Origin of the sequence: Paracoccus fistulariae, assembly GCF_028553785.1 — a bacterium.
GTDB lineage: Bacteria > Pseudomonadota > Alphaproteobacteria > Rhodobacterales > Rhodobacteraceae > Paracoccus > Paracoccus fistulariae.
Window position 1 is genome coordinate 1770001 of record NZ_CP067136.1, and the last position, 113101, is coordinate 1883101.

At 63.8% G+C, this 113101-nt stretch carries 115 protein-coding genes and 1 pseudogene (2 of these 116 running past the window's edge); 62 read left to right on the forward strand and 54 right to left on the reverse strand.

Annotated elements, in window-relative coordinates; translation table 11 throughout:
* Positions 1-103, reverse strand: the beginning of a protein-coding gene (rplM, locus tag JHX87_RS08730) for a 50S ribosomal protein L13 (protein WP_271886558.1). The gene continues 362 nt to the left of window position 1, outside the view; 103 of the gene's 465 nt are visible here — the first part of the coding sequence; the start codon lies at positions 101-103; the stop codon falls past the left edge of the window.
* A 153-nt stretch (positions 104-256) separates the two neighbouring features.
* Positions 257-679 (reverse strand): PaaI family thioesterase, encoded by a 423-nt coding sequence (locus JHX87_RS08735; protein WP_271886557.1) that lies wholly within the window; start codon positions 677-679, stop codon positions 257-259.
* Between the two features lie 56 nt (positions 680-735).
* On the opposite strand from JHX87_RS08735, the gene JHX87_RS08740 reads away from it, so the two are divergent.
* Positions 736-1527, forward strand: coding sequence for an enoyl-CoA hydratase (locus JHX87_RS08740; RefSeq protein ID WP_271886556.1), 792 nt, complete (start codon positions 736-738; stop codon positions 1525-1527).
* Here JHX87_RS08740 and murD read toward each other — a convergent pair.
* The 10 genes from murD to JHX87_RS08790 form a co-directional block, all read right to left on the reverse strand.
* A complete protein-coding gene (gene murD, locus JHX87_RS08745; RefSeq protein WP_271886555.1) occupies positions 1521-2924 on the reverse strand; it encodes a UDP-N-acetylmuramoyl-L-alanine--D-glutamate ligase in 1404 nt (467 codons plus the stop codon). The genes JHX87_RS08740 and murD overlap by 7 nt on opposite strands.
* Positions 2921-3280, reverse strand: a complete 360-nt coding sequence (locus JHX87_RS08750; protein ID WP_271886554.1) for a hypothetical protein — start codon at positions 3278-3280, stop codon at positions 2921-2923. Before JHX87_RS08750 ends, murD begins: the two co-directional genes overlap by 4 nt.
* Before the next feature lie 3 nt (positions 3281-3283).
* Positions 3284-4366, reverse strand: coding sequence for a phospho-N-acetylmuramoyl-pentapeptide-transferase (gene mraY / locus JHX87_RS08755; protein ID WP_271886553.1), 1083 nt, complete (start codon positions 4364-4366; stop codon positions 3284-3286).
* Positions 4367-4382: 16 nt separating this feature from the next.
* Positions 4383-5753, reverse strand: coding sequence for a UDP-N-acetylmuramoyl-tripeptide--D-alanyl-D-alanine ligase (locus tag JHX87_RS08760; protein WP_271886552.1), 1371 nt, complete (start codon positions 5751-5753; stop codon positions 4383-4385).
* Positions 5750-7234 carry a UDP-N-acetylmuramoyl-L-alanyl-D-glutamate--2,6-diaminopimelate ligase gene (locus JHX87_RS08765; protein WP_271886551.1) on the reverse strand — a complete coding sequence of 495 codons (1485 nt, stop codon included), beginning with the start codon at positions 7232-7234 and terminating at the stop codon, positions 5750-5752. Before JHX87_RS08765 ends, JHX87_RS08760 begins: the two co-directional genes overlap by 4 nt.
* Positions 7235-7246: 12 nt before the next feature.
* Positions 7247-9079: a peptidoglycan D,D-transpeptidase FtsI family protein gene (locus tag JHX87_RS08770; RefSeq protein ID WP_271886550.1), complete on the reverse strand. Its 1833-nt coding sequence runs from the start codon at positions 9077-9079 to the stop codon at positions 7247-7249.
* Between the two features lie 4 nt (positions 9080-9083).
* Positions 9084-9416: a cell division protein FtsL gene (gene ftsL, locus JHX87_RS08775; RefSeq protein ID WP_271886549.1), complete on the reverse strand. Its 333-nt coding sequence runs from the start codon at positions 9414-9416 to the stop codon at positions 9084-9086.
* Complete coding sequence (gene rsmH, locus JHX87_RS08780; protein ID WP_271886548.1) at positions 9416-10387, reverse strand: 16S rRNA (cytosine(1402)-N(4))-methyltransferase RsmH; 972 nt, start codon at positions 10385-10387, stop codon at positions 9416-9418. The genes ftsL and rsmH overlap by 1 nt, the downstream gene beginning before the upstream one ends.
* Positions 10388-10390: 3 nt before the next feature.
* Entirely contained in the window at positions 10391-10918 is a 528-nt protein-coding gene (locus JHX87_RS08785) for a division/cell wall cluster transcriptional repressor MraZ (RefSeq protein ID WP_271886547.1), read from the reverse strand.
* A gap of 647 nt (positions 10919-11565) precedes the next feature.
* Positions 11566-12678, reverse strand: coding sequence for an Mrp/NBP35 family ATP-binding protein (locus JHX87_RS08790; RefSeq protein ID WP_271886546.1), 1113 nt, complete (start codon positions 12676-12678; stop codon positions 11566-11568).
* Between the two features lie 342 nt (positions 12679-13020).
* Between JHX87_RS08790 and JHX87_RS08795 the strand changes: the two genes are divergently transcribed.
* From JHX87_RS08795 to JHX87_RS08820, 6 genes are all read left to right on the forward strand, one after another.
* Complete coding sequence (locus JHX87_RS08795; RefSeq protein WP_271886545.1) at positions 13021-13248, forward strand: DUF1127 domain-containing protein; 228 nt, start codon at positions 13021-13023, stop codon at positions 13246-13248.
* 621 nt (positions 13249-13869) lie between these two features.
* A complete protein-coding gene (gene rlmJ / locus JHX87_RS08800; protein ID WP_271886544.1) occupies positions 13870-14655 on the forward strand; it encodes a 23S rRNA (adenine(2030)-N(6))-methyltransferase RlmJ in 786 nt (261 codons plus the stop codon).
* Between the two features lie 63 nt (positions 14656-14718).
* A complete protein-coding gene (locus JHX87_RS08805; RefSeq protein WP_271886543.1) occupies positions 14719-15012 on the forward strand; it encodes an FtsB family cell division protein in 294 nt (97 codons plus the stop codon).
* A gap of 189 nt (positions 15013-15201) precedes the next feature.
* Positions 15202-16245 (forward strand): pyruvate dehydrogenase (acetyl-transferring) E1 component subunit alpha, encoded by a 1044-nt coding sequence (pdhA, locus tag JHX87_RS08810; protein WP_271886542.1) that lies wholly within the window; start codon positions 15202-15204, stop codon positions 16243-16245.
* A gap of 16 nt (positions 16246-16261) precedes the next feature.
* The gene (locus JHX87_RS08815; protein ID WP_271886541.1) at positions 16262-17647 is read left to right on the forward strand and encodes a pyruvate dehydrogenase complex E1 component subunit beta; all 1386 of its coding nucleotides are present in this window, start codon (positions 16262-16264) and stop codon (positions 17645-17647) included.
* Positions 17648-17659: 12 nt separating this feature from the next.
* Positions 17660-18964 carry a pyruvate dehydrogenase complex dihydrolipoamide acetyltransferase gene (locus tag JHX87_RS08820; RefSeq protein ID WP_271886540.1) on the forward strand — a complete coding sequence of 435 codons (1305 nt, stop codon included), beginning with the start codon at positions 17660-17662 and terminating at the stop codon, positions 18962-18964.
* 565 nt (positions 18965-19529) lie between these two features.
* Here the strand turns inward: JHX87_RS08820 and JHX87_RS08825 are convergent.
* The 4 genes from JHX87_RS08825 to JHX87_RS08840 form a co-directional block, all read right to left on the reverse strand.
* Entirely contained in the window at positions 19530-22586 is a 3057-nt protein-coding gene (locus tag JHX87_RS08825; protein WP_271886539.1) for an efflux RND transporter permease subunit, read from the reverse strand.
* Positions 22583-23779, reverse strand: coding sequence for an efflux RND transporter periplasmic adaptor subunit (locus JHX87_RS08830; RefSeq protein WP_271886538.1), 1197 nt, complete (start codon positions 23777-23779; stop codon positions 22583-22585). Before JHX87_RS08830 ends, JHX87_RS08825 begins: the two co-directional genes overlap by 4 nt.
* 119 nt (positions 23780-23898) lie before the next feature.
* Positions 23899-24669, reverse strand: coding sequence for a division plane positioning ATPase MipZ (locus tag JHX87_RS08835; protein ID WP_271886537.1), 771 nt, complete (start codon positions 24667-24669; stop codon positions 23899-23901).
* Positions 24670-24754: 85 nt separating this feature from the next.
* On the reverse strand, positions 24755-25615 hold the full coding sequence (locus JHX87_RS08840; RefSeq protein ID WP_272833923.1) for a DMT family transporter: 861 nt from the start codon (positions 25613-25615) through the stop codon (positions 24755-24757).
* A 188-nt stretch (positions 25616-25803) separates the two neighbouring features.
* Here JHX87_RS08840 and JHX87_RS08845 point away from each other — a divergent pair, with 188 nt between their 5' ends.
* A complete protein-coding gene (locus JHX87_RS08845) occupies positions 25804-26775 on the forward strand; it encodes a DNA cytosine methyltransferase (protein WP_271886535.1) in 972 nt (323 codons plus the stop codon).
* Positions 26775-27614: an NgoMIV family type II restriction endonuclease gene (locus JHX87_RS08850; protein WP_271886534.1), complete on the forward strand. Its 840-nt coding sequence runs from the start codon at positions 26775-26777 to the stop codon at positions 27612-27614. The genes JHX87_RS08845 and JHX87_RS08850 overlap by 1 nt, the downstream gene beginning before the upstream one ends.
* A gap of 78 nt (positions 27615-27692) precedes the next feature.
* Here JHX87_RS08850 and JHX87_RS08855 read toward each other — a convergent pair whose 3' ends face one another.
* Positions 27693-28556 (reverse strand): LysR family transcriptional regulator, encoded by an 864-nt coding sequence (locus tag JHX87_RS08855; RefSeq protein WP_336391090.1) that lies wholly within the window; start codon positions 28554-28556, stop codon positions 27693-27695.
* A 94-nt stretch (positions 28557-28650) separates the two neighbouring features.
* On the opposite strand from JHX87_RS08855, the gene JHX87_RS08860 reads away from it, so the two are divergent.
* The 11 genes from JHX87_RS08860 to rpmE all read left to right on the forward strand — a co-directional run bounded on the left by JHX87_RS08860 (position 28651) and on the right by rpmE (position 34931).
* Positions 28651-29238, forward strand: coding sequence for an FMN-dependent NADH-azoreductase (locus tag JHX87_RS08860; protein ID WP_271886533.1), 588 nt, complete (start codon positions 28651-28653; stop codon positions 29236-29238).
* Positions 29239-29348: 110 nt separating this feature from the next.
* Positions 29349-29759: a TonB family protein gene (locus JHX87_RS08865; protein WP_271886532.1), complete on the forward strand. Its 411-nt coding sequence runs from the start codon at positions 29349-29351 to the stop codon at positions 29757-29759.
* Between the two features lie 212 nt (positions 29760-29971).
* Positions 29972-31468, forward strand: a complete 1497-nt coding sequence (ffh, locus tag JHX87_RS08870) for a signal recognition particle protein (RefSeq protein WP_271886531.1) — start codon at positions 29972-29974, stop codon at positions 31466-31468.
* A 13-nt stretch (positions 31469-31481) separates the two neighbouring features.
* The gene (locus JHX87_RS08875) at positions 31482-32015 is read left to right on the forward strand and encodes a GNAT family N-acetyltransferase (RefSeq protein ID WP_271886530.1); all 534 of its coding nucleotides are present in this window, start codon (positions 31482-31484) and stop codon (positions 32013-32015) included.
* A gap of 43 nt (positions 32016-32058) precedes the next feature.
* The gene (locus JHX87_RS08880) at positions 32059-32355 is read left to right on the forward strand and encodes a chorismate mutase (RefSeq protein WP_271886529.1); all 297 of its coding nucleotides are present in this window, start codon (positions 32059-32061) and stop codon (positions 32353-32355) included.
* 47 nt (positions 32356-32402) lie between these two features.
* Positions 32403-32756 carry a 30S ribosomal protein S16 gene (rpsP, locus tag JHX87_RS08885; RefSeq protein ID WP_271886528.1) on the forward strand — a complete coding sequence of 118 codons (354 nt, stop codon included), beginning with the start codon at positions 32403-32405 and terminating at the stop codon, positions 32754-32756.
* 50 nt (positions 32757-32806) lie between these two features.
* A complete protein-coding gene (locus tag JHX87_RS08890) occupies positions 32807-32947 on the forward strand; it encodes a hypothetical protein (RefSeq protein ID WP_271886527.1) in 141 nt (46 codons plus the stop codon).
* A gap of 3 nt (positions 32948-32950) precedes the next feature.
* Positions 32951-33448, forward strand: coding sequence for a ribosome maturation factor RimM (rimM, locus tag JHX87_RS08895; protein WP_271886526.1), 498 nt, complete (start codon positions 32951-32953; stop codon positions 33446-33448).
* Positions 33445-34317 (forward strand): tRNA (guanosine(37)-N1)-methyltransferase TrmD, encoded by an 873-nt coding sequence (gene trmD, locus JHX87_RS08900; RefSeq protein ID WP_271886525.1) that lies wholly within the window; start codon positions 33445-33447, stop codon positions 34315-34317. Before rimM ends, trmD begins: the two co-directional genes overlap by 4 nt.
* Complete coding sequence (gene rplS, locus JHX87_RS08905; protein ID WP_271886524.1) at positions 34314-34697, forward strand: 50S ribosomal protein L19; 384 nt, start codon at positions 34314-34316, stop codon at positions 34695-34697. The genes trmD and rplS overlap by 4 nt, the downstream gene beginning before the upstream one ends.
* A 12-nt stretch (positions 34698-34709) precedes the next feature.
* A complete protein-coding gene (gene rpmE, locus JHX87_RS08910; RefSeq protein ID WP_271886523.1) occupies positions 34710-34931 on the forward strand; it encodes a 50S ribosomal protein L31 in 222 nt (73 codons plus the stop codon).
* Positions 34932-34994: 63 nt separating this feature from the next.
* Here rpmE and JHX87_RS08915 read toward each other — a convergent pair whose 3' ends face one another.
* Positions 34995-35933, reverse strand: coding sequence for an acyltransferase family protein (locus tag JHX87_RS08915; protein WP_271886522.1), 939 nt, complete (start codon positions 35931-35933; stop codon positions 34995-34997).
* Positions 35934-36060: 127 nt separating this feature from the next.
* Positions 36061-38019 (reverse strand): protein meaA, encoded by a 1959-nt coding sequence (locus tag JHX87_RS08920; RefSeq protein WP_271886521.1) that lies wholly within the window; start codon positions 38017-38019, stop codon positions 36061-36063.
* Positions 38020-38339: 320 nt separating this feature from the next.
* Here JHX87_RS08920 and ccrA point away from each other — a divergent pair, with 320 nt between their 5' ends.
* Entirely contained in the window at positions 38340-39629 is a 1290-nt protein-coding gene (gene ccrA / locus JHX87_RS08925) for a crotonyl-CoA carboxylase/reductase (RefSeq protein ID WP_271886520.1), read from the forward strand.
* A gap of 51 nt (positions 39630-39680) precedes the next feature.
* Here the strand turns inward: ccrA and JHX87_RS08930 are convergent, their stop codons facing one another.
* Complete coding sequence (locus tag JHX87_RS08930; protein WP_271886519.1) at positions 39681-40949, reverse strand: aromatic amino acid transport family protein; 1269 nt, start codon at positions 40947-40949, stop codon at positions 39681-39683.
* 114 nt (positions 40950-41063) lie between these two features.
* On the reverse strand, positions 41064-41867 hold the full coding sequence (locus JHX87_RS08935; protein ID WP_271886518.1) for a M48 family metallopeptidase: 804 nt from the start codon (positions 41865-41867) through the stop codon (positions 41064-41066).
* A gap of 190 nt (positions 41868-42057) precedes the next feature.
* Between JHX87_RS08935 and JHX87_RS08940 the strand changes: the two genes are divergently transcribed.
* Positions 42058-43605: an ATP-dependent DNA helicase gene (locus JHX87_RS08940; protein ID WP_271886517.1), complete on the forward strand. Its 1548-nt coding sequence runs from the start codon at positions 42058-42060 to the stop codon at positions 43603-43605.
* On the opposite strand, the gene JHX87_RS08945 is transcribed toward JHX87_RS08940, so the two are convergent.
* Complete coding sequence (locus tag JHX87_RS08945) at positions 43602-44393, reverse strand: EcsC family protein (protein ID WP_271886516.1); 792 nt, start codon at positions 44391-44393, stop codon at positions 43602-43604. The two genes, JHX87_RS08940 and JHX87_RS08945, sit on opposite strands and share 4 nt — an antisense overlap.
* Positions 44394-44449: 56 nt before the next feature.
* Positions 44450-44962 (reverse strand): GNAT family N-acetyltransferase, encoded by a 513-nt coding sequence (locus tag JHX87_RS08950; RefSeq protein ID WP_271886515.1) that lies wholly within the window; start codon positions 44960-44962, stop codon positions 44450-44452.
* 112 nt (positions 44963-45074) lie between these two features.
* Here JHX87_RS08950 and JHX87_RS08955 point away from each other — a divergent pair, with 112 nt between their 5' ends.
* Together JHX87_RS08955 and JHX87_RS08960 are read left to right on the forward strand one after the other, a co-directional pair.
* Complete coding sequence (locus JHX87_RS08955; RefSeq protein WP_271886514.1) at positions 45075-45677, forward strand: flavin reductase family protein; 603 nt, start codon at positions 45075-45077, stop codon at positions 45675-45677.
* Complete coding sequence (locus JHX87_RS08960) at positions 45674-46207, forward strand: adenine phosphoribosyltransferase (protein ID WP_271886513.1); 534 nt, start codon at positions 45674-45676, stop codon at positions 46205-46207. Before JHX87_RS08955 ends, JHX87_RS08960 begins: the two co-directional genes overlap by 4 nt.
* Here JHX87_RS08960 and JHX87_RS08965 read toward each other — a convergent pair.
* The 10 genes from JHX87_RS08965 to coxB form a co-directional block, all read right to left on the reverse strand.
* The gene (locus JHX87_RS08965; protein ID WP_271886512.1) at positions 46204-47604 is read right to left on the reverse strand and encodes an FAD-binding oxidoreductase; all 1401 of its coding nucleotides are present in this window, start codon (positions 47602-47604) and stop codon (positions 46204-46206) included. The genes JHX87_RS08960 and JHX87_RS08965 overlap by 4 nt on opposite strands.
* A gap of 6 nt (positions 47605-47610) precedes the next feature.
* Positions 47611-48192: a GNAT family N-acetyltransferase gene (locus JHX87_RS08970; protein WP_271886511.1), complete on the reverse strand. Its 582-nt coding sequence runs from the start codon at positions 48190-48192 to the stop codon at positions 47611-47613.
* Positions 48192-49400: a M16 family metallopeptidase gene (locus JHX87_RS08975; RefSeq protein WP_272833931.1), complete on the reverse strand. Its 1209-nt coding sequence runs from the start codon at positions 49398-49400 to the stop codon at positions 48192-48194. The genes JHX87_RS08970 and JHX87_RS08975 overlap by 1 nt, the downstream gene beginning before the upstream one ends.
* A 62-nt stretch (positions 49401-49462) precedes the next feature.
* Positions 49463-50845 (reverse strand): threonine synthase, encoded by a 1383-nt coding sequence (gene thrC, locus JHX87_RS08980; RefSeq protein ID WP_271886509.1) that lies wholly within the window; start codon positions 50843-50845, stop codon positions 49463-49465.
* A 10-nt stretch (positions 50846-50855) separates the two neighbouring features.
* Positions 50856-51527, reverse strand: a complete 672-nt coding sequence (locus JHX87_RS08985) for an SURF1 family protein (RefSeq protein WP_271886508.1) — start codon at positions 51525-51527, stop codon at positions 50856-50858.
* Positions 51528-51610: 83 nt separating this feature from the next.
* Entirely contained in the window at positions 51611-52411 is an 801-nt protein-coding gene (locus tag JHX87_RS08990) for a cytochrome c oxidase subunit 3 (protein ID WP_271886507.1), read from the reverse strand.
* A 32-nt stretch (positions 52412-52443) separates the two neighbouring features.
* Positions 52444-53016, reverse strand: a complete 573-nt coding sequence (locus JHX87_RS08995; protein ID WP_271886506.1) for a cytochrome c oxidase assembly protein — start codon at positions 53014-53016, stop codon at positions 52444-52446.
* Positions 53013-53234: a hypothetical protein gene (locus JHX87_RS09000; RefSeq protein ID WP_271886505.1), complete on the reverse strand. Its 222-nt coding sequence runs from the start codon at positions 53232-53234 to the stop codon at positions 53013-53015. Before JHX87_RS09000 ends, JHX87_RS08995 begins: the two co-directional genes overlap by 4 nt.
* Positions 53234-54151 (reverse strand): heme o synthase, encoded by a 918-nt coding sequence (cyoE, locus tag JHX87_RS09005; protein ID WP_271886504.1) that lies wholly within the window; start codon positions 54149-54151, stop codon positions 53234-53236. The genes JHX87_RS09000 and cyoE overlap by 1 nt, the downstream gene beginning before the upstream one ends.
* A 44-nt stretch (positions 54152-54195) precedes the next feature.
* Complete coding sequence (gene coxB / locus JHX87_RS09010; protein ID WP_271886563.1) at positions 54196-55107, reverse strand: cytochrome c oxidase subunit II; 912 nt, start codon at positions 55105-55107, stop codon at positions 54196-54198.
* 259 nt (positions 55108-55366) lie between these two features.
* On the opposite strand from coxB, the gene tldD reads away from it, so the two are divergent.
* The 3 genes from tldD (at position 55367) to topA (ending at position 60810) form a co-directional block, all read left to right on the forward strand.
* Positions 55367-56788, forward strand: coding sequence for a metalloprotease TldD (gene tldD / locus JHX87_RS09015; protein ID WP_271886503.1), 1422 nt, complete (start codon positions 55367-55369; stop codon positions 56786-56788).
* A 63-nt stretch (positions 56789-56851) separates the two neighbouring features.
* Positions 56852-57991, forward strand: a complete 1140-nt coding sequence (dprA, locus tag JHX87_RS09020) for a DNA-processing protein DprA (protein WP_271886502.1) — start codon at positions 56852-56854, stop codon at positions 57989-57991.
* Between the two features lie 104 nt (positions 57992-58095).
* Positions 58096-60810, forward strand: coding sequence for a type I DNA topoisomerase (gene topA, locus JHX87_RS09025; protein WP_271886501.1), 2715 nt, complete (start codon positions 58096-58098; stop codon positions 60808-60810).
* Positions 60811-60813: 3 nt separating this feature from the next.
* On the opposite strand, the gene JHX87_RS09030 is transcribed toward topA, so the two are convergent.
* Entirely contained in the window at positions 60814-61524 is a 711-nt protein-coding gene (locus JHX87_RS09030; protein ID WP_271886500.1) for a prephenate dehydrogenase, read from the reverse strand.
* Positions 61525-61787: 263 nt separating this feature from the next.
* Between JHX87_RS09030 and JHX87_RS09035 the strand changes: the two genes are divergently transcribed.
* The 14 genes from JHX87_RS09035 to folD all read left to right on the forward strand — a co-directional run bounded on the left by JHX87_RS09035 (position 61788) and on the right by folD (position 74856).
* Positions 61788-62492 (forward strand): CoA transferase subunit A, encoded by a 705-nt coding sequence (locus tag JHX87_RS09035; RefSeq protein ID WP_271886499.1) that lies wholly within the window; start codon positions 61788-61790, stop codon positions 62490-62492.
* A 2-nt stretch (positions 62493-62494) separates the two neighbouring features.
* Entirely contained in the window at positions 62495-63133 is a 639-nt protein-coding gene (locus tag JHX87_RS09040) for a CoA transferase subunit B (RefSeq protein ID WP_271886498.1), read from the forward strand.
* Between the two features lie 95 nt (positions 63134-63228).
* Positions 63229-63831, forward strand: a complete 603-nt coding sequence (locus tag JHX87_RS09045; protein ID WP_334220899.1) for a hypothetical protein — start codon at positions 63229-63231, stop codon at positions 63829-63831.
* Positions 63828-64223 (forward strand): tol-pal system-associated acyl-CoA thioesterase, encoded by a 396-nt coding sequence (ybgC, locus tag JHX87_RS09050; RefSeq protein WP_271886497.1) that lies wholly within the window; start codon positions 63828-63830, stop codon positions 64221-64223. The genes JHX87_RS09045 and ybgC overlap by 4 nt, the downstream gene beginning before the upstream one ends.
* Before the next feature lie 187 nt (positions 64224-64410).
* Complete coding sequence (gene tolQ / locus JHX87_RS09055) at positions 64411-65103, forward strand: protein TolQ (RefSeq protein WP_271886496.1); 693 nt, start codon at positions 64411-64413, stop codon at positions 65101-65103.
* Between the two features lie 3 nt (positions 65104-65106).
* Complete coding sequence (locus JHX87_RS09060; protein ID WP_271886495.1) at positions 65107-65562, forward strand: ExbD/TolR family protein; 456 nt, start codon at positions 65107-65109, stop codon at positions 65560-65562.
* 3 nt (positions 65563-65565) lie between these two features.
* A complete protein-coding gene (locus JHX87_RS09065) occupies positions 65566-67482 on the forward strand; it encodes a protein TolA (RefSeq protein WP_271886494.1) in 1917 nt (638 codons plus the stop codon).
* A 65-nt stretch (positions 67483-67547) separates the two neighbouring features.
* A complete protein-coding gene (gene tolB, locus JHX87_RS09070; RefSeq protein ID WP_271886493.1) occupies positions 67548-68870 on the forward strand; it encodes a Tol-Pal system beta propeller repeat protein TolB in 1323 nt (440 codons plus the stop codon).
* A gap of 39 nt (positions 68871-68909) precedes the next feature.
* Complete coding sequence (gene pal / locus JHX87_RS09075; protein ID WP_271886492.1) at positions 68910-69446, forward strand: peptidoglycan-associated lipoprotein Pal; 537 nt, start codon at positions 68910-68912, stop codon at positions 69444-69446.
* The gene (locus tag JHX87_RS09080) at positions 69443-70372 is read left to right on the forward strand and encodes a tol-pal system YbgF family protein (protein ID WP_271886491.1); all 930 of its coding nucleotides are present in this window, start codon (positions 69443-69445) and stop codon (positions 70370-70372) included. Before pal ends, JHX87_RS09080 begins: the two co-directional genes overlap by 4 nt.
* A gap of 5 nt (positions 70373-70377) precedes the next feature.
* Positions 70378-71604: a tRNA lysidine(34) synthetase TilS gene (gene tilS / locus JHX87_RS09085; RefSeq protein WP_271886490.1), complete on the forward strand. Its 1227-nt coding sequence runs from the start codon at positions 70378-70380 to the stop codon at positions 71602-71604.
* Between the two features lie 58 nt (positions 71605-71662).
* Positions 71663-73555 (forward strand): ATP-dependent zinc metalloprotease FtsH, encoded by a 1893-nt coding sequence (ftsH, locus tag JHX87_RS09090; protein WP_271886489.1) that lies wholly within the window; start codon positions 71663-71665, stop codon positions 73553-73555.
* 126 nt (positions 73556-73681) lie between these two features.
* Positions 73682-73984: a chorismate mutase gene (locus JHX87_RS09095; protein WP_271886488.1), complete on the forward strand. Its 303-nt coding sequence runs from the start codon at positions 73682-73684 to the stop codon at positions 73982-73984.
* On the forward strand, positions 73981-74856 hold the full coding sequence (folD, locus tag JHX87_RS09100) for a bifunctional methylenetetrahydrofolate dehydrogenase/methenyltetrahydrofolate cyclohydrolase FolD (RefSeq protein WP_271886487.1): 876 nt from the start codon (positions 73981-73983) through the stop codon (positions 74854-74856). The genes JHX87_RS09095 and folD overlap by 4 nt, the downstream gene beginning before the upstream one ends.
* A 58-nt stretch (positions 74857-74914) precedes the next feature.
* Here folD and hrpB read toward each other — a convergent pair whose 3' ends face one another.
* The gene (hrpB, locus tag JHX87_RS09105; protein WP_271886486.1) at positions 74915-77332 is read right to left on the reverse strand and encodes an ATP-dependent helicase HrpB; all 2418 of its coding nucleotides are present in this window, start codon (positions 77330-77332) and stop codon (positions 74915-74917) included.
* Positions 77333-77467: 135 nt separating this feature from the next.
* Between hrpB and JHX87_RS09110 the strand changes: the two genes are divergently transcribed.
* The 3 genes from JHX87_RS09110 to JHX87_RS09120 all read left to right on the forward strand — a co-directional run bounded on the left by JHX87_RS09110 (position 77468) and on the right by JHX87_RS09120 (position 80539).
* On the forward strand, positions 77468-78838 hold the full coding sequence (locus JHX87_RS09110; RefSeq protein ID WP_271886485.1) for a YcjX family GTP-binding protein: 1371 nt from the start codon (positions 77468-77470) through the stop codon (positions 78836-78838).
* Complete coding sequence (locus JHX87_RS09115; protein WP_271886484.1) at positions 78835-79905, forward strand: YcjF family protein; 1071 nt, start codon at positions 78835-78837, stop codon at positions 79903-79905. Before JHX87_RS09110 ends, JHX87_RS09115 begins: the two co-directional genes overlap by 4 nt.
* A gap of 181 nt (positions 79906-80086) precedes the next feature.
* Positions 80087-80539, forward strand: coding sequence for a hypothetical protein (locus JHX87_RS09120; protein ID WP_271886483.1), 453 nt, complete (start codon positions 80087-80089; stop codon positions 80537-80539).
* 16 nt (positions 80540-80555) lie between these two features.
* Here JHX87_RS09120 and JHX87_RS09125 read toward each other — a convergent pair whose 3' ends face one another.
* The 6 genes from JHX87_RS09125 to JHX87_RS09150 form a co-directional block, all read right to left on the reverse strand.
* Positions 80556-81554, reverse strand: a complete 999-nt coding sequence (locus tag JHX87_RS09125) for an ABC transporter ATP-binding protein (protein WP_271886482.1) — start codon at positions 81552-81554, stop codon at positions 80556-80558.
* A gap of 11 nt (positions 81555-81565) precedes the next feature.
* Positions 81566-82588 carry a Gfo/Idh/MocA family protein gene (locus JHX87_RS09130; protein WP_271886481.1) on the reverse strand — a complete coding sequence of 341 codons (1023 nt, stop codon included), beginning with the start codon at positions 82586-82588 and terminating at the stop codon, positions 81566-81568.
* A complete protein-coding gene (locus JHX87_RS09135; protein WP_271886480.1) occupies positions 82585-83424 on the reverse strand; it encodes a carbohydrate ABC transporter permease in 840 nt (279 codons plus the stop codon). The genes JHX87_RS09130 and JHX87_RS09135 overlap by 4 nt, the downstream gene beginning before the upstream one ends.
* A gap of 6 nt (positions 83425-83430) precedes the next feature.
* Positions 83431-84348 carry a carbohydrate ABC transporter permease gene (locus JHX87_RS09140; RefSeq protein ID WP_271886479.1) on the reverse strand — a complete coding sequence of 306 codons (918 nt, stop codon included), beginning with the start codon at positions 84346-84348 and terminating at the stop codon, positions 83431-83433.
* A 94-nt stretch (positions 84349-84442) separates the two neighbouring features.
* Positions 84443-85699: an ABC transporter substrate-binding protein gene (locus JHX87_RS09145; protein WP_271886478.1), complete on the reverse strand. Its 1257-nt coding sequence runs from the start codon at positions 85697-85699 to the stop codon at positions 84443-84445.
* Positions 85700-85749: 50 nt separating this feature from the next.
* Positions 85750-86631 carry an N-acetylmuramic acid 6-phosphate etherase gene (locus JHX87_RS09150; protein ID WP_271886477.1) on the reverse strand — a complete coding sequence of 294 codons (882 nt, stop codon included), beginning with the start codon at positions 86629-86631 and terminating at the stop codon, positions 85750-85752.
* A 164-nt stretch (positions 86632-86795) separates the two neighbouring features.
* Between JHX87_RS09150 and JHX87_RS09155 the strand changes: the two genes are divergently transcribed.
* From JHX87_RS09155 to JHX87_RS09180, 6 genes are all read left to right on the forward strand, one after another.
* A complete protein-coding gene (locus tag JHX87_RS09155) occupies positions 86796-87635 on the forward strand; it encodes a glucosamine kinase nucleotide-binding domain-containing protein (protein ID WP_271886476.1) in 840 nt (279 codons plus the stop codon).
* Positions 87632-88402, forward strand: a complete 771-nt coding sequence (locus JHX87_RS09160; RefSeq protein ID WP_271886475.1) for a GntR family transcriptional regulator — start codon at positions 87632-87634, stop codon at positions 88400-88402. Before JHX87_RS09155 ends, JHX87_RS09160 begins: the two co-directional genes overlap by 4 nt.
* A complete protein-coding gene (locus tag JHX87_RS09165) occupies positions 88399-89424 on the forward strand; it encodes an SIS domain-containing protein (RefSeq protein ID WP_271886474.1) in 1026 nt (341 codons plus the stop codon). Before JHX87_RS09160 ends, JHX87_RS09165 begins: the two co-directional genes overlap by 4 nt.
* Entirely contained in the window at positions 89424-90566 is a 1143-nt protein-coding gene (gene nagA, locus JHX87_RS09170) for an N-acetylglucosamine-6-phosphate deacetylase (protein ID WP_271886473.1), read from the forward strand. The genes JHX87_RS09165 and nagA overlap by 1 nt, the downstream gene beginning before the upstream one ends.
* Before the next feature lie 71 nt (positions 90567-90637).
* Complete coding sequence (locus JHX87_RS09175; RefSeq protein ID WP_271886472.1) at positions 90638-91864, forward strand: glutathionylspermidine synthase family protein; 1227 nt, start codon at positions 90638-90640, stop codon at positions 91862-91864.
* An 18-nt stretch (positions 91865-91882) separates the two neighbouring features.
* Positions 91883-92464: a DUF1190 domain-containing protein gene (locus JHX87_RS09180; RefSeq protein ID WP_271886471.1), complete on the forward strand. Its 582-nt coding sequence runs from the start codon at positions 91883-91885 to the stop codon at positions 92462-92464.
* Positions 92465-92467: 3 nt separating this feature from the next.
* Here the strand turns inward: JHX87_RS09180 and JHX87_RS09185 are convergent, their stop codons facing one another.
* Both JHX87_RS09185 and JHX87_RS09190 read right to left on the reverse strand, forming a co-directional pair.
* Positions 92468-92812, reverse strand: a complete 345-nt coding sequence (locus tag JHX87_RS09185) for an antibiotic biosynthesis monooxygenase family protein (protein ID WP_271886470.1) — start codon at positions 92810-92812, stop codon at positions 92468-92470.
* Positions 92812-93133: pseudogene (locus JHX87_RS09190) on the reverse strand (NIPSNAP family protein). Before JHX87_RS09190 ends, JHX87_RS09185 begins: the two are co-directional and overlap by 1 nt.
* Before the next feature lie 72 nt (positions 93134-93205).
* On the opposite strand from JHX87_RS09190, the gene JHX87_RS09195 reads away from it, so the two are divergent.
* Complete coding sequence (locus JHX87_RS09195) at positions 93206-93895, forward strand: ArsR/SmtB family transcription factor (RefSeq protein WP_271886469.1); 690 nt, start codon at positions 93206-93208, stop codon at positions 93893-93895.
* Here the strand turns inward: JHX87_RS09195 and JHX87_RS09200 are convergent.
* Genes JHX87_RS09200 through JHX87_RS09210 form a run of 3 tightly spaced genes read right to left on the reverse strand, consistent with a single transcriptional unit; the run spans position 93892 to position 96215 of the window.
* On the reverse strand, positions 93892-95094 hold the full coding sequence (locus tag JHX87_RS09200) for an alpha-hydroxy acid oxidase (RefSeq protein ID WP_271886468.1): 1203 nt from the start codon (positions 95092-95094) through the stop codon (positions 93892-93894). The two genes, JHX87_RS09195 and JHX87_RS09200, sit on opposite strands and share 4 nt — an antisense overlap.
* A 12-nt stretch (positions 95095-95106) precedes the next feature.
* Positions 95107-95292 carry a hypothetical protein gene (locus tag JHX87_RS09205; protein WP_271886467.1) on the reverse strand — a complete coding sequence of 62 codons (186 nt, stop codon included), beginning with the start codon at positions 95290-95292 and terminating at the stop codon, positions 95107-95109.
* A gap of 11 nt (positions 95293-95303) precedes the next feature.
* Positions 95304-96215: a LysR family transcriptional regulator gene (locus tag JHX87_RS09210; protein WP_271886466.1), complete on the reverse strand. Its 912-nt coding sequence runs from the start codon at positions 96213-96215 to the stop codon at positions 95304-95306.
* A gap of 127 nt (positions 96216-96342) precedes the next feature.
* Here JHX87_RS09210 and JHX87_RS09215 point away from each other — a divergent pair, with 127 nt between their 5' ends.
* The 4 genes from JHX87_RS09215 (at position 96343) to JHX87_RS09230 (ending at position 99320) form a co-directional block, all read left to right on the forward strand.
* The gene (locus JHX87_RS09215; protein WP_271886465.1) at positions 96343-97284 is read left to right on the forward strand and encodes a ring-cleaving dioxygenase; all 942 of its coding nucleotides are present in this window, start codon (positions 96343-96345) and stop codon (positions 97282-97284) included.
* A 53-nt stretch (positions 97285-97337) separates the two neighbouring features.
* Positions 97338-97886: an NADPH-dependent FMN reductase gene (locus tag JHX87_RS09220; protein WP_271886464.1), complete on the forward strand. Its 549-nt coding sequence runs from the start codon at positions 97338-97340 to the stop codon at positions 97884-97886.
* Positions 97887-97896: 10 nt separating this feature from the next.
* Complete coding sequence (locus tag JHX87_RS09225; RefSeq protein ID WP_271886463.1) at positions 97897-98796, forward strand: LysR family transcriptional regulator; 900 nt, start codon at positions 97897-97899, stop codon at positions 98794-98796.
* A 113-nt stretch (positions 98797-98909) separates the two neighbouring features.
* Positions 98910-99320 (forward strand): DoxX family protein, encoded by a 411-nt coding sequence (locus JHX87_RS09230; protein ID WP_271886462.1) that lies wholly within the window; start codon positions 98910-98912, stop codon positions 99318-99320.
* Positions 99321-99370: 50 nt separating this feature from the next.
* Here the strand turns inward: JHX87_RS09230 and JHX87_RS09235 are convergent, their stop codons facing one another.
* Entirely contained in the window at positions 99371-99673 is a 303-nt protein-coding gene (locus JHX87_RS09235) for a GNAT family N-acetyltransferase (RefSeq protein ID WP_271886461.1), read from the reverse strand.
* Between the two features lies 1 nt (position 99674).
* Positions 99675-101186 (reverse strand): VOC family protein, encoded by a 1512-nt coding sequence (locus JHX87_RS09240; protein ID WP_271886460.1) that lies wholly within the window; start codon positions 101184-101186, stop codon positions 99675-99677.
* A gap of 162 nt (positions 101187-101348) precedes the next feature.
* On the opposite strand from JHX87_RS09240, the gene JHX87_RS09245 reads away from it, so the two are divergent.
* The 5 genes from JHX87_RS09245 to JHX87_RS09265 all read left to right on the forward strand — a co-directional run bounded on the left by JHX87_RS09245 (position 101349) and on the right by JHX87_RS09265 (position 104649).
* Positions 101349-102281 carry a pirin family protein gene (locus JHX87_RS09245; protein WP_271886459.1) on the forward strand — a complete coding sequence of 311 codons (933 nt, stop codon included), beginning with the start codon at positions 101349-101351 and terminating at the stop codon, positions 102279-102281.
* Between the two features lie 14 nt (positions 102282-102295).
* Complete coding sequence (locus tag JHX87_RS09250) at positions 102296-102841, forward strand: DUF924 family protein (RefSeq protein ID WP_271886458.1); 546 nt, start codon at positions 102296-102298, stop codon at positions 102839-102841.
* 53 nt (positions 102842-102894) lie between these two features.
* Positions 102895-103524 carry a GntR family transcriptional regulator gene (locus tag JHX87_RS09255; protein WP_271886457.1) on the forward strand — a complete coding sequence of 210 codons (630 nt, stop codon included), beginning with the start codon at positions 102895-102897 and terminating at the stop codon, positions 103522-103524.
* A gap of 99 nt (positions 103525-103623) precedes the next feature.
* Positions 103624-104199, forward strand: coding sequence for a biotin transporter BioY (locus tag JHX87_RS09260; protein ID WP_271886456.1), 576 nt, complete (start codon positions 103624-103626; stop codon positions 104197-104199).
* Positions 104200-104208: 9 nt separating this feature from the next.
* Entirely contained in the window at positions 104209-104649 is a 441-nt protein-coding gene (locus tag JHX87_RS09265; protein ID WP_271886455.1) for a DUF1284 domain-containing protein, read from the forward strand.
* A 12-nt stretch (positions 104650-104661) separates the two neighbouring features.
* On the opposite strand, the gene JHX87_RS09270 is transcribed toward JHX87_RS09265, so the two are convergent.
* The 5 genes from JHX87_RS09270 to ggt (JHX87_RS09290) form a co-directional block, all read right to left on the reverse strand.
* Positions 104662-105297 carry an adenosylcobinamide amidohydrolase gene (locus JHX87_RS09270; RefSeq protein ID WP_334220898.1) on the reverse strand — a complete coding sequence of 212 codons (636 nt, stop codon included), beginning with the start codon at positions 105295-105297 and terminating at the stop codon, positions 104662-104664.
* Positions 105298-105334: 37 nt separating this feature from the next.
* Positions 105335-105778, reverse strand: a complete 444-nt coding sequence (locus tag JHX87_RS09275) for a DUF1795 domain-containing protein (protein ID WP_271886454.1) — start codon at positions 105776-105778, stop codon at positions 105335-105337.
* Between the two features lie 532 nt (positions 105779-106310).
* Complete coding sequence (locus JHX87_RS09280) at positions 106311-106667, reverse strand: DCC1-like thiol-disulfide oxidoreductase family protein (protein WP_271886453.1); 357 nt, start codon at positions 106665-106667, stop codon at positions 106311-106313.
* 63 nt (positions 106668-106730) lie between these two features.
* Positions 106731-107690, reverse strand: coding sequence for a 2-hydroxyacid dehydrogenase (locus JHX87_RS09285; protein ID WP_271886452.1), 960 nt, complete (start codon positions 107688-107690; stop codon positions 106731-106733).
* Positions 107691-107701: 11 nt separating this feature from the next.
* Positions 107702-109360, reverse strand: a complete 1659-nt coding sequence (gene ggt, locus JHX87_RS09290; protein WP_271886451.1) for a gamma-glutamyltransferase — start codon at positions 109358-109360, stop codon at positions 107702-107704.
* A 145-nt stretch (positions 109361-109505) separates the two neighbouring features.
* Between ggt (JHX87_RS09290) and ggt (JHX87_RS09295) the strand changes: the two genes are divergently transcribed.
* Both ggt (JHX87_RS09295) and JHX87_RS09300 read left to right on the forward strand, forming a co-directional pair.
* Positions 109506-111083: a gamma-glutamyltransferase gene (gene ggt, locus JHX87_RS09295; RefSeq protein WP_272833664.1), complete on the forward strand. Its 1578-nt coding sequence runs from the start codon at positions 109506-109508 to the stop codon at positions 111081-111083.
* Positions 111084-111112: 29 nt separating this feature from the next.
* The gene (locus tag JHX87_RS09300; RefSeq protein ID WP_271886449.1) at positions 111113-112087 is read left to right on the forward strand and encodes a bile acid:sodium symporter family protein; all 975 of its coding nucleotides are present in this window, start codon (positions 111113-111115) and stop codon (positions 112085-112087) included.
* A 12-nt stretch (positions 112088-112099) separates the two neighbouring features.
* Here the strand turns inward: JHX87_RS09300 and JHX87_RS09305 are convergent, their stop codons facing one another.
* Positions 112100-113101: the final stretch of an efflux RND transporter permease subunit gene (locus JHX87_RS09305; RefSeq protein ID WP_271886448.1), read on the reverse strand. The gene runs 2079 nt beyond the window's last position; only the last 1002 of its 3081 coding nucleotides appear in the window; its start codon lies beyond the right edge, outside the window; the stop codon is at positions 112100-112102.

Genomic DNA, 113101 nt, shown 5'->3' on the forward strand with positions numbered 1-113101 from the left:
GATTGGCGACGATCGTAGCAAGACGGCCCAGAACGACGCCCTCGGCGTCGATCAGGATCCACTTCTTCTCGATCTCCGCCGGTTTCGCGGTATAGGTTTTCATCTGTCGTCCCTTCAGGGTCGTGTTTGAATTCGAGATGGCGGTATATCGAAGATCGTCGCGCATAAATCAAGTCCGCAGAAGGCGAATTATTCGTTTCAAAGCAATGCTTTACAAAATAGGTATCTGAATACCTTGGCGTAGATGCCTGAAAACCTACCTTTTCGGCGGAATCGAATAGGTCATGGAACAGCGCGCCACCGGATCGTCGCTGCCCTCGGAATAGATCAGCGCATCCGCCACGGCCAAAGCCCGGCCCAGTTTCAGCAACCGGCATTTCGCCAGCAGATCCTTGCCCGCCACCGGCTTGCGCAGGAAATCGATCGAGGCGTTGGTCGTCACCGCAAGGGCCACCTTGCCGATCCGCGACAGCACCACACAATAGATAGAGACATCGGCCAGCGCGAACATGGATGGCCCGCTGATCGTGCCACCGGGGCGCAGATGGCTGTCATTCACCAACAGGCGGGCCGTAACGCCCTCTTCCCCGACATGATCGACCCGGAACTGCCCGTTTACCTGCGGAAACTCGGTCGCCAGAAACGCGTTCATCGCCTCGGCATCCATCACCACGTCCATACTTCCCCCATCCGCTTTTGCGGCCTAGGCTTTCCGTAATCAGAGGAGGAATCAAGATGGAAGCGTTGGTTTTGCGTCAGAATCAGGGCCATGTCGCGCGATTGGTCCTGAACAGCCCGGCCAATTACAACGCCCTGTCGCAGGAAATGATCGCGGCCCTGTCCGCCGCCTTTACGCAGATTGCGGGGGACGACACGGTCCGCGCGGTCATTCTTGCGGCGCATGGAAAGGCCTTTTGCGCGGGCCACGATCTGCGGCAGATGCAGGCAGCGCGTTCGGCGGATGATGGCGGGCGCGCGGCCTATGCGGATCTGTTCAGCAGTTGCGCCCGGATGATGCAGATGATTCCCGCCCTACCCCAGCCCGTCATTGCCGAAGTTCAGGGCATCGCCACCGCTGCGGGCTGTCAGCTGGTCGCCTCTTGCGATCTGGCCGTTGCGGCCGAAGGTCTGCGCTTTGGCGTCAATGGGGTGAATATCGGGCTGTTCTGTTCCACCCCCATGGTCGCGCTGAGCCGGGCGATCCCCGCCAAGGCCGCCTTCGAGATGCTGACCACCGGCGATTTTATCCTGTCGGATCGGGCATTGCAGTTGGGTCTGCTGAACCGTGTTCTGCCCGCCGATCAGCTGTCGGATGGAACGATGGAGATGGCGCAGCAGATCGCGTCAAAACTGCCCGAGGCGGTGCGCATGGGCAAACGCGCCTTTTATGAACAGCTTCGGCAGGGGCTGGACGCGGCCTATCAGACCGGCGGTGACGCGATCTGCGCGAATATGATGCTGCCCGACACGGATGAGGGGATCACGGCATTTCTGGAAAAACGGCCACCCCGCTGGGCCGGTCACTGATCCTTCAGCGCCAGCACCAATGCGGTGAAATGCTCGCCCCGCTTTTCGAAATTGGGATATTGGTCAAAGCTGGCGGCGGCGGGCGCCAGCAGCACGGTGTCGCCCTGCTGCGCCTCGGCATGGGCGCGGGCAACGGCAGCCTCCATCGTGTCGACCACCTCATGCGGCGTCTGACCGACTTCCAGCGCGAAGTCGCGGGCTGAGTGGCCGATCAGATAGGCCTTGGTCACGCGCTGCAGATACGGGACCAGATCGGCTATCCCGCCCTCTTTGCCCAAACCGCCTGCGATCCAATGGATCCTGTCAAAGGCCTGCAGCGCCTTGGCCGCCGAATCCACATTCGTTGCCTTGGAGTCGTTGACATAGCGAACACCGCCGATCTCGGCGACGGTCTGGCTGCGATGCGGCAGGCCGGAAAAGCTGGCAAAAGCGGCCTCGATCTCGCGCGGGGCAAGGCCCAATGCACGGCAGGCGGCATAAGCGGCACAGGCGTTCTGATGATTATGCGCGCCTGGCAGGCCGGTAATCTTGCGCAGATCGATCGAGCCCGCCTGCCGCCCCTTGCGATATTCGGCCAGAAAACCCTTGCGCGCAAAGACCGACCAGGCCGCGCGGTCCAGCTTTTTGCCCGAGGACACGCGGATCACCCGATCATCCGCCGGACCCATCGCCAGTTGATCTGCCAGATAAAGCCCCTCGACCTCATCGACGCCGATCACGGCGCGATCCGGCCCGCCTTCGGCGAACAGCCGACGCTTGGCCGCGAAATAGCCGCCCAGACCGGCGTGGCGATCCAGATGATCGGGGGTCAGATTGGTAAAGACCGCGACATCCGGGGTCAGCGCGCGGGCCAGATCGGTCTGATAGCTGGACAATTCCAGCACCACGACCTCGCCATCAATGGCGGGTTCCAGCGACAGAACACCCGTTCCGATATTGCCACCCATCTGCGTCGGACGACCGGCTTCGGTCAGGATATGGTGAATCAGCGCCGTCGTCGTCGATTTGCCATTCGATCCGGTGACAGCAATCACCCGAGGCATGCGGTCGAACCCGTCCCAATCCGCGCTGGCATAGCTGCGAAAGAACAGCCCGATATCGTTATCCACCGGGATCGACAGCTCATAGGCCTTGGCGATGACCGGATGCGGCCGGGGGTAAAGATGCGGGATTCCGGGGCTGACGATCAGCGCGGCAACGCCATGCCAGGCATCGTCGCGCGTCAGATCGACGATCCGCAGGCCGTCGGCCTCGGCAGCCTCGCGCGTGTCCTGCCCGTCATCCCAGGCGATGACATTCGCCCCGCCCGCCGCCAGCGCAGCCGCCGTCGCCTTGCCCGAGCGGCCAAGACCCAGCACGGCGATGGTCTGATTTTCGACGCCTTGAACCGGGATCATTGAGTTGCTCCAATGAGAAGGGCTACAGGCTGTAGAAAAGCAATTGATACAAAGAACAGGAAAAGAACGAATACAAAAAAGAAAAGAATGAAGTGCCAAACAATTTTCAGATCGGGTAACCAGAACGACATCAAGAACCATAGCTGTATGATCGCCAACACTGACGGGATACACAGCGATAGCAGCAGCACAGAATAAATGATCTTATCCCTAGAGCTGTCACTTGGCAGAGTCTGGATAAACGCAAACAAGGTCGCTGACAGTGCAGCAATCGCAAGCAGCCTAAGAAGGCGCGCGATGAAGTCGTCAAAACGCTTGGCGCGCTGTTCCAGAGTGTTGTAAAAATTTTTCGACACGCATCACCTCAGCTTCAGCGTCGCCAGCCCGATCAGCGCCAGGATCAGCGCGATGATCCAGAAGCGGATGACGATCTGCGCCTCGCCCCATCCCTTCTTCTCGAAATGGTGGTGGATCGGCGCCATCAGGAAGACACGCTTGCCGGTGCGCTTGAAATACAGCACCTGAATGATGACCGACAGCGCCTCGACCACGAAAAGGCCGCCGACGATGGCCAGCACGATCTCGTGCTTTGTCACCACGGCGATGGCGCCAAGCGCCCCGCCCAGGGCCAGCGATCCGGTATCGCCCATGAAGACTGCGGCGGGCGGCGCGTTATACCACAGAAAGCCCAAGCCCCCACCGACCAGAGCGGCGACGAAGATCAGGATTTCGCCCGTGCCGGGAACATGGTGAACGCCCAGATATTCGGTAAAGTCCACCCGCCCCACGGTATAGGCAATCACGCCCAGCGTGGATGCCGCTATCATCACCGGCATGATGGCCAGCCCGTCCAGCCCATCGGTCAGGTTGACCGCATTGGCCGCGCCCACGATCACCAGCATGCCGAAGGGGATGAAGAAGAGGCCCAGATTGACCAGCACGTCCTTGAACACCGGCAAGGCCAACTGACCGCTGAGCCCCGCAGGATGCAGATACATCGCCCAGCCCGAGGCCAGCAGCGCCAGCGCAAGGCCAAGCCCCATCCGCACCCGGCCCGAGACACCTTTGGTGTTGTTCTTGCTGACCTTGGCGTAATCGTCGGCAAAGCCGATGGCGGCATAGCCCGCCGTCACCAGCAGCACGATCCAGACATAGCCATTGTCCAGCCGCGCCCAGAGCAGCGTGGATACGAACAGCGCCGACAGGATCAGGATACCGCCCATGGTCGGGGTGCCCGCCTTGGCGAAATGCGTCTCTGGCCCGTCATCGCGGATTGGCTGACCCTTTTTCTGGACCCGCCGCAGATAGCCGATCAGCGGCTTGCCGAACATGAAGCCAAAGATCAGAGCGGTGAAAAATGCCGCACCCGCCCGGAAGGTGATATAGCGGAACAGGTTGAAGAGGTCGCCCCCTTCGGAAAGGCTGCTGAGCCAATACAGCATTCGTCATCCCCTCGTTTCAAGGCGTGGGCGTCTGCACCGATTTTCGCAGAGCGTCAACCACGGCCGAAACCTTCGAGGATTTCGACCCTTTCACCAGCACGATATCGCCGGCAGTTAATAGTTCCCGAACCTGTGCGGCCAGTTCGGCGGCGGTCTCGGTCCAGAGGCCGCGCTTGTCCTTGGGCAGCGCCTCGTGCAGGTGGCGCATGCGCGGCCCGGCACTGTGGACCAGATCGATCGCGGCCATCGCCGGATCGGTGGCAACATCGCGATGCATCTGCGCCTCTTGCGGGCCAAGCTCCAGCATGTCGCCCAGAATCGCGACGCGACGGTTGCCCGGCAAGGCGGCCAGCGTGGCAAGACCGGCGGAAAGCGAGGTCGGATTGGCGTTGAAGGCATCGTCGATCAGGCGGATATCGCCCAGATCCTCGACCGCGCCGCGCCCTTTGGGCGGCTGCCAGTCGGCAATGCCCCGCGCGGCTTGTTGCAGATCGGCCCCCGCTGCCGACAGCGCGGCCAGCACGCCCACCGCATTCACCGCGAAATGGGTGCCGGTGGTGTTCAGCGTGAAATCGACCGTCTCGCCAGTGATGCGCGCGCGGCAGGTCAGAGCCTCGCCTTCGGGTTTTGCATGGACCAGACGCGCCATGCCGTGCTGGCCAAAGCCCAGAACGACCGCCCCGGCCGCATCCGCACAGTCGCGCAGGATCGGGGTGACGGGCAATTCCTCGGGCAGGACGGCGGTGCCGACAGGCTCCAGCCCCTGAAAGATCGCCCCTTTCTCGCGCGCAATGCCATCCAGCGACTCGAAGGCCTCAAGATGGGCGGCGGCCACGGTGGTGATCATCGCGACATGCGGACGGGCCAGACGCGACAGCGGCGCGATCTCTCCCGGATTGCTCATGCCAATCTCGATAATGGCGAAATCGGTGTCCTGCGGCATGCGGGCCAAAGTCAGCGGCACGCCCCAATGGTTGTTATAGCTGGCCTCGGCCGCGTGGATCTGCCCCTGCCCCGCCAGCGCGATCCGCGCCATTTCCTTGGTCGAGGTCTTGCCCACCGATCCGGTGATGGCGATGACCTTGCCCGCCATCCGCTGCCGACCGGCGCGGCCCAGTGCTTCCAGCGCGGGAAGGACGTCGGACACGATCAGCAAGGGCGCGTCCGGGCTTACGCCTTCGGGAATGCGGCTGACCATGGCGGCGGCAGCGCCTTTTTCCAGCGCCTGCGCCACAAAATCATGGCCATCGCGACTGTCCTTCAGCGCAACGAACAGATCGCCCGGCTGTATCGTGCGGGTGTCGATAGAGATTCCGGTGATGTGCCAGTCCCCGACAGCCTGCCCCTGCGTGGCCGCCGCCGCATCGCTTGCGGTCCACAGGCTCATATCTTGCCATCCAGCGCCGCAACCGCGACCGAGGCCTGTTCGGAATCGTCAAAGGGATAGACATCCTGCCCGACGATCTGGCCGGTTTCGTGCCCCTTGCCCGCGATCAGCAGCGCATCGCCGGGCTGCAGCGCATCGACACCGCGCAGGATCGCCTCGGCCCGGTCCGGCACCTCAATCGCGTCCGGGCCTGCGCCCTCCATGACGGCGGCGCGGATGGTGGCGGGATCCTCGGTCCGGGGGTTGTCATCGGTCACGATCACCACATCCGCATATTCACGCGCGGCCTGCCCCATCAGCAGACGTTTGCCCTTGTCGCGATCGCCGCCCGCGCCCAGGACAACGACGATCCGGCCCATGACATGCGGGCGCAGGGATTGCAGCGCCGCGATCACCGCCCCGGGTTTATGCGCATAATCGACAAAGACGGCGGCGCCGTTTTCGCGCTGTGCCACCAGTTGCATCCGCCCGCGCACCGTTTCCAGTTCCGGCAAGGTCCGAATGACCTGTTCCGCAACGCCGCCCGTATCCAGTGCCAGCCCCATGGCCAGCAGCACGTTTTCCGCCTGAAAGCCGCCGATCAGGCCCAGCCGGATCAGATAGGGCTGCCCCATGACCGAAAAGCGCAGGTCCTGCCCGGTCGAATCATAGCGCTGATCCAGAATCCGCAGCATCGCATGTTCGTGCCGACCGACCGTGGTGATTGCCAGCCCGCGATCATTGGCGATATCGGCCATCTGGCGGCCTCGGTCGCTGTCGATATTGATAACGGCCGAGGAACCCTCTTCCAGGATATGATTGAACAGCAGTGCCTTGGCCGCGAAATATTCGCCGAAATCGGCGTGATAATCCAGGTGGTCCTGGCTGAAATTGGTGAAAGCCGCCGCCTCGACCTGTACTCCGTCCAGACGGCGCTGGTCCAGACCGTGGCTGGATGCCTCCATCGCGGCATAGTCGACGCCCTCGGCGCTGGCTTCGGCCAGAATGCGGTGCAGCGTCAGCGGATCGGGGGTGGTATGTTGCAGCTTGGCCTGAAAATCGCCTTGCACGCCCATGGTGCCGACGCTGATCGCCTTATGGCCCAGCATCTGCCAGATCTGGCGGGTGAAATTCGCCACGCTGGTCTTGCCCGAGGTGCCGGTGATCGCGACCACATGCTGCGGCTGGCGTTCGAACCACAGCGCCGCCGCACCGGCCAGCGCGGCACGCGGATCTTCGGCGATGACCAAAGCGCCATCCCATCCGGCCAGCGCCTCGGCCGCCTTTTCGGCGCCTGCGCGGTCGGTCAGAACCGCCCCGGCATCCATGCGCAGTGCATAGGGAATGAAATCCGCGCCATGCAGAGCCGATCCGGGCAAGGCCGCGAACAGATGTCCCGGTTTCACCGTGCGACTGTCAAGCGACAGCCCCGTGATCGTCGGATCGCGACCGTCTTTTGCCCGCAGACCAAGCTGCGACAGTGTCTTTGTGCCCGGAGTCACTCTGTCCACCCGTTACTGATTTGCGACGAGCTTTATCCCATCGCCCTGCTTGGGTTCAACACGCGGCTGAAAACGGGCATCGAAACTTGGCAGTTTTTCGTCCAGCTTCGGCTCCAGCCCGATCAGCGGGGCCAGACGGCGCACCAGTTGCCCGGCCACCGGCACGGCGGTCATGCCGGCGGTGCGGCTTTCGCCGCCGCCCGCGCGGCGGACGCTGGGCTCATCCAGCGTCACGATCAGCACATATTCGGGATCGCTGGCCGGAAAGACCGAGGCGAAGGTCGCCACGTTGCGATCCTTGTAATAGCCGCCATTCGGGCGCGGCTTGTCGGCGGTGCCGGTCTTGCCCGCGATTTCGAAGCCCTCGACCTCGGCCTGCCGGGCGGTGCCGCGGACCACGACCTGACGCAGCATGCTGATCGCCAGTTCGGATGCGCGCGGCGACAGAACCTGTTCGCCCTCGGGGCGGGTGCGGCGGTGGATCAGCGTCGGGCGCACGCGGCGGCCATCATTGGCAATGGTCGCATAGGCCGAGGCCAGATGCAGCGGGCTGGCCGCGATTCCGTGGCCGAAAGACACCGTTGCCGCCGTCACCGCAGGCCAGCGATTCGGGACCAGCGGCTTGCCGGTCGGCGCCTCGACCATTTCGATCGGGGTCGGATCGAACAGGCCCAGCTTTTGCAGGAAATCCTTCTGCCGCTCGACACCCAGCATCTGGGCAATCCGCACCGTGCCCACATTCGACGATTTCACAAGAATATCGGTGACCGACATCTGCGCGCCGTAATTGTGGAAATCATTGATGCGATATTTGCCGATCCGCATGGGCGTGGTGGTGTTGATGCCCGAATTCGGATTGACGATCTGCAAATCCAGCGCCTGCGCCACCGGGAACAGCTTGAAGGTCGAGCCAAGCTCGTACTGCCCCTGCACCGCGCGATTGAACAGCGGACTGTCCGAGGGATCGCCGGTCAGCAAGGGCCGTGGCCGGTCATTGGGGTCGAAATCGGGCAGGCTGGCCATGGCCAGGATCTCGCCCGTCTTGACCTCCATCAGGATGGCAGCGGCGCCCTTGGCGCTCATGATCTCCATGCCCGAGGCCAGAACCTCTTCCATCGCGGATTGCACGGTCAGGTCGATGGACAGTTGCAGCGGCGCGCCGTTATTGGCCGGATCGCGCAGCCAGCCGTCAAAGGCCTTTTCGACGCCCGCAACGCCCAGAACCTCGGCGCTGCTGACACCTTCATTGCCGAAACCGGAACCGCCAAGGATATGGCTGGCGACATGACCGTTGGGATAGACGCGCATTTCGCGCGGGCCGAACAGCAGGCCCGGTTCGCCCAGATCATGGACGGCCTGCATCTGTTCGGGGCTCATCTTGCGCTTGATCCACATGAACTTGCGGGTGCCGGTGAAATCGCGGGTCAGGCGCTCGACATCCAGATCCGGAAAGATCCGTGCCAGACCCTGCGCGGCCCCGACCGGATCAACCATCTGCTGCGGATGGGCGTAAAGCGAATGCGTCAGCAAATTCGTCGCCAGCACGCGACCAGAGCGGTCGGTGATATCCGCCCGCTGCGAGATGATCTGCGAGGACAGCACCTGTGCCGTCGGCTCGGTCGGCTCGCTGGAGGCAAGCGCCCCCATGCGCACCCCCACCGTGCCAAAGGCCAGAATGAAACAGCCCGCCATCAGGAACAGACGCCCCTCGGCGCGGCGGCGGGCCTTGTCCTGGATCGCCTCATGCCGCAGCCGCCGGTTTTCGGCTTCGATCTCATCGGGATTTTCCCCGCGCTCTCGGGCGCGCAGGATCCGGGCAAGGGGGCGTAGCGGAGTGCGGATCATGGCATTACTCCTGAGATGCGGCGGTTTCGCCGTCTTCTGCTGGTTCAGGCGGCTTGGGATAATCAATATTTCCCAGATCAATCACCTGCCCCGATTCCTGAGGTAAAAGCTGCAGCCGGTCGAAATTCAGTTCCACCAGCTCGCGCAGCCGGTCGGGGCGGTTCAGATAGGCCCATTCGGCGCGCAACACGCCAAGATCTTCGCGCAGACCGGCGATTTCACGCTGCAATTGCGACATTTCCCCGATGGCCGCCTGCGTGCGGTAATTTTCGCGATAGGCCCAGAAAGCCAGCCCCATCACCAGCAGCACACAGGCCAGATAGGTCAGCGAACGCATCAGCCGCCCCCCTTCGCGCCGGGAAGGCGTGGCATGGCCAGCGCGCCATCCTCGACCGAGCCGACGGGGGCATCGGTGCGGATCGCGACCCGCAGCAGGGCCGAACGCGCGCGCGGATTGCCCTCCATCTCATCCGGGTCCGGGCCGATGGCCCGGCGGAAGGGCATGGTAAAGGCTGCGGGCGCGCTTTCCTGCACCGGCGCATAGCGATTGCCGCCGCCCGCGCTGTTCGAACGCGCCTGCATGAAGCGCTTGACGATGCGGTCTTCCAGCGAATGAAAGCTGACCACGGCCAGCTTGCCGCCGGGCTTCAAGGCCCGCTCGGCCGCTGAAAGGCCATCGACCAATTGCCGGAATTCGTCATTCACCCAGATGCGGATGGCCTGAAAGCTGCGGGTCGCCGGATGGCTTTGACCGGGCTTCGGGCGCGGCAGACAGGCCGACACGACCTCGGCCAGTTCCGAGGTCCGCGTCAAAGGCCGCGCCGCGACGATGGCGCGGGCAATACGGCGCGAGGCGCGTTCTTCCCCGTAATGATACAGCACATCGGCAATCACCGCTTCATCCGCACTGTTCAGCAGATCGGCGGCCGAGGGGCCATCCTGCTGCATGCGCATATCCAGCGGCCCGTCGCGCAGGAAGGAAAAGCCGCGCTCGGCGTGATCCAGCTGCATCGAGCTGACGCCCAGATCCAGCACCACGCCATCCAGCACCTGCCCGGCCAGTTGGTCCAGATCGGAAAACGTCCCCTCGACCAGCTTCAGGCGGTCGCCGTAGCGACCGGCCCAATCTGCGGCCATCTGGAAGACCAGCGGATCGCGATCCACGCCGATCACCTGCCCGGCGCCAGCGTCCAGCAGACCGCGGGCATAGCCGCCCGCACCGAAAGTGCCGTCCAGCCAGATGCCGGAAACGGGTTCGACCGCCCTCAGAAGCGGTTTCAAAAGGACGGGAATATGCGGATCGGCCATGGCCTAGCCCTCGCCCGCGTGATCCGTCGCCGCGCGGTCCAGGAAGGCGCGCGGGTCGAAATCCGGGCCATGCTTGTCGGCGAAATCCTCCAGCGCCTCGACATCTTTCGGGCGGCTGTCGGGATTATAGACCTGAATATAGTCACCGCGCGATTCGAAGGTCGTCTCGACCCCTTCGGCAAAGCCCAGCTTCTCGCGCAGCTTCAGCGGCAGGACCAGACGGCCCTCGCGGTCGATTTCCAGATCGGTGGACTGGCCGTTCATCAGCAGTTCCAGCCAGCGCCGTTCCTGAGAGCCGCGCGTCAGCCGGTCGATCTGTTCGTCGATCTCTTCGATTGCGTCGATGGTGTAAAGTTCGATCCAGTTCCACCAGTCTGGGCCGTAGACAGCGACAAGCTGCGTGCGTCCGGTGGCGGTGTTGGGAAATGAGGGATCCCCGGCATCAAAGACGCGACGCAACCGGGCCGGGATCGACATGCGTCCCTTGCCATCGACCTTGACGGTCTCGGTGCCTCTAAACTTTCGCGCCACAGTCCGGCCCGCCCCTCACTGTCCACCACCTCTTTCGCCCGCCCGAAAGAGAAAGGGCGGATCGGGCTGCTGCCACTGCCCGATCCGCCGCCCTCGTTCCCATCGTCTGGGCCCCTTTTCGGGGTTATCCGCCCTGCACGCGCCACCTGGGGGAGGTGCTGCTCGCACGTGCGGGCGGTCTGTTTGGAAAACGGGTGCCTGTATGAGACCTGCGTCGCCATTCGGGGTCTTTGTCGCCCCTTTACTGCCCGTCTTCGTGAGTCATTTGTGACATGGGAATATGTGGGAAGCAATGGAATTCTTCGGTCATTATGGGCGATATCAGATGTATAAAACAAACCGCTTGGGACAAAAAATGCCCATTCCCATGCTCAAATCGCTATTTTTGGTGATTTTTCTGGGATCAGCCACAAGATATAGAAAACGCGCACCGGTGCCAGAAAATCCCATAGCCAGCAGAAATCGGCCAGATCATTGCCGCGACATGCAGGTTTGCGCCGGGCGATCACGGGAATCCCGCCCCGAATCACGCGGAATCACGGAAGGGAGAGACCCCGACAGCACCTCTCCTATAAAATCCCACAGGATCTTCGATCGCGTTCCCGGACATTCCCAAAGGGCGGATCGCGCCCCGAGATGCGGTGGAATCAGGCGATGCCGCCCTTGATCAGCCGATCGGCCAGCCGGGCATAGGAATCGGCAACCGCGCCCTCACCCAGGGCGGCGGGACTGCCCGAATCGCCTGCCAGGCGCACGTCCAATTGCAGGGGCAGTTCGCCCAGGAAGGGCAGGCCCAGTTGCTGGGCCTCGGCCGCGACGCCGCCATGACCGAACAGATGCGCCTCATGCCCGCAATTGGTGCAGGTATAAGAGGACATGTTCTCGACCAGCCCCAGAACCGGGGTTTTCAGCTTCCTGAACATGTCGATGGCGCGCCGCGCGTCGATCAGCGCAACATCCTGCGGCGTCGAGACGATGATTGCCCCCGTGACCGGCGCTTTCTGGCACAGGCTCAGCTGCACATCCCCGGTTCCGGGCGGCAAGTCGATCAGCAGCACGTCAAGCTCGCCCCAGTTCACCTGCTGCAAAAGCTGCTGCAGCGCGCCCATCAGCATTGGGCCGCGCCAGACGACGGCCTCGCCCTCTTTCAGCATCAGGCCGATGGACATGATGGTGACGCCATGCGCGTGCATCGGCTCGATCCGCTGACCGTCAGGGCTGGCCGGTCGGCCCGAGACACCCATCATGCGCGGCTGAGAGGGCCCATAGATGTCGGCATCCAGCAGCCCCACCTTGCGCCCCGCCCTGGCCAGCGCCACCGCGAGGTTCGACGTTACAGTGGATTTCCCGACCCCGCCCTTGCCGGAACCGATGGCAATGATGCTTTTCACGCCGGGTATCGGCTGAGGCCCTGATTGCGCGGTCGGATGACGTCCGATCTGCAGCGATGGCGCCGCCCCGCCGGGACCGGAAGAGCGGACCGGCTCGCCGCGCGGCTGGCCTTGACCCGCGGCGGCCTGCGCGGTCGTCACGATCTGGACAGAATCGACACCCGGCAGCGCGGTCAGCCGCCTGCGCGCCTCTGCCTCGACCGGCGCCAGGGCGCGGGCGGCCGCAGAATCAGCCACTTCCAGCACGAATCTGATCGTCCCACCATCGACATTGAACGCCCTGACGATATCGGCCTCGGCCAGGGTTTTTCCGTCTGGCATCGGGATGTCAGCGATTTCCTTTAGGGCAACTTCGCGGTTAACGGACATGTCATCGCCTGTGTTTGTTCATTCGGTTTTCTATTTGGTCGGGCCGTCTATGAAGGACAAGACCATGTTCGGCAATGACAGGCCTTTCGGCCAAACACCTCTAGACGCTACGTCTTTGCCGTTGCAGCGTGAACGCTAACAGTTCCGTGACAGTCAAAATGAACTCAATTTTCATCAATAACAACCAATAGGTTTAGCGGGCTACCTATGCAAATGCCGCATAGCAGCATTTGAAAAGCATAGGATTGTGCAGCCGCAGAAAAACGATCATCTTCATCTCATCCGAAGCGCAGAGCCAATCCGGGCCAAGCGCAAGATGATGAGATGTGAAAGGAATATCCGATGGCTTACGTCGCACATGCAAATATCGCCCACGCCGAACACAGCCTGCGTGGCCGCTTTATGACTGCGATCCAGCGGATGCAGGAAAACCGCGCCCGCCGCGCCGTGTACCGCCAGACCGTGCGGGAACTGAGCGCCCTGACAACGCGTGAACTGGACGATCTTGGCATCAGCCGGTCGATGATCCGCAGCCTTGCTCAGGAAGCTGCTTACGGCGCTTCGAAGTAAGAATTCGAACTTCCTCGCCCCACTCCTCCTCCCGGGTTTCTCGCTTAAAGCGGCAGCCTCCACTCCTCCTCCCAGGAGGCTGCCGCGAAAAGAACATAGCCACCCTGTTCGTGGCACCTGAATACGGCCCGCTCTCTCCTCCCTTTAAGCTGGCCGTCAGCGGTGACGCCTCTCCTCCTCCCTGGTGGCACCGCACCCCATAGCCGCCTCATTCTGCGGCACATCGATGCGACGGCCTTTCCTCCTCCCTGGCCGGTCGTACGCGGCAATGGCCATCTCCTCCCTCGGCCCTTGTCGCACCCCATACGCGGCCCACTCCTCCTCCCGGGTCAGCGTTTAGCGGCGGCGCCCTCCTCCTCCCTGGCGCTGCCGCACCCCTCATAGCCGCCCCATTTGCGGCAAACCGATGCGACAGGCCCTCTCCTCCCATCAAGGCCTGCGCTGGCGGTGTCGGCCTCTCCTCCTCCCTGGCTTGCACCGCAACCCATACGCGGCCCATCCCTCCTCCCGGGTCAGCGTTTTGCGGCGGCGCCCCTCCTCCTCCCTGGGCGTCGCCGCTTTTTCATTTCCGCCGTCCAGAAATCGCTTTCAGGCCCTGCTGCTGCGGGCTATGGCGGGGCCATGCTTAGCTATCAGCACGCCTATCACGCCGGAAACCTGGCCGATCTTCACAAGCATGCGCTGCTTGCCTCGGCGCTGGATTACCTGACGCGCAAGGACAAACCCCTGTCCTATCTTGAGACGCATTCCGGGCGCGGCCTTTATCATCTGGACGGGGCAGAGGCGGAAAAGACGCAAGAGGCGCGCGCGGGTATCCTGCGGGCAGAGGCGGATGGCTGGCTGCCCCGCGATCACCCGCTTCTGACCGCGCTGGATCAAGTGCGCAAAACCCATGGCGATCGCGCCTATCCCGGATCGCCCCTGATCGCGGAACACTTCCTGCGCCCGATGGATTCGGCCCATCTGGCCGAACTGCACCCCGCCGAATTCGCGGCGCTGCGGCAGGTCGCCGGATTTGCCCGGCTTTACCATCAGGACGGCTTCCAGATGGCCAAGGCCGTTTGCCCGCCCCTGCCACGACGCGGGCTGTTGCTGATAGACCCCAGCTACGAGGTCAAAACCGACTATGCCGATATTCCCAGACAGATCGACCAGATCGCGCGCAAATGGAATGTCGGCGTCATTGCGCTGTGGTATCCCATGCTGAGCGATAACCGTCACCCGCCGATGCTGGACCGGCTGATGGACAGCCATCCGCAGGCCCTGCGTTCCGAGGTGCGCTTTCCTCCGGTCCGGGCCGGACATGCGATGGTCGGTTCCGGCATGTGGGTGCTGAACCCGCCTTTCGGGCTAAGCGACCGCGCGGCCGAGATCGAAGCGATCTTTCGCCGCCATTTCCCGGCCTAGGGGATTCCCCTGCCCCGGCCCCTGTGGCATGATCCGACACCAACAAGAATAACTGGCTGAGCCATGTCGCAGCGACTTTCCATCAGCGCCACGATCTTTCTGGTCCTTACCGTGGCGCTTAGCCTTTATTTCGCCTTCGCCGCCGTGCAGGGCCCCTCGGGGATCCTGCGCCGGATCCAGATCGAATCCGAAAAGGTCGAGCTGATGGAAGAACGTGACAGTCTGGCCGCCGAGGTCGAGCAGATGCAGAACCTGACCCGCCGCCTGTCTGACGAATATCTGGATATCGATCTGCTGGACGAGCGTGCCCGCGAGGTACTGGGCTACATCCGCACGGATGAGATCATCCTGCCCTGACCGCCCGGGGCCCGTCCTGCCAGCTCATCTGCACATACCGGCGGCAGAGGCCCTATTTGCACGGGGTTTTCCAGCAGAAATCAGGTGATCGGACGCAAGGGAAGTTCCCGCATTGCACCTCCCAAAGTGATGGGTTACGGATAGTTTAACGCTGAACTATTCTGCCGCGCACTCAGGAGGACAAGCCGCATGGCCAGGAAACCCGCCGCCACGAAGCAAAAGGCGACTTCCGCTTCCAACACATCCAAAGACGAACTTCTTCAATATTACCGTGACATGCTGCTGATCCGCCGTTTCGAGGAAAAGGCCGGCCAGCTTTATGGCATGGGTCTGATCGGCGGCTTCTGCCACCTCTATATCGGTCAGGAAGCGGTCGTCGTGGGTCTGGAAGCCGCCGCAAAAGAAGGTGACAAACGCATCACCTCTTATCGCGATCACGGACATATGCTGGCCTGCGGCATGGAAGCGCGCGGCGTCATGGCCGAACTGACCGGCCGCGAAGGCGGTTATTCCAAGGGCAAGGGCGGCAGCATGCACATGTTCAGCCGCGAAAAGCATTTCTATGGCGGCCACGGCATCGTCGCGGCACAGGTTCCGCTGGGTGCCGGTCTGGCTTTCGCGGATAAATATCTGGGCAATGACAATGTCACCTTCGTCTATTTCGGCGATGGCGCGGCCAACCAGGGTCAGGTCTACGAGACCTATAACATGGCCGAATTGTGGGACCTGCCCGTCGTTTTCGTGATCGAGAACAACCAATACGCCATGGGCACTTCGGTCAAGCGCTCGACCAAATCGACCAGCCTGTTTGGTCGCGGCGAAGCCTTCGGCATCCCGGGCGAACAGGTTGACGGAATGGACGTTCTGGCCGTCAAGGCCGCTGGCGAAAAGGCCGTCGCCCACTGCCGCGCAGGCAAGGGTCCCTATATCCTTGAGGTCATGACCTACCGCTATCGCGGTCACTCGATGTCGGACCCTGCCAAGTATCGGACGCGCGAAGAGGTCCAGAAAATGCGCGACGAGCGCGATTCGATCGAACATGTCCGCGAATTGCTGCTGCAGGGCAAGCATGCGACCGAAGAGGACCTGAAGGCGATCGACAAAGAGATCAAGGAAGTCGTGAACGATTCGGCTGAATTCGCCAAGGAAAGCCCCGAGCCCGCCCTGGAAGAACTCTGGACCGATATTTACGCCAAAGAAATGCCGCAGGGTTCTGCGGAAGAAAACGCCTGAGGGAGGGTGATCAAGAATGGCTACTGAAATCCTTATGCCCGCCCTGTCGCCGACCATGGAAGAAGGCACATTGGCGAAATGGCTGAAGAAAGAAGGCGATGAGGTAAAGGCCGGCGACATTATCGCCGAGATCGAAACCGACAAGGCCACGATGGAATTCGAAGCTGTCGATGAGGGAATCATCGGCAAGATCCTGATCGAAGAGGGCACGCAGGGCGTCGCCGTCAACACGCCCATCGCGGTGATGATCGAAGAGGGCGAAAGCGCCGACGACATCCAGACCTCTGCCGCCGCCGCGCCTGAACCCAAGGCCGAAAGCGCGGGTGGTGACGACAAGGCCCCCGCCAAGGCTGAATCGGCCGTTGCCGCCGTCAAGACACCGCAACCCGATCGTTCGCCCGACTGGCCCGAAGGCACGGCAATGAAGACGATGACCGTGCGCGAAGCCCTGCGCGAGGCCATGGAAGAGGAAATGACCCGCGACGAAATGGTCTTCCTGATGGGTGAGGAAGTCGGCGAATATCAGGGTGCCTACAAGATTTCCCAGGGCCTTCTGGACAAGTTCGGTCCGCGCCGCGTCGTCGATACGCCGATCAGCGAAATCGGCTTTACCGGCATCGGCACCGGCGCCGCTCTGGCCGGTCTGCGCCCGATTGTCGAATTCATGACCTTCAACTTCGCCATGCAGGCGATTGACCATATAATCAACTCTGCCGCCAAGACGCTGTACATGTCGGGCGGTCAGATGGGCTGCCCCATCGTGTTCCGTGGTCCGAACGGCGCGGCGGCGCGCGTGGGCGCGCAGCACAGCCAGGACTATGCCGCCTGGTACGCCGCCATTCCAGGCCTGAAAGTCGTCATGCCCTATTCGGCTGCCGATGCGAAAGGCCTGCTGAAAACCGCGATCCGCGATGCGAACCCGGTGATCTTCCTGGAAAACGAGATCCTTTATGGCCGCAGCTTCGAAGTGCCGGACATGGATGACTTCACCATCCCCTTCGGCAAGGCCCGGATCGCGCGCGAAGGCAAGGATGTGACCATTGTCAGCTTCGGCATCGGCATGGCCCATTCGCTGGAAGCCGCCGAAAAGCTGGCGGAAGAGGGGATCGAGGCGGAAGTGATCGACCTGCGCACCCTGCGTCCGATCGATTACGACACCGTCATCTCCTCGGTCCAGAAGACCAACCGTGCCATCACGGTCGAGGAAGGCTTCCCGGTCGGCTCGATCGGCAATCACATCTCGGCCTATATCATGGAAAATGCCTTCGATTATCTCGATGCGCCCGTGATCAACTGCACCGGCAAGGACGTTCCCATGCCCTATGCAGCCAATCTTGAAAAACACGCCCTCATCACCGTGCCCGAAATCGTCGATGCGGTGAAAAAGGTCACCTACAAATAAGGAGCACGCGAGATGCCAACAGAAATCCTGATGCCTGCGCTGTCTCCGACGATGGAGGAAGGCACTCTGGCCAAATGGCTGGTGAAAGAGGGCGACACCGTCAATAGCGGCGACATCCTGGCCGAGATCGAGACCGACAAGGCCACGATGGAATTCGAGGCCGTCGACGAAGGCACCATCGGCAAGATCCTGATCGAGGAAGGCGCACAGGGGGTCAAGGTCAACACCCCCATTGCCGTCCTTCTGGAAGAAGGCGAAAGCGCCGACGACATCCAGGAATCCTCGGGCAAGGCCGAAGCGCCGAAAGCCACCGAGGACGCGCCGAAAGAGGCCGCAGCCGAGAAACCGGCAGCCGCCGCGCCCGCCCCGGCTGCGCCGAAAGCTGCCGATGGCAACCGGATCTTCGCCTCGCCCCTGGCGCGCCGCATCGCGGCCGACAAGGGGCTGGACCTCTCGGCCATCAAGGGCAGCGGCCCGCATGGCCGGATCGTGAAAGCCGATGTCGAGGATGCCAAGCCCGGCGCGAAACCCGCAGCCGCCGCCGATGCGCCCAAGGCCGCCGCACCTGCAGCCGCCGCCGCGCCTGCCGGTCCCTCGGCCGAGACGGTTCTCAAGATGTATGCCGATCGCGACACCGAAGAGGTCGCTCTGGACGGCATGCGCCGCACCATCGCCGCCCGTCTGGGCGAGGCCAAGCAGACCATCCCGCATTTCTACCTGCGCCGCTCGGCCAAGCTGGATGAGCTGATGAAGTTCCGCGCCACGCTGAACAAGCAGCTGGAAGGTCGCGGCGTGAAGCTGTCGGTGAATGACTTCATCATCAAGGCCAGCGCCCTGGCCCTGCAAGAGGTCCCCGATGCCAATGCCGTCTGGGCAGGCGACCGCATCCTGAAGCTGAAGCCTTCGGATGTGGCCGTAGCCGTGGCCATCGATGGCGGTCTCTTCACCCCGGTCCTGAAGGATGCGCAGCAAAAGACGCTGTCCACCCTCTCGGCCGAGATGAAGGACCTGGCCAATCGCGCCAAGAACAAGAAGCTGGCCCCGCATGAATATCAGGGCGGCAGCTTCGCGATCTCGAATCTCGGCATGTTCGGGATCGAGAATTTCGACGCGGTCATCAACCCGCCCCACGGCGCCATCCTTGCGGTCGGCGCAGGCATCCAGACGCCGGTGGCCGAAAATGGCGAAGTGGTCATCCGCAATGTCATGTCGATGACGCTGTCAGTCGATCACCGGGTGATCGACGGGGCGCTCGGCGCACAGCTTCTGGAAAAGATCGTGGTGCATCTGGAAAACCCGATGGGCATGCTGGCCTGACCGGCCCCTCGATCACGCTATAGAAAAGGGGCCCACACGGGCCCCTTTTTCACCCCAGACCCATGACCGCCGCACTCATTCAAAGATAAAATCCGGCACCAAGAGAAGCGCGCGCAGCGCAATAAGTCCGCAACAGGACGGTGCTCATTAAACCAAACAGCGCGCCCCGTCGCGTCCGGGAAAATACTGATCGCAGACGTCCCTCAGCTCCGAACTGCCCAGCGCGCACCGATACATTAAAAGATGGTGTATTCATGCCAGATAGCAGTGGCTTTCGATTGAGTCCGGGGGCGGCCTCTGAACCAGAATGGATGCTAAGCCGTCCAGAACCACCAAGACATGCCCTCAAATAAGCCACGCCACCCGTCGCCAGCACCCAGGCGACAGGCATGACAGGCAGAATTCGCATCGTCATGTCACCGTCCTGAAATCGCCGGATTCATATCGCCAGACGGCAAAGACATAACGCACCCTCGCCCGACAAACCGGTATCCGCTTTCTTCTTTGGAAAAATATCCTCGGGGGTCCGGGGGCAGACAGCCCCCGGCGGTCGCGGGACGCAAAACTACTCCGCGGGCGCCCTGCGCGGCCTGTTCAGACCGACCCGGCGCCCGATCCAGCCAAAGACCCGCGACTGCGCGCCATGAATCATGGAAAACAGCGATGGCACGAAGAGCAGCGACAGGATCGTTGACAACAAAAGCCCGCCGATCACCGCAATGGCCATGGGCGCGCGGAACTCTCCGCCCTCCCCCGTCGCCAGGGCCGAGGGGACCATGCCCGCGCTCATCGCAATCGTGGTCATGATGATCGGGCGGGCGCGCTTGTGGACCGCGTCCAGAATCGCTTCGCGCTTGGGCGTGCCGCGCTCCATGGCCGACAGCGCGAATTCCACCAGCATGATCGAATTCTTGGTGACGATCCCCATCAGCATCAGAAAACCAATCACCACCGCCATGCTGATCGAATTGCCGGTCACGAACAGCGCCAGAATCGCGCCTCCGATGGCCAGCGGCAGCGACAGCAGGATGGTGATCGGCGTGACGAAATTATGGAACAACAGCACCAGCACCACATAGACCAGCATGATCCCCGATCCCATGGCCAGACCGAAGGCGGCAAAGACCTCGCCCATGATCTCGGCATCGCCCGAAGGCTTGATCTCGGTATTCTCCGGCATGTCGATACGCTCGCCAAGCGCGGCCACCTGCGCGCTGGCAGGCCCCAGCAACGCACCCTCGGCAAGGTTGGCGGTCACCTCGGTTTCAAAACGGCGGTTATAGCGCTCGATCGTGGTCGCGCCCGAGGACATCGACACCTCGGCGACCGAGGCCAGCGGGATCTGTCCCACCGAACTGGGCACACGCAGGTTTTCGATGGTCGGCATATCCGCGCGGTCACGCTCGCTCAGCCGCACGACGATGGGCACCTGCTCATCGCCCGCATTGAATTTGGCAAGGTTGCTTTCCGTATCGCCCAGCGTGGCGATCCGAAGCGTCGTGGCAATGGCGCTGGCGGGCACGCCAAGCTGCGTGGCCAGTTCCAGCCGGGGTGTGATCTGGATCTCGGGACGTTGCAGGCTGGAGGACGACTGAACCCCTTCCAGCGTCTCCAGCTTGCTCATTTCCGCCACCAGCAGATCGCCCGCCCGCGCAGCCCCCTCTTCGGTGTCGCTCAGCACGCTGATGGTCAGGTCATTCGCGCCCTCGGCATTCTGGAAATTGATCCGCACATCCGGGAAGGAGGACAGATTGGCCTTCACCTCATCCTCGATCTCGAACTGAGAGCGGTCACGCTCTTCTTTCTTGCCATAGTTGATCATCAGCCGGGCATGGGTCACGTCGCCGCCATCGCTATAGGCGAAAACCGACTTCGTCTCGGGCGTCTGCTGGATCCGGGCGGTCAGCAGACGGGTGGCGCTGTCCGTATCCTCGATGGTCGAGCCGGGCGGCAATTCCAGCGAGATCTGGCTGCGGCCGACATCCTGTTCCGGAATGAATTCGCTGGGCAGCAGGGTCGCGGAAAAGATCGAAAGCGCAAAAATCGCAGCGCCTGCAATCAGCGTCAGACCGCGATGGCGCATGGTCCAGCGCAGGATCTTCATCAGCCCGCGCATGAAGGGACCGTCGCGGCTTTCTTCGACATGCACATTGCCGCGCATGAAATAGGCCGCCATCATCGGCGTGATGATCCGCGCCACCAGCAGCGAAAACAGGACCGAGACCGCGACGGTCAGGCCGAATTGCTTGAAATACTGCCCCGGAATCCCGCCCATGAAGCTGACCGGCGCAAAGACCGCCACGATCGACAGGCTGATCGCAATCACCGTCAGGCCGATCTCATTCGCGGCTTCCTCACTGGCCTCATAGGGGGGCGTGCCCATGCTGATATGCCGGACGATGTTTTCGATCTCGACAATCGCATCATCGACCAGGATCCCGGTGACCAGCGTGATCCCCAGCAGACTGATCCCGTTCAGCGTAAAGCCCAGCCATTGCATCACGAAAAAGGTGGGGATGATCGACAGCGGCAGCGCCACAGCGGCAACCAGCGTCGCCCGCCAGTTGCGCAGGAAGATAAAGACCACGATGACCGCCAGCGCCGCGCCCTCATACAGCGTCTCCATGGCGCTGTGATAGCTGGCCTCGGTGTAGGTGGTGGCATCGTCGATCAGGGTGATCTGCGTATTGGGATAGCGCGCGCGGATCCGTTCCAGCCGTTCCTTGACGCCGTCGCCCGTTGCCAGATCGGATTCGCCCGTGGCGCGGAAAACGCCAAAGGCCACGACCGGCTGCCCGTCCAGCAGGGCAAAGCTGCGTTCCTCTGCCGGGCCGTCGATCACCTGCCCCAACTGATCCAGCGCAATGGTCCCGCCTTGCGGCAGCGCAATCGGCGTCACGGCCAGCCGGTTCACGCTATCGGCCGAGCCCAGCGTCCGGATCGAGAATTCGACCCCCGCCAGATCGCCCCGCCCGCCTGCCATGTCGATATTCTTGGCCCGCAACTGGTCCGAGACCGCCGCCGCCGTCAGCCCATGCGCCAGCAGCCGTTCGGCATCAAGCTCGACCTTGATCTCACGAGAGGCACCGCCGATCCGGCTGATCTTGCCCACGCCATCCACCGTCGCCAGATCCCGCCCGATCACGTCATCGACGAATTTCGACAACAGCTCGATAGATTGCGTCGGGTCGGCGACGGCATAGGTCAGGATCGGATAGCCGGTGACGTCCAGCCGCTGCACGATCGGCTCACTGATGCTTTCGGGCAGGTCGCTGCGGACATTGGCCACGGCATCCTTCACATCGTTCACCGCCCGGTCGCTGTCGACTTCAAGCTCGAATTCAATGACCACGCTGGCCAGACTGTCCGAGGCGGTGGATGAGATATTCCGGACCCCGGTGACCGAGGCGACGCTGTCCTCGACGGGCTGGATCACCTGCGTGGTCAATTCAGAAGGCGCGGCGCCGGGCTGGGCAATCGAGATCTGCACGATGGGCAGGTCGATATTGGGCATCGCCGTGACCGGCAGGCGCATGAAGCTGACAATCCCGATGATCACCAGCACCAGGAAGATCGCGATGGGCGGGACGGGGTGGCGGATTGACCAGGTCGAGAAATTCATCGCGGATCCGCCTCGCCTTCGGCGGCAGGGCCGGTATCCGTCGCCACCGCTTCGGCCCGGCGCACCAGATCGCCGGTGCGGAAAAAGGCGCCGGCACGGGCGACGATCTCTTCGCCCTCGGACAAACCGTCGACGATTTCGCGCCGTCCGTCCCAGATCAGCCCGGCATCGACAGGCCGCGTTTCGATGATGCCATCCGCGACGACCTGAACCCGGTCGCCCGCGCCATCCGACAGCACGGCGGCCACCGGGACGGTCACCGCATCGCGCACCGCGGTCGTCACCCAGCCATAGCCGAACAGACCGGCGCGCAGCCCCTGCTGCTGGTCCAGCTCGATCCGCACCACACCCAGCCGGGTGACCGGATCGACGGCGGCGGGGATCAGACGCACCTTGCCGGTGATCTGACCCAGCCCGGCGACCCGGATCGTCGCAGGTGCGCCGATCCGCAGCTGCGGCAGGGCGGTTTCGATCACCTCGCCCTCGAATTCGACGCGGCTGTCTTCGATGATGGTAAACAGCGGATCGGGCGCGCCCCCGGACAGCGCCCCCAGTTCCGCATTGCGGGCAGACACGAAGCCCGCCACGGGCGCCACGATTTCGGCGCGTTCCAGGTTCATCCTGGCGATCCGGCGCGCCGCCACGGCCTGCCCCAGCGCCGCCTGCGCCACCGACAGCCCCCCTTCGGCCGAGGCCGCCTGTGCGCGGGCATTCGCCTCGGCCGCGATGGCGTCATCCAGCGCCGATTGCGAGGCGGTGCCGCCACGCCGCAGCCGCTGTGCGCGTTCCAGCGCCGAGACCGCCTGCGTCAGCAGCGCCTGCGCGCTGTCGATGGTGCTGCGGGCCTGATCCACCCCGGCCTCGGCACGGGTATATTCGGCTTCGGCCTGTTCCAGTTGCGCGGTCAGCGTATCCCGTGCCAGCCGCGCCAGCACCTGCCCCTGTTCGACGCTGTCGCCCGCCTCGACCAGAATTTCGGTGATCTCATAGCCCGCGACACGCGGATGGACCTGCACTTCGCGCCAGGCCACCAGACTGCCCGAGGTCGGCACACGCGCCTGAACCTCGGCCGTCCGCGCGGGCACGATCGTCACCGCAGGCGCGGTCTGATCCGCCATATCCGCGGGTTCCTCTGCCCGGATGGGCGCGCCCAGACCGACAAGCAAGACTGTGGAGAGCAGACGCAGGATCACGGGGCACACCTTTTCAGACCAGTAGGAGGAACATAAGGATGGCAGGCCCGACTGACAATGTTAATCAACGTAACATTAATATATCTTGAATGCGCCTTGTGCAGGGCACGGTCGGGCGGTCAGAATTTCGCCGAGACGCCCGGCAGGTTCAGTTCCGCGATCAGGTCGCGCAATTCCTGCCGCGCGGCAATATTGGACATCGACAGCTGCTCGGTCCCGACATCTTTCAGGTCCAGCAATGTCAGCCCGCGCGGGAACAATTCGCGAAAGATCACCCGCTCGGAAAAGCCCGGCGCGACGCGAAAACCGATCCGTTTTGACAGGGAATCCAGCGCCGATCCCACCTTGCGCTTGTTGTGCATCGCCTGCGTGCCCAGACGATTGCGCAGCACCAGCCAGTCAATCGGTCCCGCCCCCGCCTGTCCGCGCATCTGCCGGGCCGACCAGACCATCTCGGCATAGATCGAGGGGCCAAGCACCTTCCCCTCGGGCGACATTCTTGCCAGCAGGTCGAAGTCGATAAAGCTGTCATTCATCGGCGTGATCAGCGTATCGGCCAGCGTATGTGCCATCTGGCTCAGCCTGGTATGCGATCCGGGGCAATCCAGCAGGATGAAATCGCATTCGCTTTCCAGCGCGGTCAGGGCCGGGGTCAGGGGATCTCCGCCCTCACCCAACTGGCCGATCACGGGTGTCGGAAGCGACAGCCCCGCCCGCTGCATGAAGGCGGCGCGATTTTCCAGATAGCGCCCGAAACTGCGCTGGCGCACGTCCAGATCCAGCCCGCCGACCCGATGGCCCATCCGCGCCAGCGCGGTTGCCACATGCATCGAGGTGGTCGATTTGCCCGATCCACCCTTCTCGTTCCCCACAACGATGATATGCGCCACCGACGTCCCTCGAATCCGTATGTCCGGCGGACCCTAGCCGCAAGAGAAAGGGATGAAAAGCCGGGCAGATACCAGATAAGCCATTCTAACCTTCGGGATCTTCGCGCAAAAGCATGACCAGCGCGACCATGGTCAGTGCAATCCCCACCAGAACGATACTGCCGGGCAGCCCATTGCCCAGCACGGCCTCCAGCGCGATCACCCAGACCGGCGTCAGATAGGTATAGGCCATGACCTTGGACGAGGGCAGTCGCAGGGTCGAATATTGCACCAGCAGCGTGGTGACCGCGCTGGCAAAGACACCGACATAGAAGATCGTGATCCAGACAATCGCAGGCAGCGCCCCCCAGGCGGTCGAGCTTACCGCCTGCCACCCCCAGACCAGCGTCAGCAAACCGCCCGCGATCAGCGTGCCGAGGCTGGAGATCACGGGGCCTTCGCCCCGGCTCAGCTTGCGCACCAGCGGGGTATAGATGGCGTGAAAGACGCAGCCGATCAGATAGATCGCCTCTCCCCGGCCCAGCTGCAGCCGGGTCAGGGCCTGGATATCACCGCGAAAGATCACCCAAAGCGCGCCGATCGCCCCCAGCAGCAAGGCCGCGATGATATGCCGGTCAGGCCGCTGCCCCAGCAAAAGCCAGCCGAACCCCGCCGCCATCAGCGGCGTCAGGGTAAAGACGGCACTGGCCGAAATCGGGGCGGCGGTCTTCAACCCCTCGAACATCAGCACGAAATAGGCGGCAAAGGCAGTGCCCAGCAGCAGATAGCGCCAGGGCTGCTGCAACAGCGCGGCGGGCCGCCCCGTGCCGCGCAGCATGACGACTCCCGCCAGAATGCCCGCTGCAATCACAAAGCGCGCCACCGTGATCGCGGCCGGGTCGATCAGATTCGCCGCTCGCGCACCCAGTGAAAAAGAGCCCGCGACGAGGGCAGAGAACAGAAACATCGCAAAATGGCCGCGCAGGGCCTCTTGCCGCAAGGATCTTGACGCCCGAACGCTTTCCACACCCGCCCCCAACTGCATTTTCCGGGCCAAAATTGCCGATTAGCGCGATATGTACAATCCCGGTCGTATGTTGACATTTTGTTCACTTCATCGCTGTATGTCGCCTGACGGACTTCAAGGGGCGGATCATGCGCGGCAAGCTGACATCGGTAGAACTTTGTGCCGGTGCCGGCGGTCAGGCCCTGGGGATCGAACAGGCGGGCTTTGCCCATCAGGCCTGCGTGGAAATCGACGACTGGTGCCGCCAGACGCTGATGCTGAACCGCCCGCACTGGAATGTGCTGCAGAGCGATCAGGCCGATCTGACGCAATTTGACGCGCGCCCCTATGCCGGTGTCGATCTGGTTGCAGGCGGCGTGCCCTGCCCGCCATTTTCGAAAGCCGGCAAGCAGCTTGGCGCCGCGGATGAGCGTGATCTGTTCCCCGATGCCCTGCGCGTCGTGGATGAGGTGCGGCCCAAGGCTGTGATGCTGGAAAACGTCCGTGGCTTTCTGGACGCGGTCTTTCACGACTATCGCCAGAAGCTGAAGGCCCAGCTGAAGGCAATGGGCTACAGCTTTGCGGAATGGCATCTGTACAACGCCTCGGATTTCGGGGTGTCGCAGCTGCGTCCGCGCGTAGTGATCGTGGCCGTGCATGACAATTACGCCGACAAGTTCGAATGGCCCAAGGGCGGCAACCTGCGCCCGCCGACGGTCGGGGAAAAGCTGCGCGATCTGATGGGTGCCAATGGATGGCGCGGCACCGATGCCTGGGCCGAGCAGGCCGATGAAATCGCGCCCACCATCGTCGGCGGCTCGAAAAAGCATGGCGGCCCGGATCTGGGGCCGACGCGCGCCCGGCAGGCCTGGGCCGCGCTTGGGGTGAATGGCAAAAGCATCGCGGAAGAGGCGCCAGAGCCCGATTTCGACGGCATGCCCCGCCTGACCGTGCGCATGGTCGCCCGGCTGCAGGGCTTTCCCGATGCCTGGCAATTCGCGGGACGCAAGACCGCCGCCTATCGTCAGGTCGGCAACGCCTTTCCGCCCCCCGTCGCACAGGCCGTCGCCAGCAATCTGCGCGCCGCCATCACCGCCCGACGGCTGTATTCCGTGGCCTGATGTCCTGCTGGCTGACCGAAGCCCGCCGCCGCTTTCACGCCGAATGTCTGGCCGGGCCAATCACCGAAACACGCGGCGTCCCCTCGATCGCGGATGTCTCGAACAGCGTCAGCCGAGAGATTGCGTCTGCGCTTGTGGCCCGGATCGGGGCCACGCAAAGCCATGCGGCGAAACCGGCAGGACAGACCGCCGGCAGCATGTTCGAAACGGCGACGCAGAATTTCATCGCCGCCTGTTTCGAAAAGCTGTCCCATCTTCGTCCGGGCGAATTTTCCGTCGCCAAGGGCCAGACCATCGCGCAATTCGACCAGTACAGCCATCTTGACGAATTGCGCGCCCTGGCGATGCAGAACCGCGAATTGCGCACCTTGCTGGGCAGCGATTATCTGATCAAGCCCGACGTGGTGGTCCTGCGCCAGCCGGTATCCGACGCGGCGCTGAACCGCGATCTTGCGCTGATCGACGATTCCGTCGCCCGCTACACCGCATTGCGGCAGAAGAACGGTGCCCGCGCCAGCCTGCATGCCTCGATCAGTTGCAAGCTGACCATCCGTTCCGATCGCGTGCAGAACACCCGGTCCGAGGCGCTGAATCTGGTCCGCAACCGCAAGGGCCGCCTGCCCCATATCGTCGCTGTCACGGCAGAGCCGCTGCCGTCACGCATCGCGGCCATCGCGCTTGGCACCGGCGATATGGATTGCATCTATCACTTCGCGCTGCCGGAACTGCTGGACAGTTTGCAAGGTCAGGGACGCGAGCGGCTTGACCTGGTGGAAACCATGATCGACGGCCAAAGACTGCGCGATATTGCGGATCTGCCGCTGGATCTGGTGATTTGATCGAAAGGGACCGAAACGCGACCATCGCGGGTCAGCGGTTTTCGTGATATCCCTATCGCCGGTTCGACGCAGGGCAGTTTACCGTGCGGCAACCGCAACACGCAACTCTGACAGCACGGCCTGAATCCTGGGCGTGCGGTGCAGATCGACATGGGTGACCAGCCACAGGTCGCTGATCCAACCTGATGGCCAGTCCAAGGCCACAAGCCCCTTGCAGCGCGCGGGCGGCAGCACGCCGATCGCCAGACCGGCGCGGATGATTGCTTCGGCGGCGGCGACGTCAGAGGTTGTCATCACCACATTCGCGGGATCGACATGGTCCCGCAGCCAGCGTGAATGGGGCGCGTTCTGTCCGGTCGGTCCCGGCGACACGAAGCGATGATGCGCCGGATCGTGGCTGTCGCCATGGTCGCGCAGATATGCGGCGGAGGCCACCAGCCCGTGCCGCATCCGGGCCAGCGGCTGAACCACGTAATCCGGCTCGGTCGGGCGGGCGCCTGCGCGGATGGCGATATGCGCTTCGCCCGCGGACAGGCGAAACAGCCGGGCATCCGCAAGATAGGTGATCCGCAGGCCCGGATTTTTCCGCATTGCCGCCGTCAACGCGGGCAGGATCACCTCGTCAAAGCCGGCGACGGCCGTCACCACAAGATCGCCCTCGACCCGCCCTGCGACACCGCTGATCTGCGCCTGCATCCGGGCGAAGTCCTCATCCGCCTTGCCCGCGACCTGCAACAGCAGCCGCCCGGCATCGGTCAGGGCATATCCCCGTCCGTGCCGCTGAAACAGCTTCGCGCCCAACTGCCGCTCCAGCGCGTCGACCCGCCGGATCACGGTCGCATGGTGAAGGCCCAGAACCTCGCCCGCCGCGCTGACCGTCCCCAAGCGGGCCACGGCAAGCGCCGCCCTGATATCATCCCAGTTTTCCACCTGTATGTGCATTTTTGCACAGTTCCTGCGCGCTGATGTGCCTTTTTATTTCTGAACCTCGGGTCTAAATCAAGCGCAACGCATAAGCCTATCAAGGAACCCATATATGAAAATCCTGCATCTGGATGCGGCCATCACCGGCGAAAACTCTGTCTCGCGCAAGCTGACGGCTGACATCACCGCGAAATTGCAAGCGCGTAACCCCGCAGCCTCGGTGACCTATCGCGACCTGAATGAGGGCGTGCCGGCCATCGACGGCGCCTGGTTCGAGGCCGTGCGCCTGGCCCCCGCCAGCCCCTCGGCCGAACAGCAGAAGCTGATCGGGATTTCGGATGCCTATCTGAAAGAGGTGCAGGATGCGGATGTGCTGGTCATCGGATCACCGGTCTATAATTTCGGCATCACGGCACAGCTGAAGAACTGGCTTGATCAGATCGCACGGGCCGGGGTCAGCTTCCGCTATACCGAGTCCGGTCCCGAGGGTCTGCTGACCGGCAAGCGCGCCATCATCGCCTACACCGCTGCGGGTACACCCCTGGGATCCGATCTGGATTTCGCCTCGGGCTATTTGCGTCACATGCTGGGATTCATGGGGATCACCGAGGTCGAATTCGTGGCCGCCGACCGGCTGGCGATGGACCGCGACGCGGGGATGGCCCGGGCGCAACAGGCACTGGACCAGATCGCTGCCTGAGCAGCGGTGAAAACGTGTTGGGGGGATGGCGCTTGGCGATCATTCCCTCTCGACTTTCTTCGGGCGCGGGATAACGTGACGGCGTTTAACCCTTTCGGATTCCCACAAACATGTTCAAGCGTTTTTCCGCACTCGCACTCGCCGCTGCGCTGGTTGCGACCGCCCCCTCTTATGCCTCTGCCCAGACCTCATTCGGCGCCAACAGGAAAATGGCCGCGGCCCAGAATGAAAGCCAGTGGGTGGCGAATACGCAGCAGCAGATACAAAAGCGGCTGCGCAATCTGGACTCGACGCTGAATTCCGTCGGCATCAGCCGCAACATGACCGCCGCCTTCGCGATCATCGTTGAGCGCAGCGGTAAGGTCATCGACGCCAGGATCATCGAAAGCTCTGGCACGCCCGCCGTCGATACGGCCATTATCCGGGCGCTGTCGCGGCTGGAGCAGGTCGAGCCATTTACGCCCGACATGGAGCAATCTGTCCTGGTGGTGCCGATGGGCATGGGCGTGGGCACCAAATAGCGCCGCGCAAGGTGTCAGGGCTGCCGACCCGTCTGCAGGCCCCGAACCACGAGGATACGGGGCTTTGTTGACTCTGGCCCCGATTTTGCCTATGTGATCCCGGATTCCCGGAAGGATAAGCCTTCCGGTCCCCGTCAGACGCGGGGATCGCCCCCCGTCAGCGCGTTGCGCCCACGGGGGCTAAACCGCATTGGACCGCAGGAGGCCCGGCTATGTTCGAGAACCTTTCCGACCGTTTGGGCGGCGTATTCGACCGGCTGACCAAGCAGGGCGCCCTGACCGAGGATGACGTCACCGCCGCCATGCGCGAGGTCCGCGTCGCGCTGCTTGAGGCCGATGTCTCGCTGCCCGTCGCGCGCAGCTTTGTCAAATCGGTCACATCGAAAGCCACCGGCGCCGCTGTCACCAAATCGATCACCCCCGGCCAGCAGGTCGTCAAGATCGTCCATGACGAGCTGATCAAGGTCCTGCAGGGCGATGACGCTCCCGACGCGCTGCGCATCGATAACCCGCCCGCGCCGATCCTGATGGTCGGCCTGCAGGGCTCGGGCAAGACGACCACCACGGCCAAGCTGGCATTGCGGCTGAAGGATCGCGAAAAGAAGCGCGTGCTGATGGCCAGCCTTGACACAAACCGCCCCGCCGCGATGGAGCAGCTGGCCATTCTTGGCCAGCAGATCGGTGTCGACACCCTGCCTATCGTCCTGGGTCAGACCGCGACGCAGATCGCCCAGCGTGCCAGGCAGCAGGCCAGCCTTGGCGGCTATGACGTCTATATGCTGGACACCGCCGGCCGTCTGCATATCGATCAGGTGCTGATGGATGAGGTTCAGGCGGTTCGCGACATCGCCCAGCCGCGAGAGACGCTGCTGGTGGTGGATGGCCTGACCGGTCAGGACGCGGTCAATGTGGCCAGCGAATTCGACGAGAAGGTCGGCGTGACCGGCGTTGTCCTGACCCGGATGGATGGCGACGGGCGTGGCGGCGCGGCGCTGTCGATGCGCGCGGTCACCGGCAAGCCGATCCGTTTCGTCGGTCTGGGCGAGAAAATGGACGCGCTGGAGGTGTTCGACGCCCAGCGTGTCGCCGGCCGCATCCTTGGCATGGGCGATATCGTCGCTTTGGTCGAGAAGGCGCAGGAGGTGCTGGAGGTCGAGCAGGCCGAGCGCATGATGAAGCGCTTCAAGAAGGGTCTGTTCAACATGAACGACCTCAAGGGCCAGCTGGAACAGATGCAGAAGATGGGCGGCATGGGATCGATCATGCAGATGATGCCCGGCATGCAGAAAATGGCCAAACAGGCCGAAGCGGCGGGCATGGACGATTCCGTCATTCGCCGTCAGATCGCGCTGATCAATTCGATGACGAAAAAGGAGCGCGCCAATCCCGACATGCTGCAGGCCAGCCGCAAGAAGCGGATCGCCGCCGGTGCCGGGATGGAGGTGTCAGAGCTGAACCGCCTGCTGAAGATGCAGAAGCAGATGGCCGATACCATGAAAAAGCTGGGCAAAATGGGCAAGGGCGGCATGCTGAAACAGGCCATGCGCGCCATGACCGGCAAGGGCGGCGGGCTGCCGGACATGGAAAACATGGATCCGGCGAAGATGGCCGAAGCCACCAAGATGCTGCAGGACCCGAAGGGTCTGGGCGGCGATCTGTCCAAGGCCGGCCTGCCCGGCGGCCTCAGCGGCATGTTCGGCAAGAAATAAGGCGCCCGAAGCCATGTCCCCCACCACGGCCACATTGCAGATCACAGTGCCGGTTCTTGAAACCGAGCACCTGATCCTGCGCGAACCGCGCCTGTCGGATTGGGAGGCAATGAACGCCTTTGGTCGGTCGGAACGCGCGGCCTATATCGGCGGCCCTTACGAAGACTGGCAGAACTGGGAGGCGCTGACCCGTGGCATCGGTCACTGGTTCCTGCGCGGCTATGGCATGTGGTCCGTCGAGGAAAAGGCCGCGGGTCGGCTGGCGGGTCGGGTCGGCATCATCAACCACCATGACTGGCCGGAACCCGAACTGGGCTGGCACGTCTACGAGGATTTCGAAGGCAAGGGCCTTGCCTACGAGGCCGCCATCGCCGCGCGCAACCATGCACAGGGACCGATGGGGCTGGCCCCCCTGATCTCGCAGATCGATCCCGGCAACGCCCGCTCTCGCAAACTGGCCGAACGGATGGACGCCACGTTAGAGCGCGAAAGCGTCCTTCGCGGCCAACACTGCCTGGTCTATCGCCACCCGAAGGAGGCGGCATGACCCTGTTTTGCGCCCCACGACACCCTGCCGCACGGAGCCTGCCATGACCGATCCCGTCGCCCGCGCCGCCGCATTGCTGAAAGAGCATCGCGAATCCATAGACCGGCTGGACGCAATCCTGGTCTATACGCTTGCCGAACGGTTCAAGCGCACCCAATCGGTCGGCCTTCTCAAGGCCGAACACGCTCTGCCGCCCTCGGATCCGTCGCGCGAAGCGCAGCAGATCGAGCGGCTGGAACGCCTCGCGCGCGAGGCCGACCTTGACCCCGAATTCGCGCGCAAATTCCTGAATTTCGTGATCGCAGAAGTCATTCGGCACCACGAACAACACCAATCGTAAGGGCGCGGATGCGCCCATAACACCGCCATTTCAAAGGAGAAAACGCAATGGCTATGAAAATCCGTCTGGCCCGTGGTGGTTCGAAAAAGCGTCCGCATTACGCGATCGTCGCCACCGATTCGCGCATGCCGCGCGATGGCCGCTTTCTGGAAAAGCTGGGCACCTATAACCCGCTGCTGCCCAAGGACAGCGAAGAGCGCGTGAAGATGGACATGGAGCGCGTTCAGTACTGGCTGGGCCAGGGCGCACAGCCGACCGACCGCGTGGCTCGCTTCCTGGAAGCCGCAGGCGTCAAGGACAAGACCGAGCGCAAGAACATGAAGAAAGCCGTTCCCGGCAAGAAAGCCAAAGAGCGCGCCGAGCAGAAGGCCGCCAAGGCAGCCGCTCCGGCCGAAGAATAATCGGCATCCGGGCCCGGGCAGATGCGTCCGGGCCCGTCTGACATCGGCTGATGTTCCGCCTGTTCCGTCGCGCGATTTTCCTGATGCTGATCTTTTTCGGCGGCATGGTCTACGAACGCATGCAACAACAGGACAAATGCGAGACGTCCGGCGGCATCTGGCAGCGCGCCGGATTTTGCCAAGGGGGTTAGAGAATGACCGACAGGATTTGTGTGGGCGCGATCGCCGGAGCCTTTGGCGTCAAGGGCGAACTTCGCCTGAAAAGCTTTACCGCCGAGGCCGCCGATATCGCGAATTACGGCCCCCTGACCACCGAGGATGGCAGCAGATCCTTTGCCGTCACCCTGACCCGCCCGATCAGCGGCGGGCTTGGCGCCCGTCTGTCGGGCGTCAAGACGCGCGAAGATGCCGAGGCGCTGAAAGGTGTCACGCTGTGGGCGCCCCGCGACGCGCTGCCCTCATTGCCAGATGACGAATTCTACCATGCGGATCTGATCGGGCTTGAGGTGGTGGATACCGGCGGCAAGACCCTGGGCCGCGTCCGCGCGATCTTTGACCATGGCGCGGGCGATATTCTGGAGGTCGTCGGCGGCAAGGATCTTCTGCTGCTGCCCTTTACCCGCGCCGTCGTGCCGACCGTGGATCTGACCGCAGGCCGCATCGTCGCCGACCCGCCCGGCAGCGACGAATGAGCGACAGACCGAAATCACATGGCCGATTGACCGTCACCACCAGCCTGCGCCCGCGCGAATTGATGCGTGAACCTCAGGTCAAAGGCGCGTGGCAGGCCAATGTCGTGACCCTGTTCCCCGAAGCCTTTCCGGGCATTCTGGGCCTGTCGCTGACCGGCCGCGCCCTTCATGAGGGGCTGTGGAACCTGCGCACCATCCCCCTGCGCGATTTCGGCATCGGCAGGCACCGCAATGTCGATGACACCCCGGCCGGCGGCGGGGCAGGCATGGTCATCCGCGCCGATGTCATGGATGCCGCCCTGCGCGAGGCGCGGCAAGGCCCGCCCACGCCGGTGATCTACATGTCGCCGCGCGGGCGTCCGCTGACACAGGCCCGCGCCCGCGATCTGGCCGAAGGGCCGGGCGTCACGCTGATCTGCGGGCGTTTCGAAGGGGTCGATCAGCGCGTTCTGGACGCCCATGAGATCGAGGAAATCAGCATCGGCGACTATGTCCTCACCGGAGGAGAGATTGCCGCACAGGTCTTGATCGACACAACGGTTCGGCTTATACCGCGCGTGCTGGGGAATCAGGACTCTCTGGCCGAGGAATCCTTTTCCATCGGCAACAGGGGCCTTCTGGAAGCCCCCCAGTTCACGAAGCCCGCCCGGTGGGAAGGCCGCGAGATCCCGGAAGTTCTGCTGTCGGGAAATCACGCGGCCATTCATGCTTGGAGGGCCAGTGAGGCCGAAAGGCTGACCAAGGAACGCCGCCCCGACCTGTGGCGGGCATACGAAGATCGTGTGGACCCGGCAAAGGACCGACAGCTCTCGGGCGCATCAGACCAATCGCGGACACACCGCGAGCATGACAAGGAACCCAAGCGATGAACCTGATCGCAGAACTTGAAGCCGAGCAGATCGCCGAGCTCGGTAAGGAAATCCCCGATTTCAAAGCAGGCGACACGGTGCGCGTCGGTTACAAGGTGACCGAAGGCACCCGCACCCGTGTGCAGAACTACGAAGGCGTCTGCATCTCGCGCAAGGGCGGCAATGGCATCGGCGCCAGCTTCACCGTCCGCAAGATCAGCTTTGGCGAAGGCGTCGAGCGCGTTTTCCCGCTGTATTCGACCAATATCGACGCGATCACCGTGGTCCGTCGTGGTAAGGTCCGCCGCGCGAAGCTGTATTACCTGCGCGACCGTCGCGGTAAGTCGGCCCGTATCGCCGAAAAGACCAACTACCGTCCCAAAACCGACGCGAAAGCCTAAGGAGGTCGCGAGATGAAAAAAGATACCCATCCCGACTACCACATGATCGAAGTCAAGATGACTGACGGGACTGTCTACCAGACCCGCTCGACCTGGGGTGCCGAAGGCGAAACCATGTCGCTGGACATCGACCCGACCACCCACCCGGCATGGACCGGCGGTTCGGCCCGTCTGATGGATACCGGCGGCCGCGTGTCGAAGTTCAAGAACAAATATGCCGGTCTGGGCTTCTGATCGCCCTTTCCGTCGCAGTTCTGAAACGCCGTCCTCCGGGGCGGCGTTTTTTCATGCCGCGGCTCAGGTCAGGATCGCCAGCAGCCGCCTGCCCGCGCCGAAGCTGTGCAACAGGCACCACAGGCCCAGGCACAGCGCCACCACGAAGGCGAATTTCGGATCCCCCTCCAGCCCCAGTCGCGTGGCGGCGATCATCGCCAGGATATGCGCGAAATAGGTAAAGGCCGCCAGACTGGCCAGCCCCCTGCCGCCCGGCATCCCTCTGACCGACAGGGCCGCCAGAACGATCAGGGGCGCGCAGATCAGCAGCGACAGCATGGTGTCCACGCCATAGGTGCCTCTGGCGATACGATACCAGATCAGGCTTTCGGCCATCACCGCAAGCAATGACAACGCGGTCAGCATCGCGCCCCCTGCCCCGATCCGTCGAAGGCCCGACAGGGCCAGCGCATAGCCCATCGCGAAGAAGGGAAAGATCACCAGAATGCCGTTGCGATACAGGTCCAGCGGCAAAAGCACGCGTTCCGACAGCACCAGATATTGCAACCCGATACCGACGCCCGCCAGAAACAGCGCCAGCATGACGATCCGCCGCAAGGGGACCTGCCAGCGGATCAGCGCAAGCAGCAAGACACCGGCAAGGATCATCCCGGCCAGAAACCACAGGTGGAAATAGCCAAAAACCCACAGTTGCAGAAGATGCGTCGGCGACGTGATCTCGGGACCATAGAAGGGCGCATAGACCAGCATCCAGATCGCATAAAGCCCCACGATCCGCCGCAGATAGCGCCCCGCGCGCCGCCGCTGAACCGCCCGCGCAAAGAAGAAGCCAGAGATCAGCGCGAAGACCGGCACCGCGACCCGGTAAAGGCCATTGACCAGCATCTGCCGTGCTTCGGGCTGCGCAAGATCCGGAAAGCCCGTGTGAATGCCGATCACAAAGATCGCCAGGATCACGCGAAGCGCGTCAATCGCGCTGTCTCGTTCGGGAAATGCGGTCATTGATCGTCCGATTGTCTATGGCAATCGAACGGCAAAAAGGGCGGTCAGGTCCGACCGCCCCGGCAATTCCACGGACATTGGCAAGTTCAAGCCGAAGCGGCGTGATGCCGCGCCCGGTCTTTGCCGATCAGGCCGCCGCCGCGTCGGGTTCGACCAGCGTGACGATGTCCAGCATGATGGTATTCAGCTGGAAATCCTTGGGCGTATAGACCCGCGCCACGCCCATTTTCAGCAGCCGCGCCGCGTCGTCATCGGGGATGATCCCGCCAACGATGACCGGGATATGTTCCAGACCCTCTTGCCGCATCCGCGTCATCAGATCCTCGATCAGCGGCAGATGGCTGCCCGACAGGATGGACAGGCCGACCACATGCGCCTCTTCTTCCTTGGCGCGGTTGACGATCTGTTCGGGGGTCAGGCGGATCCCCTCATAGGTGATGTCCATGCCGCAATCGCGGGCGCGGAAGGCGATCTGTTCGGCGCCGTTGGAATGCCCGTCCAATCCCGGCTTGCCGACGACGAATTTCAGGCGGCGGCCCAGACGGGCGCTGACGGCATCCACCGCCTCGCGAATATCCTCAAGCCCTTCGGTGCGGTTCGAGGGCGAGGCAGACACCCCTGTCGGCCCGCGATATTCACCATGAACCTGACGCATCACGCCCGCCCATTCGCCGGTGGTGGCCCCGGCCTTGGCCGCGGCAATCGAATGGGGCATGATGTTCTCGCCCCGCTTGGCGGCTGCCGACAGCGCCGCAAGCGCATCCCGCACCGCCGCATCGTCGCGTGCGGCACGCCATTCGGTCAGTCGCGCGATCTGATCCTGCTCGACCGCCGGATCGACGACCATGATGCCGCCATCGCCCGCCGTCAGCGGCGAGGGTTCGCCCTGCTGCCAGCGGTTCACACCGACGACGACCGTTTCATTGGTCTCGATCCGGCCCAGACGCTCGGCATTCGATTCGACCAGACGCGACTTCATATAGTCGATCGAGGCGATCGCCCCGCCCATATCGTCCAGCAGCGCCAGTTCGTCGCGCGCGCCCTGTTTCAACTCCTCGACCTTGGCGGTGATGACCGGATTGCCGTCGAAAAGATCGCCATATTCCAGCAGATCCGTTTCATAGGCGACGATCTGCTGCATCCGCAGCGACCATTGCTGATCCCAGGGACGCGGCAGGCCAAGCGCCTCGTTCCAGGCGGGCAGCTGCACGGCGCGGGCGCGGGCATTTTTGGACAGCGTGACGGCCAGCATTTCCAGAAGGATCCGGTAGACGTTGTTTTCCGGCTGCTGTTCGGTCAGGCCCAGGCTGTTGACCTGCACGCCATAACGAAAGCGGCGGTATTTCTCGTCCTCAATGCCATAGCGTTCGACCGTGATCTCGTCCCACAACTCGGTAAAGGCGCGCATCTTGCACAGTTCGGTGACGAAGCGGATGCCGGCATTCACGAAAAAGCTGATCCTGCCGACCATTGCCGGGAACTGATCCTCGGGCACCTTGCCTTTCAGATCATCCAGCACCGCAATCGCCGTCGCCAGCGCATAGGCCAGTTCCTGCTGCGGCGTCGCCCCGGCCTCTTGCAGGTGATAGGAACAGACATTCATCGGGTTCCACTTGGGCAGATTTTCGCGGGTATAGGCCGCAACATCCGTGATCATCGCAAGGCTGGGCTTGGGCGGGCAGATATAGGTGCCGCGCGACAGATATTCCTTGATCAGATCGTTCTGGACCGTGCCCTGCAGCTTGCTGACATCGGCGCCCTGCTCTTCGGCGACGGCGATATACAGCGACAGCAGCCAGGGCGCGGTCGCATTGATCGTCATCGAGGTGTTCATCTGCTCCAGCGGGATCTGATCGAACAGCGCGCGCATGTCGCCCAGATGGCAGATCGGCACGCCGACCTTGCCGACCTCGCCCCGCGACAGGATATGATCGCTGTCATAACCGGTCTGGGTCGGCAGATCGAAGGCCACCGACAACCCCGTCTGCCCCTTGGACAGGTTGGTGCGGTACAGCTCGTTCGACTTTGCCGCCGTCGAGTGGCCTGCATAGGTGCGGAACAGCCAGGGCTTGTCTTTCTCGGCCATGCGGATCGCCTCGCAATAATCTTACAGTTGGGGCAGGAATACCGAAACAATGATACGCCGTCAATTCGCCGCATTGCAGAATACGCTGCGTCTGCACGAAGCTTTGGCTTTGTGACCGCCGCAGGATCGTGGTGTTGAGCAAAACATCAGCAGGCGTATGTTTTGGGCGACGATATATCGCCGATCATCCAAGATGTGCGACCCTACGTTACGGACATAAAATTACGTTGATGGCGCCGATTGGGTTGCAATGTTGCGCAAGCTTGGGTAGTGCTTCGGAAAGTTTGATTCTGCATCGCAGAAAGAAGAGGAGACCCACCATGGCTCTTGATGCCCCGACCCCGATCGCGCCTTACGACGCCCCGGTGAAAGATCTGTATGCCATTGGCGAAATGCCCCCGCTGGGTCATGTGCCCAAGCAGATGCATGCCTGGGCGATCCGCCGCGAACGCCACGGCGAACCGGATAAGGCAATGCAGCTTGAGGTCGTGGACGTGCCGCAGATCGACAGCCATGAGGTGCTGGTTCTGGTGATGGCGGCGGGCGTCAACTATAACGGGATCTGGGCGGGTCTGGGCCTGCCGATCAGCCCCTTTGACGGGCATGGCGCGGATTATCACATCGCGGGCTCTGACGCCTCGGGGATCGTCTGGGCGGTGGGCGACAAGGTCAAGCGCTGGAAGGTCGGCGACGAGGTCGTGATCCATTGCAATCAGGACGATGGCGATGATGAGGAATGCAACGGCGGCGACCCGATGTATTCCCCCACGCAGCGGATCTGGGGCTATGAAACGCCGGACGGATCCTTCGCGCAATTCACCAATGTTCAGGCCCAGCAGCTGATGCCGCGCCCGCGGCACCTGACCTGGGAGGAATCCGCCTGCTACACCCTGACGCTGGCCACCGCCTATCGGATGCTGTTCGGCCATGAACCGCATGAGCTGAAGCCGGGCATGAATGTGCTCGTCTGGGGCGCCTCGGGCGGGCTTGGATCCTATGCGATCCAGCTGATCAATGCGGCAGGCGGCAACGCCATCGGCGTCATCAGCGAAGAGGACAAGCGCGATTTCGTCATGGGCCTTGGCGCCAAGGGCGTGATCAACCGCAAGGAATTCAATTGCTGGGGCCAGTTGCCCACCGTGAACACCCCGGAATACAAGGAATGGTTCACCGAGGCGCGCAAGTTCGGCAAGGCGATCTGGGACATCACCGGCAAGGGCAATAACGTCGATATCGTCTTTGAACATCCGGGCGAAGCGACCTTCCCGGTCTCGACCCTGGTTTGCAAGAAGGGCGGCATGGTCGTGATCTGCGCGGGCACCACCGGCTTCAACTGCACCTTCGACGTGCGCTATCTGTGGATGCATCAGAAGCGCGTGCAGGGCAGCCATTTCGCCCATCTGAAGCAGGCCAGCGCCGCGAACAAGCTGATGCTGGAACGCCGTCTGGACCCCTGCATGTCCGAGGTTTTCCCTTGGGCCGAGATCCCGCAGGCGCATATGAAGATGTACAAGAACCAGCACAAGCCGGGGAACATGTCGGTTCTGGTTCAGGCGCCAAAGACCGGGCTGAGGACGTTCGAGGACGCGCTGGAAGCAAGCAAGCGGTAAGTCCGCATCGGAATGACGGAAAGGGCGGGTGCGGACCCGCCCTTTTTCATGTCAGAACAGGCCGTAAAGGATGCCGCTCATCGCGATCAGCCCCATGACGGTCACAAAGACATTGGACGCCTTGCCGCGATATTTCGCCAGCGCGGGCACCCGATGGATCGCATACATCGGCATCAGATACAGGATCGCCGCAATGACCGGGCCGCCCAGCGTCTCGATCAGGCCCAGAATGCTGGGATTCAGGATAGCCACGCCCCAGGTCGTCACGAAGATGATCGCCGCAATTCCCATATTCAGCCGCTGATCCGGCATGGCGATGCGGTCGGGCGCCACCGTGCCCCGCAGGATGCCGCGCAGCCCCTCGGCCGCGCCAAGGTAATGCCCGAAAAAGGATGAGACGATGGCCACGAAAGCCACCAGCGGGCCGAAATAGCTGATGAAGGCGCTGTCATTCACATTGGCCAGATAGGACAGGATCGGCAGGTTTTCCGCCTTGGCCTCGGCCAGCTGTTCGGGCGTCAGCGACAGCACGCAGGAAAACACGAACAGCATCACGAAACTGACCAGCATGACCGAGGTGTTCTTCAGGATCTGATCGGCCTTCAGGCTGGCATCCGCGCCGTAATCGCGCTTCATCGCACAGGCGAATTGCGAGATTGCGGGCGAATGGTTGAAGGAAAAGACCAGCACCGGAATCGTCAGCCAGATCGTCCTCAGCGCCGTGGACAGGGTCGGCACCTCTTGCACGGCGGCCAGATTCCATTGCGGCACCAGATAGAGCGACAGGAAGATCAGGATGCCGACCAGCGGATAGACCAGGAATTGCGTAACGGCCAGCATCACCCGCTGCCCGGCCAGCATGACCGCCATCATCGCCGCGATCAGCAGCCCCGACAGCAGCCAGCGCGGCGGCGGCTGCATTCCCATCTGATTGGACAGAAAGCTCTCGGCGGTGTTCGTGATGCCGACGCCATAGATCAGAACGATGGGATAGATCGCCAGAAAATACAGCAGCGTGATCGCCTTGCCCGCGCCTTCCCCGAAATATTCGACGACGACGCCGGTAATGTCGGTGTCGGGGTTCTTCGAGGAACAGACAAAGCGGGCCAGCGCGCGATGTGACAGATAGGTCATCGGCCCGATCAGGATGGCCATGATGACCAGCGGCCAGAACCCTCCGATCCCGGCATTGATGGGCAGAAACAGGATGCCCGCGCCGACGGCGGTTCCGAACAGGCTTAGCATCCATGTCCTGTCATATCTGGACCAGCCCAGATTTTCAGATCCGGGCGATGCCCCTGCCCCGGTCGTATCAGCCATAATCTCTCCCCCCTATCAAATGAACGCACAATAAAGTCGCGATGAGTGCGCCGCCGATAAAGGAGGCGTCCTGGGGGACGCAATGGCTGTTAGCGCCATCCCCGGGGAAATAGGTCAGAACATCTCGCCATGGGCGGAAAACCCCTTCTCCTCGATATCGCGCAGCGCCTTGTAACGCTTGATGCCGACGGCATGGCTGGACATGGCATTGGCGGCCCGAACCATGAATTCGCGATGTTCGGACAGGCATTGCTGCATCCAGGCATCGGGATCGACACCATCCGCGATCCACGGCCCGACCGCCAGCAGGCGCAACGCGCCTGCGTGGTTCGGGCAGACCGCCATGGCCAGACGGTCAGCGGAATATTCCTGCGCCCGCGTCGTCGCCGCACCGGGCAGGAACAGCATCCCCGGCACGATCCCTATGACGATCCGCCACAGCGAGACATGCCGCAGCTTGTGATGCGCGATCTCATGCGCAAGGACGAATTCGACGATATCGGGCGATTTTGGCAGCAGCATCGCGATCTCGGCATGGATCACGACATAGCGGCGGCGGCGATTGCATTCCAACGCATAGGCATTCACCACGCCATTGCCATTGGTCACATAAAGCCGGGGCGGGTTCGGCATATCCAGACGCTGGGCCAGATCCTGATACAGCGCATGAAGTTCGGGAAACTGCGACGGCCCGACAAGGATCGCATTCGCCCGCGCCTGGGCGGCGATGTAGAAGCGGTAGATATAGATCGCCAGCGGCGCCAGCAGCAGCAGATAGGCCGTATCGGCCATGTCGCGCAGATCCGTGGCGCCGTCTTCGCCGACCGCCTCTTCCAGCTTGCCATTCCCGTCGATCCACCAGATGCCAAAGGCCGCGGCCAGCGCCAGCAAGGTGATCAGCGCCGATAGCCAGATCATCGGCATCTCCCACCGGTGGCGAAAGCTGCTGAAGCGTGGCGGCTGGGGGGAAGAGGCGCACATGAAAAATTCCGATCATTGAAAACCTTTGCGCGGGATTATTCGGGGCTGGGGGGAAAGTCGAATCCCGCCGGGCAGCCAAGGTCGGTTTGCCCTTCGCTTTCATGCCTGCGCGCGCTATGGCTGAGCCATGACCAGCCAGACCGCCATTGCCACGACGCCGCAGCTTTCCTCGGATCAGGCCGATGCGTGGGATGCGCTGGCCGAGACCTTTGCCGCCGCGGGCGTCGATATCGTGTCCGAGGAATTGCAGCCCCCGCAGCCCGGCAAGGGCCGCGTGATGGCAGTGATCGGCAAGGCCGGTTCGGGCAAGACCTTGCTCTTGTCGGAAATCACCCGTGCCCTGCGCGAGGCGGGGGTGGATCTGGTCAGCGGCGATTACGAGGGCAAGCGGCGCAAGGATCGGCGCACCGTCGCCGTGCTGGCCCCCACCAACAAGGCGGCCTTCGTGCTGCGCATGCGCGGCGTTCCGGCAACCACGATCCACCGCATCCTTTATACCCCCGTTTATGATCCCGAATATGAACGCATCGCCGAATGGCTGACCGGCGAGGGTAATCGCCCCAGCATCGAGGGGCTGACCGATGAGGCGCTGGACCGCGCCAAGGCGTTCTACGATCAGCACAGCTCGGTCCCCGGGGCGCTGGCGGCGGCAGGGCTGCGAGGCTCGGATTTCATTCAGGGCTGGAAGCGGCGCGAGGAAGGGCTGGATATCGGCCTGATCGACGAATCCTCGATGCTGGATGAGCGCCAGTTCGAGGATCTGCGCGAGATTTTTCCCGTGCTGATCCTGTTCGGCGATCCGGCGCAGCTGGCCCCGGTCGGGCAATCGGGTGAAATGGTCTTTGACCGGCTGGCCGAGACGCAGCGGCTGGTGCTGAACCGCATCCACCGTCAGGCCGATGACAGCCCGATTCTGGATCTGGCCCACGCGCTGGCCGATGACAGCGTCACCTTTGACCGTTTCGAAAGCATGATCCGCGAGGCCGCACAGCGCGACCCGCGCGTTGTCTGGGCCGAGCGGGTCGAAAGCGATATGATGTCGCGAAGCCCGGTTCTGGTCTGGCGCAATGCCACGCGGATCCGGCTGATCCATGCCTTTCGCAGCGCCTTCGGCGCGCCGGGCGATGCGCTGTTGCCGGGTGAGCCGCTGATCTGCGACGGGCTGGAACTGCCCCTGAAACACCGCAAGAAGCGCATCGACCTTGAGGCGCGCGGCCTGATCAAGGGCGCGCAGGTTGTCTATCTTGGCCCCGGAAAGAAGCCCGGATTTTCCCGCCTGCATGTGATCGGCGCCGAGGATCCGCGCCTGTCGGCCGCCAGCATCGTCAAGATCGAGATGCCGGATGAAGAGGAACCCTTTATCCCCTTCGCCGCCCGCATGGGCGCCGCCTTTCTGCATGGCGCCGCAGTCACGATCCATAAGGCGCAGGGCAGCCAATGGCCCGACGTGCAGGTCTTTGGCCCCGATATCAGCGCCGCCGCATGGTCGAACCGAACCGAAGCGGGGATTCCGCTGTGGAAGCGCCTGACCTATGTGGCGATCACCCGCGCGCAGGACCGGCTGTTCTGGGTCACGCGGCCCCGGCTTGCCCGCCCCTCGGCCCCGCTCAGCACCGGGGATCTGGATCCGCCCGCCGCACCGCTGACACTTGGCGACGCGGACGAGCAGGGTTAGGCCCGCCGCCGTCCCGTCTTGCGTTCGATGGCCAGACGCAGCGCCTCAATCAGGGCTTCCTTGGGCAGACCGGTTTCCTGCGACAGGCGCATGATGCCGAAATGGACGCGCGCCAGTTCCTGATAATAGCTGGTGAAGGTGTAATTGATCGAGGCCCCGACCACGGCCCCAAAGATCGGCGCGGCCTGCGCGGCCAGCTTTTGACCCATCGAGACTGCCAGCCGTGGCGCGACGCGGCTGATCAGGCTTTGCAGCGTATGCCCGGTCACCGATAACCGCGCGGCCAGCAGGCCCAGATCGGCATTGTCGTCGCTGGCCATCGGCCCGGCGGCGGCAAAGATGCGCAGGCATTCCTTGCGCACCTCATCGCTTTCGGGATCAAGCCCGTGTTCCGCCGCGATATCCAGCATCGCGCGCAGCAGCAGGGTAATGGTAAATGGCATCTCGATCATCGCACCCGGAAAACCGCCCGCGCCCCCCGCCGCGCCGCTGACGCCCGAGGCCAGACGGTTGAACCAGTCGCCACGGTCGCGCATCATCCGGCGCGATCCGCTGGCCGCCTTGAACGCCCGGTTCAGCGCAATTCGGGTAATCCCGTCCAGCCGGTTGCGCACAAAGCCCGGCAGCCGCTCCAGCAGGCCCTCGGCCCCGTTACCGACAACCGACATGATCTCCATACCCAGCCCGCCCGCATTCAGATAGCGGTCGGCCAGCCGGTCGACCTGCGCCAGAACCGAAGGGTCATTGATCGGCGGCAGCACCGCCTGATTCGTCTGCAACTGTGTCATCGTATGGTTGTCCGAACCTTGATGGATACCGGCAACAGATGGGGATCACCGGAGAGCTATGCCAGACCCGCAGATGCATCCTGCGATGCAGCCCGCGTGACCTGCCCCGCCACATCAACCCAGGCCCCCGGCCGAAGTTCCAGCCCCAGAACCCGGTCCGGATTGGTCGGCGGCGGCATCTGGACATGGTCCAACCGCTCGAATCCAAAGCGCGAGTAATAGGGCGCGTCGCCCACCAGCAGCACCCGCGACCAGCCCAGATCGCTGGCCCGGCCCAGACTGTCACGCATCAGCATCCCGCCCAGCCCTTCCCCCTGAGCCGTCGGGTGCACCGCGATCGGCCCCAGCAGAAGGGCCGCGTTCCCACCCACATGAACCGGCCAATAGCGGATCGCGGCCAGCAGGATCCCCGATGGATCGCGCAGCAACAGGCACAGGCCCGCAACCGGCGGCACGCCATCGCGCAGGCGGTAAGAGGACAGCGCGGTCCGGCCCGGCGCAAAGCACAGGTCATAAAGCGCCTCGACCTCATATTCGTCGGCATGGGTTTCGGGACGGATCTCGTACATGATGCCTCGCATGATGTCGTTGCCCCATAACATGCTGCAACCCGTTGCGGAATATTGCAGAAGATGAAAAGCGATGGCATTTTGGCGCCCGCAACAGGCGAAAGGCCGACAGATGTATTATCGACCCGAAACAGGTCACGGCCTGCCCCATAACCCGTTCAACGCCATCGTCGCGCCACGCCCCATCGGCTGGATCTCGACCCGTGGCAGGCAGGGCGACAATCTGGCGCCCTATTCCTTTTTCAACGCCGTGGCCTATGTGCCGCCGCAGGTGATGTTCGCCTCGACCAGCAAAAAGCCCGACCGCCGTGGCACCAAGGACAGCGTCTCGCAGATCATCGAAACGGGCGTGTTTTGCGTCAATATCGCGGCGGGGGATTTGCGCGATCAGGTCAATGCGACCTCTGCGCCCCTGCCCGCAGGTGAAAGCGAGTTTCAGGCCGCCGGGATTCGCAGCGCCGAATGCGACAGCATCGACTGTCCGCGCGTGGCCGATGCGCCTGCCGCGCTGGAATGCAGGCTGACCCAGATCGTCCCGCTGGCCGGGGAATCGAACTATGTCGTGCTGGGCGTGGTCACGGGCGTGCATATCCGCGACGATTGTCTGGTCGAGGGGCGCTTTGACCCGCGCCCGGCCGGCGGGTGGATTTCCCGGCTTGGATACAAGGATTACGCCGCAGTGCAGGAACTTTTTGAAATGGACCGGCCGAAATGAGCAAGACCGTCAGGGACTATATCCGCAGCATCGTAGATTTTCCGCATGAAGGAATCATTTTCCGCGATGTGACCACGCTCTTCGCCGATGCGCGGGGCTTTCGCATGGCCATCGACCAGTTGCTGACGCCATATACCGGCATGAATATCGACAAGGTCGTGGGGCTTGAGGCGCGCGGCTTCATTCTGGGCGGCGCAGTGGCGCACCAGCTATCGACGGGATTCGTCCCGATCCGCAAGAAGGGCAAGCTGCCCGGCGCCGTGATTTCCGAGGCGTACACGCTGGAATATGGCGAGGCCGTGATGGAAATCCACGATGACGCCCTGAAACCCGGAGAGCGGGTTCTGGTCGTGGACGATCTGCTGGCGACGGGCGGAACCGCTGCGGCGGGGATCAAGCTGTGCGAACGTCTGGGCGCCAAGGTGATCGGCTGCGCCTTCGTCATCGACCTGCCGGATCTGGGCGGCCGCCGCCTGCTTGAGGATCTGGGCCACGAGGTTCACGCCCTGACCAGTTTCGACGGCGATTAAGCCGGGAAAATCACCCCGGGATTCATGATCCCCCGCGGATCCAGCGCGGATTTGATGGCCCGCATCGCTATCAGCCGCGCCGGATCGCCCCATTCCGCCAGATCGGCCGCCTTCAGCCGCCCGACGCCATGCTCGGCCGAGAATGACCCGCCACGGCTGACCACCATCTGATGCACCTGTCGCGACAGATCCTTGCGGATCTCGTCGTAATCTTCGCGGCCGCGGCCTTCGGCGGGGAAAAGATTGTAATGCAGATTGCCGTCGCCCAGATGGCCGAAGCAATTGATCCGCATATCGCCCTGCGCCAACAGCATCGCGCCGGCATCGGTGATGAACTCTGCGATCTGCGACAGCGGCAGGCTGACATCATGGCTGGCAATCGCCCCGATGGCGCGGTTGGCCAGCGGAATGGTTTCGCGGATGGCCCACAGATCGGCGGCCTGTTGTCCCGATTGCGCGATCACCCCGTCGCTGACCAGCCCGGCATCCGCGCCCTTGACGAACAGCGTCTCCAGCGCCTGATCGGCGTTCAGACCTGCGGGCAGGCCCACCTCGATCAGCACAAGCCAGTCCGGACGATCCGCGAAGGGTTGCTGCAGCTTCGGGAAGGCCTGATCCAGAAAGCGCAGCCCCTGCCCCGAGATCAGCTCGAACGCGGTCACACCGCCCGCCATACGGCCCTGCGCCAGCGACAGCAGCGACAGCGCCGCCGACGGGCTGTCCACGACCATCATCGCCACGCCGCTTTCCGCCGGGACCGGCGCCATGACCAGCGATGCGGCGGTGATGATGCCCAGCGTACCTTCGGCCCCGATCAGCAGGTCACGCAGGTCATAGCCGGTATTATCCTTCCGCAGCCGTTTCAGATCATGCATGATCTGGCCAGAGGGCAGCACCGCCTCGATCCCCAGACATTGCGCGCGGGCATTGCCATAGCGCAGGACATTCACACCGCCCGCATTGGTGGACAGCACGCCGCCGATCTGCGCCGTTCCCTGAGAGGCCAGCGACAGCGCGAATTGCCGACCCGCAGCGGCAGCCGCGTCGCGCGCCGATTGCAGCGTGACGCCGGCCTCGGCCAGAAGCACGGATTCTTCGGGATAGATCGCGCGGATGGCGGTCATCCGCTCCATCGACAGGATCAGCGGGGCGACGCCATCGGGCATCACCTGCCCGCCGACCAGACCGGTGCCGCCGCCGCGCGGAACGACGGGCACGCCGCCCTGCGCGCAGGCACGGATCACCGCCGCGGTTTCGTCAACGTCATGCGGCGCGGCCACCAGACCGGCCTGACCGTGGAAACGGCCGCGCGGCTCTTCCAGATAGCTGGGCGAGACATCGCGCAGCACGCCCGAAGGCAGCTTTCTGGCGAAGCGTTGATCAGCCGGGTTCAGCATGGCCACCTATCGCACATCGGTGCGCCCGCGCCGGTCGCTGCGCAGATTGGCGTAAAGGACGTGATTGCGCCAGCGCCCGGCGATCTGCAGATAGCTTTGGGCGACACCCTCATATTTGAAGCCGGATTTCTCCAGCACGCCGCGCGAGGCCGCGTTTTCGGGCAGGCAGGCCGCCTCGATCCGCGACAGGTCCAGCGTGGTAAATGCATGGTGGACCAGCGCGCCGATGGCTTCGCGCATGAAGCCCTGACGGGCATAGCTTTCGCCGATCCAATAGCCGACGGTGGCTGATTGCGCCGGTCCGCGCCGGATATTGTCCAGCGTGATCGCCCCCAGAAGCGGACCGTCACGATGGACAAGAAAAAGCGGCAGGGCCGAGCCGTTGCGGCTGGCGCGCGACGCCCAATAGACCCGGTTGGTAAAGCCCTTGCGGGTCAGATGGTCATGCGCCCAGATCGGCTCCCACCGGGTCAGGAATTCGCGGCTGTTGACCCGCAGCGCCACCCAGTCGTTGAAATCGGAATGCTTGGGCAACCGCAGCACGATCCGCTCGGCTTCCAGTTTGACCGGGCGGCTGCGGGAAAACATCAGGCTGCGAACCTTTCGGCAAGCGCATCGCGCGAGGGCGCCGCCTTGACCGGCCCATACAGCGCCAGCGCAGGCTGAACATTCGCAAGCAGCTGCTGCGCATGATCGCGGATCTCGGCCATGCTGACGGCGGCGATACGGTCCGCGACCTCGGCCGGATCCGGCACGCGACCCCAGATGGCCAGCGTCCGCGCCATGCGTTCGGCCTGTGCCGTCGGGCTTTCCAGCGCCATCAGCATACCGGCGCGCAACTGCGTCTTGGCGCGATCCACCTCGGCCTGGCTCAGATCATCGGCGGCGCGCTTGATTTCATCCACGGTCAGATTGGCCAGATCGACGATATCCTCACCCCCGGTTCCGGCATAGACGGTCATCATGCCCGTATCGTCGTGAAAGCCCGATTGCGCAAAGATGGTATAGCATAGCCCCCGCTCTTCCCGGATCTTCTGGAACAGGCGCGAGGACATGCCGCCGCCAATGGCCGAGGTAAAGATCTGCGCGGCATAGAAATCAGGCGCCAGATAGCCCGGGCCTTCCAGCGCCAGCGCGAAATGGGCCTGTTCCAGCTTCTTGACGCGGCGGGTTTCCAGACCCTGCCAGCGCGCGCCTTCCCGGTCGGGCTGCCGTACGGCAGAGAGATGGCCAAAGGCCTGTTCGGCCAGCCTGACGATCTGATCGTGATCGACGGCACCCGCCGCCGCGACGATCATCTGGCCCGGGCCATAGTTTTCGGCCACGAAACCGGCCAGATCGGTGCGGGTAAAACTGCTGACACGTTCCGCCGGGCCCAGGATCGTGCGGCCGATGGCCTGATCGGGATAGGCCGCAGCCTGCAGCCAGTCGAAGATGATATCGTCAGGCGTATCGGCGGCCTGCCCGATTTCCTGCAGGATCACGCCGCGTTCCACCTCGATCTCGCGCTCGTCGAAAATCGGGTTCAGCACGATATCCGAGATCACGTCGAAGGCCAGATCCACATCGCTTTCCAGCACGCGGACGTAATAGGCGGTGGCATCGCGCGACGTATAGGCGTTGATATAGCCGCCCACATCCTCGATCGCCTCGGCGATTTGCAGGGCGCTGCGCTTTTCGGTGCCCTTGAATGCCATATGTTCCAGAAAATGCGCGATCCCGTTCTGTTCGGGCCGCTCATTCCGGCCGCCCGCGCTGATCCAGACGCCAAGGGCGGTCGAATGCAGGCCGGGCATGGTGCGGGTGGCGATGCGCAGCCCGTTGGGCAGCGTGGTCAGGTGCACATTGGCGTCGATGGTCACTGGGTCCTCCGTTCAAGGATCAGCGATTTAAGCGCCTCGGCGTCATTTTCAACCCGGGTGACGCGTTCGGGCAGATCGAACAGATCGGCCATATGCGGCGGCAGGCCGGGGCGAATGCCAATCGCGCTTTCCACCGCGTCGGGGAACTTGGCCGGATGCGCGGTGGCCAGTGTCACCATCGGGACAGCGGGCTCGATATGCGCGCGCGCGACCGAAACGCCGACCGCGCTGTGCGGGCACAGGATTTCCCCGGTTTCCTCGCGGATGGTGCGGATCATGGCCAATGTTTCCTCTTCGCTGACACGGCCCGAGGCATATTGCTCGCGCAGCGTCTGCAGGGCGCCCTGGCTGATCGAGAAGCCGCCCGATTTCAGCTCTTCCATCAGCTGCGCGATGGCCGAGGCATCGCCGCCATAGGCCAGATACAGCGCCCGTTCGAAATTCGAGCTGACCTGAATATCCATCGACGGGCTGATCGAGGGCTCGACCGTGCCGGTGCGATATTCGCCGGTGGTCAGCGCGCGATGCAGGATGTCGTTCTGGTTCGTGGCCACGATCAGGCGGCGGATCGGCAGGCCCATGGCCCGCGCGATGCTGCCCGCGAAGATATCGCCGAAATTGCCGGTGGGCACGGTAAAGTCGATCTCACGCGCGGGGGCGCCAAGGCTGGCGGCGGCGGTGAAGTAATAGACGATCTGCGCCACTACCCGCGCCCAGTTGATGCTGTTCACCCCGGCCAGACCGACCGTGTCGCGGAAGTCGTGATCGTTGAACAGATCCTTCAGCCTGGCCTGGCAATCGTCGAAATGACCATCCAGCGCCAGCGCATGTACATTTTCCGCCGAGGGCGTGGTCATCTGGCGGCGCTGCACCTCGGACACGCGGCCATGCGGATACATGATGAAGACATCGACATTGTCGATCCCGCGAAAGGCCTCGATCGCGGCGCTGCCGGTATCGCCCGAGGTCGCGCCGACAATGGTAATCTTCTTGCCCGAGCGTTTCAGCGCGATTTCGAACAGCTGCGCAATCAGCTGCATCGCGAAATCCTTGAAGGCCAGCGTCGGGCCGTGGAACAATTCCAGCAGGTAATGGCCGGGCGCCAGTTGCTTCAGCGGCGCACGCGCCGGATGCGAGATCCGGGCATAAGCGCGGTCAATCGCGCCGCGCAGTTCCTCATCCGAAAAGCTGTCGCCGGTGAAGGGGCGGATCACGCGAAAGGCGACCTCTTCATAGGGCAGGCCGCTCAGTTCTTCGATGCCCGAAAAGGCCGGAATGGTCTCGGGCAGGTAAAGCCCGCCGTCGCGGGCCAGTCCGGTCAGCATGGCTTCTTCGAAATTCAGCACCGGGGCCTGTCCCCGCGTCGAGACGTAACGCATCTGCGATCCTTCAATATGTCCGCTGTCTGATACGCCAGATCAAAGCGACTGTCATCCCTGCCCATGCGGCGGCGATCATGAACCACTGCACGGCATAGGACAGATGATTATTCGGGATTCCCTCCACCGCAACCGGGATCGGCTCGACCTCCTGCACATCGCCGCGCACGAAGCTGGCGACCACCAGAACGGGCTCAGTATTCAGCGCCTTGGCCATGGCCGGAACGTCGCGGGCGAACCAGATGTTCTCGTCCAGATTGGGCTCTGGCGTGGCGCTGCCTTTTTCATCGGGCCAATGCAGGTTGCCCTCGATCTGCAAACGCGTCGGGGGGCGCTTCACATGGCGCAGTTCCTGCGGGATAAAGCCCCGGTCGATCAGGATGGCGCGGCCGTCATCGGTGATGAAACGCGACACGACCTGATAGCCGCCGCCGCGTTCCTTCGTGCCCGACAGGATGTCGATTTCGTCCCCCGTGGTGGTGCCGCTGACGGTGACCGGCAGGTACTTCATCGACGGGTCGATCTGATCGGGCAAGGGCACGGCGGCTGCGTCGATCCCCGACTGGATCTGCGCCAGCGCCCCCTCTTTTTCGTCCAGACGCTGCAATTGCCAGAAGCCCAGGTTGATCAGGATGCCGCAGCCAAGAATGCCGATGATCAGGGGAAAGAGATAGCGGGTCATGGGTCGGCTTTCGCAACAGAAGGCTTACAAACGCAAAACGCGCGGGATCTGGCCCCGCGCGCTTTCTTTCAAGACGGTGGCGCTTAGCTGCCCCAGACGTAGATCACGGCAAAGAGGAACAGCCAGATCACGTCGACAAAGTGCCAGTACCAGGCAGCGGCCTCGAATCCGATATGTTGTTCCTGCGTCATCTGACCGCGCATCAGGCGGATCAGGCAGACGGTCAGGAAGATCGTCCCGATGATAACGTGAGCACCGTGGAAACCGGTCGCCAGATAGAAGGCGCTGGCATAGGCGGTGTCGGCCAGACCAAAGGCCGCATGGCTATATTCATAGGCCTGCAGGAACGAGAAGAAGATGCCCAGCACGATGGCGATGGCCAGACCGCGAATGGTGGTCTTGCGGTCGTTTTCATGCACGAAGGCGTGGTGTGCCCAGGTCACGGCGACGCCCGACAGCAGCAGGATCAGCGTGTTGATGAAGGGCAGGTGCCAAGGGTCGAAGGTGACAATGCCTTCGGGCGGCCAGACGCCATCCTTCAGCGGGCTTTCCGGCCCCATCGGATACATCGCGTTCTTGATGAAGTTCCAGAACAGCGCAACGAAAAGCATTGCTTCGGAGATGACGAAAAGAATGAAGCCATATTGCAGCCCAAGACGGACGACCGGGGTATGGTCCCCCTCTTCGCCTTCGCGGACCACATCCGCCCACCAGCTGAACATCACGTAAAGGACGCCGACAAAGCCGATCAGGAACATCCAGGGCCCGTGGTCCTGCATCCACATCACGCCGCCAAACAGCATGACAAAGGCAGCAACCGCACCCAGGAAAGGCCAGATCGAGGGCGGAAGAATATGGTAATCGTGGTTCTTTGCGTTCGCCATGAGCAGTTCCCCGTCGGCTCCTCGTTCAGTTCTTAGTTGACGTCCTGAGCAGGCTTGGCGTCAAGCGCCGCCTGTTTCGGTTCGGTACGATGAAAAGTGTAAGAAAGTGTGATGTCGCGGACCCAGCTGGTATCGCCATCTTCCAGAATGTCGGGATCGACATAGAAGCTGACAGGCATTTCCACGCGCTGACCGGGATCCAGCGTCTGTTCGGTAAAGCAGAAGCAATCGATCTTGTCGAAGTAGAAACCCGACACCTCGGGCGCGACATTATAGCTGGCGGTGCCGGTGATGACCTGATCGGTGTTGTTCACGGCCTCATAGAAGGCCAGACCGTTTTCACCGATTTTCAGGTCCATCTTGGTCTGCATTGGGCGGAAGGACCAGTCCAGATTCGGATCGACATTGGCATCGAACCGGATGCGGATGACCTGATCGACGATCTCGCCCGAGGCTTCTTCGGCAACCTGCGTCGTGCCGGCAAAGCCGGTCACACGGCAGAACCAGTTATAGAACGGCACGGCGGCCCAGGCCAGCGCGCCCATTGTCAGGACGACACCGACAAGTCCAAGCGCAGTGCGGGATTCGCGGCTCATGCGGCTCATTCGGGGGCCTCCTCAGTCAGTTCGGGCGCGGTGGCGGGCTCTTTCGGCAGGACCGAGGTCCGGGGCTGGTGGTCATAGCCTTCCATCATGTCGCCCTGCTGGATCTTGACCACGGTCAGCCCGAACACCAGCGCGACAAAAGAAACCAGCACCACCGCAAGCCCCACATTCCGGGACCGGCGACGATGGTGCAATTCATGTTCGGTGCGTAAAGCCATCACCAGGTCCCCAGCAGATTTTGTACCAGCAATGCCAGGAAATGCAGGAACAGGTAATACAGCGACAGTTTGAAGACGCTTTTCTCGACCGCATAGTGATCAGCCCGGGCGATGTCCTCATCCCGCCGCAGGATGCGCCAGCAGCCCGCGATGAACAGCAGGTTCAGCACGATGGCGACCGCCAGATAGAACGGACCGCCCACCGAGGTCAGCCCCAGCCAGATCGCGAAGGGCGCCAGGACAAGGCTGTAGGCGAAGATGTGGCGGCGGGTGGCCGCCCGGCCATGGGTGACCGTCAGCATCGGCACCCCGGCCTTGTGATAGTCTTCCTTCATGAACAGCGCCAGCGCCCAGAAATGCGGCGGCGTCCAGAAAAAGATCAGCGCGAACATCAGAACGGATTCGATGCTGATGCCGCCGGTGGCGCAGGCCCAGCCGATCATCGGCGGAAAGGCCCCTGCCGCGCCACCGATGACGATGTTCTGCGGCGTCCAGCGCTTCAGCCACATCGTATAGATGACGGCATAGAAAAAGATGGTGAAGGCCAGGAAACCCGCCGCGAACCAGTTCGCCGCCAAACCCAGCATCATCACCGACATGGCCGACAGGATCAGCCCCAACGCCAGCGCCTCTTGCGCGGGCACGCGGCCCGAGGGGATGGGACGGTTGTGCGTCCGGTTCATCACCGCGTCGATATCCGCGTCATACCACATGTTCAGCGCACCAGAGGCACCGCCGCCAAGGGCAATGAACAGAACCGAGCAGAAGGCAATGAACGGATGCACATCGACAGGTGCAACCCACAGGCCGACAAAGGCCGTGAACACGACAAGCGACATCACCCGAGGCTTCAAGAGGGCGATGTAATCGCCGAACTCGGCCTCGGGGGCAGTATCATATGCGTTAATGTCAGTCATCGCGTTTCGGTTTTATCTGGCCTCTGGCTGGTGTCCCGGACGGATCAGTTGGTGGCGGCTGTCGGCTCCGTTGCGACGGCAGCGACCTCTTCGGCATCGCCGATGGTGCCGCCCTGCTCGGCGATCCAGGCCTCGTATTTCTCTTGCGAGACGGCTTTGACGACGATGGGCATATAGGCGTGGGCGATGCCGCAAAGCTCGCTGCACTGGCCGAAATAGACGCCCTCTTCCTGAACGTTGAACCAGGCCTGCGCGATGCGGCCGGGAACGGCGTCCTGCTTGATGGCGAAGGCAGGGATGGTCCAGGAATGGATCACGTCATTGGCCGTGACCTGCAGCAGCACGGTCTGACCGACCGGGACGACAACCGCGTTATCGGTGGCCAGCAGGAATTCATCCTCGCTGTAACCCGCGGCTTCCAGCTGCGCACGGACCGGCTCGCTCATCACGTTCGGGATCGCCCCGGCTTCGGCATCCTCGGCGCTCAGCGTGGCGGCCGAACCGATCATATAGGCGTCGAAGCTGATGTCATTGTCGGGATATTCATAGGACCAGTACCATTGGTTGCCGATGGCCTTGATCACGACATCCGGGTTGGCGGGCATTTCCTGGCTGCGGAACAGCGCGGGCAACGAAAAGGCGCCGATCACCACCAGAATCAGCACCGGGATCAGCGTCCAGGCAATCTCCAGCGGCGTGTTATGGGTGAATTTCGCCGGGGTCGGGTTCGCGCGACGATTGAAGCGCAGGATCACCACCACCAGCAGCGCACAGACGAAAATCGTGATGACCGTGATAATGATCAGAACAAAGTGGTCCAGCCATTGCTGGTCATCCGCCAGTTCCGTCGACGCAGGCTGAAAGCCCACACCGCGTGACACCGGCTTGCCGATCACCGGCAGATCGCCCAGCACGTCCTGTGCAAATGCCGAACTGGCTACCATTCCCGTCATCATCAGTCCCGAAATACCCGCGACTGCACGGCGAATCATCGCTATTGCCATCATCCCATCCCGTTGCGTTGGCGCGGCCCGAAGACCGCCGGGGCGGCCCGCAGGCTTCCCCTTTCCCTTTCATAATCCCCGTTCTATGACCATATCTCGCCAGCACGGGCAAGTGATACCTACTGTATCAGGCGTGATTTCCTTGTCACTGCGGCATCTTGCGCGCAGGAATACCGCCTCTGGTCCGCATGATTACAGACGGAGTTTATCCATGAACCGCAGCAGTTTCGACCCTTTCGGCCAGTTTCTGGATCAGGACCGCGCGCTGGAGGTCCTGCGCAATGCTGTCGCAGGGGCCGATGACGGAGAATTGTTCCTGGAACGCTCGGTCTCTGAAACGCTGGTCTTTGACGACGGGCGGCTGCGCAGTTCCGGCTATACGGCGGATCAGGGCTTCGGGCTGCGCGCCGTGCGGGGCGAGGTGACAGGCTATGCCCATTCGACCGAGATTTCCGAAACCGCCCTGCGCCGCGCGTCCGAAACGGCGCGGCTGGCGGTGGGCGATGGCGGCGGGCAACTGGCCGATGCGGCGCCCATGGTGGTCACACCGCTTTATCCGGCAGTCGATCCGGCCGAGGGCATTCCCTTCGCCACCCGCATCGCCCTGTTGCGCGAGATCGACGATTATGCCCGCGCGTTGGACCCGCGCGTGGTTCAGGTCACGGCCGCGCTGGCGTCCTCCCTGCAAGAGGTCTTCATCCTGCGCCCCGAAGGCGGGCTGGTCAGCGATATCCGCCCGATGGCGCGGCTGAACGTCTCTGTCATCGTGGAAAACAATGATCGTCGCGAATCCGGCGGCACGGGTGGCGGCGGGCGGATTCCGCTGGGCAGCCTGATGGATCCCGCGCATTGGAAACCAGCCGTGGACGAGGCGCTGCGCATCGCGCTTGTCAACCTTCGTTCGGTTCCCGCGCCTGCCGGGGTGATGGATGTGGTGCTTGGTCCCGGCTGGCCGGGCATTCTGCTGCACGAGGCGGTGGGCCACGGTCTGGAAGGCGACTTCAATCGCAAGAAAGCCTCGGCCTTTGCGGGGCTGATGGGTCAACGCGTCGCCGCACCCGGCGTCACGGTGGTCGATGATGGCACCATCCCGGATCGTCGCGGCAGCATCAGCGTTGATGATGAAGGCACCCCGCCTGCCAAAAATGTTCTGATCGAGGACGGGATTCTGGTCGGCTACATGCAGGATCGGCAGAATGCACGGCTGATGGGCGTCGATCCGACCGGCAATGGCCGCCGCGAAAGCTTTGCCCATGCGCCCATGCCGCGCATGACCAACACCTACATGCCCGGCGGCGACGCCGATCCGGGGGATATTCTGGCCGATCTGAAGGACGGTATCTATGCGGTCGGGTTTGGCGGCGGTCAGGTCGATATCACCAATGGCAAATTCGTCTTTTCCTGTACCGAGGCCTATCGCGTCAAAGATGGCGTTCTGGGCGATCCGATTCGCGGCGCGACGCTGATCGGCGATGGCGCGACGGCGCTGCAGCAGGTCCGGGCCATCGGCAATGACATGTCGCTGGATCCCGGGATCGGGAATTGCGGCAAGCAGGGGCAATGGGTGCCCGTGGGTGTCGGTCAGCCCACGCTGATGATTGGCGGGCTGACGGTGGGCGGATCCGCGGCGTAAAGGCTAACCAGTTCTTAACTTTTCCGTCCTACACCCGATTCTGGATAAGACGGAGGAGGTATCGTGAACGGGTCTATTCCTTTGCAAACCCAGCACGCCCCTATTCCCCTGGGGGATGATGATCTTTGCTTTCTCCGTCTTATCCGCTCTCGTCGCGTCGGGCCTGCGACCTTTCACCGGCTGGTCGCGGAACATGGCGGCGTCTCTGCCGCAATTCAGGCCCTGCCAGAGATCGCGGCAGAGGCCGGAATGACCGATTACGAACCATGCCCGGAAGGCGTGGCCGCCGCTGAACTGGCGGCGGGGCGGCGCGTCGGCGCGCGGCTGATCCGCTGCGATTCGCCCGATTACCCCGACAGCCTGCGCCAGATCGACGGCGCGCCACCGATCCTGTGGGTGCGGGGCGATCCGGCATGGCTGTCGCGCAACCCGCTGGCGGTGATCGGGGCGCGCAATGCCTCATCGCTGGGCCTGCGCATGGCGCGTGGCATGGCCGCCGGTCTGGGTGAGGCGGGGCAGACCGTGGTTGCCGGGCTGGCGCGTGGTATCGACACGGCGGCCCATAACGCCGCCCTGCCGACCGGGACCGTGGCCGTGATGGCGGGCGGCGTGGATGTGATCTATCCGGCAGAAAACACCGTGCTGGCCGCCCAGATCGCCGAAAAGGGCGCGCTGGTTTCGGAACAGCCCCCCGGGACGGAACCGGCGGCACGACATTTCCCGACGCGCAACCGCATCATCTCCGGCCTGTCTCAGGCCGTGGTGGTGATCGAGGCCGCGCATCGCTCTGGCTCGCTGATCACGGCAAAAAATGCGCTGGATCAGGGGCGCGAGGTGATGGCGGTACCCGGTCATCCGATGGATGCGCGGGCCGCGGGCTGCAATATGCTGATCCGCGATGGTGCGGTGCTGGTGCGTAACTCGGCCGATGTGCTTGCGGGACTGCAGATGACAGCGGATGGCGCGGAGACGCCCGCGCAGCCTGAAACCCCGCCGCCCTTGCCGGACCGCAAACCGCCCCGGACCGCCCCGGATGACATCGAATCGCGCATTTTGTCGCATCTCAGCCCAAGTCCGACGGAAGAAAACGATCTGATCCGCCAGCTTGGCCTGTCGGCCCAGCATGCCAGCGCGGCGATTCTTTCCTTGGAATTACAAGGGCGTCTGACCCGGATGGCCGGGGGGCGGCTATCGCTGAACTAAGGCGTTCCGAACCGCGTCACTGCTGATCCTGCATCAACCACCCGTTGACACTGGCAGGATCGCCACCCATGTTCCCGGCCCATCCAGGATGTCCCGAGGTCAGAATGCCAGTTGTCATCGTCGAATCGCCTGCCAAGGCCAAAACCATCGAAAAATATCTGGGCAGCGATTATCGCGTATTGGCAAGTTTCGGGCATGTGCGCGACCTGCCGCCCAAGGATGGCAGCGTCGATCCCGACCAGGATTTCAGCATGAAATGGGAGGTCGCTTCGGACAGCAAGAAGCACCTCAAGGCCATCAAGGACGCGCTGAAGGACGATCAGAACCTGATCCTGGCCACCGACCCCGACCGCGAGGGAGAGGCGATCAGCTGGCACCTGCTGGAAACGCTGACGCCATCGCTGAAAAAGGGCAGCGAGGTCAGCCGCGTGACCTTTAACGCGATCACCAAGGCCGCTGTCAGCGAGGCGATGCAGCAGCCGCGTCAGATCGATCAGGCGCTTGTGGATGCCTATCTGGCCCGCCGCGCGCTGGATTATCTGGTCGGCTTCAACCTGTCGCCGGTGCTGTGGCGCAAATTGCCGGGCGCGAAATCGGCCGGCCGCGTGCAATCGGTCTGCCTGCGCCTGATCGTCGATCGCGAGATGGAGATCGAGGCGTTCAAGCCCCGTGAATACTGGTCCGTTCACGCGCGTTTGGCGACGCCCGGCGGCGATGAATATGACGCGCAGCTGACCTCGCTGGCGGGCAACAAGCTGGAAAGGTTCGATCTGGCCACGGCAGAACAGGCGGCGATGGCCGTCAGCGCCGTCTCCAGCCGCGATCTGGCGGTCAGCAGCGTCACCGCGAAACCCGCCAGCCGCAATCCCTGGCCGCCCTTCATGACCTCGACCCTGCAGCAAGAGGCCAGCCGCAAGCTGGGCATGGGCGCGCGGGCCTGCATGTCGACGGCGCAGCGTCTCTATGAGGCCGGCTATATCACCTATATGCGGACCGACGGCATCGACATGGCGCCCGAAGCCGTGATGTCCGCCCGCGATGCGATCAAGGCCAAGTTCGGCGAGAAATATCTGCCGAAAAGCCCGCGCATGTACAAGAACAAGGCCAAGAATGCGCAAGAGGCGCATGAATGTATCCGCCCGACCGACATGATGCTGTCGCCCGACAAGCTGAAGGTCAGCGCCGATGATCAGCGCAAGCTCTATGATCTGATCTGGAAGCGGACCATTGCCAGCCAGATGGAGGCCGCCCGGATGGAGCGTACCACCGTCGAAATTGCCAGCGGCGACGGTCAGGTCGGCCTGCGCGCGACCGGTCAGGTGATGCAATTCGACGGCTTTCTGAAGGTCTATGATCAGGGCCGCGACGACGATGAGGGCGAGGACAGCAACCGCCTGCCCCAGATCAGCGAAGGCGAGGCGGCGGCCAAGGTCGGCGGCGCCTTTACCGCCGAATATGAGAAGGCATCGGGCGACGAGGACGCCGTCATCGAAAGCGCCGCACAGGGCCAGTTGGTCGCCAAGGGTTTCGTAGCCGATGAGGCCGCCGCCATCGGCGCGCGCCAGCATTTCACCCAGCCCCCGCCGCGCTATACCGAAGCGACGCTGGTCAAGCGCATGGAAGAACTGGGCATCGGTCGCCCGTCGACCTATGCCAGCATCGTCACCACGATTCAGGACCGCGAATATGTCCGCAAGGACAAGAACCGGCTGATCCCCGAGGATAAGGGGCGGCTGGTCACAACCTTTCTGATCAAATATTTCCCGCGCTATGTCAGCTATGATTTCACTGCCGATCTGGAAAACGAACTGGATGAGATCAGCGCAGGCGATCTGATCTGGCGCGATGTGCTGGGCCGCTTCTGGAAAGATTTTTCAAAAGCGCTGGAAGGCACCTCGGAGCTGCGCATTTCCGAGGTTCTGGACGCCATTGACGACGCGCTGGCCCCGCATCTTTATCCGCCGCGCGCCGATGGCGGCGATCCGCGCCTTTGCCCCCTGTGCAATCAGGGGCGGCTGAACCTGAAAACCGCGCGTTCCGGCGGGGCATTCATCGGATGTTCGAACTATCCGGAATGCCGCTATACGCGCCCTCTTTCGGCGCCCGATGGTGAAGAAGCCGTGAGCGATCGGGTTCTGGGCGAGGATGCGGGCGATCAGATCAGCCTGAAGGTCGGGCGCTTCGGCCCCTACGTCCAGCGCGGCGAGGCCACGGAAGAGGTGCCGAAACCGCCCCGTGCCTCGATCCCGAAAGGCTGGGACGCAGCCAGCATCGAACTGGATCAGGCGCTGCAATTGCTGTCCCTGCCCCGTCCCGTCGGCCCGCATCCCGATGATGGCGAGATGATCGAGGCCGGGATCGGCCGCTATGGTCCCTTCGTGAAGCATGGCAAGAAATATGCCAATCTTCCCGATGTCGATGAGGTCTTTACCATCGGCATGAACCGCGCCGTCGAGGTTCTGGCCGCGAAACAGACCCGTGGCCGCGCGGCTGCGGCGGCCCCGCTGCGCGAGTTGGGCGATCACCCCGATGGCGGCGCCATTCAGGTGATGAACGGGCGCTATGGCCCCTATGTGAAATGGGAAAAGATCAACGCCACCCTGCCCCGCGACGTCACGCCCGAAGATGTCACGGTGGAACAGGCGCTGGAGCTGATCGCCGCAAAGGCTGCCAAATCGCCAAAGAAAGGCGCAAAAAAGGCAAGTCCGAAAAAATCTGCCGACACAGCCGCGAAAAAGACCGCGACCAGGAAAACGACCGCCAAGAAGCCCGCCGCAAAGAAGGCGACAACAAAGAAGGCGGCGACGAAGGACGAGTAGGGCTCAGCCCTGCGCCAGCCCATTGATTCTGTCCAGAAACTGACTGCGCGTCGTCTCTGCATGCGGGTTCTGGGACAGGATGGTGTGCAAGAGCGCGGGCGAATCGTCCTGCACCATCGCGACCGCCTGCATCAGGTGCCGATAGCTTGCGGTGGTCAGCCGGTCCGGCAACGGCCCCAGATCCGACAGGCCGCGGGCGATCAGATGCGTCAGCCCCTGCACGATGGCCATCTCTCTGTCATGGCTGTCCGGGGTGCTGCGGATCACCCGCAATCCCATGCGCCGCATCAGGGCCACAGCGCGCAGATGCTGCGGCCCCCGCAGCGGGCACCAGGCGATGCGATGCCCGGCCAGCCCGTCAGGCGCGCTTCGCGGACCGAAGAGAGGATGGCTGCAGACCAGATCGACATGATCGGGCAGCAGTTCCTGCATCATCCGTGCAGGCTGGATCTTGACCGAACAGACGTCGATGACCAGCGCCCCCGGTCGCAGATGATCCGCCATACGCGACAGCACGCCCCGCAGCGCCGACAGCGGCACGGCCAGAATGATCACATCGCAGCGGGCGGCGATCTGGCTATCGACCTGCGGCAGATCATTGGACCGGACCTGCGGATCGCAGATGCAAAGGCTGGCACGGCCGCGCAGATGGCGGGCGACAAGCTGGCCAAACGCGCCGAAGCCGATAATGGCGACAGAGGGCAGAGACGACATGGAACGACCTTTCACAAGAAGTTGTGCAGGATCGTGGACTGTCTGGATTGTCGGCCGCACGAACCCGCGCGGCAAGATTGTGCTGCCCCGCTATCTCAGCGAGGGATAATAGACCGGGAAAAGGGCAGCATTCTTCGACATGGCACCCCGATGCACCGGGCCGGTGCGAAAGTCAACCGTCGCGCATTTCTGCCCCGATCAGATTGACTTGGGGTCACGCGCGGGCCACAACTTCGCGGAAGTTGGTAAAAGAGGGGGAGACCATGAAAAAGGTCTATGCCAATGCGAATGAGGCTCTGGACGGTCTGCTGACGGACGGCATGCTGATCGCCGCCGGCGGTTTCGGCCTGTCGGGTATCCCGGAACTGCTGATCGCGGCGATCCGCGACAGCGGGGTCAAGGACCTGACTGTCGCCAGCAATAATGCGGGCGTCGACGATTTCGGCCTGGGCCTGTTGCTGCAAACGAAGCAGATCAGGAAGATGATCAGCAGCTATGTCGGAGAGAATGCCGAATTCATGCGGCAATATCTGTCGGGCGAGTTGGAACTGGAATTCAACCCTCAGGGCACGCTGGCCGAGCGCATGCGCGCGGGCGGCGCTGGCATCCCCGGTTTTTATACCAAGACCGGCGTCGGCACGGTGATTGCCGATGGCAAGGAGGTCAAGAATTTCGATGGTGAGGATTACATTCTGGAACGCGGAATCGTCGCGGATCTGGCGATCGTGAAGGCCTGGAAGGCCGATGACACCGGCAACCTGATCTTCCGCAAGACCGCGCGCAATTTCAACCCGCCCGCGGCCATGTGCGGCAAGATCTGCGTGGCAGAGGTCGAAGAGATCGTCCCGCGCGGCAGCATCGACCCCGATCACATCCACCTGCCCGGGATCTATGTGCACCGGATCATCCAGGGGCAGCATGAAAAGCGCATCGAACAGCGCACCACTCGCAAGCGTGAGGAGGCTTGATCATGGCCGGTGAACAAAAGGGTTGGGACCGCAACCAGATGGCCGCGCGCGCGGCCGAGGAACTGGAAGACGGCATGTATGTGAACCTTGGCATCGGGATTCCGACGCTGGTGGCCAATTATGTCGGCGACAAGGACATCACCCTGCAATCCGAAAACGGCATGCTGGGCATGGGCCCTTTCCCCTATGAGGGCGAAGAGGATGCCGATCTGATCAACGCGGGCAAGCAGACCATCACCGAACTGGCCCGCACCAGCTATTTCGACAGTGCCACCAGCTTTGCGATGATCCGTGGCGGCAAGATCGCTGCGGCGATTCTGGGGGCCATGGAAGTCGCGGAAAACGGCGATCTGGCGAACTGGATGATTCCGGGCAAGCTGGTCAAGGGCATGGGCGGTGCAATGGATCTGGTCGCCGGCGTCGGCCGCGTGATCGTGGTCATGGATCACACCAACAAGGCCGGTGAATCCAAGGTTCTGAAGGCCTGCACGCTGCCGCTGACCGGCAAGAATGTGGTCCATCGGATCATTACCAATCTGGGCGTTCTGGATGTCGTCGATGGCGGGCTGAAGATCGTCCAGCTGGCCGATGGCGTGACCGAGGAAGAGCTGCGCGGCGCGACCGAAGCCACCATCGTCTGATCCGCTGGCATCGAAATGTGGGGCGCAGTCTGCGATGGCGGCTGCGCCCCTCTTTCGTCTTTGCATCCCGCGCCACGCCGTGGCATCTGTGCCCCATGACCATGAGTTCCGACCAGATTGCCGCCCTGTTTACCCGCCCCGATGGCAGCTTTCTGTGCGCCCGGTGGGGACGACCCGTCGCGCCGGTGATCTTCGGGCTGGCCGATGAGACGCTGGACATCTTTCGCAGCGTGATCCGGGCGGGCTTTGCCCATGCCGGGCATCCGATGGCCGAGACCGATCCCGAAATGGGCAGCAACCTGATGCTGTTCTTCATGCGGGATTGGGACGAGTTGGCGGGCATCCCCGATCTGGAACAGCTGACCGGGATCCAGGGCCTGCCCGAACGACTGCGGGACAGTCAGGCCGATCAGTATCGCGTCTTTCGCTTCGACGATAACGGCGCGATCCGCGCCTGTCTGGGCTTCGTGCGCATGACCGGCGCGCTCAGCCAGGCGCATCCCGCGCAACTGGCCGAGGCGCTGACCATGCGCAGCACGCTGACCTTCGCCCGCGATATCACGCCCACGCCCGACCTGGCCGCCTTGATCCGCGTGGCCTATGACCCGATCCTGCCTCCCGCCGCCACCGATGCCAGCTATGCGCTGCGGCTGTCGGCGCGGCTTGCGCAGACAGCGAAGACAGGGCCGGTTCAATGAGCCACAGCTTGCCCCTCCGCGTCTATTACGAAGATACCGATCTTGCCGGGATCGTCTATTACGCCAATTACCTGAAATTCATCGAGCGTGGCCGGTCGGAATGGCTGCGCGATCTGGGCATCGATCAGCGCCGGATGAAGGATGAGGGAGGTCAGGTCTTTGCCGTCCGCCGGGTCGAGGCCGACTACCTGCGTCCGGCCGTTTTCGATGACCTGCTGGAGGTGACGACCGCTCTGGCGCAGATGACCCCTGCCCGCATCGTCGTGGATCAGGCGGTCAGGCGCGGCGGGCAGGTGCTTTTCACCGCCCGCGTCACGATTGCCTGCCTTGATGCCAATGGCCGCCCGACCCGCATCCCGGCCATCGTCGCCCGCGCCATCGCGCAAAACTGAGTCATTTCTGCCGCACCTGATGCGCCGAAACCCGCAAAGCGCGGCGTTCCCCGAAAAGTGACTGCATTGTGTTGCGGCGGGGGGCTGCATCCTCTGATACAGAAGGTTTAGAAGGCCAGCGGTCCGAGCCGCGATAATCGGCCCGAAACGCCCGGGACAGGGCAGGATGATGATGAGGCAGTGACATATGGAACCGATTCAGGCCGCGCAGGCCGTTGATTTCTCGCTGATGGCGCTTTTCACCCGCGCCTCGCTGACCGTGCAGATCGTGATGGTGATCCTGATCATCGCCTCGGTCTGGGGCTGGGCGATCATCATCCGGAAATTCCTGACCTTCGCCAATGCCCGCCGCGAAGCGGCACGGTTCGACCGCGCCTTCTGGTCGGGCGAGCCTCTGGACGATCTCTATGACCGTCTGGGCGAAAACCCCAAGGGCGCCAGCGAGCGGATCTTTGCTGCCGGAATGACCGAATGGCGCCGCAGCCACCGCGAGGATGGCAAGCTGATCCCGGGCGGTCTGCAGCGCATCGACCGCGCCATGAATGTGGCGATCCAACGCGAAGAAGCCCGCCTGTTCCGTGGCCTGTCCTTCCTGGCCACCGTCGGCTCGACCGCGCCGTTTATCGGCCTTTTCGGGACAGTCTGGGGCATCAAGACCGCCTTCGAAGGCATCGCCATGTCGCAAGATACCAGCCTTGCCGTCGTCGCCCCCGGCATTGCCGAGGCGCTGCTGGCCACCGCGCTTGGCCTGCTGGCCGCAATTCCGGCGGTGATCTTCTACAACAAGCTGTCGGGCGATGCGGAACGTATCGTCGGCAATTGGGAAGCCTTCGCCGACGAATTCTCGACCCTGCTGTCGCGTCAACTGGACGAGGCATAAGCCATGGCCTCGTCAGTCGTCAAAAGGGTCAACAGAAAGGGTCGCGGGCGTCGGCGCAACGCGCCCATGTCCGAAATCAACGTGACGCCCTTTGTCGATGTCATGCTGGTGCTGCTGGTGATTTTCATGGTCGCCGCGCCGCTGATGACGGCGGGCATTCCGCTGAACCTGCCGGAAACCGCCGCCACCGCCGTCCCTTCGGAGTCGGAAGAACCGCTGGTCGTGTCGATCCCGGCCGAGGGTGAGATCACGGTGATGAACACCCCGGTGGCGGAATCGCAGATCGTCAGCCAGGTGCAGGTCGTTCTGGCCAATCGTCAAAGCGAACGTGTGTTCCTGCGCGCGGATGGCGCCCTGCCCTATGCCCGCGTGGTGCAGGTCATGGGCGCGCTGAACGCCGCCGGTCTGACAGATATCGTGCTGGTTACCGAGACCGGTGGCCCGCGCATGGATGAGTGATCAATGGAAGATCGCGAGCGCCGCATAGGTTGGTGGATCTCGGGCATCGCGCATCTGGCGCTGCTGCTCTGGGCGATTCTGGGCGGCGTCTTTTTCCGGCCGCAGGCCCCGGCCACGCTGCGCTCGACCAACGTCTCGACCATCAGCGGCGCCGAATTCGAGGCCCTGGCCGCCGCCTCGCGCGGGGCCGGGCCGGTGGATGCGGATGCGACGGCTGTGGCGACCATGTCCGAACCCGTGGTCGAGGACGATGCGGGCAGCAACCCGGCCTCGACCAGTGCCCCCGATCCCGAAGCCGAGGCGCAGCAGCTGGCGCAGCCCGATGCGACCGATGCCGGACCTGATCTCAGCGATTTTGCCGAGGATGCGCCGGTTTCGGTTGCCACGGACCTGCCCAACGCGACCGACAACCAGCCCGACAGCCGCGATGTGACGCCTGACAGCCCGGCGCAGGCGCAGGCCCCCGCGCCCGAAGCCCAGCCCGCGCAGCCGCAGGTGCCGCAAACCGATCAGGCCGCAGCGCCGGTCGCGCCACGCTCTGCCCTGGCGCTGGACCAGTCGGCCACGCCTCGTCAGCGCCCGGATGGTCTGGTCGAGAATTATCGTGCCCGGATCGCCGCGCAAGAGGCCGCGCAGCGCGCCGCCGCAGAAGCTGCACAGGCGGCGCGAGAGGCCGCAGAGGCTGCCGAAGAACAGCGCCTGACAGCCGAGCGCGAGGCCGCAGAAGAGGCCCGCCGCGCCGCCGCCGCACGCGAGGAAGCACGCCGACAGGCCGAGGCAGAGGCCGCCGCAGCGGAAGAACGCCGGGCCGAGGAAGCCCGCGCCGAGGAACGCCGCGCCGCAGCCGAGCGTGAAGCCGCAGAACGCGAACGCCGCGCGCAGGCCGAGGCTGAACGCGCTGAACGTCAGGCCGAAGAAGAACGTCGAGAGGCCGCCCGTCGCGAGGCCGAACAGGCCGAGCGGGAACGCCGCGAAGCGGAGGCCCGTGAAGCTGAAGAGCGTCGCGCTGCCGAGGCTGAACGCCGCGCCGAAGAAGAACGGCGCGCCGCAGCGGAAGAAGCCGAGCGGCAGGAGGCCGAGCGCGCCGAAGCCGCCCGCCGCGAGGCAGAGCGTGCAGAAGCCGAGCGTCAGGCCGCAGCGGAACGTGAGGCTGCCGAACGTGAAGCCGCCGAACGGGCCGAGCGCGAGGCCGAGGAACGCCGCGCCGCTGCAGCCCGCGAGGCAGCGGAACGCGAGGCAGCGGAACGCGAGGCAGCGGAACGCGAGGCGGCCGAGCGTCGCGCGCTGGAACAGGCCCTGCGTGAGGCGCAGGGCACGGCGGGGGCCGAGGGTGCGGATACCGCCTCGACCGGCAGCGCGGATGGTGGCAGCAGCCAGACCATCGAAGGGGGCAGCGGTGCCTCGGCCGCGCAGGATCCGCTGGCCGCTGCGCTGGCGGGTGCCATGGCGGGTGCCGAAAACGGCGACAGCGCCCCTGCCGATCCCGGCGTGATGCAACTCTTGCCCTCGCCCATCCAGCCGATCCCCCTGCCCGACCCGGCACAGCAACGGCCCGGCGACGACATCCACGGCATGAATAACAGCGGCCCGCGCAGCGCGCCGCTGTCGCTGGCTGAAAAGGACGCGTTGCGCGTTGCCCTGGGCGACCGCTGGAATGTCGGCGCACTGTCGGCCGAGGGGTTGCAGATGCATATCTCCGTCGCCTTCGACATCGCCCGAAATGGTCGCCCCGATCCTGACAGCATCAGGCTGGTCGATCATCGCAACGGCTCGGACGCCGCCGCGCGGCAGGCCTTCGAGGTGGCCCGCCGTGGCATCATCATGAGCGGCATGGATGGCCTGCCGCTGCCCCCCGCGAAATACGACCGCTGGCGCAATGTCGTGGTCGGTTTCAGCGCTCAGGGCATCCAGATAGAATGAGCGCAGAGACAGAATGAACAGGCGCGCCGCCCCCCGGCCGCCCCCGACGAGGTAGAGAGGAACTTATGTTTCGCAGCCTGACCCTGACCCTTTCGCTGGCCCTTGCCGGTGCCGTCGCGCTTCCCGCCCTGCCTGCCCTGGCGCAGAACGGGCCGCTGCGCATTGAAATCACCGATGGCGTGGTCGAAGCCATGCCCATCGCCATCCCCAGCTTTTTCGGCGATCCCGAGATTGCGCGGAAGGTGCGCGATGTGGTGGCCGCCGACCTGACCGGGACCGGACTTTTCAAAGAGATCCCTGCCGATGGGCTGGCGGCGGCTCCGGGCAGCTTCGCCGAATCCATTGCCTATGAGGATTGGCGCGCGGTCAACGCGCAGGCGCTGGTCACCGCCGAGGTCACCGGATCGGGCGATAATATCAGCGTCAAGTTCCGCCTCTACGACGTCTTTGCCGGGCGCCCGCAGGGGGATGGCATGCAATTCGATGCCCGCGCCTCGGACTGGCGGCGGGCGGCCCACAAGATCGCCGATCAGATCTATACCCGGCTGACCGGCGAGCAGCCCTATTTCGACAGCCGCGTGGCCTTTGTGCAGGAAACCGGCCCCAAGAATGCCCGGATCAAGCGCGTCGGGGTGATGGATTACGACGGCGCGAATATCCTGTGGATGACCGACAGTTCCTCGCTGGTTCTGGCGCCGCAATTTTCCGGCGATGGCCGTCAGTTGGTCTATACCAGCTTTGACAGCGGCTTTCCGCAGGTGCGGGTGATGGACGTGGCCACGGTCACCTCGCGCGCGGTGACGCAGGGGGCGGACAGCATGGCCTTTTCCCCGCGGTTCAGCCGTGATGGCCGCTGGATCGCCTATTCGCTGGAAAACGGCGGCAATACCGATATCTGGCTGATGGATGCGGCGACCGGCGCACAGCGGCAATTGACCGATGCGCCCTCGATCGAGACCTCGCCCAGCTTCAGCCCGGACGGGCGGCAGATCGTCTTTGAATCCGACCGATCGGGCGCGCCCCAGCTTTACGTCATGGGGATCGAGGGGGGTGAGCCGACCCGGATCAGCTTTGGCGACGGGCGCTATGGCTCTCCGGCATGGTCGCCCAAGGGCGATCTGATCGCCTTTACCAAGCAGCTGGGAGAGCGGTTCCATATCGCGACCATGCGGACCGATGGATCGGGTGAGAAAAACTTGACCGAATCCTTTCTTGACGAAAGCCCGACCTGGGCCCCCAATGGCCGCGTCGTGATGTTTACGCGGGTGACACCCGGTGGAAATGGTCAACCGCGTCTGCATTCTGTAGATATTACGGGCCGCAACATGCGCCCGTTAAAGCTTGACTTTGCGGCCTCGGACCCGTCTTGGGGTCCGGTAATGCCGTAAGTAACCCGTTGACGCGTACAGCCCCCAAAGGATGCCGCGATGAATATCTGGATGAAATCCGCCTCTGCCATCTGCCTGCTGGCCCTTGCCGCCTGCGCGCAGCCCGCGACCCAAACGACGCAGCAAGTGATTGACCCCTATGCGAATCTTGGAAATGGGGCCGTCTATCAGGGCAATCTTTCCGGCGGCACTCTGGGGTCAGAGGCGACGGCGCAATATTTCAACAGTCAGGTTGGCAATACGGTGCTGTTTGCCGCGAACCAGACCACGCTGACCGGCGACGCCCGCGCAATTCTGGCCCGTCAGGCAGGCTGGCTGAAACAGCACGGCACCTTCAGCGCCGTGGTTCAGGGCCATGCCGAGGAAACCGGCACCCGCGAATATAACCTTGCGCTTGGCGCGCGCCGCGCCAGCGCGGTGCAGGAATATCTGGTCTCTCAAGGGGTCGAGGCCGGGCGCATCCGCACGCTCAGCTTTGGCAAGGAACGCCCGGTCGAGGTCTGCTCGGACGAGGCGTGCTATGCCAAAAACCGCCGCGCCGTCACCGTGGTCAGCGAAACCGGGGTCGGATCATGATCAGACGGACCATTGCCGCCGCCTCACTTGCCGCGCTGATGGTCCTGCCGGGCATCGCCAGCGCCGATAACGCGAACTTGGCCGACCTGCGCGCCGATCTGGATCTGCTGCGCGGCGATGTACAACAGTTGCGGCGCGAGCTGGTGGCGTCGGGCGCGGCCGGTTATCAGGCTGCCGGGGGCGATGCGGCCATCGACCGGATGAATAATCTGGAACAGCAACTGGCCCGCGTCACCAACCAGACCGAACAGTTGCAGAACCGCATCAACCGCATCGTGCAGGATGGCAACCGCCGCGTCGCCGATATCGAATTCCGCCTGTGCGAGATGGATGAAAGCTGCGATCTGGCGGCGCTGACGACGCAGGATCTGGGCGGCCCTTCGGCGGGCGGTGTCAGCCATGTCGCGCCGGTGATCGCCCCTCCGCTGGAGAATTCGAAGGCGGCAACCGCGTCCGAACAGGCGGATTTCGACGCCGCCGCCAAGGTCATGGCAAATGGCGATTTCCGCCGCGCCGCGCAGATGTTCGGCGATGTGGCCGAAACCCATGCCGGCGGCCCGCTGACCGCCGAGGCGCTGTTCCTGCGCGGGGCATCGCTGGACAGCGCGGGCGATCACAAGGGCGCGGCGGCCGCATGGCTGGAAGGCTTCGCCGCCGATCCCGACGGCGCCCGCGCGGCTGAAAGCCTGTTGGGTATCGCACGAGTCATCGCCGATAATGACGACCCCGTGGCGGCCTGTCTGTATCTGGCCGAGATCCCGGCCCGCTTTCCCGGCAGCGCATCGGCCACCGAGGCCGAAACCCGGATGAGCAGGCTGGCCTGCGGCAGCAACGATCTGACCATGCCGACCGGCAGCCACCCATTCGATCCGGCAGCAAGTGGGATGGACCCGGAAGCGACGGCGGATCTGGCCGAACATAATTAAGGCCAATGCCCGCGAACCCCGCAGATCGCATTCACGCCGCGCTGGATCGTCTGGCGGGCGACGCCCCTGCCCTGGGGCTTGCGGTGTCGGGCGGGGGCGATTCTGTCGCCCTGATGCGGATCGCGCGGGAATGGGCCGGGGATCGCAAGCTGATGGTGGCGACCGTGGATCACGGTTTGCGCCCGGACAGCGCGGCAGAGGCGGCGCAGGTGGGCGACTGGTCCCGCGATCTGGACTTGCCGCATGAGGTGCTGCCCTGGCAGCGGGACGGTCAGACCGGAAACCTGATGGCCCAGGCGCGCGAGGCGCGGATGCGGCTGCTGTCAGATTGGGCGCGGCGGCACGGACTGGCCGCAGTGCTGCTTGGCCATACTGCCGATGATCAGGCCGAAACCCTGATGATGCGGCTGGCCCGGGGATCCGGCGTCGACGGTCTGTCGGCAATGGCCGAGACGCGCGAGGCGATGGGCATGCGCTGGCTGCGCCCGATGCTTCGGGTTCAGCGTGCCGAACTGCGCGACTGGCTGCGCGAACACGGCATTGACTGGATCGACGACCCCAGCAATGACAACAGCAATTTCGACCGGGTGCGCTTTCGTCAGGCGATCCAGTCGCTGCAGCTTGACGTCAGCGCGCTGGCCCGCACCGCCACCCATATGCAAGAGGCGCGGGACGCGCTGTGCCATGCCGCCCTGTCACTGTCCAAGGATGCGGTAATCGCGCGGGGTCGGCTGATTCTGTCGGGCCGCAGTTTTGGCAAGGCCCCGCAGGAAATTCGACGCAGGCTTCTGGTCGCTGCATGCAGATGGGTGACAGGTGCGGATTATCCGCCACGCCGCAATACGGTTCTGCACGCGCTGCAGGCGATCGAACTGGGCAATCGCGTCACGCTGGACGGCACGATGATCGACCCCGCCGCAGACCGCATCCGCATCGCCAGAGAGCCCGCAGCCGCCCTGCGCGCGCCGGATGCGACGGCAGGGATCTGGGATAATCGATGGAATATCAACAGCCTGCCCGACGGCCATCACATTGCCGCCCTTGGCACCGACAGCCTTGGACAGACATCATGGCGGCAATCGGGCCTGCCACGCGACGAAGCCGCCGCCAGCCCGGCCCTGTGGCTGGGCGAACAACTGGTCGCGGCGCCCCTTTTGCGCCCGCATCCCGGTCTGCGCATCTCGCCCACCCGTGACGCGGCAGATTTTCGCAGGCTGGTCTTGGCGCATTGAACCTCAGCCGATAATCCCTATTTTCTAATGAAACCAAATTCCGCCGGAGGAGCCTCTTTTGGGCAACGCACGCAATCTGGCCTTCTGGGCCGTCCTGTTCCTGATGATTTTTGCGCTGGTCAATCTGTTCAGCGACGGGACGGCCTCGATGAACAGTCGTCAGGTCAGTTATTCCGATTTCATCGAGCGCGTCGAAACCGATCAGGTCAGCGCCGCCACCATCGACGGTGAGGATATTACCTTCACCGGCTCTGACGGCACGCAATACATGACCGTCCGCCCCGAGGGCGAGGAAATCACCAGCCGCCTGATCGACAATGATGTCGATGTGAAGGTGATCAAGCAGGAGCAATCCGGCCTGATGTCCATGCTGGGCGTCTGGCTGCCCTTCATCCTGCTGATCGGCGTCTGGATCTTCTTCATGAACCGGATGCAGGGCGGCGGCAAAGGCGGCGCGATGGGCTTTGGCAAATCGCGGGCCAAATTGCTGACGGAAAAGCATGGCCGGGTGACCTTCGACGATGTGGCGGGCATCGACGAGGCCAAGGAAGAGCTGGAAGAAATCGTTGAATTCCTGCGCAATCCGCAGAAATTCAGCCGTCTGGGCGGCAAGATCCCCAAAGGGGCGCTGCTTGTCGGCCCTCCGGGGACGGGTAAGACCCTTCTGGCCCGCGCCATCGCGGGTGAGGCCGGCGTGCCCTTCTTTACCATCTCGGGTTCGGATTTCGTGGAAATGTTCGTCGGCGTCGGCGCCAGCCGTGTGCGCGACATGTTCGAACAGGCCAAGAAATCGGCCCCCTGCATTCTGTTCATCGACGAAATCGACGCGGTCGGTCGTGCCCGCGGCGTCGGCATCGGCGGCGGTAATGACGAACGCGAACAGACGCTGAACCAGCTTCTGGTCGAGATGGACGGTTTCGAGGCGAATGAGGGCATCATCATCGTCGCCGCCACCAACCGCAAGGACGTGCTGGACCCTGCCCTGCTGCGTCCGGGCCGCTTCGACCGCCAGATCCATGTCCCCAATCCCGACATCAAGGGCCGCGAAAAAATCCTGTCGGTTCACGCCCGCAAGGTACCGGTCGGCCCCGATGTCGATCTGCGCATCATTGCACGCGGCACGCCCGGCTTCTCGGGTGCGGATCTGATGAACCTGGTAAACGAGGCCGCACTGATGGCCGCCCGCATCGGCCGACGCTTCGTCAGCATGGAAGATTTCGAAAACGCCAAGGACAAGGTCATGCTCGGGGTCGAGCGCCGCTCTCTGGTGCTGACGCCCGAACAGAAGGAAAAGACCGCCTATCACGAGGCCGGCCACGCCATTGTCGGCCTGTCGCTGCCCAAATGCGACCCGGTCTACAAGGCGACGATCATCCCGCGCGGCGGCGCCCTTGGCATGGTCGTCAGCCTGCCCGAAATGGACCGGCTGAACTTCCACAAGGACGAAGCCAAGCAGAAGATCGCCATGACCATGGCCGGCAAGGCCGCCGAGATCATCAAATATGGCGAAGAGGGTGTCTCGAACGGCCCGGCAGGCGATATTCAGCAGGCCAGCCAGCTGGCCCGTGCCATGGTGATGCGGTGGGGCATGTCCGACAAGGTCGGCGCGGTCGACTATGCCGAGGCGCATGAGGGCTATTCCGGCAGCACCGGCGGCTTCTCGGTCTCGGCCGCCACCAAGGAACTGATCGAAGAGGAAGTCCGCGACCTCATTGAGGAAGGCTATCAAGAGGCCCGCCGGATCCTGATCGAGAAGAACGAGGAATTCGAACGTCTCGCACAGGGCCTCTTGGAATATGAAACCCTGACCGGGGAAGAGATCGGCAAGATCATCCGCGGCGAGGAACTGGGCGGCGATGACGACACGCCGGGCAGCACCATCCCTTCTGTCACGGCGATCCCGAAGGCGGGCAAGCCCAGCTCTCAGGGCGGCGATCCCGCACCGGCCTGATCCGCGACGACAGAAATCCCGACCCCGGCCAGAAGGCCGGGGTTTTTCTTTGCCGGAACGCCACTGCACCCTTGCCTCTGATGCATCTTTGGGTGCATGTGCGGCGCAGAAAAGCGAAGGCTCGCGATGACCCGACCCGACCAGATCAACGACATGGCGACCTTGCGCGCCCATATCGACGCGCTGGATGAACGGCTGATCGGCCTTTTGGCGGAACGCCATGCCCTGATCGACCGCGCGGCGCAGATCAAATCCGGCATCGGCTGGCCCGCCCGGATCGACGCAAGGGTCGAAGAAGTGGTCGCAAATACGCGCAAACATGCCGCGGCTGCCGGGCTGGACCCCGACCTGATCGAGCATATCTGGCGTCGGCTCATCGAAGCCGCCATCGCCCAGGAAGACCGCCACCTGAACGGAGACCGTGAATGACCGCCACCCTGATTGACGGCAAGGCCTTCGCCGCCACGCTGCGCGCCCGCATCGCAACCGAGGTGGCACAGATGAAGGATCACGGCATCACTCCGGGACTTGCCGTGGTGCTGGTCGGCGAAGATCCCGCAAGTCAGGTCTATGTCCGCTCCAAGGGCAAGATGACCCGCGAAGTCGGCATGAACTCCTATGAACACCGCCTGCCCGCCGAGACAGATCAAGACAGCCTGCTGAACCTGATCACCCGGCTGAACAACGATCCGGCAGTCAATGGCATCCTTGTCCAGCTGCCCCTGCCGAAACATCTCGATGAATCGCTGGTCATCAATGCCATCGACCCGGCCAAGGATGTCGATGGATTCCATATCCAGAATGTCGGTCTGCTGGCCACGGGGCAAAAGGCCATGGTGCCCTGCACGCCGCTGGGCTGCCTGATGCTGCTGCGCGACCGGCTGGGCAGCCTCTCGGGCAAGCGCGCGGTGATCATCGGCCGCTCGAATATCGTCGGCAAACCAATGGCGCAACTGCTGCTGCGCGACAGTGCCACCGTCACCATCGCCCATTCCCGCACGGAAAACCTGCCCGCCCTCTGCCGCGAGGCTGATATCCTCGTCGCCGCCGTAGGCCGCCCGAAAATGGTCAAGGCCGACTGGATCAAGCCGGGCGCCACGGTGATCGATGTGGGCATCAACCGCACCGATGACGGGCTTGTCGGAGATGTCGATTTCGCCGCCGCCCGGGAGGTCGCAGGCGCCATCACCCCCGTGCCGGGCGGGGTCGGCCCGATGACCATTGCCTGCCTGCTGGCCAATACGCTGACAGCCACCGCCCGCAGCAATGGACTGCCCGATCCGGACGGCCTGACGCCCTGAGTCTTCTTTGCTGAAATATCCCGGGGGAGCCGCCGACAGGCGGCGGGGGCAGCGCCCCCTATGTCCCGCGCGGTTTTGCCCGCATCGTCGGATCCGCTTGGGTCGGATCCTCGGGCCAGGGATGGCGCGGATAGCGCCCCCGCATGTCCTTGCGCACATCGGCATAGGAACTGGCCCAGAACCCCGGCAGATCGGTCGTCACCTGGACCGGCTTGCCGCCCGGAGATAACAGGCTGATCCGCAAGGGCCGCCCGCCCACCACCGGATGGCGGACCACGCCGAACAGCTCTTGCAGGCGCAGCTCGATCGAGGGCGTCTCGTGATCGTAATCGATCGGCACCTTGCGCCCCAAAGGCGTCACGAAATGCGCAGGCACCTGCTGATCCAGCATCTGCTGCCCGGCCCAGCCGATCCGCGCCTTCAAGGACTCGCTCAGATCCAGCGCCCGCAGATCCGAAAGGCTCCGCACCTGCCCAAGCCAGGGCAACAGCCACGTGCCATCGGCCAGAAGGCTGTCATCATCCACCGGGCCAAGCGCCTCCAGCAGCGCGATCCGCGCGCGCAGCCGCGCCGCCGCCCGGGTCCAGGGCAGACCGTTCAGACGCAGCCCCTCGAAAGCCGCGCGGGCGATATCCTCGGCCGGGGCGTCGGCCCAGATCCGGTCCGACAGCACCAGCGCGCCCAGACGCTCTTGCTCGCGCGCCATCACCCGGCCCTCGCGACGTGACCATTCGCAAAACCGGACGGCGTCGATCCGCTGAGCATGGATCGCCCGCAGATCAGCCTCGTCCACCGGGGCGGCAAGCCTGATCTTCGCCTCTCGCTGATCGCCATCCAGATCCAGCGCGACGATCAGACGTTGCGAGGCCAGCGGATCCTCGGACGCCATCACGGCCCCCTTCCCGCCTGACAGCACATAGCGCGGATCGTCCCCCTTGCGGCGCAATCCGATCCGGTCCGGATAGGCCAGCGCCGCCATCGCGCCGACAGACAGGCCCTCGGCCTCGGGCGCCGTCCGGCGCAGGCGCCGGGCCTCATCCCGCAACCGCTGCAGAGCGCCGCGATTGGCCTCCCACGGATGCCGCTGGGCAAATGCCTTCGGATCGCGGATCGCCTGCAGCCGCAGCGACAGATCGACCGGCGCGCCGCGCAGCGGATCGCGATCCGACAGAAGCGCCGCCAGATCCGCCGCCTCTCGCCCCGCGCGCAGCAGCATATGCCCGATGCGCGGATGCAGCGGCAGCCGTGCCAGCGCGCGCCCGTGATCGGTGATCCGGCCGTGATCGTCCAGCGCCTGCAGATCGCGCAGCAGGTTGCGGGCCTCGGTCATCGCGCCAACCGGCGGGGGCGTCAGAAAAGCCAGATCGCCCGGATCGGCGCCCCATGCGGCCAGTTCCAGCGCCAGACCGGCCAGATCCGCGACCGCGATCTCGGGCGGGGCAAAGGCGGGCAAGGCACCCTCCTCGGCCTGCGCCCACATCCGATAGCAGATCCCCGGCCCCACCCGGCCCGCGCGGCCCCGCCGCTGATCGGCCTCGGCCCGGCTGACACGCTCGGTCACCAGCCGCGACATGCCGCTGCCCGGATCAAAGCGTGCCCGCCGCGCGCGACCGGCATCGACCACCACCCGCACCCCCGGGATCGTCAGCGAGGTTTCGGCAATCGAGGTCGCCAGCACGATCCGCCGCCGGTCCCCCGGCGGGGCCAGCGCCGCCCGCTGCGCCCTGGCGTCCAGCGCGCCGTAAAGCGGCAACACCTCGCAATCCAGACCGGACAGCTGCGCCATGACGCGACGGATCTCTCCTTCCCCCGGCAGAAAGGCCAGGATCGAGCCGCCGGTCTTGCGGGTGTCCTGTTCTGCGCGTGCAATCAGCCGTGCGGCATCATCGACCAGCCGCGCCCCGCCCGGCAGGGGCCGGTCCAGCCAGCGCGTCTCGACCGGAAAGGCCCGCCCGTCCGATCGCAGGATCGGCGCATCGTCCAGCAGCGCCGCGACGGGTTCGGCCTCCAGCGTGGCCGACATGACCAGCAGGGCCAGATCCTCGCGCAGCGCGCCCCGCGCCTCCCAGACAAGGGCCAGCCCCAGATCGGCATTCAGGCTGCGTTCGTGAAATTCGTCAAAGATCACACAGCCGATCCCCTCAAGCGAGGGATCGGACTGGATCATCCGCGTCAGGATGCCTTCGGTCACGACCTCGATCCGCGATCCGGGCACCGATTCGCCCCTGATCCGGTAACCGACGCGCTGGCCCGGATCCTCGCCCAGCGTGGCGGCCATCCGTTCCGCCGCCGCCCGCGCCGCCAGCCTGCGTGGCTCCAGCATCAGGATCCGGCCCGCGATCTGATCCATCAGCGCCAAAGGCACCCGCGTCGTCTTGCCCGCGCCCGGCGGCGCGACCAGCACGGCGCGGCCATGCCGGGCCAGCGCGTCCCGCAGCGGCGGAATTGCATCTTCGATGGGCAGGCGGTCACTCATGCTGCGACTTAGCCCACAAGCCCCGCCAAACGCAACGCGGCGGCAGTTATCGCCACGGTGCTACAAATCCCTAAAATCCGAACTATTTATAGGGGGCTGCGTTCTGATACGCAGACAGATAGTGACGGGGACAGAATGAGTATCGGCAGCGATTTCATGCAGGGTCTGGGCCTTGCCGATCCGGTGATCCGGCTGGGCGTGACCGGCCTGTCGCGGGCGGGCAAGACCGTGTTCATCACCTCGCTTGTGGCGAATCTGATGGATCGCGGTCGGATGCATGCGCTGCGCGCCGCCGCCGATGGATCGCTGAAAACCGCCTGGCTGCAACCGCAGCCCGACGATACCGTGCCGCGTTTCGATTACGAACGCTATCTGGCCGCATTGACCGGCCCCGATGCGCATTGGCCCGATGGCACCCGCCATGTCAGCCAGCTGCGCCTGTCCCTGCGGATCGAGCGTCAGGGTCTGCTGTCAAGTTTTCGCGGACCGCAGACCGTTCATCTGGATATCGTCGATTATCCGGGCGAATGGCTTCTGGACCTGCGGCTGATGGAAAAGGATTTCAGCGAATGGTCGACCGAAGTGCTGGAGCGGATGCAAAACCGCCCCGGCGCCGATGCGTTCAAGGCCGCAATCGCCGCGCAGGGCAGCAATCCCGGCTTTGACGAACCGACGGCGCAGGCGCTGGCCGAAACCTATACTGCGCATCTGCAGGCGGCGCGTGAGGCAGGCTGGTCCGACTGTACCCCCGGCCGCTTCCTGATCCCCGGAGAGATGGCCGGCTCGCCCGCGCTGACCTTTGCGCCGCTGCCTGCCGATCTGGCGCAAAGTCGGCTCTATAAGGAATTCCGCCGCCGCTATGACGCCTACAAGTCGCGCGTGGTCAAACCGTTCTTTCGCGAACATTTCGCCAGGATCGACCGTCAGGTGGTGTTGATCGACGCTTTGGGCGCGATCCATCAGGGTCCACAGGCGGTCGAGGATATGCGCCGCGCGATGGCCGATGTGCTGACCGCCTTCCGCCCCGGACGCACCGGATGGCTGGCACAGCTTCTGGGCACACGTCGGGTCGAGCGGATCCTGTTTGCCGCCACCAAGGCCGATCACCTGAACCATGTGCAGCACAACCGGCTAACGGCCATCGTCTCGGCCATGCTGCGCGAGGCCCGCGACCGCGCCGATTTTTCGGGCGCGCGGACCGAGGCGATGTCGATTGCCGCCCTGCGCGCCACGACCGAGGATGTGATCCAGCAGGATGGCGAGGATCTGCCGGCTGTCCGGGGGCGCCTGCTGGATGGCCGTCAGGCGGTGCTTTACCCCGGCGAATTGCCCGCTGATCCGGCGGAATTGCTGCATCCGGCGCGCTCGGGCGCCGAAAAATGGCTGAACGGCGATTATTCGATCATGAATTTCGCCCCCGCCCCGATGACCCTGCGTGCAGGTGACGGCCCGCCCCATATCCGGCTGGACCGCGCCGCTGAATTCCTGATCGGAGACCGCCTGTGACCGATGATCCGAACCGCCGTCGCGGCCCCGTCCTGATCGAGATCGACACGCCCGAGCCGCAGGAACGGCGGCAGCCGCCGCAGCATCAGACCCGCGAGGCCGAGGATCAGCCCAACCCCGCCGATGCCCCGGTGATCGACGAGGCCAGCCCGGTTCTGCCGCGCCCGCGCACGATGGAGATGGTGACACGCCTTGTCGGTCGTCCGCCCTCGGCGCTGACCCGGCTGTTCATCAATTCCGGCGTGGCACTGCTGACCTTTCTTCTGTCGATCGCGGCGCTGGATTACATCAACCGGCTGCTGGACAGCTATCCCGTTCTGGGCTGGATCGCGGTCACGCTGTTTGCGCTGTTCACGCTGGCCGCGCTTGGCATGGCCTGGCGCGAATATCGCGCCTGGGCGCGCTTTGCCAAGATCGACGCGATCCAGCGGCAGGCCGGGGCGGCGCTGGAAAGCAGCGATCTGGACAAGGCCCGTCAGGTCACCGATCAGCTTCTGTCGCTGTATCATCGCAGGCCGGAACTGGACTGGAACCGCAAGCGGCTGTCGGACAATCGCGGCGATGCCTTTGACGCGCAGACCCTGCTGACCATGGCCGAAACCGAATTGATGGCGCAGCTGGATCAAGAGGCGCGGCGCGAGATCGAGGCCGCGTCGCGCACGGTCGCGGCGGCCACGGCGTTGATACCCTTGGCATTGGCCGATGTGGCCGCCGCGCTGGCGGCCAATCTGCGCATGATCCGGCGCATGGCCGAAATCTATGGTGGCCGGGCGGGCGCGGTCGGCGGATGGCGTCTGGCGCGCACCGTCATGACCCATCTTGTCGCGACGGGCGCCGTGGCGGCAGGCGACGACCTGATCCACACCGTCGCGGGTGGCGGCGTGCTGGCCAAGGTCAGCCGCCGCTTTGGCGAAGGCGTGGTCAATGGCGCCCTGACGGCCCGCGTCGGCGTCGCCGCGATGGAGGTCTGCCGCCCCCTGCCCTTCATCGCCCAGCCGCGACCCAAGGTCGGCAATCTGGTCACGCGCGGCTTGCGCGGGCTGTTCGGCGAAAGCGAGAAGGAATGATCCGCACATCTGGGCTGCACCTCTGACGCGTCAGGGGGCAGCAGGGATGTGCTCAAAGCGGCATCCCGTTGCCGCGGGAGGGTGGATCGCCCCTCCGGACACGCCACCAGCAATAAAGATTAAAGAATCGCCGCATTTATTGTAATATTATTTCTAAAAATTCTATTTCGAGGAAATAATGATGAAAAATAAATTGGTATTTGTCTTGGCCGGGGCAATCGCGGCCCTTACCCTGTCACCCGGCCACCCTGCGGCGCAAAGCTTCAGCGCCGGTGAGGCCGGCCGACTTAAAGGCACTGTGGGGACTTGCAACACCGACGCTGGCTGCAAGATCCTGGAACGCGCCTGCCTGAAAGCGAAGGGCACCTATCACGATGTCGAAGGCGAGGATCTGAAGGGCACCTGCACCACCGAGGACGAAAGCGAAACCGCCGGAACATCGGCGCAGCTTGCCATAGCGCCGCAGCGACAACAAAGCGGCGGCACGCAAGACCTTGCCGCGAAAACCGGCCCGGCAGAGGATTCCTTCTGCCATTCCGCGACATTTTGCGAGGTGCTGAAGCAGGTCTGCCCGACCTCGGGCGGAACCTACAAGGATCTGCCCGGCGGCGGCGTCTGCAAAGATCCCGAATAGGCCCGCGCCCGACCGGTTATCGCAGCCGCTGCCCTTCGGCATCGAAGCGGAAGGCGCGGCTTTGATCGGGGGTCAGCCAGACCGTGTCGTCCACCGGGTGATCATGTTCGCCGAATTGGCGCACCGTCAGCAGGCCATGATCCTCGGTCCGGATATAGGTCAGCGTTTCGCCGCCCAGCTTTTCAAGATGGCTGACACGGCCTTCGATCTGCCCGCTTTCGGCGGAAATCGACAGATGTTCGGGCCGGATGCCCAGCGTGTCAAAATTCAGCCCCAGCCTGTCGGCCTTCAGGAAATTCATCTGAGGAGAGCCGATAAAGCCCGCCACGAAGGTATTATCCGGATCATTATACAGATCCATCGGCCGGCCCACCTGCTCAACCCGGCCCGCGCGAAGAACGACGATCTTGTCGGCCAGCGTCATCGCCTCGACCTGATCATGGGTGACATAGATCATCGTCGCGCCCAGTTCGCGGTGCAGGCGTGCGATCTCGATCCGGGTGGCGACACGCAAGGCCGCATCCAGGTTCGACAGCGGTTCGTCAAACAGGAACAGCTTGGGCGTGCGCACGATGGCGCGGCCAATCGCGACCCGCTGCCGCTGCCCGCCCGACAGTTCTGACGGCCGCCGCTCCATCAGCGGCTCCAGCGCCAGCATGGCGGCAGCCTTGTCGGCGGCGGATGCGATGTCAGCCTTGGCCACACCCGCCTGCTTCAGCGCCAACCCCATATTGTCGCGCACGGTCAGATGCGGATAAAGCGCATAGCTTTGGAACACCATCGCGATCTCGCGTTTCGCGGGGGGCAGATCGTTGATCCGCGCGCCGTCAATCGCAACATCGCCCGAGGTCACATCCTCAAGCCCCGCGATCATGCGCAAAAGCGTGGACTTGCCGCAGCCTGAAGGCCCGACGAAGACGCAGAATTCGCCATCCTCGACCGACAGATCGACACCCTTGATGACGTCGGTCTTGCCAAAGGCCTTGGTGACATTGGACAGGGTCAGGGCTCCCATTGGGGTCTCCTTCAGAGTTTCACGGGCGCGCCGCTGCGCACGCTTTCATCGGCGGCAAGGCAGACGGCCAGCGACCTGATGGCGTCGGTCATGTGACGGCTCAGATCCAGTTCTTCGGTAATGGCGCGGGCAACGAAGGCCTGTTCGGCATCGCAAAGCTGCTGATGCCCCGGCTCATCCGCCATCGAGATATCGGCCTGCGCCTGCCCGACACGATGCAGCCGCAGGGTCGAGGTCCGGGTATGCGTGTCGATATCATCGGATCGCGCATCCTCGGGCATGCGGATCGACACCGCGCCCGCCGGGCTGACGACATCCTTCACGAAGAACGCGGTATCGGACATCATCGGCCCCCAGCCGGCCTCGTACCAGCCGACCGAGCCATCGTCGAACAGCACCTGAAAATGGCCGTAATTATACATGTCCTCGGCAATCTCATCCGACAGGCGCAGGCCCATGCCCCGAACCTCGACGGGCGCGGCATCGGTGATCTGGCACATGACATCGACATAATGGACGCCGCAATCGACGATGGGAGCGGTCGTCCGCATCAGCGCCTTGTGCACCTCCCATGTCGGCCCGCTGCTTTGCTGGTTCAGGTTCAGGCGAAAGACATAAGGCCCGCCCAGATCGCGCGCCTCGGCAATCAGGCGCTGCCAGCTTGGATGGTGGCGCAGGATATAGCCCACGATCAGCTTCCGCCCGGTCGCGCGCGCGCAATCCACCACGCGCTGCGCATCCACCACTGTCGTCGCCAGCGGCTTTTCGACAAAGACATGCGCCCCGGCCTTCATTGCGGCTTCGGCGTAATCGGCATGGCTGTCGGAATAGGTCGCGACGCAGACCAGATCCGGTGTCAGCCGCTCCAGCGCCTCGGCGCAATCCCGGCTCAGCGGATAGGCCTGCAATTCGGGCGGCAGATCGGGCTGGCTGCGGTTGACCAGACCCACGATCTGAAATTCGGGGCTGTCGTGATAGGCCAGCGCATGGCTGATGCCCATATTGCCCAGCCCGACGACCAGAACACGGATCATTTCACCGCCCCCGCCGTAATCCCGCGGATCAACTGACGCGAGAAGATCAGATACAGCACCAGCACCGGCACGATGGCCAGACCAAGCGCCGCCAGAACCGCGTTCCAGTTGGTCACGAACTGCCCGATAAAGACCTGACTGCCCAGGGTGATCGTCTTCGTCTCCTCGGACGGGGCAAGGATCAGCGGGAACCACAGATCGTTCCAGATCGGGATCATGGTAAAGACCGCAACCGTCGCCATGGCAGGCCGCACCAAAGGCAGCACCAGACGGAAGAAGATGCGATATTCGCTCAGACCGTCGATCCGGCCCGCATCCTTCAGATCCGCGGACACGCTGCGCATGAATTCCGACAGGATGAACACCGCCAGCGGCAGGCCCTGCGCGGTATAGACCAGGATCAGCGCCGTCAGCGTGTTCACAAGGCCCGAGGCCACCATCATCTGCAGGATCGCCACCGTGCCCAGCCGGATCGGGATCATGATCCCAAGTGCCAGATACAGACCCATCAGGCTATTGCCGCGAAACCGGTATTCCGACAGCGCAAAGGCCGCCATCGCCCCGAACAGCAACACGAAAAACAGGCTGCCCACGGTGACGGTCATCGAATTCAGGAAATACTGAAAGAAATCTCCCTGCTTCAGCACCGTCTGATAGCCGATCATGTCGAAGGTCTCGGCCGAGGGCAGTGCCAACGGATCGGCAAAGATCGCGCGCCGCGACTTGAAGCTGTTGATCACGATCACAAAGACCGGAAACAACGCGATCAGCGTATAAAGGATCAGGATGCCATGGGCAGCGATGCTGCGGCCTGTGGAATGACGTGCGCTCATCATGTCACCTCAGAACTGATAGCGGCGCAGCCGCGTCTGGATCGCGAAAAGATACAGGCAGACCCCGACCAGGATGATCCCGAACATGGCCGTCGCAATGGTCGCGCCCATATGGGGATCGCCCAGCTGCAACTGAAAGCCAAAGAAGGTCCGGTACAGGAATGTCCCCAGAATATCGGTCGAGAAATTCGGCCCCGCCAGCGCGCCCTGCGACACATAGATCAGATCGAAGGCGTTGAAGTTGCCGACAAATGTCAGGATCGAGATAATCCCGATCGAGGGCAGGATCAGCGGCAGCTTGATCTTCCAGAATTGCGACCAGCCGGTGACGCCATCCATCTCGGCCGCCTCGATCACCTCATCGGGGATAGACAGCAGGGCGGCATAGATCAGCATCATCGGGATGCCCACGAATTGCCAGACAGAGATCAGCGCCAGCGTTGTCAGCGCATATTCCTCCTTGCCCAGCCAGGGGGCGAACAGGCTCTTCAGCCCGACCGCATCCAGCATGCCCGGCGCGATCCCCCAGATCGGCGACAGGATCAGCTTCCAGACAAAGCCCACGATCACGAAACTCAGGATCGTCGGAATGAAGATCGCGGTCCGGTAAAACGCCGCGCCACGCAGCCGGGGCGATGACAGCAAAGCCGCCAGCGCCACCCCGATCGGGTTCTGCACCAGCATATGGACCAGAAAGAACCAGGCGTTGTTGCCAAGCGCATTCCAGAAGGCCTCGGACCAGCGCGGATCGCCGAACAGCGTCGCAAAATTGCCCAGGCCGACGAAAATCCGGTTGCCGTCCTCAAGGTTGAACAGCGACAGATTCAGCGTGCCGATCAGCGGCACGATCATGATCGCAGTATAGACCAGCACCGCGGGCGCCAGAAATACCGCAATATGCCAGCGAAACGGCTGCCGCTGTGCCATGGCTCACCTCATCTTCTGTGTGCAAATATCCTCGGGGGTCCGGGGGCAGACAGCCCCCGGCCTTGGCCGGGCCGTCAGGCCCGGCAAGCAACCGTCACTGCTGCGGCTCGTACCAGGATGCCAAACCTTCCTGCAAACGCGCAGCCGCATCTTCGGGCGTCTCCGCGCCGGTGATCACATTGGCGCCGGCATTCCAGGTCTCGTTTTCAAGGTTCGGCGTGCCGCGCGACAGAATCTGATAGGTCGAGCGGATCGTCGGCTCGCAGCTCTCACGCCAGCTGACGAATTCCTGCGCGACCGGGTTTTCCATCTCGACCGGCGTCGAATTCATCGCGAAGAACCCCGGCAGGGCATTGGCATACAGCGTCGCGAATTCGGCCGAGCCGACCCAGTCCAGGAAGGTCCGCACCTCTTCGGGATGCGCGGTCTTGGCATTCATGCCCATCGCGATATCGGTGTGATCGCTGATATAACAGGTATCGCCCTCGGCTGCGACCGGCGGGGGGAAGGCGCCCATTTCAAAGGCACCCTCGATCTGCGGCCCAAAGACGCCGATCTCCCAGGATCCGGTCGGATAGATCGCGGCGCGGCCCAGGGTGAACAGGTTCTGGCTGTCGGGATAGGTCTGCGCCTCGAACCCGTCGCCCAGATACTCCTGCCAGCGCGCCAATTGGCGCAGCGGCTCGACCCAGCCTTCATCGGTCAGCTTCTGCGTGCCCTCGATCAGCGCCTTGCGCCCCTCTTCACCCTTCCAATAGGTCGGGCCGATATTCTGATAGCCCATGGTCGCGGCCTCCCACTGATCGGCGGTGCCCATCGCCATCGGGATATAGCTGCCATCTTCCTTGATCTTGTCCAGAACGGCATAGAATTCATCCACCGTCTTCGGCGGCTCAAGGCCCAGTTCCTCGAAGGCGGTCTTGTTATACATGAAGCCGTGAATGACCGAGGCCATCGGCACGCAGAAGGTCGCGCTGCCATCGTCGGTCTGCCAGGCCGATTTCGCTACATCCGAGAAATTGGCCATCGCCGCCAGATCGGTCAGATCGGCCAGCTGCCCCTTGTTATACAGCTCAAGCGAGGCATCGAAGGGCCGGCAGGTGATCAGATCGCCCGCGGATCCCGCATCCAGCTTGGAATTCAGCACCGCGTTATATTCGGCAGGCGCCGTCGGTGCGAAATTGATCCTGATGCCGGGATTGGCCGCCTCGAAGGCCGGAATGATCGTGTCCTGCCAGATCGACAGATCGTCATTGCGCCAGCTTTCAATGGTCAGCGTCACATCCTCGGCCGAGGCCGCGCCCGCGATCACCGTGCTGGCCAGAAGCGCCAGACAAAGCCTATGTTTCATGTTCTTCTCCCTGGTAGCGGGCCTTTTGCTGGCCCTTTTCAACAGCATCCTCAGCCCAGCAAAGGCTCCAGATGCCCGTCACTTTCCGCAAGCGCGACCTGTGCACGCTCGGGCTCCATTCCCCTTGCGACCAGAATCGCCTGCTTGACCGCGCCCTTGGTGGCGATCAGCGCGGCTTCGGCCATATCGGCCGAGACCTCGGCGATCTCGCTGACGATCCGGGCGGCCCGGCGCACCAGCTTGGCATTATCGGCGATGACATTGACCATATAGCCGTCATGGACATGGCCAAGGCGCACCGCCATCAGAACGGAAAACATGTTCAATGCAACCTTCTGCGCGGTGGCCGCCCCCATCCGGGTCGAACCCGCAACCAGTTCGGCCCCGGTATCCAGCAGGATCGGAATATCGCTGTAGAGATGCAAGGGCGCCTCTGTCGCATTGGCCATCCCGACCACGACCACGCCCCGCGCCCGTGCAGCCTCGGCAATGGCCATCGCATAGGGCGTCGTGCCCGATGCTGTCAGCACGATCACCATATCGCCGGTCGACAGATCGGCCGCATGGAAATCCGCCTGCGCCATCGCGGCATCATCTTCGGCACTTCCCCGCAGGCGGATCAGGCTTTCAGCGCCGCCCGCGAACATCATCGGGGTCTGCTCGGGCGCGACACCGAACGTGCCGGCCAGTTCCAGGCAATCCGCCAGCGCCATCAGGCCCGAGCTTCCCGCCCCGGCATAGCCAACCTTGCCGCCCCGCGCCAGGATTTCAGCCGCCGTATCCGAGGCCCTTGCAATATCGGCAAAGGCCGGACGAACGGATTCCACGGCTGCCCGCTGCGCATCCAGCAGGGCCGCCAGAATGACATCTGCCGAACGGCGATGCAGCCCCAGTGACGCTGAATGGCGGGCTTCGGTACTGCGTTCAACCATGCGATTCCCCCTCTCATGTCCATAATAATGCCAAAGCAATACCAATTACAAGCATTTTATCACTATCGCGTGTAAATCGTGCAAAATCAGGAAAATATCGCCGAATACAACTTTCCTCTTTCTTTTTGGTATTGTTTTGGTATCAATACGCCATGGAGGCCTAAATGACATTGTTTCTGGGAATCGATGGCGGCGGCACGGGATGCCGGGTCGCGCTGGCCACGGCGGATGGCACAATTCTGGGCCGCGGAACAGGCGGCCCGGCCAATATCAATACGGATGTCGAGGGCGCGGCCCGCAATATCCTCAGCGCCACCGCCGAGGCGCTGACGGAAAGCGGCACCCCCCCTTCCGAACTGATCGTGACCATGGGGCTGGCCGGCGGCACCATTACGGCAGCCGCGACAAAGCTGATCACGCTGCTGCCCTTTGCGCAGATGCAGGTCGTCAACGATGCCATCACGGCCACGCGCGGTGCGCTTGGGCCCGATGACGGCATCCTTGCGGCGATCGGCACCGGATCGGTTTTCGCGATCCAGCATGGGGGGCAGGTGCAGCAATTCGGCGGCCGGGGCTTTCTGCTGGGGGATGAGGGCAGCGGCGCGGTCATGGGCCGCAAGCTGCTGTCGGATGCGATGCGGGCGGCGGATGGCTTTCTGGTGATGACGCCGCTTCTGAAATCGACGCTGAAACGGCTGGGCGGGATCGAGGGCATCATCGCCTTTGGCAACAAGGCCACCCCGGCCGAATTCGCCAGCTTCGCGCCCCGCATCGTGAATTCCGACGATCCCGCCGCCATGCGTATCTTTGGCCGCGCGGTCGAGGATATCCGCTATGCCCTGACCGTCCTGCAGCGCGGGCGCAATCTGCCGGTGGTGTTCACCGGCGGACTTGGCCCCTCTTTCGCGGAAGAGCTTTACGGCCCCTGGCCCATCAGATCGGCCCAAGGCGACGGCGTCGATGGCGCCCTGCTGATGGCCCGCCAGATGAAGGGTGCGGCATGACGGATCTGTTCTCTACCAAGGATTTCGGCGATACCAGCGCCGGGCCGCTTTACCTGCAACTGCATCGCCGCATCGTCGAGGCCATCGCCTCGGGGCGGCTGAAGCCCGGCGATCACCTGCCCCCCGAACGTGAGATGGCCGCGCAGACCGGGCTGTCCCGCGTCACCGTACGCAAGGGGATCGAGGCGCTGGTCGCCTCGGGGCGGCTGGTCCAGCGGCGCGGCTCGGGCACCTTTGTCGCGCATCGGGTGGAAAAGCTGGAACAGGCGCTGTCGCTGCTGACCTCATTCACCGAAGACATGGCCCGGCGCGGCAAAGAGGTTCACAGCCAATGGCTGTCGCGCGGGCTGTACACCCCGGCCCCGGAAGAGGTCATGGCGCTTGGGCTGGGCACCAGCGATCAGGTGACGCGGCTGGAACGCGTCCGCAGTTCGGACGGGGTGCCGCTGGCGATCGAGCGCGCGTCCCTGTCGGCCAGGGTGCTGCCCGATCCCGATATCATCGACTCATCGCTATATGCGGCGCTGGAAAAGCTGGGCAAGCGGCCGGTGCGCGCGGTCCAGCGCATCTCGGCCACGAATCTGACGCCCAAGGATGCCGATCTGCTCAGCGTCGTGCCGGGCGTCGCGGGGCTGAAGATCGAGCGGGTGTCCTATCTGGACAACGGGCAGGTCGTCGAATTCACCAGATCAATCTATCGCGGCGATGCCTATGATTTCGCCGTCGAACTGAAACTGGCCCCCAAGGCCAAAGAGGATCAGACATGACCCAAAGCCATATGGCCCGCGAAGTGGCCGAGATCCCGCAGGTCGCGGCGCTGTTTCTGGAAAAATCCCGCCCCGCCATTCAGGCCGCGGCTGCGGCGCTGCGCAAGATCGATCCGCATGTCATTGCCACGGTCGCACGCGGGTCGTCCGATCATGCCGCCGCCTATCTGAAATACGCGATCGAACTGTCGGCCGGGGTGCCGGTGGCCTCGGTGGGACCGTCCATCGCCTCGATCTATCAGCGGCAATTGCGATTGGCGGGCGCTGCCTGCATCGGCGTGTCGCAATCCGGCCAAAGCCCTGATATCGTGAAGATGATGAGCTCCAGCACCGAAAGCGGCGCGCTGACCATCGCGATCACCAATTACAGCCAAAGCCCGATGGCCGAGGTATCGGACCATTGCCTGACCCTGCATGCGGGGGAAGAGAAAAGCGTGGCGGCGACCAAGACCTATGTGACCTCGATCCTGGCAGGCATCGCGCTGCTGGCGGAATGGCAGCAGGATACCGCCCTGCGCGACGCCGTCGCCGCCATGCCCGAGGCGCTGGCAGGGGCCGTGGCGCTGGACTGGTCGCCGCTGGCCGCCCGGCTGGCGCGGGCGCAGCACGCCTTTGTCCTGGGGCGCGGGGCCAGTTTCGCCGTCGCCAATGAGGCCGCGCTGAAGATGAAGGAAACCTCGGGCATCCACGCCGAAGCCTATAGCGCGGCCGAGGTCCTGCACGGCCCCGCCGCCATCGTGCAGGCGCATTTCCCGGTACTGGCGCTTGGGGTCGAGGATGCCGCCCTGCCGCAGCTGACAGCCACCGCCACCCGTCTGGCCAGACAGGGGGCGGATGTCTTTGTCACCGGCGCGGATGTGACCGGCGCGACGCGGCTGCCATCGGTGCCCGACCTGCATCCGCTTCTGGCGCCGCTGGCGCTGGTCGTCAGCTATTACAGATGCGTCGAGGAACTGGCCCGGCGTCGCGGATTTGACCCCGACACGCCGCCGCATCTGCGCAAAGTGACGGAGACAACCTGATGCGGCATATCCTGACCGGCGCGCGGATCTTTGACGGGACGCGTCTCTTGGACAATCACGCGCTGGCTCTGGATGGCGATGTGATCGAGGCGATCCTGCCCGCCGATCAGGCGCCTGCGGACGCCACGTCGGTGGCGGGCATCATCATGCCGGGCTTTGTCGATCTGCAGGTGAATGGCGGCGGCGGGCTGATGGTGGATGGGCAGACCGATGCCGAGGTGTTGCGCCAGATCTGCGCCACCCATCTGCGCCTTGGCTGCGCGGGCATCCTGCCGACGCTGATCACCGACACCCCCGCCGCGACCGAACAGGTCATCGCCGCCGGGGTGCAGGCCGCGCGCGAGAATGTGCCGGGCTTTCTGGGTCTGCATCTGGAAGGTCCGCATCTGGATCCGCGTCGCAAGGGCGCCCATGATCCGCACCTGATCCGGCCGATGGGCGACGCCGATCTCAGCCGCATGACCGAGGCCGCGCAGCAGATGCCGGTGCTGATGGTCACGCTGGCGCCGGAAGCGGCGACGCCCGGCCAGATCTCGGCGCTCAGCGAGGCCGGGGTCATCGTCAGCCTTGGCCACAGCGATTGCAGCCTTGACACGGCGCGCGAGGCGCAATCGGCGGGCGCCCGCTTCACCACCCATCTGTTCAACGCGATGAGCCAGATGGGCCACCGCGAACCCGGCATGGTGGGCGCGGCGCTGACCGGCGATGGCTTTGTCGGGCTGATCGCGGATGGCATCCATGTCCATCCGGCGGCGATGCAGGTGGCGCTGGCCGCGCGACCATCTGGCGTGGTTCTGGTCAGCGACTGCATGGCCTTTGCGGGCACCGACCTGACCCAGATGACGCTGAATGACCGCCCCGTGCTGCGCCGCGACGGGCGGCTGACGCTGACCGATGGCACCTTGGCGGGTGCCGATCTGCGGCTGGACCGGGCCATTCAGGTGCTGGTCGATCAGGTCGGCATCCCGCTGGATCGGGCACTGGCCATGGCAACCAGCGAACCGGCCCGCGCGGTGGGCCTTGGCGGACGCCTTGGCCATCTGGCCCCCGGACGCGCCGCCGACCTGCTGCTGCTGGACAGCAGCCTGACGCTGAAGGGCATCTGGCAGGACGGCGGCTGGCAGCGCCCCCTGCCCGCCTGACGCGCGGACGAAACCGGCTGGCCCATGGCGCGAAATCCGGTTAGGGATCGGGCGTGCATCAGGGGATTGCCATGCAGAAAGTCACATTGCCCGAGCGACCGAACTGGCGCGAGACCGCAGAAGAGGTCGGCTTTACCTTCGCCGACATGCATGGCGAACCCTATTGGGATGAAAGCTCGGCCTATCAGTTTTCGCTGGCCGAGGTGGAAAACGATATCGAGGACCCCTCGACCGAGCTTCATGCCATGTGCCGCGAGGCGGTCGAACATATCCTGTCCAGCGACGCGCTGATCGCCCGCATGGGCATTCCCGAAGCCTATCACGATCTGGTCGCCGATAGCTGGCGCCGGAACGAGCCAGAGATCTATGGCCGCTTCGATCTGGCCTATGATGGCAACGGCCCTGCCAAATTGCTGGAATATAATGCCGATACGCCGACATCGCTGTATGAAAGCGCCTCGTTTCAGTGGCAATGGCTGGAAGATCAGCTGGCTGCGGGCGTACTGCCCGGGGGGGCCGATCAATTCAACGGCATCCACGAAGCGCTGATCGAGCGTTTTCGCGGGTTGTTCGACCCGAACACCGATCTGCACTTCACCGCCATTGGCGGCAATACCGAAGATTATGCCACGGTCGAGGCGATGGGCTGGGCCGCGCGCGAGGCGGGCATGGGCGCCCATTACACCGATCTGGAAAAGATCGGCGTCACAAAGGACGGCCAGTTCGTCGATGATCAGGACCGGATCATCGGCACGCTGTTCAAGCTTTATCCCTGGGAAGACCTGCTGCGCGAGGATTACGCCCGCCATATCGCGGGCTCTGGCGCGCTGTTTCTGGAACCCGCCTGGAAGGCGCTGGTGTCGAACAAGGGGCTTCTGCCGGTGCTGTGGCAGATGTTCGAAGGCCATCCGAACCTGCTGCCGGCCTTCTTTGCCGATGACGTGGCCGATGCGCTGGTCGCGGGGCAAAAGCCGGTCCCGGCCGTGGCCGCATCCTTTGACCGCGCAGCCGATGCGATCCGCGCGGGCCATGTGGTCAAACCGCTGTTTTCACGCGAAGGTGCCTCGATCAGCATCGTGGAAAACGGGGATGTGACCGAAACCTCGCCCAATAACGACTATGATGACCATCCCAAGATCGTGCAGGCGCTGGCGACGCTGCCGGATTTCGATGGCTTTCATCCCATCATCGGATCCTGGGTCGTCGGCGGCACCTGCGTCGGCATGGGCCTGCGCGAGGATCGCGCGCGCATCACGCAGGATCTGTCGCGCTTCAAACCGCATTTCATTATCGACTAAGCCGCCCGAGGAGAGATTATGAGAAAACGTTCCAGAACCGTCGCATTGACCATCCTTGGCGCAGCCTCATTCGCAATCGCGGGCTGTCGTGACGAACAGGTCCAGGCCGAAGCCTTTCCCGATCTGGCCACATGTGAGGCGCAGGCGAAAAGCGAAGGTCTGTTCACCGTCGATCAATGCGCCGAAGCCTTCGCCCAGGCCGAAACGTTGCATGTCGAATCCGCCCCGCGCTATGACAGCCTTGCCGTTTGCGAGGAACAGCACGGCGTCGGCAATTGCGGATCCGAGCAGGATCAGGTCAGCAATGGCGGCTCGGGCAGCATCTTCATGCCGCTGCTGGCGGGCTATCTGATCGGCAGCATGCTGGGCAATGCCGGGCGTGGAATGGCCGCAGCGCAGCCGATGTATAACAACGGCCGGGGCGGCTTTACCAATGCCACGCGGACCTCGAATTTCAATTCGAATTCCGGGCGCGGCACGCTGAACAGCCAGCAATTCACCCGCCCCGCCCGCACCATGGGACAGGCCCCGATGAGCCGCGCACAGGCCACATCGCGCAGCGGTTTCGGCAGCCGCTCGGGCAGCCGCGTGGGCGGCTAAGCCCTAGCCGTGATGCGCCTGTGAATCGGCGGGCGCCTGTTCGCGGTCATTCATCCCGTAATCGCGCATCACATGGGCGATGCGCAGGCGGTAATCGTCAAAGACACCGCCGCGCCCCTCGGCCTGCGCCTTGCGGTGCCGGGCCATCCGGCGCCAGCGATCCAGCGCCGCCTCGTCCTCGAAAAAGGACACGGACAGCATCTTGCCGGGGTCGGTGATGCTCTGAAATCGCTCGACCGAGATAAACCCCTCGACCTGATCCAGAATGGGGCGCAGATCGGCCGCGATATCCAGATAGTGGTCGCGCTGCCCGTCACGCGGCCAGACTTCGAAAATAACGGCGATCATCAGACATCCCCCTGCGTACCCGAGGCCAGTTTCAAAAAGGTCCGGTCCTCACGCAAGATAAATTTTTCAGCCTGTGCAAAATCATAGTTCTGGCGGCCCAGCGGATCGGCGGCCAGCCTTGCGCGATAGGCTTCGTATTCGGCCAGGCTGGCGATGTTATAGATGCCGTAAGCCAGCGTCGACGACCCCTCATGCGGGGCGAAATAGCCGATCAGATCGGCGCCGCAGCGCGGGATCGCCTGCCCCCAGTTCCGGGCGTAGCGGATGAAATCGGGCCTTTTTCGTCGGATCGATCTGATAACGGATCACACAAGTCAGCATCGCGGGTTCCTTTCATTGCCGCCCCGGTGATAGCGCATTGATCGGCGTTTATGCTTCGGCTATCGTCGAACTATGAAAGACGGCCCCGATATCTCTCTCATTGCCAGCCTGATCGGCGACCCGGCGCGGGCGAATATGCTGACCGCGCTGATGTCGGGCAAGGCGCTGACCGCAACCGAACTGGCGGCAGAGGCGGGCGTGACCCCGCAAACCGCCAGCACGCATCTGGCGCGGCTGGAACAGGGCGGCCTGTTGCGGTTTCGCAAACAGGGGCGGCACAAATACGCCACGCTGGCCAGCGCCGATGTCGCGCAGCTCTTGGAGATGCTGATGGGCATTGCCGCGCAGGCGGGCCATACGCGCAGCCGCACCGGCCCGCGTAATCAGGCGCTGCGCGAGGCGCGCGTCTGCTATAACCATCTTGCGGGCACGCGCGGGACGCAGATCTTCGATCACCTGATCGGGCGCGGCCTGCTGATCGAACAGGGTGACGACCTGAGCCTGAGCCTGAGCCTGACCCCGCCCGGCCAACAGTTCATGCGCGATTTCGGCATCGATCTGGCGGCGCTGGATCGCGGCCGCAGCCCGCTGTGCCGCGCCTGTCTGGATTGGAGCGAGCGGCGCTCCCATCTGGCGGGCAGTCTGGGACGCGCGCTGCTGTCGCGGATCGAGGATCTGGGCTGGGCAAGACGCGACCGCGACACCCGGATCGTCAGCTTCACCCCGATGGGACAGCGCAGCTTTGACGCGCTGTTCGGCTAATCCGCCAACGGACATTCGGCGCGCAATTGCGCGATGCTGGTGACGCCCAGCAGGGCCATATCGCGATCGACCTCTTCGGCCAGCAGGGCAATGGCATGGCGCAGCCCCGCCAGCCCATCCGTCGCCGCCGCATACAGAAACGGCCGACCGACCAGCGTGAAATCCGCACCCAATGCCAGCGCCTTCAGCACATCGGTGCCGCGCCGGATGCCGCCATCCACGATCAGCGGCAGGTCAGGCACCGCCGCCCGCACCGCAGGCAGCGCCCGGATCGCCGAAATCGTGCCATCCAGCTGCCTGCCGCCGTGGTTGGACAGGATCACCGCATCGCAGCCCGCATCCCGCGCGCGGATCGCATCATCGGGATGCAGCACGCCCTTGACCAGCAGCTTTCCGGGCCAATTCGCGCGGATATAATCGATATCGGCCCATGACAGCCGGTCCCGCGCAATGGTCGAGCGGACCAGATCGCGCGAAAACAGCGGCGGGCCCTGCACGGCCTCCATATTCTCGAAATGCGGCATGCCGCGGGCGCGGATTTCGCGCGCCAGCGTGCCCAGCGTCCAGCGCGGATGGGTGAGGCCCTGCCAGACAAGCTGCGGCGTCACCCGGAAGGGGGCGTCAAAGCCATTACGGGCATTGTTTTCACGATTGGCGGCCACGGGCACATCGCCGGTCACCACCAGATTGCGATAGCCCGCCGCCAGAAGCCGATCCAGAAGCGGCGCGATGCGCGCCCGGTCGCCGGGGATATAGCATTGGAACCAGCCGCTGCCGCCCTCTTGCGCGACACGTTCCAGCGGGGTCAGAGAGGCCGCCGAACAGATCGCGAAACTGCCTGCCTGCGCCGCCCCCCGCGCCAGCACCACATCGCCGTCATAGGCGGCCAGCGCGCTGAAGCCCATCGGCGCAATGGCGAAGGGCAGGCGGTAGTCCTGACCCAGCAGGCTCAGCCCCTGATCGCGGCCGGACACATCGCGCAGCACCCGGGGCACAAAGGCCAGCGCGTCCAGATCGCGGCGATTGGCGGTCAGGCTGGCGTCACGCTCGACCCCGCCGCTGACATAGCCAAAGATCGACAATGGCAGCTTGCGCCGGGCACGGGTTTCGAAATCGCGCAGCGACAGGACGCGGCGCAGATGCCAGGGCACGGTGACGGGCTTGCGCCGGGCAATCGCAACCGAAGAGGCTTCACGCATCCGACCGCGCCCCTATGCGTCGGGATCGCGCTGCACGAACAGCTGATAGGCCAGATAAAGCCCCGCCGCACCGAACAGGATCGCCCAGAACGGGCTGCCATTATACAGTTCCACCCCCGCCCAGACCAAGGGCAGCGTGACGCAAAGAACGCGCACCCACAGGGGCCTGAAGAAAGGGGAATTCGGGTCAACCAGCATCTTGATCTCCGTTATCGGGCCGTATCCAGACCCTGCAGCCAGACCGGCGGCTCGGCAAAGGCGTCGGCAATGTGATCCACGAACAGGCGCGTCTTGCGCGGCATCGGCCGGATCGGCGGCCAGACGACGCTGATCGGCAGCTTCTGCTGCGGCAGATCGGGCAGCACGCGCAGCAGATCGCCGCGGCGCAGGGCGTCATGCACGATGAACAGCGGCAGCAGCGCCACCCCTAGCCCGCCAAGGGCCATATCGCGCATCGCCTCGCCATTATTGGCGGTGATCCGGCCGGCTTCGGGCGGCTCGACCCCGTCAAAGGGCCAGATATCGCCCAGCCGCGCATTCAGATAGCCGATGGCCTTGTGATGGCGCAGATCCTCGGCACTGTCGATGGCGCCATGCATCGCCAGATAGGCCGGGCTGGCCACGATCGCGCGCGGATCTTCGCAGATGCGGCGCGCCATCAGGGTGCTGTCCTTCAGATTGCCGATACGGATGCCGACATCAAAGCCGCCGCGCGCCAGATCGGTCAGTTGGTCATTGTAATCCAGCACGATCTCCAGATCCGGATGCGCCCGCGCGAAACCCGCGATGACCGGGCCAAGATGGCGGATGCCAAAGCTCATCGGGGCGGCAATGGCCAGCTTGCCGCGCAATTCGGTCTCGGTCCCGGTCACGCTTTCGGTGGCGGCGATCAGTTCGGCCAGCGCCGGGCGCAGGCGGTCGGCCAGCACATAGGCGCTGTCGGTGGGCGTGATCCGGCCCGCATTGCGGGTAAACAGGGGCACGCCCAGCGTCGCCTCGAAATCGCTGATCCGTTTGCTGACCACGGATTTCGACAGATCCGCCCGCGCCGCCGCGCCCGAGATGCTGCCCGCATCCAGCACCGCCAGAAAGGTTTCAATATCGGTAATGGTCCAATTCATCCGCTTACCATATCGGCTTCCATGACGTTCGCAAGAACAGAACGCGGCGTTATGCAAGCGACGCCTCGCCCGAACGGGCAGGGCGGTCCATATTGATCCCAAGCATTCGAATTAAAGGAGCAGCCACATGCAGCTGACGGGAATTCACCACCTGACCGCGATCACGGCTGACGCGGCGGGCAATAACCGCTTTTACACCGATACGCTGGGCCTGCGTCGGGTCAAGAAAACGGTGAATCAGGACGACACATCGGCCTATCACCTGTTCTTCGCGGATGGCGCGGGATCACCCGGATCGGATATCACCTTCTTCGACTGGCCGGTGGGTCGCGAACGCCGGGGCACCCGGTCGATCAGCCGCACCGGCCTGCGCGTGACTGAGGGCAGCCTTGACTACTGGGCCGGTCGTCTGGCCGATCTGGGCGTCTCGACCGGCAAGATCGAGACGCTGGACGGTCGCGCCTCGCTGGATGTCGAGGATCCCGAAGGCCAGCGCCTGCGCCTTGTCGGGGCCGATCAGCCCGCAGGTCAACCGTGGGAGCGCAGCCCCGTTCCGGCCGAACATCAGATCCACGGCCTTGGCCCGATCACGATCTCGGTCCCCGAACTGGCCCCGACCGAGGCGCTGCTGACGCAGGTGATGAACATGCGCAAGGTCCGCGACTATGCCAGCCCCGATGGCGCGGGGCAGGTCCATGTCTTTGCCATGGGCGATGGCGGTGCCGCCGCCGAATTGCATGTCGCCGTGCAGCCCGACCTGCCGATTGCCCGTCAGGGCGCGGGCGCGGTGCATCACGTCGCCTTCCGCGTGCCGGACAAGGCCGCGCTGACGGAATGGACCAACCGCGTCGGCGGTTATCGCGTGCCCAATTCGGGCGAGGTCGAGCGTTACTACTTCCGCTCGCTCTATTTCCGCGAGCCGGGCGGAAACCTGTTCGAGCTGGCCACCGACGGCCCGGGCTTTGACGTGGATGAGCCGCGCGACACGATGGGCGAAGCGCTGTCCCTGCCGCCGTTCCTTGAGCCCAAGCGGGCGGCGATCGAGGCTGGTCTGAAACCGCTGGATTAAGATAGGGTTGCCGGGGGCCATCGCGCCCCCGGCAATTTTTCAGGGATCACAGCATGACCACCAAAATTCTGGGTATCAGCGGCAGCCTGCGTCGCGCCTCTTTCAATTCGGGCCTGCTGCGCGCGGCGCGCGACCTGGCGCCCGACGGGGTGCAGATCGACATTGGCGACATCCATCAGGTGCCGCTTTATAATGGTGATGAGGAAGAGGCCCAGGGCCAGCCCGCCGCCGTTCAGGCGCTGAAGGACCAGCTTGCCCAGGCCGATGGCCTGCTGCTGTCCAGCCCGGAATATAACAACAGCCTGCCCGGCGTGATGAAAAATGTGATCGACTGGATGTCGCGCAAGGAAGGGCTGGAGATGTTCAAGGGCAAGCCGGTGGCAGTGATGGGCGCCTCTCCGGGCGGGTTCGGCACGGTCCTGGCCCAATCCGCGTGGGAGCCTGTGCTGCGCACCCTGCGGACCGCGCCCTGGTGGGAAGGACGTCTGATGGTGTCGCGCGCAGGTGGGCTGTTCGATGACGACGGCAATCTGACCGATGACAAGACCCGCAAATCCGTCGCCGATTTCGTGGCGGGTTTTGCGGCCGCCGTCGCGCGCTGATCGGCGCCGGATGGACAGGCTAACGGCCGACCGCGTCTTTGTGCAGGTCGTGCGTCAGGGCAGCTTTGCGGCGGCGGCGCTGCGGATGGGCGTCTCGGCCGGGCAGGCGTCAAAGCTGGTCTCTCGGCTTGAATCCGATCTGGGGGTGCGGCTGTTGAACCGCACCACCCGCGCCTTGGCACTTACCGCCGAGGGAGAGACCTATTTCACCCGCATCGCGGCAATTCTGGATCAGCTTGACGACCTGGATGACAGCCTGCGCGATACCGGCCGCGTGCCGCAGGGGCCGCTGCGGCTGACCGCGCCCCTGACCTTTGGCACGGTTCAGCTGATGCCCGCGCTGGCCGAATTCGCGCGGCTTCATCCGGCGATCCTGCTGGATGTCACCTTTACCGACAGTCGGCTGGGTCTGGCCGAACATGGCTTTGATGCCGCGATCCGCGTGGGCGAGCCGCAAGATTCGGCGCTGAAGCTGCACAAGCTGGGGGTGTTGCGGATCCAGTTCGTCGCCTCGGCCGATTATCTGCGCGCCCGTGGCATTCCGCGCCGCCCCGAGGATCTGCGCGACCATGACATCATCACCGACACGAATTTCCCGCGGCCGGATGAATGGCTGTTCGGCGGCGATGCGCCCCTGTCGCTGGAACTGCGGGGCCGGTTGCGCCTGTCCAATGCCGAGGCCTGCGTGATCGCCTGCGCCGCCGGTCTGGGCGTGGCGCGCCTGCCCGATTTCATCTCGGCCCCGGCAATCCGCGACGGGCGGCTGGTCGAGGTTCTGCGCCGCTTCCAGCCCGCCAGTTCCGGCATCTATGCGCTGACCCCGGCGGGGCGGCATATGCCGTCGCGGCTGCGTCGGCTGATCGGCTTTCTGCAGGACAGATGGGGCCGTGACCACGATTGGGCCAATTGATTCCAAACCGGAAGGAATAATCTTCCAAAATCACGGATTATCGCCAAAGCGCGCAAGGCCTACATGCATGTCAACCTCAGAACACGGCCCGAAGCGGGTCGGAAAGGAACGATATGCTGCAAGACCTGAACACCCGTCTGAACAATCCCGGCCTTGGGGCGCTGATCCTGCGCGTCACGCTGGGCCTGCTGTTTCTGGCCCATGCCTGGTTGAAGCTGGTGGTCTTCACACCCGCAGGCACGGCGCAATTCTTTCAATCCATCGGCCTGCCCGGCGCCCTGGCCTATCTGACCATCGCGGCCGAGATCCTGGGCGGGATCGCCCTGCTGACCGGCTTTCAGGTGCGTCTGGTCGCGCTGGCGCTGATCCCGCTGATTCTGGGCACGATCATCTTCAGCCATGGCGCCAACGGCTTCTTTTTCAGCAATGAGGGCGGTGGCTGGGAATATCCCGCCGTCTGGGCGGTCGCGCTGCTGGTGCAGGCGCTGATCGGGCCGGGCGATGCCGCGATCACCCGCGACTGACCCGCCCGATCGAAAGAAGGCCCCGCAGCAATCGCCGCGGGGCCTTTTCGTCAGGCTTCGACAAAGACATCCGCCCATTCGGGATGCTTGCCCGCCTTGTCCACCACGTAAGAGCAGCGCGGAATGACCTTGAAGCCCCTGTTGCGCGCATCGTCGATCATCGCCTGCACCAGCGCCGAGGCCGCGCCCGTACCCCGCAATTGCTGCGGGGCAAAGGTGTGATCGGCGCTGAAGGTGGCAGGGCCGCGACGGGTCATGACCAGTTCCGCCTCGCCCTCGGTGCCGTCGATGCGGGCGACATAGCGGAATTGCCGGTCGTCCTTATCTTCCCTTGTGACGGTGATCTGTGTCATCTCAGCCCTCTTTCATCCAGTCAGCGGCAAGGGTCAGATCGGCGGCGCCAAGCTCATGCCCGCCCTGCACGATCTGCGCATCCAGATCGGCCCCGCTGTCGCGCAGCCAGTCATTCAGGCGCGGCGCATATTGGCCATAGGGATCGCGCGCCCCGGTCAGTGTCAGCACCTTCACCCCGGACAGATCGACCTGCGGCAGATCCTCCAGCACCGCCATCGGACGGATCAGCACGGCCCGTCTGATCAGCCCCGGATGCAGCGCCATGATCGCCGCCGCGAAATTCGCGCCGTTGGAATAGCCCAGCACCGTGGTCCTGTCCGGGTCCAGATCATAGGCCGACTGCGCGCCCTGCCAGAAACCGGCAAAGGCCTCGGCCTCGGATCGGATATCCTGCTGATCGAAGGTGGTCATCGAATTGCGGCGGAAGAAACGGGCGATCCCCTCTTCCGTCGAACGGCCACGCAGACCCAGTAGGGTCGCGCCCGGCGCAATGCGATTGCCCAGCGGCATCAGGTCGGATTCGTTCCCGCCGGTGCCATGCAGCAGCAGAACGGTCGAGCCATCGGGCGCCTCGGGCTGGCGCAGGCGATGTTCAAAAGGCAGATCGCGCATCGGTATCCTTTCCTCGCCCGGACGGGCGAATTGCGGCAGCCGGACCCGCAGGTCGGTGGTGTCGTCGAAATGGGGCGGAACCATCAGCGTCCGGCCCAGATCATCAGGGCTTTCGTCAACGGCCATGCCGGGGCCATCGGTGGCCAGTTCGATCAGCGTCTCGCCGGGTTCGCGGACATAAAGCGACTGGAAATATTTGCGGTCGTGATAGGTCACGCCACTGTTGCGGCCCGACAGCGCCTGTTGCAGACCTTCCAGTTCCGGCACATCGGCCACCCGCAGGGCGACGTGATCGACCACCCCGGTCCCCGGAATCCCCGGCACGAAGCCCGAGGCATCGCGGATATCCAGCACATCGGTATCCGAGACCATGCGCGTCAGCCCGCCCTCGGCCGCGTCCTGACGAAAGCCGAATTGCGACAGGAAATGGATGGTCTGCTCGGGCACCTCGCTCCAGATCGTGACGGCGCGGATCGCGGCGGGCGCGGCGGGCCAGCCGGTATCGGGCATGTCCGTGCCGACCAGCTTGACGATGATGCCATCGGGATCCTTCAGCCGCAGCACCGGTTCGCCGAATTCGCGACCCGGCCCCTCGACCTGCAGACGGTGCTGCATGGCGCGGGTCAGCCAGTCGCCGATGCGGCCACGCGGAATCGCCAGCGAAATCTCGGCCACCTGACCATGGCCGACGCGACCGCGCGCGCCGCCCTGCCAGGCCAGAAAGCTGATCAGCGATCCGGGGCTGCCCTGCGGATCGCCATAGAACAGGTGCAACTGGTCGGCATCCTCGAACCCGGCGGTCTGCTTGACCAGCGACAGGCCGATGAAGCCCATCCAGAAATCGACATTCGCCTGAATGTCGCGGGTGATCGCCGTTACGTGATGGATCCCGCTTGTCATGTGACACCTCACTTTCAATACCTTGCAGCTAAGATGAAGATTAAGCGGCGGCTCTGCCACCTGAATCGCACGCAACCCGATGTTCGCGAATGCCGAACGCTTTCGCGCTTGGCCGTTCCCCGCGAAACGGAATAGGCTGGACAAAACCACCGGAGGATCACCATGAGCTGGAACCCTGCCCTGACGCCCGGTTGCCCCGATGAGATCGGCCCGGACGCGATCGAGACCCTGATCATCCCGCGATCCCGCGACCTTGGCGGGTTCGAGGTGCGACGCGCCCTGCCTGCACCCAAGCGACAGATGGTCGGCCCCTTCATCTTCTTCGATCAGGCCGGCCCGGCGGAGTTCCTGACCGGTCAGGGCGTCGATGTGCGCCCGCATCCCCATATCGGTCTGGGCACGGTGACCTATCTCTATCGCGGCGATTTCCACCATCGCGACAGCATCGGCAGCGACCAGATCATCCGCCCCGGCGCGCTGAACTGGATGGTGGCGGGCAAGGGCGTCACCCATTCCGAACGCACCTCGTCTCAGGGCCGGTCGGGTCCGCACAGCCTTTACGGCATCCAGACCTGGATCGCCCTGCCCGAACAGCATGAGGATATGGAGCCGACCTTCGAACATCACGGCAAGGAGGAATTGCCCGAGATCCGCGATCAGGGGATCGAGGCGCGGCTGATCCTGGGCAGCGCCTATGGCGAAACCGCGCCCGCGCAGATGTATTCCGAAACCTTCTATCTGGATGTGACGCTGGCCGCAGGCGCGCTGTTTCCGATGCCCGACAATCACGAGGATCGCGGGATTTATGTCACCGAGGGCTCGGTCCTGATCGCGGGGCAGGAATATCAGGCCGGGCAGATGATGATCTTCCGCCCCGGCGACAAGATCACCGTTCAGGCGGGCGAACGCGGGGCAAGGCTGATGGCACTGGGCGGCGCGACGCTGAACGGGCCGCGCTATATCTGGTGGAATTTCGTCGCCTCATCGCGCGAAAAGATCGAAGAGGCGAAACGCCAATGGCAGGCAGAGCGTTGGGGACAGGGGCTGTTCGATCTGCCCCCCACCGACCGCGACGAACATATCCCGCTTCCATAACAAGGATTTCAACGATGGCCGTCAAATCACCCGAAGAGGTGCGCGATTTCTGGTTTTCCGAAAAGATGTCAAAGCTGTGGTTCGAAAAGTCGGACGAGGTGGATCAGCGGATCAAGGACGATTTTCTGGACAGTTACGAGGCCGCCCATGCGGGCAAGCTGGAACATTGGATGAAGACGCCCGATGACGCGCTGGCGCTGATCATCACGCTGGACCAGTTCCCGCGCAATATCTTTCGCGGCAGCGGGCGGGCCTTTGAAAGCAACGATATCGTGCTGGATTACGCCCGGCGCGCGCTGGAACAGGATTACGATCAGGCGGTCGAGGCGACCCCGCGCCAGTTCTTTTACCTGCCCTTCATGCATAGCGAGGATATCGAGGATCAGAACACCTCGGTGAAGCTGTACGAGGCCCTGGGCAATGAAAACTCGCTGCGTTTCGCCATCGCCCATCGTGACGTGATCGAACGCTTCGGCCGCTTCCCGCATCGCAACGCCCCCCTGGGCCGCGACAGCACCCCGGAAGAGATCGAGTATATGGAAAACAACAAGGGGTTTTAGGGCAAGATCCGTTGGCGCTGGACGCTGCCCGATGCTGAAACTATCAGGTCATCATGGATCACCCCAAGGAACCTTTGGCGCTGCGGATCGGCCGCGAATTGGCGCGGCGCATCGTCTCGGGCGAAATCGCGGCGGGCACGCGGCTGCGTCAGGATCACATCGCGGCCGAATTCGGCGCCAGCCACGTCCCCGTGCGCGAGGCGTTTCGCCAGCTTGAATCGCAGGGGCTGGCGAAAAGCGAGCCGCGTCGCGGATTTCGCGTCGCGGGCTTCAGCCTTGATGAGCTGCGCGAGATTTCCGAGATGCGCGCCGCGCTGGAGGTTCTGGCCCTGCGCAAGGCGGCGCCGCATCTGACCAAGGCCATTCTGGATGAGGCGGAAGAGGCCACCCGCGCCGGCGAACGCGCCCGCGACGTGCAAAGCTGGGATGCCGAGAACCGCCGTTTTCACCGCCTGATCGTGACGCCCTGCCGGATGCCCCGGCTGCTGAAAACCATCGACGATCTGCAGGTCGCAAGCTCTCGGTTTCTGCTGGCGGGCTGGCGCACGGCATGGGAGGCGCCGACCGATCGCGACCACCGCGCGATCCTTGCCGCCCTGCGTTCGGGTCAGGTCGAGACGGCGGCCGCGCTGCTGGGCCGGCATGTGCAATGGACCGGCAAGAACCCGAAAAAATTCGGCTGAGGCTGCCGCATCGCCTGCATCCTTGTTTCCGGGGCCGGTTTATGGATAACTCTGATACGAAAAAACGCAGAATTATCTATAATTCGAAAAGGACCAATGATGTCTGAGCCGACCACCACCCATGGCCCGCTGAACCTGCAAAACCAGTCCCTTGGCCTGCAGATCGGGGCCGTCTTCCTGGGCACCGTCCTGCTGGCGCTGTCATCCTATATCGAGGTGCCGATGCGTCCGGTGCCTGTGACCATGCAGACCTTTGCCATCACGCTGATCGGCGCGCTATATGGCTGGCGTCTGGGCGCGATCACCGTGATCGCCTGGCTGGGCGAGGCGGCGGTCGGCATGCCGGTGCTGGCCGGTGGATCGGGCGGGATCGCCCCCTTCATGGGCCCGACGGCTGGCTATCTGTTCTCATTCCCGATCATCGCGGCGCTGACCGGCTGGCTGGCACAGCGTGGCTGGGACGGTCGCAACCTGCCGCTGGCCTTTGCGGCGATGCTGCTGGGCAACCTGCTGTGCCTGGCGATTGGCGGAAGCTGGCTGGCCTCGCTGATCGGCTGGGACAAGGCGCTTGCCGCAGGCGTGACACCCTTCCTGATCGGTGCGGTGCTGAAATCGGGTCTGGCGGCGATGACGCTGCGCGTGATCCAGCGCCGCACGCTGCGCAATGGCGCGTAAGAGCCTGCCATGACGGTGCGGCTTCGCCCGCATCACCTGCTGTGTTTGCTGACCTATATCGGCAAAGGCTACAGCCCCGCTTTCATTGCGGGGCTGACCGAGATTGCGCGGCGCGTGAATGCCGGGGAAGAGGTCGTGATCGTCACCGGCCCCGACGATATCTGCGCGCCGCTGCTAGAGGATCCCGACGCCCATTGCCACAATCCCGGCGTCCAGATCCGCGATGCCAATGCCGCCCGCGATGTCGGCGCGCTGCTGGATCGCGATATCCGCCACGGATTGCGTATGGTGCTGACGCCCGTCCTTGTCGCGCAGATGCGTGCGGCATTCGCAAATCAGGACACCCGTTCGGCCTGCGCGCGCTGTGACTGGGCGGCGCTGTGCTCTGACATCGCGGCGGACGGGTTCGTGGGTGCGATCCTGCAGGCGCAGGACAGCACGGCCGAATAGCCTGCCGCGCGCTTAGTCCAGCCGGTCGCCATGTTCGGCGATCCAGTCCCGCGCGCCCTGCAGCACCGCATCATAGGCCGCCGCCCCGATCATCTGCCCCAGAGCCGTATGCTTGCCGGTAAAGACGCGATCCCCCGCATCGCAGGCCAGCGCGATGCAATCCGTGCCCGTGCCCGTTGCCGCGCCATCGGGCAGCCGCAACCCCGCATCCATGATCGCCGCCGTGCGCGCTTCGGCAATCAGGGTCATCGCCTCCAGCATGGCGGTCTGGTCCAGCGCGGCGTCGATCCGCAGGATGATATTGATCGTGCCGTAATCGGCGCCCTGAGCCGCACGGTGCCGCCCGATCCGTTCGGCATTGCCCAGACCGACCGTCGCAAGCGCCCGCGCCCGGCCATGCGCGGCGGTGCAATAATGGTGCAATTCGCGCGAGGTCAGAAGCGCCACCCCCTGCGCGTCGATCCGCGCCGCCTGCCCCGCCAGCCAGTTCAGCGCGTCAAGCTCTGGCCCCAGATCGTCATTGCGGACGTAGCGGATCAGCACCTGCCGCGCCGTCACGAAACCGGGCCGATAGGGTGCAAAGGACAGCACCCGCATCGGCCTGCCCAGATCGGCGATCAGCCAGGGATTTTCCAATGTGATGTTCACGCGATCTCTCTGCCAGGGCGCCCCGCCTGGGGCGCCCTCAGCCCTGCTGCGCCATACCGTTGGAGTTATTTTCCTCGAATTGCAGGCTGGAGATGATACGCCGCATCTCGGTCAATCGGGCGTCGCTCATCTCACCGGCGACCGAGGCTGTCAAGACCAGCGCGCGATGACCATATTGCACTGTCGTGATGATCTGATGCACGCGGCCCTGTTTGGCATTCCAGCGGCATTCGATTTCAATCGCCGAACGTCCATCAATCAGCAGATCGCGCGGCCCGGCAGACACAAAACCGTCCAGCGCATCCCGGGCCTGTCGGGCCTGTCCCTGGACATATTCCGCAAAGGGCATGCCCATCGGGATCTCATCGCGCGTGATCGTCATGGTCACGCCCGCACCCGTAATGGTTGAGCCGATCACATTCACCGACCGGTCCTGCCAGTCATCAGGTATGTCAATCAGGCCTTCGTTGATCCGATACATATGTCGAAAACGCCTTTTTTGATCTGCAATTTCAGTCCATTACAGCTTGGTATGACTCTAACTTCTTTATCGGGCATTACAACTGCAGGCCCGGATTTTGCCATAGTCCATAAAGTCCTTGTGAATATCTTGCCACCGCAGCAAAGGAACCGGCATTTTTGCGCCTATCTGTTGAATCCAAGTAAGAGACACCCCTATCGGTCACCGCATGGCTCATGCTGGAAAACACCAATATTTGCTGGGCTTTTGTGGGCAAAACGCAAACTGAAGACGCCACATCCCCACATTCCGGGCGAGATTGGCAGAGATATTAGGCAACTAAATCGTTTTGTTCAATATTGCGAATTCCGCCGATGGATCGGGCATTTTTGCTTATTAAATAAGCAAACGGGCCATGCTGCACTGCAGCCAACTGCGCAGCCCATCTGGCAGGTGGGCAGATAACGGAAATCTGTTCCACGCTGAAGGATATGATCCGGATTTGAAACGGCGCGTCGGGACTATGGTTTTCCTGACCCTCACCGCAAGGGCATTACCGGATCTGTCGGCGGCCCAACAGTCGCAGGGCGACATGCCGCAATGCACGCAGAACGGGATAAATGATCATCGCGCGGCGCGGCGATCGCATCAGTCGCGCAAGAGGTCCGCCCCCCTCTGACAGCACTGACAGAATGTGCACCGCCTCCGCGCCATGATATTGCCTCTGGCCAAAGCGGACGACCATGCCCCTGTTCGGATCCACACCACTGTCGATCACCTGAGCAACGCGAGGATCCTGTGATCTAAGATCGATCAGATCGACCCGCCCGACCTGCCGTTGCAGGTTCAGCTTGCGCGCATAGCCGTCGCAAAAGGGACAGGCGCCGTCATAGTAGATCTCGATACTCATCGCCGCTCTTCTATCGCGGTGCGGCCCGCTGCGGAATGGCGGAATGCATCCGGTCGCGGGCCGTCAGACCAGAACATCCTCGGGGCGCGGATCCTGCCCGGACAGGATGGCCTGAAAATTCGCCACCATCCGCTGGATGCCTATGGCAAAGCCATCCGCCGACAGCGCCGCAAGATGCGGGGTCAGCACCACCCGGTCCAGCCCCAGCAGCGGATTATCCGGCCGGATCGGCTCGACCGAGAAGACATCGACCCCAGCGCCGCGCAGATGGCAATTGCGGATCGCATCGGCCAGGTCGGCCTCGACCAGAACCCCGCCGCGCGCGGCATTGATCAGGATGGCATCGGGCTTCATCAGCGACAGGCGCTGGCGGTCGATCAGGTTGCGGGTGCTGTCGCTCAATTCGCAATTCAGCGTGACCACATCAGACGCGGCCAGCAGTTCGGACAGGGGCGCGAAGCAGGCGCCGAGTTCAGCCTCTTCCGCAGCGGTCAGGGGGGTCCGCTTGGTATAAAGGATCTTGCAGGCAAACCCCCGCAACAGCCGTGCCAGCGCCTGTCCGATATGGCCCATGCCGACGATCCCCACCACTCGCCCCGACAGCGTGGCCGAACTGGGACCAAGCGCGGCCTTGGGCCAGTCGCCGCGATGAATGGCCAGATGCCCGCGCGCGATATTGCGATTGACCGCCAGGATCAGGCCCAGCGTGGTTTCGGCCACGGCCACCGAATTGGCGCCTGTGGTGCGCAGCACCCGCACGCCATGTCGCCGCGCGGCGTCCAGATCGATGCCGTCAAAGCCGACGCCCCATTTATGCACCGCCCGCAGCCCCGGCACCGCCATCATCGCCGCCGTCACCGGGGCGTCGCCCGTGATCGCCAGACGGGCACCCTGCAGCGCGGCCAGCCGGTCGGCGGGATCATTCGAGGCGGTGCTGTCAAGCTGCCAGTCAGAGGGCAGAAGAGGCCGGATCCGGTCCAGCCGCGCCTTATCTGCCTGATCCAGCATCACCAGTCTGATCATCCCACCCTCGCCTATATCTTGAACCGCACGCCGGGCCGCGCAAGCCCGCCGCCCTGCGCCATGACCACGCCATCCGCGCGCCAGCAGGCGGCCCCGCAAAGCAGGCCATCCGGGGCGAATTCGATGGCGTTCATCCCGCCGCCGATGGTCTTGACCAGCCGCACCCGATGCCCCCTTTCGCGCAAATCCGCCGCCATCGGGGCATAGGCGGGCTCCAATTCGACCTCATGGCCCTCGGTCCAGATCCGGGGCGCCTCGACCGCCTGTTGCAGGCTCATACCGTGATCGATCAGGTTGACAATCGCCTGCATGGCCGAAGGGAAGATCCGCACCGCCCCCGGCAGGCCAAGCGCAAATCGCGTCTGACCATCGCGCAGCACCATCATCGGCGCCATCGAGGTCGGCACCCGCTTGCCCGGCTGGATCGACAGCGCACGCCCCGGATGCGGATCGTAATTCAGCATATAGTTATTGGGGATGATGCCGGTGCCGGGCACCATGAAGCAGGCGCCGAACAGCCCGTTGATCGTATGCGTGGATGAGACGACATTGCCATCCGCATCCGCGATGGTCAGATGCGTGGTGTCGCGGCTTTCCCGCCCCATCCGCAGCGATGGCCCAGCACCGCCGCCCTCGCGCATCCGCGACAGGCAATCTCGCGCGTAGGATTTCGAGGTATATCGCGCCACCGGCACATCGACGAAATCCGGATCGCCCGAGGCCGCGTTACGATCCTCGAACCCGATGCGGATGACCTCTGCCAGCAGATGCAGGCTTTCAGCGCTGCCAAAGCCCATCGCGCGCAGATCGAAATTTTCCAGCATGTTCAGCATCTGGACGATATGGACGCCCGAACTGGCCGGGGGTGGCGGGCCGACGATCTGATGGCCGCGATAGCTGCCGAAGATGGCGTCGCGTTCAATCGCGCGATAGCCGGTCAGATCCTCCAGCGTGACATGGCCCGCATCTGGGCCGCCCGTCGCCAGACGCGCGACCAGCGCCCGGCCCAGATCGCCGCCATGCAGCGCCTTGGCCCCAAGGCGCGCAATCAGGCGCAGGCTTTCGGCGTAATCCGCCATCACCATCCGGCTGCCCGCCGCGACCGGCTTGCCGCCCGGCAGGAACAGCCGCGCAATTTCAGGATCGGCCAGCAGATCACGCTCATGCTCGCGGATCGCGCCGACCAGGTAATCGCTGACCGTAAAGCCGCGAGAGGCCGCGCGGATCGCGGGCTCGACCACATCGGCAAAGGGCAGGCGGCCATATCTCTGCTGCATCATGTGCCAGCCGCGCAGATTGCCCGGCACCGCCACGGCCGAGGCGCCCACACGATTGCGCCGCCCGACCGTCTCCATGTGATCGGGCGGGCGATCCGACAGCGGCGTGAACATATCCGGCCGCGCGCCCTGCCCGGCCACCGACAGCGCGTCGATCACCACATGCCGACCATCGGCCAGCCGCAGGTGGGTCATCCCGCCACCGGCAATGCCGACCATCATCGGCTCGACCACGGTCAGGGTCAGCAGCGCGGCCACAGCGGCATCGACCGCATTTCCGCCCGCTGCCAGCATCTCATTCCCCGCGGCAGAGCCCAGCGGCGCATTGGTCACGACCACGTCCAGACTGCCCGAGGCCGGGCGCTTTTCACAGATAAAGGGCAGATCGCTCACATGCGGTTTCCGGTGATGATGACAGCCGGGATGGTAAGCCCGCGCGCGGCGCTGCGAAAGTGCCCTTGGCGCAACAAGGGCTTGCAAAGGCGGGAAAACCGGCTCTTGATCGCGGGACCGCCACCAGAAATCGCCGAGGTTCCGCATGTTCAATTTCTTTTCCGCACACCGCCCGCCTACGCTGACCGGTCGTGCGATGATCGCAACCTCTCATCCCCTGGCGACGGCTGCGGGGCTGGATGTGCTGGCCGCGGGCGGCAATGCGGTCGATGCCGCGATTGCGGCCTCGGCAGTGCAGGCGGTGGTCGATCCGCTGATGACGGGGATCGGCGGCGATTGCTTTGTCCTTTACGCGCCGAAGGGGGGCAAGGTGCGGGCCCTGAACGGATCGGGGCGCGCACCCGCCGCTGCGACCATCGAGGCGCTGGCACAGGCCGGGATCCGCGATCAGATCCCGCATGAATCGGCCCATGCCGTGACCATTCCGGGCGCGATCTCGGCATGGTGCAGGCTGCATGGCGATCATGGCCGACTGCCGCTGCCGCGCCTGTTTCAGCGGGCGATCCTTTACGCGGAAGGCGGTTTTCGCGTGACCCCGCGCGTGGCGCAGGACTGGGCGCAATCGGCCCACGTCCTGTCACCAGAGGCAGCGGCAGCGATGACGCCGGACGGCCAGCCACCCCGCCCCGGGGATCAATTGGCACAACCCGCGCTGGCCGAAACCCTGCGCGCCATCGCGGCCAAGGGACCGGCCGCCTTCTATGAAGGCACAGCGGCGGAACGGATGGTCGAATTTCTGCGCCGTCATGGCGGGTTGCACACGGTCGAGGATTTCGCCGAAGGCATGGCGGGTGCAAGCTGGCATGATCCGATCAGCGCCACCTATCGCGGATATGAGGTGCATGAATGCCCCCCGAACGGGCAGGGCGTGGCGGCGCTGCTGATCCTGAAGCTGCTGGAGGGCTTTGACATGGCGGCCCTGTCCGACGCCGATCGCATCCATGTACTGGCCGAGGCGACCAAGCTGGCCTATCACCACCGCGATGCGCTGATCGGCGATCCCGATCACTGCGCGGGCATCGCGGAAACCCTGCTGGCCGAAGACACCATCGAAACGCTGCGGCAACGCATCCATATGGACCGCGCCATGCCCCCCGCCCTGTGGGACGAGCCAGAGCATAAGGACACGATCTATCTGTGTGTCGTCGATGACGAGGGGAACGCGGTCTCTTTCATCAATTCGATCTTTCAGGGCTTCGGATCGGGCCTGCGCGAGCCCACGACCGGGGTTATGTTCCAAAGCCGGGGCGCGTCCTTCCGGCTGATCCCGGACCATCCGAACGCCATCGGCCCGCGCAAGCGCCCCTTGCACACGATCATTCCGGGCATGGTCACGCAGAATGGCCGCACGGTGATGCCCTTTGGCGTGATGGGCGGGCAATATCAGGCGACGGGCCATGCGCAATTCCTGTCGGCCGTCATTGATCGCGGGCAATCGCTGCAGGCGGCAATCGACGCGCCGCGCAGCTTTGCCACGGCGGGCAAGCTGGACATCGAACCCACCGTGCCGCAAAACGTGCGGGACGATTTGGAGCGTCGCGGCCACCGGCTGAATATCCTGCAACATCCGATGGGCGGCGGGCAGGCCATCCGCATTGGCGAGGATGGTCTGCTGGAGGGCGGATCGGACAGCCGCAAGGACGGTCTGGCTCTGGGCTTCTGAAGCGGGCAACTGGCGTGGCGGAGATCTGAATGACATTCCTCAGACGATTTGGCATCGACACCTATATGCTGCTGCTGATCGGGGTGGTGGTTATGGGTGCGGTGCTGCCTGCCCGTGGCATGGCCGCAGCGGCGCTGAGCCAGATCACCTTCTGGGCGGTCGCGCTGCTGTTTTTCATCTATGGCGCCAAGCTGGACACTGCATCGGTACGCGCGGGCATCCTGAACCTGCGCCTGCAATCGCTGTGCTTTCTGGCGACCTATGCGCTGTTTCCGGTGCTGGGCATCGGCATCGCCTGGCTGGCGGGGGGCATGCTGGGGCCGGAACTGACGCTGGGCATCCTGTTTCTGGCGGTGCTGCCCTCGACCATCCAGTCCTCGATCGCCTTTACCGCCATGGCCGGGGGGAATGTGCCTGCGGCGATCTGTTCGGCGTCGATTTCAAATCTGGTCGCGGTGGTGCTGACGCCCGCGCTGATGGCGCTGATCCTGCATCAAAGCGGCGGGATCAGCACCGATGCCATCGGCAAGATCGCCCTGCAGATCCTGTTTCCCTTCATCCTGGGTCAGCTTCTGCGGCGCTGGATCGGAGGCTTCATCCAGCAGCACAAATTCCTGACCATGATCGTTGATCGCGGATCAATCCTGCTGATCGTCTATTCGGCCTTCAGCGCGGGAACCGTGGCCGGGATCTGGTCGGCGATTCCGGCCAGTCGGCTGATCCTGTTGGGCGCCATCGTCTGCGTCTTTCTGGCGGTGGTGATGTGGCTGATGGTGCTGACGGGCCGGCATTTCCAGCTGCCCGATCCGGATCGCACCACGCTGCTGTTCTGCGGGTCGACCAAAAGCCTTGCCAGCGGCCTGCCCATCGCAACGGCGATCTTTGCCGCCTCGCAGGTGGGGGCCGTGGTGCTGCCGCTGATGCTGTTCCATCTGATCCAGCTTCTGGTCTGCGCGGTGATCGCGCAGCGCAAGGCGACCAGCAACGCATCCGTGCCGGCCTGAGGCGGCACTCTGTCAGGCCGGATCCGCGAGGGCATCACCGGGCGGCGCCGGATCCCCGGCGGGCGGCGCGACCCGCATGACCACGCAATACAGCGCCGGCACGAAGACCAGCGTGATCAGCGTCCCGGCGATGATTCCGCCCATCATCGCATAGGCCATCGGTCCCCAGAACACCTGCCGCGCAATCGGGATCAGCGCCAGCGACGCCGCCGCCGCGGTCAGCAGGATCGGCCGTGCCCGGCTGTCCGAGGCTTCAAAGACCGCATCCCATTGCGACCGCCCGCTGCGCAGCAATTCCTGAATCTCATGCACCAGAATGATCGAATTGCGGATCAGGATCCCGATCAGCGCCAGGATCCCCAGAATCGCCACAAAGCCCATCGGCACCCGGAAAGGCACCAGAACCGCGACCACGCCGATCAGCCCCAGCGGCGCCGCCGCAAAGACGATCAGCGACAGGCGGAAGCTTTGCATCTGCATCATCACCAGAACCGCCATGATCAGCAGCATGACCGGCACCACCGCCGCAATCGGCGCCTGACTGTCGGACGAGGATTCGACGGTGCCGCCGATCTCGATCCTGACCGAGGGCGGCAGGCCCGCCTGATAATCGGCCACGCGCTGTTCCAGCGCCTTGACCATGGTGGCAGGCTGATCGTCGGTGGCAATGGCAGCCTTGACCGTGACCGTGGGCAGACCGTCGCGCTGCATGATCAAGGGCTGTTCCGTGCCATATTCCAGCGCCACCAGCGCCGACAGCGGAACGGTGCCGCCATCGGGCAGATGCAGCTGCAAATCACGCAAAGAATTCAGCGATTCCCGATCCAGATCCGTGCCCCGCGCGACCACATCGACCAGAAAGATATCGTCGCGCAGCTGTGTCACGGTCTTGCCGGTATACATCGCCGAAAGCCCGTCGGCGATATCGGCACTGGTCAGGCTCAGCTGACGCAGTTGATCCTGATCGACCACCAGCCGGACCACCCGCGCCGGTTCGTTCCAGTCCATCGCGAT

Bases quoted from the DNA above. Each gene is read 5' to 3' on its own strand.
- JHX87_RS08960 (WP_271886513.1), top strand. From the start codon at position 45,674: ATGAGCAAGACCGTCAGGGACTATATCCGCAGCATCGTAGATTTTCCG.
- JHX87_RS09195 (WP_271886469.1), top strand. From the start codon at position 93,206: ATGAAAGACGGCCCCGATATCTCTCTCATTGCCAGCCTGATCGGCGAC.
- JHX87_RS09180 (WP_271886471.1), top strand. From the start codon at position 91,883: ATGAGAAAACGTTCCAGAACCGTCGCATTGACCATCCTTGGCGCAGCC.
- rimM (WP_271886526.1), top strand. From the start codon at position 32,951: ATGACCGACAGGATTTGTGTGGGCGCGATCGCCGGAGCCTTTGGCGTC.
- JHX87_RS09125 (WP_271886482.1), bottom strand. From the start codon at position 81,554: ATGGGAGCCCTGACCCTGTCCAATGTCACCAAGGCCTTTGGCAAGACC.
- JHX87_RS08930 (WP_271886519.1), bottom strand. From the start codon at position 40,949: ATGGCTGATACGACCGGGGCAGGGGCATCGCCCGGATCTGAAAATCTG.
- JHX87_RS09065 (WP_271886494.1), top strand. From the start codon at position 65,566: ATGGAAGATCGCGAGCGCCGCATAGGTTGGTGGATCTCGGGCATCGCG.
- JHX87_RS09185 (WP_271886470.1), bottom strand. From the start codon at position 92,812: ATGATCGCCGTTATTTTCGAAGTCTGGCCGCGTGACGGGCAGCGCGAC.
- JHX87_RS09165 (WP_271886474.1), top strand. From the start codon at position 88,399: ATGACCCAAAGCCATATGGCCCGCGAAGTGGCCGAGATCCCGCAGGTC.
- JHX87_RS09245 (WP_271886459.1), top strand. From the start codon at position 101,349: ATGAGCTGGAACCCTGCCCTGACGCCCGGTTGCCCCGATGAGATCGGC.
- JHX87_RS08840 (WP_272833923.1), bottom strand. From the start codon at position 25,615: ATGTTTCTGTTCTCTGCCCTCGTCGCGGGCTCTTTTTCACTGGGTGCG.
- JHX87_RS08790 (WP_271886546.1), bottom strand. From the start codon at position 12,678: ATGTCCGTTAACCGCGAAGTTGCCCTAAAGGAAATCGCTGACATCCCG.
- JHX87_RS09220 (WP_271886464.1), top strand. From the start codon at position 97,338: ATGACCACCAAAATTCTGGGTATCAGCGGCAGCCTGCGTCGCGCCTCT.
- coxB (WP_271886563.1), bottom strand. From the start codon at position 55,107: ATGATGACGGGAATGGTAGCCAGTTCGGCATTTGCACAGGACGTGCTG.
- rpsP (WP_271886528.1), top strand. From the start codon at position 32,403: ATGGCTATGAAAATCCGTCTGGCCCGTGGTGGTTCGAAAAAGCGTCCG.
- JHX87_RS09095 (WP_271886488.1), top strand. From the start codon at position 73,682: ATGACCCGACCCGACCAGATCAACGACATGGCGACCTTGCGCGCCCAT.
- JHX87_RS08990 (WP_271886507.1), bottom strand. From the start codon at position 52,411: ATGGCGAACGCAAAGAACCACGATTACCATATTCTTCCGCCCTCGATC.
- trmD (WP_271886525.1), top strand. From the start codon at position 33,445: ATGAGCGACAGACCGAAATCACATGGCCGATTGACCGTCACCACCAGC.
- JHX87_RS08845 (WP_271886535.1), top strand. From the start codon at position 25,804: ATGCGCGGCAAGCTGACATCGGTAGAACTTTGTGCCGGTGCCGGCGGT.
- JHX87_RS08970 (WP_271886511.1), bottom strand. From the start codon at position 48,192: ATGTTTTCCCGCAGCCGCCCGGTCAAACTGGAAGCCGAGCGGATCGTG.
- JHX87_RS09240 (WP_271886460.1), bottom strand. From the start codon at position 101,186: ATGACAAGCGGGATCCATCACGTAACGGCGATCACCCGCGACATTCAG.
- JHX87_RS09260 (WP_271886456.1), top strand. From the start codon at position 103,624: ATGTCTGAGCCGACCACCACCCATGGCCCGCTGAACCTGCAAAACCAG.
- JHX87_RS08915 (WP_271886522.1), bottom strand. From the start codon at position 35,933: ATGACCGCATTTCCCGAACGAGACAGCGCGATTGACGCGCTTCGCGTG.
- rlmJ (WP_271886544.1), top strand. From the start codon at position 13,870: ATGCTTAGCTATCAGCACGCCTATCACGCCGGAAACCTGGCCGATCTT.
- JHX87_RS09080 (WP_271886491.1), top strand. From the start codon at position 69,443: ATGATCAGACGGACCATTGCCGCCGCCTCACTTGCCGCGCTGATGGTC.
- JHX87_RS09285 (WP_271886452.1), bottom strand. From the start codon at position 107,690: ATGATCAGACTGGTGATGCTGGATCAGGCAGATAAGGCGCGGCTGGAC.
- JHX87_RS08860 (WP_271886533.1), top strand. From the start codon at position 28,651: ATGAAAATCCTGCATCTGGATGCGGCCATCACCGGCGAAAACTCTGTC.
- pdhA (WP_271886542.1), top strand. From the start codon at position 15,202: ATGGCCAGGAAACCCGCCGCCACGAAGCAAAAGGCGACTTCCGCTTCC.
- JHX87_RS08975 (WP_272833931.1), bottom strand. From the start codon at position 49,400: ATGCCCGGCCTGCATTCGACCGCCCTTGGCGTCTGGATCAGCGCGGGC.
- JHX87_RS08825 (WP_271886539.1), bottom strand. From the start codon at position 22,586: ATGAATTTCTCGACCTGGTCAATCCGCCACCCCGTCCCGCCCATCGCG.
- JHX87_RS08945 (WP_271886516.1), bottom strand. From the start codon at position 44,393: ATGACACAGTTGCAGACGAATCAGGCGGTGCTGCCGCCGATCAATGAC.
- JHX87_RS08920 (WP_271886521.1), bottom strand. From the start codon at position 38,019: ATGGCCGAGAAAGACAAGCCCTGGCTGTTCCGCACCTATGCAGGCCAC.
- JHX87_RS08855 (WP_336391090.1), bottom strand. From the start codon at position 28,556: ATGCACATACAGGTGGAAAACTGGGATGATATCAGGGCGGCGCTTGCC.
- JHX87_RS08950 (WP_271886515.1), bottom strand. From the start codon at position 44,962: ATGTACGAGATCCGTCCCGAAACCCATGCCGACGAATATGAGGTCGAG.
- JHX87_RS09175 (WP_271886472.1), top strand. From the start codon at position 90,638: ATGCAGAAAGTCACATTGCCCGAGCGACCGAACTGGCGCGAGACCGCA.
- JHX87_RS09145 (WP_271886478.1), bottom strand. From the start codon at position 85,699: ATGAAACATAGGCTTTGTCTGGCGCTTCTGGCCAGCACGGTGATCGCG.
- murD (WP_271886555.1), bottom strand. From the start codon at position 2,924: ATGATCCCGGTTCAAGGCGTCGAAAATCAGACCATCGCCGTGCTGGGT.
- JHX87_RS08890 (WP_271886527.1), top strand. From the start codon at position 32,807: ATGTTCCGCCTGTTCCGTCGCGCGATTTTCCTGATGCTGATCTTTTTC.
- JHX87_RS08965 (WP_271886512.1), bottom strand. From the start codon at position 47,604: ATGCTGAACCCGGCTGATCAACGCTTCGCCAGAAAGCTGCCTTCGGGC.
- JHX87_RS09210 (WP_271886466.1), bottom strand. From the start codon at position 96,215: ATGAATTGGACCATTACCGATATTGAAACCTTTCTGGCGGTGCTGGAT.
- JHX87_RS09275 (WP_271886454.1), bottom strand. From the start codon at position 105,778: ATGTATCGGATCAACGAAGGCCTGATTGACATACCTGATGACTGGCAG.
- JHX87_RS09045 (WP_334220899.1), top strand. From the start codon at position 63,229: ATGACCATGAGTTCCGACCAGATTGCCGCCCTGTTTACCCGCCCCGAT.
- JHX87_RS08880 (WP_271886529.1), top strand. From the start codon at position 32,059: ATGACCGATCCCGTCGCCCGCGCCGCCGCATTGCTGAAAGAGCATCGC.
- JHX87_RS09255 (WP_271886457.1), top strand. From the start codon at position 102,895: ATGGATCACCCCAAGGAACCTTTGGCGCTGCGGATCGGCCGCGAATTG.
- JHX87_RS09140 (WP_271886479.1), bottom strand. From the start codon at position 84,348: ATGGCACAGCGGCAGCCGTTTCGCTGGCATATTGCGGTATTTCTGGCG.
- JHX87_RS09035 (WP_271886499.1), top strand. From the start codon at position 61,788: ATGAAAAAGGTCTATGCCAATGCGAATGAGGCTCTGGACGGTCTGCTG.
- folD (WP_271886487.1), top strand. From the start codon at position 73,981: ATGACCGCCACCCTGATTGACGGCAAGGCCTTCGCCGCCACGCTGCGC.
- JHX87_RS08940 (WP_271886517.1), top strand. From the start codon at position 42,058: ATGACCAGCCAGACCGCCATTGCCACGACGCCGCAGCTTTCCTCGGAT.
- rpmE (WP_271886523.1), top strand. From the start codon at position 34,710: ATGAAAAAAGATACCCATCCCGACTACCACATGATCGAAGTCAAGATG.
- JHX87_RS09120 (WP_271886483.1), top strand. From the start codon at position 80,087: ATGAAAAATAAATTGGTATTTGTCTTGGCCGGGGCAATCGCGGCCCTT.
- JHX87_RS09130 (WP_271886481.1), bottom strand. From the start codon at position 82,588: ATGATCCGTGTTCTGGTCGTCGGGCTGGGCAATATGGGCATCAGCCAT.
- tldD (WP_271886503.1), top strand. From the start codon at position 55,367: ATGAACCGCAGCAGTTTCGACCCTTTCGGCCAGTTTCTGGATCAGGAC.
- ggt (WP_272833664.1), top strand. From the start codon at position 109,506: ATGTTCAATTTCTTTTCCGCACACCGCCCGCCTACGCTGACCGGTCGT.
- JHX87_RS09040 (WP_271886498.1), top strand. From the start codon at position 62,495: ATGGCCGGTGAACAAAAGGGTTGGGACCGCAACCAGATGGCCGCGCGC.
- JHX87_RS08850 (WP_271886534.1), top strand. From the start codon at position 26,775: ATGTCCTGCTGGCTGACCGAAGCCCGCCGCCGCTTTCACGCCGAATGT.
- topA (WP_271886501.1), top strand. From the start codon at position 58,096: ATGCCAGTTGTCATCGTCGAATCGCCTGCCAAGGCCAAAACCATCGAA.
- hrpB (WP_271886486.1), bottom strand. From the start codon at position 77,332: ATGAGTGACCGCCTGCCCATCGAAGATGCAATTCCGCCGCTGCGGGAC.
- ffh (WP_271886531.1), top strand. From the start codon at position 29,972: ATGTTCGAGAACCTTTCCGACCGTTTGGGCGGCGTATTCGACCGGCTG.
- JHX87_RS08820 (WP_271886540.1), top strand. From the start codon at position 17,660: ATGCCAACAGAAATCCTGATGCCTGCGCTGTCTCCGACGATGGAGGAA.
- thrC (WP_271886509.1), bottom strand. From the start codon at position 50,845: ATGCGTTACGTCTCGACGCGGGGACAGGCCCCGGTGCTGAATTTCGAA.
- pal (WP_271886492.1), top strand. From the start codon at position 68,910: ATGAATATCTGGATGAAATCCGCCTCTGCCATCTGCCTGCTGGCCCTT.
- JHX87_RS09225 (WP_271886463.1), top strand. From the start codon at position 97,897: ATGGACAGGCTAACGGCCGACCGCGTCTTTGTGCAGGTCGTGCGTCAG.
- JHX87_RS09205 (WP_271886467.1), bottom strand. From the start codon at position 95,292: ATGCTGGTTGACCCGAATTCCCCTTTCTTCAGGCCCCTGTGGGTGCGC.
- JHX87_RS08740 (WP_271886556.1), top strand. From the start codon at position 736: ATGGAAGCGTTGGTTTTGCGTCAGAATCAGGGCCATGTCGCGCGATTG.
- JHX87_RS09030 (WP_271886500.1), bottom strand. From the start codon at position 61,524: ATGTCGTCTCTGCCCTCTGTCGCCATTATCGGCTTCGGCGCGTTTGGC.
- JHX87_RS09060 (WP_271886495.1), top strand. From the start codon at position 65,107: ATGGCCTCGTCAGTCGTCAAAAGGGTCAACAGAAAGGGTCGCGGGCGT.
- cyoE (WP_271886504.1), bottom strand. From the start codon at position 54,151: ATGACTGACATTAACGCATATGATACTGCCCCCGAGGCCGAGTTCGGC.
- JHX87_RS08805 (WP_271886543.1), top strand. From the start codon at position 14,719: ATGTCGCAGCGACTTTCCATCAGCGCCACGATCTTTCTGGTCCTTACC.
- JHX87_RS09200 (WP_271886468.1), bottom strand. From the start codon at position 95,094: ATGCGTGAAGCCTCTTCGGTTGCGATTGCCCGGCGCAAGCCCGTCACC.
- ccrA (WP_271886520.1), top strand. From the start codon at position 38,340: ATGGCTCTTGATGCCCCGACCCCGATCGCGCCTTACGACGCCCCGGTG.
- JHX87_RS08760 (WP_271886552.1), bottom strand. From the start codon at position 5,753: ATGAGCCTGTGGACCGCAAGCGATGCGGCGGCGGCCACGCAGGGGCAG.
- ybgC (WP_271886497.1), top strand. From the start codon at position 63,828: ATGAGCCACAGCTTGCCCCTCCGCGTCTATTACGAAGATACCGATCTT.
- tilS (WP_271886490.1), top strand. From the start codon at position 70,378: ATGCCCGCGAACCCCGCAGATCGCATTCACGCCGCGCTGGATCGTCTG.
- JHX87_RS09250 (WP_271886458.1), top strand. From the start codon at position 102,296: ATGGCCGTCAAATCACCCGAAGAGGTGCGCGATTTCTGGTTTTCCGAA.
- mraY (WP_271886553.1), bottom strand. From the start codon at position 4,366: ATGCTGTATTGGCTCAGCAGCCTTTCCGAAGGGGGCGACCTCTTCAAC.
- JHX87_RS08865 (WP_271886532.1), top strand. From the start codon at position 29,349: ATGTTCAAGCGTTTTTCCGCACTCGCACTCGCCGCTGCGCTGGTTGCG.
- JHX87_RS09160 (WP_271886475.1), top strand. From the start codon at position 87,632: ATGACGGATCTGTTCTCTACCAAGGATTTCGGCGATACCAGCGCCGGG.
- tolB (WP_271886493.1), top strand. From the start codon at position 67,548: ATGTTTCGCAGCCTGACCCTGACCCTTTCGCTGGCCCTTGCCGGTGCC.
- JHX87_RS08735 (WP_271886557.1), bottom strand. From the start codon at position 679: ATGGACGTGGTGATGGATGCCGAGGCGATGAACGCGTTTCTGGCGACC.
- JHX87_RS09135 (WP_271886480.1), bottom strand. From the start codon at position 83,424: ATGATGAGCGCACGTCATTCCACAGGCCGCAGCATCGCTGCCCATGGC.
- JHX87_RS09265 (WP_271886455.1), top strand. From the start codon at position 104,209: ATGACGGTGCGGCTTCGCCCGCATCACCTGCTGTGTTTGCTGACCTAT.
- JHX87_RS09000 (WP_271886505.1), bottom strand. From the start codon at position 53,234: ATGGCTTTACGCACCGAACATGAATTGCACCATCGTCGCCGGTCCCGG.
- JHX87_RS08815 (WP_271886541.1), top strand. From the start codon at position 16,262: ATGGCTACTGAAATCCTTATGCCCGCCCTGTCGCCGACCATGGAAGAA.
- tolQ (WP_271886496.1), top strand. From the start codon at position 64,411: ATGGAACCGATTCAGGCCGCGCAGGCCGTTGATTTCTCGCTGATGGCG.
- JHX87_RS09150 (WP_271886477.1), bottom strand. From the start codon at position 86,631: ATGGTTGAACGCAGTACCGAAGCCCGCCATTCAGCGTCACTGGGGCTG.
- JHX87_RS08875 (WP_271886530.1), top strand. From the start codon at position 31,482: ATGTCCCCCACCACGGCCACATTGCAGATCACAGTGCCGGTTCTTGAA.
- JHX87_RS09215 (WP_271886465.1), top strand. From the start codon at position 96,343: ATGCAGCTGACGGGAATTCACCACCTGACCGCGATCACGGCTGACGCG.
- JHX87_RS09110 (WP_271886485.1), top strand. From the start codon at position 77,468: ATGAGTATCGGCAGCGATTTCATGCAGGGTCTGGGCCTTGCCGATCCG.
- JHX87_RS09155 (WP_271886476.1), top strand. From the start codon at position 86,796: ATGACATTGTTTCTGGGAATCGATGGCGGCGGCACGGGATGCCGGGTC.
- JHX87_RS09300 (WP_271886449.1), top strand. From the start codon at position 111,113: ATGACATTCCTCAGACGATTTGGCATCGACACCTATATGCTGCTGCTG.
- nagA (WP_271886473.1), top strand. From the start codon at position 89,424: ATGCGGCATATCCTGACCGGCGCGCGGATCTTTGACGGGACGCGTCTC.
- JHX87_RS08955 (WP_271886514.1), top strand. From the start codon at position 45,075: ATGTATTATCGACCCGAAACAGGTCACGGCCTGCCCCATAACCCGTTC.
- rplS (WP_271886524.1), top strand. From the start codon at position 34,314: ATGAACCTGATCGCAGAACTTGAAGCCGAGCAGATCGCCGAGCTCGGT.
- JHX87_RS09280 (WP_271886453.1), bottom strand. From the start codon at position 106,667: ATGAGTATCGAGATCTACTATGACGGCGCCTGTCCCTTTTGCGACGGC.
- rsmH (WP_271886548.1), bottom strand. From the start codon at position 10,387: ATGGCCGATCCGCATATTCCCGTCCTTTTGAAACCGCTTCTGAGGGCG.
- JHX87_RS09230 (WP_271886462.1), top strand. From the start codon at position 98,910: ATGCTGCAAGACCTGAACACCCGTCTGAACAATCCCGGCCTTGGGGCG.
- JHX87_RS08985 (WP_271886508.1), bottom strand. From the start codon at position 51,527: ATGACCCGCTATCTCTTTCCCCTGATCATCGGCATTCTTGGCTGCGGC.
- JHX87_RS08995 (WP_271886506.1), bottom strand. From the start codon at position 53,016: ATGAGCCGCATGAGCCGCGAATCCCGCACTGCGCTTGGACTTGTCGGT.
- JHX87_RS08795 (WP_271886545.1), top strand. From the start codon at position 13,021: ATGGCTTACGTCGCACATGCAAATATCGCCCACGCCGAACACAGCCTG.
- JHX87_RS08935 (WP_271886518.1), bottom strand. From the start codon at position 41,867: ATGATCTGGCTATCGGCGCTGATCACCTTGCTGGCGCTGGCCGCGGCC.
- ftsL (WP_271886549.1), bottom strand. From the start codon at position 9,416: ATGCGTTCGCTGACCTATCTGGCCTGTGTGCTGCTGGTGATGGGGCTG.
- JHX87_RS09235 (WP_271886461.1), bottom strand. From the start codon at position 99,673: ATGACACAGATCACCGTCACAAGGGAAGATAAGGACGACCGGCAATTC.
- JHX87_RS08770 (WP_271886550.1), bottom strand. From the start codon at position 9,079: ATGATCCGCACTCCGCTACGCCCCCTTGCCCGGATCCTGCGCGCCCGA.